The sequence below is a fragment of the Gilvimarinus gilvus genome, from assembly GCF_030518155.1.
Taxonomy (GTDB): domain Bacteria; phylum Pseudomonadota; class Gammaproteobacteria; order Pseudomonadales; family Cellvibrionaceae; genus Gilvimarinus; species Gilvimarinus gilvus.
This window is the reverse complement of sequence record NZ_JAULRU010000548.1, coordinates 1-111,104: the sequence shown is the minus strand read 5'-3', so window position 1 is coordinate 111,104 and position 111,104 is coordinate 1. Positions and strand designations below refer to the sequence as shown.

Here is a 111,104-nt window from a genome sequence, read left to right as displayed (position 1 = left end):
CCCTTACGTACTCAGACTCTCAGGCTGGTTCGTAATCTAGACGCCACTTTGACGGTGTGTGCCCACCCATCGAAAAGTGGCAACGACGAGTACGGGCCAGCCTGGAAGTCCCGCAGGGCGAGGCCTGAAGCGCACATCTGCCGCACCTTGCTTCTAGGAAAGGGAACCACCCTGTCCGTCGAGACAAAGCACGACATCTGCACGCTTCGGACCTCGCTGAGCATGCAAGGGGTTTTTCAACAGCCTGCTAGATACATTTCGGCATTGATTGTGCTATTGCTGTCTTGTGTGACGCATGCGGATTGTGATTTTAGTGATTTCCCTACCATGGTAGAGATGAAAGTCAGTACGCTGATGGGCAATGCAACCTACAACAGCCGGCCTATGGATGTTCGCTCTTTTAGTGCATCGGCTTCAGAGGATCAGTTGGTTCGGTTTTACCAGAACCGTTGGCGCGATGAGTTTGCCGAAAGTAAATTTGAGGCGTGGAAGCAAATAGCGCACCTGGAAGACGATTGCTTGTATACGGTGCAATATGGCTCTGTGGGCGACAATAATACCTTTGGTCGTTTGTTGATGAGTGAGGCTCCCACTGGCGACGATATGAATGTGGCGCTTGGCGAGGGTGTGGTTAAGCCGGGTGATGCGATGGTCGTATCGGATTTGCTCACCAATGATAAACCCAAAAAAGGCCGGGTTACTGTTATTACCAGTGAGCAATCGGTAGCCGAGCTGGCCAGTTTTTATCAAACGGAAATGCGCGGCGACAACTGGTCTCTTGAGCATTCTTTTAGCCGCGATGGCGGAACCGTATTGGTGTTTCGCAAAGGCTTAAGTGAGAACAACGTTATTATTATGCCCGCCGGTGATGCAACTCAAATCCTCGTGAATGAGGTCAAGGTGAACTAATGCGTGTGAAAGCTTCCCGTAAGTTTTGGTCGCAGCTGGGTCAGTCTATGGCCGAATACACTGTGGTTATGGCAGCACTGGTAGGTGGTTTACTCGTCGCCAACCGCGGTGCCTGTCCGGATGAGTACGAAGATTGCATCGAGTACCTGCTGACGGTGATGCACGACAATTACGATGGCTATTCTGCGTCGCTATCGGCGGTGCAGGAATACGCCACCGACTACGAAGTAAGCGAAAGCTCGGGCGGCTGGGACGATAGCGGTGGTGACGACGATGACGATGATGATGACGGTAGCTCCGGTGGCGGTGATGTTGAGGTGCCTACGGTGGCGGTGGGTTTTGGCACGGCAGTGGGTGATGGCACTAGTGTTTACGGTAGTGTAAACGCCGATGGCGAAGTCATAAATGACGGTGAAGTTGTGGGCACCTATGACAGCAGTACCGGTGAGTTTACGGCGACTGATGGCACAACCGAGTCGGTGGTTACCTCGGATGTGATTGTCGACGAAGATGGCAATATTCTTGAGCGTGAAGCGGTAACCGATTGTGATACGGGAGAAGTGTACGCCTTTGGTTATCGCAGCGAAGCGGATGGTGAATTTTACGATTCCCTGCAATACAACGAAATGGATGTATCGGGTTATTGCACGGTGGCCACTTATAAGGCTGAAGACGCGGATGGTAACGAAGACGGCGGTGGCCGAATTGTCGATGGCTTTTATTACGCCGTAACAACCACCTATCAGGTGGCCGCCGACCCTATGGCGCCAGAGGGGGAGGTGGTCTACTTTGAAGACCCTGACCAAAACCCTGCCACAGATGACGGTGTGTGCGTAGTTTTAGCCGCGGGTTGGGATTCGGGGTTAGACCCTGACGACGACAATTATTATGAAGATCAGCTCGAATTGCTGAACAATCCTCCCGATGGGGAAAGTTTAGTGATTGGGTATTTAGACGCTGATTATTACACCGAGCAAGTTATGGGAAATGGTGAGCCTACGTCACCCAATGACTGTGTATCAAACCGAGAAATTACGGAGCCGTAAGGCGGGTCTGGAATTAATGTGTTGCTCTAAATAAAAAATGGGCGCCGCAAACCATTGTTTGCGGCAAGGGAAAACTTGGGGAAAACAATGAAACAAATGTCTGGCTCGCGCCTATTTATGATAGCGGTGGTTTGCGGTGTAGTGGCTGCCTTTCTGATCGTCTATTACCTAAAATCGGTAGAAGAAAGATACCGAAGAGCTAACCAACCAGAGCGTATTGAAAAAATCTCGGTCGTGGTTCCCAAAAGAGACCTAAATAAAGGCGACACGATTACCATCGATGCAATCGGTAAACTTACGGTGCCAAAAAAGTTTCTTCCGACCAATTATGTTCCCGCATCTGACTATAAAAAAGTTCTTAATCGAACGATTGCTTCGCCAATGCGAGCAGGTCGTGTGATGACCGTTGAGGCTATTACCGGTACGAAGGCGGAAACCTTTTCAGAAACGCTGGATCTTGGTAAGCGAGCCTACAGCATCAAGGTAAATAAGGTGGATTCTTTCGACGGATTGCTGCGTCCCGGTGACACCATTGATTTAATGGGGGAGTTCGATCTTGAAGACCTGGGTATTGAAGGCGGTAGTGATCAGGATGTTAGCGAAGTTGTGATGCCCGTATTAGAAAAAGTGGTGGTGTTGTCAGCGGGCCGGGAAGACCACACAGGGCGACGCTACGAGCGCTCACGCCAGGGCAACTCGGCCGACGGGTTCAATATGGAATTTACCATTGTCACCTTGAGCCTAAGCCCTCGCCAAGTGGCGCGTGTACAGCTAGCCGAACAGGCCGGCGAAATGTTCGCGGTTTTGCGTCATCCGAAAGATACCAGCATGGCTGAATTCGACTATATTCGGGCCGATGTTCTGCTTGAGCCAGAACCTGCACCCACGGTTGATGTTGTACTCGATGAAAATGGTAACCCTATAGGTCGTATTGTCGGCGATAATGTGGTTGATGCTAACGGCAACATTATTGGCAAGGTGGTTGACGGCAAAGCGGTAGGGTTTGATGGTAAGCCGCTGGGAACAATTGTCGAAAACGTGAGTGAAGACGACCCCATGCTGCGGGTTCGCGAACGTGCTGATGTGGTTCGTGACGCAAACGGCAATGTTATCGGTAAAGTAGTCGATGGTCAGATAATTGACCGCAACGGTAACGTTATTGGTCGTGTAGATGAAAATGGCCAGGCTGTGGGCCTCAATGGTGAAGTGATTGGTACTGTGCAGAAGAATGTTGCTTTGGATGCTCAGGGTAATGTTGTTGATCTGCGTGATTCGGCCGTTCCACAAGGGCGTTCGGAGGTTGCACAAATAGTGCGTGATAAAGATGGCAACGTTATTGGTCGTGTTGTCGACGGAAAAATTGTGGATAAAAACGGCAAGGTTATCGGGCGCGTCGACGAGTCGGGCAATGCCGTGGGCTTGAGCGGTGAATCCCTAGGGACAGTCGAAGAAGCGGTTGTTGATCGCGATGGTAACGTAGTCGGTCAAGTGAAAGAGGTTGTGCGAGATTCCAGTGGTCGTGTTGTTGGCGAGGTGCAGGAAGTTGTTCGCGATGCTGACGGTAATGTTATTGGTCGGGTAGTCAATGGGCAGGTTGTTGATGAGAACGGCAATGTCGTTGGAGCCGTCAATGCCGATGGCACAGTGACAGGCCTTGATGGTAAGAAGCTCGGTACTGTGGAAAAGGTTGTCGTAGACAAAGACGGTAACGTTATTGGCACAGTCGATAAAAATGGGCGAGCTATTGGTGCCAATGGCGAGGTGCTTGGCAGCGCTGAAAAAGTAATGGTCGACGAAAACGGCGAGGTCATGGGCAGTGTTGAAGATGTTGTGCGTGATTCCAGCGGTAATATCGTAGGTAAAGTGGAGGAGGTTGTCAGGGATAAAGACGGCAACATTATTGGCCGGGTAGTGAATGGGCAGGTTGTTGATGAAGATGGCAACGTCATTGGCACTGTCAACGATGATGGTTCTGTGACCGGGCTTGATGGTGAAACACTTGGCACTGTCGATAAAGTTGTTGTCGACGATCAAGGTAATATTGTTGGTCGCGTTCGCGAGGACGGTACCGCTGTCGGAGCTGACGGCCGTGTTCTTGGTCAGGTTGAGCAGGCGATTCTAGGGCCAGATGGGCAAGAGCTGGATGAGCAAACGCAAGTCGTGCGCGATAAAGACGGGAACGTCATCGGGCGGATAGTTGACGGTCAGGTTGTGGACAATAAAGGCAATGTCGTCGGTCGGGTTGTCAATGGCCAAGTGGTTGATGCGAATGGCAATGTCATTGCGGATGGCGTCACGGTTACAACAGAAAGTCGACGTCAAGTAGCTGCCGAGATGCGTGCGGATAATGCTGCAAAAATCACTCGGGAAGTGGATTACATTGAGTTCATTTCTGGCGGCAGCGACGAAGAAGGGATTATTCCTGTTCGCCGCGTCCGTTTGCAGTAGTGCGGAGAATCAAACAATGAAGACAATGGATTTTATAACTATGAATATTCGAGTTTGGTTGGGGGGCGTGTTGGCGCTGCTTATGACCGTTCAGGTCGGTGCGCGTATTTTGCCTGAGTCGTTAACGCTTTACGCGGGGGAGTCTCGGGTTATCGAGGCGCCCGAGGCCGTGCGTATCTCCGTGGGTATGGCGGATATGGTCAGTTCTACGCTGCTGAAAAACGGTGAAATCGTTCTTACCGCCAATACGGTAGGTGAAACCAACATGCAAATTTGGTTTGCCGACGGCTCCCGGGAAACGCTGTCGCTTTCGGTTGTAGAAGCATACAGCAGTGGCCGTGAAGTACAGGAAATTCGCCAATTGTTGGGTAGTATTCCCGGCATTGAAATAAAAACGACTGGGCGGCATACCGTAGTTGATGGCATTCTCGAAGCTCGTGACATGGAAAAAGTCGAAATTGTTGAGCAGATGTATGAGGATTTGGTGGTTCTTGCCCGTGTGACGGATGAATTTGAACAGAAGATGATTTTCTTCGATGTGCAAATTTCTGAATTTGATCGCAGCAAAACAGAGGAGCTGGGTATCAATTGGCAAAAGAGTTTTGCCGGCCCGAGCCTCAATTATGCCAAAAACTGGGGGACGTCAGGTGCTCTAGCAGCAGGGATGGAGAGCCCGTTTGGCTATGAAACGGGTGCGCGGGGAATTTTGTTTGGCGTCGCATCTGAGATCACCTCTATTATCGACTTACTCGAGCAGACCGGTTCGGCCATCGTACTTTCGTCCCCGCGCTTGAGCGCTCGCAGCGGTGGTACTGCAGGGCTAACGGTGGGTGGCGAAGTGCCGGTTATTACCAGCTCTATCAGCGGTTCCAGTGTTGAGTACAAAGATTATGGGGTAATTCTGGATATCGCACCCAAACTTGATTTGTACGGAAATATTTCGGCGCGGGTTGAGGTGTCGATCAGTCAGCTGGATCTGGCTCAGGCCGTCGATGGTCAGCCGGCGTTTAAAAAGCGCGCGACATCGAACGATGTCAAACTGAAGCCCGGCGATACTTTGGTTCTGTCGGGCTTGATCACTCGCGAAGAGCAGGCAACGGTTAATAAGGTTAAATGGTTGGCAGATATCCCCATTCTGGGTGAATTGTTCAAATCAAAGAGTTTTAGCGGTGGCGAAACCGAGATGGTTATTTTTATCACTCCACATATTCTTGGCGATTTAAAAAGTGGACCGAATCAGCGAGTGCTGAATCGTGTCGATGAGTATATGGAAGAACATGAAAATTATATGCGAACAGGTTTAATAGACTAAGGTGCCCTTGAGTGTTTGAAATAAAAGTCAGCAGCAAAGATGGTAAGTGGGAAGAGTCCGTTCGTTGTGGGGCGGATAGCTGCGAAATAGGGCGCTCCCGAGATGTGATTTTGCGTGTGCGCGGCTGGAAAGTCGCGCCTAAACATCTGCGTTTTGAGAAAGAGCTCGCCGGTGTGTTTGTGGTTGATATTAGCCGTGGCGCAGGTGCCACCGTTAATGGTGAAACGATTGAGCGCTATGGCCCAATTGCCAGCACGGATACGATTGAATTTGGTGGCTTTACCGCAACGGTTCAGGACCACAGCCCTGATCAAGAAGCCGAAGGAAAAGTCGCAGAGTTGAGCCTGGGGGATTCTGTCGAGTCAGCCGGAGGTCTAAGCGCTGCTGATTCAGAATCCGAACGCACACAGTTGCGTGATGATTACATGACGTGGGCAAAATACGTTCATAAAGAGCTCGTTCGTCAGATGGATTTAAAGCGTATGCAGACCGATACGCTTGATCACGAGCAAATGCGTTCGGAGCTGGGCGATTTGATCAATACAGTTCTTCAGACTATTGGTCACAAGCTTCCACCGGGCGTTGATCGCGAGCGTTTAAAGAAAATTGTACTCGATGAAACCGTTGGTTTAGGGGCGCTGGAGCAGTTGCTCGATGATCCGGAAACCACTGAAGTGATGGTTAACGCTTTTAATGATATCTATATCGAGCGCGCAGGTCGACTGATTAAGTCAGACGTTTCGTTTACCAGTGATGAAGCGGTAATGGCCACGATTGAGCGTATTGTCTCGCCGCTTGGCCGTCGTATTGATGAAAGCTCGCCTATGGTAGATGCGCGTTTGCGGGATGGTTCTCGGGTAAACGCTATTATTCCGCCACTGGCTTTGCGTGGCCCCTGTATTACCATTCGAAAATTTTCGGATAAAAAACTCACTGACCGCGATTTGATTCGCTTCGGCTCCACCAACGAAGCGATGGTCACCTTTATGAAAACCTGTGTTGAGCAGCGCTGTAACGCCGTGGTATCAGGCGGTACCGGCTCGGGTAAAACAACACTGCTGAATATTCTCTCTAACTTTATTCCTATGGAAGAGCGTGTAGTAACAGTGGAGGATGCCGCCGAGCTGCGTCTGGTGCAGCCACATGTAGTGTCGCTGGAAGCGCGCCCGGCGAATATGGAAGGTAAGGGCCAGGTTACCATTCGCGACTTGGTTAAAAACTGCCTGCGTATGCGACCCGATCGAATCGTTGTGGGTGAGTGCCGTGGCGGAGAGGCACTCGATATGTTGCAGGCGATGAATACCGGTCACGATGGTTCATTGACGACCGCGCACGCCAATTCGCCGCGGGATATGCTGCGGCGCCTGGAAGTCATGGTGCTTATGGCGGGCATGGATTTGCCGGTTACGGCTATTCGTGAGCAGGTGGCCTCAGCCGTGGATATTGTTATTCAGCAAACGCGTTTTGGTGATGGTTCAAGGCGGGTCAGTTGTATTTCTGAGATTACCGGCATTGAAAGCAATACTATTCAATTGACCGACATATTCCGCTATCAGCAAACCGGTTTTGATGAGAACGGCAAGGTGCTAGGTAAGTTTATGGCGACCGGAATCGTACCTTCATTTTATGAAGAGCTACGCAGTAGAGGCGTAGACGTTGACATGAGTATCTTTAAAACATGATTGGAAGTCTAACGGATATAGGTACTTTGGCCGCAGTGGTGGCGCTTGTTTTTTTGGCAGGCATGTGTCTGGCTATGGCTGTGGGGCGTGAAGCTGGCGACTTTATGGGTTTTTATCGCCGAAAATTTACGTCTAATGCCAATCAGGAACTGGCCGAAATGTTCATTTTTATGGATGCTTCGCAGTTGTTCATGATCAATATTGCGGCACTCGTACTGATTCCTATCGGTGTTCATGCACTTTTTCAATTGTGGGTAATAACCGCGGGTGTTTTTGTGGTTTTGCTTATTGTTCCCGGTGCCATTTGGGCGCGAATGCGCAAGAAGCGCTTGAACAAGTTTGAAGAGCAGCTGCCCGATGTCTTTATGATGCTCACCAGCAGTCTACAGGCCGGGGCCAGTATGAATATGGCGTTGGCCGATGTGGTTAAGCAAACCCCCGCGCCTGCTAGTCAAGAGTTGGGCTTGTTGGTTAAGCGTATGCAGTTGGGCGTCACATTGGAAGACAGCTTGATTGAACTTGAACGTCGTATACCACTGCAGAGTTTCGTTATGGCAAGTTCCGCCATCCGTATTAGCCGCGAGGTGGGGGGTAACCTGGTAGAGACGATCCAAAGTATGGCCGAGACACTACGCCGTAAAAAAACCATGGAAGGTAAGATCGACTCGCTCACCGCGCAGGGGCGTGCCCAGGGAACGTTTATGGCGATGCTGCCAATCGCGTTGGCAGTGTTGTTGAGTTTTCTCGAGCCAGAGGCCATGCGTAAACTCTACACAACCCGTGAAGGCTTGATGGTTTTGGCCGTAATGGTTTTTATGCAAATTATGGGTTTTACCTTTATTAGAAAAATTACCAGTATCGATAGCTGAGGCCATGATATGCACAATCTAATTGCTCTAGCCGCTGGATTCAGTGTCGCCATGTGCGTGATTGCCGCAATTTATATGATTGCGTCGCTGAGTTATATGCTTGTCGATGAAGAGCGCTCCTATATGGATGAGCCTCCGGCATTTATGCGGCCTATTTGGCCATTAATTAAACTGGTGACCTATGTTATCGGGAGTAACCTCCCCAGCTCTTATTTGACAAAAGTTGACGATCAGCTGCAAAAAAATGGTGTCAGCTTTATGGTAACAGCGGAAGAGTATATTTCGGCCAGAATCATATTGGCCCTGCTGTTACCCGCTCTAGGATTTATGGCACTGGCCAGCTCTGGTAGTGTTGATCCTTTACTTCTCATTTTGTTGGCGGCGGGGGGATTTTACGTTCCAATAGCTTGGGTAAAAGACACTCGTCGCAAACGCGATGCCGAGTTAATTCGATCACTGCCGGTTTATCTTGAATACCTAACCATGTGTGTGGACGCAGGCTTGAACTTCGCTGGCGCCCTAAAGCAGGCTGTGGAAAAAGGGCCGCGCGGTGCCATGCGCAATGAATTTCGAATTGTTCTGCGTGATATTAGCTCGGGGCAAACTCGTGGTGATGCTCTCAATCGTTTGGCTGAGAGGGTCGACCTAAAGGATATTTCGGTCTTTGTTAGAGCCGTTGTGCAGGCAGAAAAAATGGGGTCCAGCATGAAAAACACTCTGTTAATTCAAGCGAAAACCAGGCTCAATGAACGCTTTCAGCGTGCAGAAAAAATGGCCATGGAGGCCCCGGTTAAACTGGTAATCCCACTGGTAATTTTTATCTTTCCGCTGACGTTTATTATTTTGTTGTTCCCGATTGTGGTGAAGTACATTGAGCAGGGTACCTTTTGATTGAGCAGAAGGTGCTTTGGCAACGGGATGGCAGTGTGGTCAAGAGTGGAAGTTTGCACTGTGCATCGACTTACTGGCAAAGGGCTAGAGGGCTTTTGGGGCGACCCAGTCCCGCCTCCGGTATTGGTCTTAAGATAAGCCCGTGCTCGTCAGTACACACTTTTTTCATGGGGTACGCCATCGACCTTGTCTATCTGAGCCGGGAAAATATTGTGTTAAAAGTGGTGACAGACTTAAAGCCTTGGCGAGTAAGCGCGACTCGCGGTGCTCATAGCGTGGTCGAGTACGCTGCTGGGGAAGTCGATGTGCTGGGTATTCAGGTTGGAGATGTATGCGTTTATTGCTAGGTATATTTATGGTGGCTTGCCTGACCGCATGTGCGGGGGTTGCGCCCGACAAAGCCAAACAAGTTTTCGATACTCAGGCCAGAGCGGAAGCCTGGTATCAGCAGGGGCAATACAGTAAGGCGCTGCCGGAGTATCAGTCTTTGGTGGCGGACTTGCCGGAAAGTAAGCATAGTTGGCTGCGCCTGGGTAACTGCTATGCACAGCTGGGAGATTACAATCTAGCGGTTGGCGCGTATCAAATGGCTATCAGTCTGGACCCTGAGTTTGCCAGTGCCTGGATAAACATGAGTTATGTTCAGTCGCAAATTTTGACTCAGACGGTGGCGGACATGTATGCGAATGTTCCTAAGAATGATCCTCAGATTGTTCGTGTTCAGCGTCTTGTCGACGCGGTGTTGGAACCTTTTAACACGTTAGACGCTGGTGAGCAGACTGTACCAGAAAGTCAGGAATCGGCTGGTTCAGTAGAGGTGGGTGAGTTGCGTGAACAGTAAGCGGCGTTTAACAAAAGGCCAGGCAATGATTGAGTTTGTCATCATCATTCCAGTTTTGTTGCTGCTTATTTTTGGTGCCATTCAGATAGCGTTTATTTATTCTGCCAAAACCACCTTAAATTACGCGACGTTTCAGGCCGCCAGAGTGGGGGCTACAAATCACGCCACCTATAGTGCTCTGCGACGAGGGTTAATTCGCGGTCTGGCCCCTCTGTTTACCAATTCGGGCACGCTAGGCGACCAGAGGGATGATATAGCCGCTGGTATTGATAGTGGCGGTACCAGACGGGATGCTGTTTTTGAGGTAGATAATTACACTCGGATTATTCGTGTTAATCCCACCTCTGCGATGTTGGATGTCGGCGGGTTTGGGGAGGTTGTTGATGGCAATATCGCGATACCTAACGACAACTTGATGTATCGGCCAACCTGGGAGGTTGATGGCGCAAGTATTCAGGACGCTAATCTGCTAAAAATCCGGGTGCAGTACTGTTATTTATTAATGGTCCCACTGGTGAATAAAATTATAGGCTCTCTAAGCGAGCTTAATAATCGCCGGGATGCGGCTTCTTATCGCGAACACCACACCATCAACGACCCGCGTTTTGCAGATGCGAACCGCGGAGAGGTGAATGCCGCAGCGGATGTGACGGCTACCTACGAGGAGCTCTGCCAGGATCGGGCGAATAATCAAGAGGGGTTTGTACTTTTCTCGGAAGCTATTGTTCGCATGCAGTCCGAGGCATACTTCGAAGATACCGACGATACCTTTGAGTCTTTTATGTGCGACGGCACCAAGATGGCCTGCCCTTAACCCTCCCCCAGCTTTTTTCTATTAGTAAATATTGGTCAGGCAGGTATTGCCAAAAACGCTCCTTTGGGGGTTGCTCTGCCTGACCTAATGTGCAATTATTACCATGATTGGTCAGATAGGTTGCCTCTGAGGTTCATTAAAAGTGCTTTTACAGCAGTTTTTGGATCAAAAGAGCTTGGCTATCGGTCATGCCAATCAAAGTGTGGCTCTCCTTGGGTTGTTAGAACCCAGCGCGGGTTATGGTTGAGAAGGCAATTTGTTATAGTTGCGCGACCTCTATGGTCAAAGTGACAATAAGTTTGTACTTCCCATAGCCCGCACTTTTTTTACTCGGTATGATGACGTCGAGCCCGATAACAATAAACCAATGAGATGTAGTATGGGTAAGCCGACTCTAAAATTTCTGACGTTGGTGGCTATATGTGTCTTAGCCGCTGCGTGTGGTAAAGACGCTGACGTGCGCACATTGAAAATGGCGCACAGCTTGGATAATAACCACCCCGTTCATCAAGCTATTGTCTTTATGTCTGACCGGTTGCATGACATATCCGGCGGCAAGATGAAAATTGATATCTACCCCGGTGGACAGCTTGGTAGTGAGCGCGAGCTCATGGAGCTGTTGCAAATTGGCTCTCTGGCAATGACCAAGGTGTCTTCTAGTCCAATGGAAGGCTTTGTGCCTGCCATGAAAGTTTTCAATATTCCCTACGTATTTCGCGACAATGAGCATTTCTGGCGTGTACTTAACAGTAGACAGGGCCAGGACTTATTGTTGGCAGGGGATTCGGTTAATTTAAGAGGGCTGGGTTATTTTGATGCGGGTAGTCGCAGTTTTTATAACGTAAACACCCCTGTTAATAAGCCAGAAGATTTAGCCGGGCAAAAAATACGTGTGCAGCAGAGCCAAACCGCTTTGAAGATGGTGCAGGCGTTGGGCGGATCGCCTACCCCTATTTCGTGGGGCGAGCTCTATACCGCCCTGTCTCAGGGGGTAGTCGATGGTGCGGAGAATAACCCGCCGAGCTTCTACACCTCGAAACACTATGAAGTGTGCAAATATTACACCCTCAATGAGCACACCTCTGTGCCAGACATTGTACTGATCAGCAGCTATATCTGGAGCACGCTCGATGCTCATCAGCAACAGTGGCTGCAGCAGGCGATGGATGAGGCTGTAGTGTATCAGCGTAAACTGTGGGCTGAGAAAACCGAAGAGGCACTGGAAGCGGTAGAGGCGGCCGGTGTGACCATTATTCGTCCCGACAAGGCCCCGTTTATGGCTAAGGTTGAAGCCATGCACGAATCGTACAAGGGCACGGAGCTCTACGATTTGATTCAAACTTTTAAAGCGATGTAGGCGAAATCATGAAGAGTTTAATGAACATCGTAGAGAAATTTTTAGGCGCTTTTGTCGGTTTGCTTATGGCGGCGATGGTGGTCGATGTGACTTGGCAAGTGGTTACCCGCTTTTTGTTGCAGGAGCCTAGCTCCTACACCGAAGAGCTGGCACGGTTCCTACTGGTCTGGATAGGCTTGCTTGGGGCCGCCTATGCCTATCGTAGAAAAGCGCACTTGGGGCTCGATATTCTTTCGCAAAAGCTCGAGGGTTTAGCCAAACGCAAGTTGGATATTTTCATTTCCATTGTCTGTGCGATTTTTGCCAGTGTGATCATGATCTACGGTGGCAGCAAGCTGGTGTTGCTGACCTTAGAGCTCGATCAGATGTCCGCCGCACTGCAAGTAAAGGTAGGCTACCTCTACTGCGTTATTCCCTTGAGTGGATTTTTAATCGTTATGTTTTCTATTGACCGTATTGTCAATGGTGACCCAGAGCCTGAACATCTGGAATTTTACGAATAATACGCGGTCAAGCCGCAACAATAATGAATTGAGGTAATCAGATGGATTGGTCCGTCGTCGTTCTTTTGGTGACGTTTGTTCTGCTGCTGGCGCTCAACGTTCCCATCTCTATTGGCATTGGTGTTGCGACCTTTGCCGCCATGCTATTTACCATCGACTTTGGTCCTGCCGCCGTAACGGTAGCGCAACGGATGGCCAGTGGTATTAACAGTTTCGCATTGCTCGCTATCCCATTTTTTGTACTCTCTGGGTTGCTGATGGGGCGGGGTGGCATAGCGCACCGGTTGATCGAGTTCGCCAAGGTGTTAATTGGTATGTTGCCTGGCGGCCTGGCCTTTGTGAATATTATTAGTTGTACTTTGTTTGGTGCCATATCGGGCTCTGCGGTGGCGGCTACCTCTGCCATTGGTGGCTTTATGGTGCCCGCCATGGAAAAGGAAGGTTACGACAGAAACTTCAATGCGGCCGTAACGGTTGCTTCCTCAACCACTGGTCTGTTGATTCCACCGAGTAATATTTTAATTGTCTACTCTCTGGCCAGCGGTGGTGTTTCCATTGCGGCACTGTTTATCGCCGGGTACTTGCCAGGTATTTTAGTGGCGCTTAGCTTAATGGCCGTCTGTGCGGTCTATGCCAAGGTGCACGGTTATCCTGTTGGCGTGATGCCAACGTTTAAGGATGTAGTGAAAAAGACCTTGGACGCTATTCCGAGTCTGTTTCTGATTGTCTTAGTGATAGGCGGTATTGTCGGCGGCTTTTTCACCGCGACTGAGGCCAGTGTTATTGCGGTGCTGTATTCGCTGATCCTGTCGGTTTTTGTGTATCGCGAAGTTAAAATTCCTGAGCTCCCTGAAATTTTTATTAAATCAGTAGAAACCACCGCTATTGTTATGTTGCTGATCGCCACTTCTACGGCAATGAGTTGGATGCTGAGCTACGAAAATATACCGCAAAATATTAGCAGTGCCTTGATGGGCTTGAGTGATAATCCGTTTGTAATCCTACTGACGATTAACCTAATTTTATTGTTGGTGGGCATCTTTATGGATATGACGCCCGCAGTGCTGATCTTCACACCTATTTTCTTGCCTGTTGCCATGGAACTGGGAATGTCCCCGCTGCATTTCGGCATAATGATGGTGCTGAACCTGTGTATCGGTTTGTGTACTCCGCCTGTGGGAGCTGTGCTATTTGTGGGCTGTGGTATTGCCAAAACTTCGATCGCGAAACTGATTAAGCCATTGATGCCCATGTATGCGGCGATGGTGGTCGTGCTGATGTTGGTGACATACGTGCCAGCAGTTAGTGAGTTTTTACCCACTTTCTTTGGTTTGTACGAAAAATAGATACGAGGTTTTCGAATGCGAATTGAGCACTTTGCCTTTAATGTCGAGGATCCAATCGCAATTGCCGAATGGTATTGTGAGCATTTGGGTTTTACGGTAAAGCACAAGTTTGACAAGGCTCCCCACACTCACTTTCTGGCGGACGTGACCGGCAAAGTGATGATAGAAATTTATAACAACCCGCCGGATGACGTGCCGGACTACCCGTCAATGAATCCACTCACTTTGCACCTGGCCTTTGTCAGCGATGACCCAGACCAAGATGCCAAACGCTTGTGTGGCGAAGGTTGTAAGATTGTCGATGATGTTCGTCTGCAAGATGGGTCGGTATTGCTGATGTTGAAAGACCCTTGGGGGTTTTCGATTCAGCTGTGCAAGCGCGGCAACCCTATGGTGTAGTTCTCCCCTTCTATAGTTTCTGTTACTCCAGGTCCCCGGAGGTTTTATGAGAATATTTACAATCAGTGGCAAAGTGTCAAACGCACTTGCCACGGTTTTCGCCTGCCTGCTAATGTCGTTAGCAAACGCTCAGGACCTCAGCAACGTAACGGGCTTTGGTATGGATACCCCCGCAGGTGAAGGTGGCCAGGTATTGAAAGTCACAAGCCTTGCCTCAGAAGGTGAGGGAACCTTGCGTTGGGCTCTGGAGCAAAAGGGGCCGCGTATTGTGGTGTTTGAGGTTGGCGGCGTGATAGACCTGGCTGGTAAAGGGGTTCGAATTACGGAGCCCTATGTCACGGTAGCGGGGCAGACCGCGCCCAGCCCAGGTATTACATTAATTCGAGGTGGTATTGGCATTGCCACGCACGATGTACGATTGCAGCACTTGCGCGTTCGCCCGGGAGCTAATGGCGGCGCTGCGCGTTCCGGTTGGGAGCCAGACGGTATAGGTATCTCCCGCAAGCATGCACGCAACATTCATATTGATCACTGCTCAACCAGTTGGGCTGTGGACGAGAATATGTCGGCATCAGGCGAGCGCACAGAGGGGCCAATGGCGACCTCCGGTAAGATAACGTTCAGTCGCTCGATCATTGCCGAGGCCCTAGACTATGCCACACATAAGAAAGGCAAGCACTCCAAAGGCATTTTGATTCACGACTATGTCCAAGATATTGCCGTAGTCGGTAACCTGTTCGCCCACAATGATCGCCGCAATCCCTATTTTAAGGCGCATGCCACCGGTGTTGTCGTTAACAATTATCTCTATAACATAGGTAATGCTGCGGTGCAGTTAGGCTACATCGAGGACGAGTGGATAGGTAAAGAACGCAAGCCCGCCAACCCCAGAGTCGCGGTCGTCGGCAATGAGCTACAGTACGGGCGTGACACCTATTCAGATTTAGCGTTGGTTGCACATCAAGGTGATGTTTACCTGAAAGATAATCGGGTGCTGAATTTAGATGGTGGCGATATGGCGCAAGTGCAGGGCGATATTAAACTGCTAGACAAGCCGCCGGTTTGGCCTAAAGGGCTTGAAGCGTTGCCTGTCGCAGAGGTTCGCGAAGCTGTGCTTGCCAATGCGGGGGCTCGCCCATGGGATCGGGATGCGGTAGACCTGCGTATTGTTGCCAGTGCGCGGCAAGGTAGGGGAAGGATCATTGACTCTGAGCAGGACGTAGGTGGGTACCCGAAAGTAACGCCAACCCACCGCGCACTGCAGGTGCCAACTAAGGCCCGCGATGTGCCGGCCTGGCTGGCGAGTTTTATTCCAGCAGGCTATCGCTGAGCGACTTCATCGAGGAACACAGACTTATCGATAACGCCGCCACGGTGGCGAATGATGACGCCGGCGCAGCGGTTGGCTTGTTGCGCGCATTCCTCCGGTCCTTTGCCTGCGAGATGAGCGGCAAGGTAGCCGGCGTTGAAAGTGTCACCGGCTGCGGTAGTGTCGACAATGTCGGTAACCTTCGGTACCGGGATTTCACTGCGTTGATCTCCTCTTAGTACCACAACATTGTCGCTGCCACGTTTCAACACGATTTCATCAATGGCAAAATCTTTATAACGCGCGAGTAGCTCACCAATGGCATCCCCGTCGGTTCCCCACAGTAACTCCTCGTCATCCAGTGTGAGTAGGGCGAGATCGGTCAAGCTTAAAATTTCGCGATTGGCCTGCTGCGCTTGCTCTGGCGATTGCCATAAGCGCGGACGGTAGTTGCTGTCAAAGGCAACTTTGCCCCCTTTCGCTTTGTAGCGGCGTAAAAAAGCGGCCAGGTTGTTACGGCCTGAGTCGCCAATAATAGCCAGAGTGATGCCCGACAGGTAGATCATATCGGTATCGGCGAGCTTTACCTCAAGGGCGGCGATTTCTTCTTCGTGCAGAAAAAGCTCACGAGCCGGCGCTCGGTCGCGCCAATAAAAAAACTCGCGCTCGCCATCGGAGGAGTTGTGAATCATGTACAGGCCAGGCACTTTACCTTTGTCGCGGACAATTGCACTGCTGGCAATTTGTTCCGCCTCCAGCCGGGCGATGACTGCGTCGCTGTAGTGGTCATCCCCCAGGCGGGTGACGTAAGTCGTTTCTGCGCCGAGTCGGGCGAGGGTGACGACGGTGTTGTAAGTGTCGCCGGCGTATGACAGCGCCTTGAGTTCGGTGCCTTGGGGGGCCGGCGGGGCCACTGCAAGCTCAATCATTACTTCACCGATACAGGCAATTTTCGTCATGGTGTTCTACCCTTGCTGGTTCATGCATTTGTGAGTGGGGGATTGTACAATTGGTCAAGCCGATTGTACATGTTGGCGCATCGCATTTGGGTTTTATGTTATAGTCATAATAACCATATAGTCGTGACGTTACGATCTATCAAGTGGCGTAAATCCCCCGCCAAGAGGCGGGAGGTAAGCGCTTTAAAGTCCGGCATGGTGTCGGGGATATTGACAGCAGAGCCGGTGTTTGACACTATAAATTGGTCATACCTAAGGGTTGGCCGATTGCCTCTCTGGTCAGACTGGTCAGACTGGTCAGCCTAACTACTACAACCAAGGTACAAGATTACAATGAGTGCACTCTACTTACACCCGGATCGCCTGTTCCCGACGGACGAGGCTACACGAGCGATTGCCCGTCGCCTGTATCAAGAAGTTAAAGACTTACCCATAGTCAGTCCGCACGGTCACACCGACCCGTCTTGGTTTGCGGACAACGAGCTGTTCCCCAATCCGGCAGAGCTGCTGATCAAACCCGACCACTATGTCTTCCGCATGCTCTATAGTCTGGGCGTGTCTATGGCTGACTTGGGCGTGCCGAGTAAGGCCGGTCTGCCGGTAGAGCAGGACCCGCGTAAAATATGGCGCTTGTTTGCCTCTCACTATCATGTCTTTCGTGGTACACCGTCCAGAATGTGGTTGGACTATGTATTCAGCGAAGTATTTAAGCTGGATCAGCTGCTCAACTCAGATACCGCAGACACTTACTACGATCGTATCGACGAGTATTTGCAAACCGAGGCGTTCCGCCCTCGTGCACTCATGGAAAGTTTTAACATTGAGTGGCTGGCAACCACCGAATCTCCGTTGGATGATTTGCGCCACCATCGTAAAATTCGAGAAAGCGGTTGGAAAGGTGGAGTGATTACCGCTTACCGTCCCGACCCGGTGGTTGACCCAGACTTTGAAGGTTTCGCCAACAACGTGGCCAAGCTCGGTGAAATTACAGGTGAAGATACCGGTAACTGGGCGGGTTATTTGGCGGCGCTGCAAAATCGTCGCGAGTACTTTAAATCGTTTGGCGCTACCTCCACAGATCACGGTCACCCTACAGCGCAGACCTCCGATTTGTCGGTGGCCGAATGCGAAGCTCTGTTTGCCAAAGCGCTAGCAGGTAACTGTTCCCCTGTAGAGGCCGAAGTATTCCGTGGGCAAATGCTGACAGAAATGGCGGGGATGAGCATCGAGGATGGATTGGTAATGCAAATTCACCCCGGCTCCTTCCGCAATCACAACCCGCAAGTGTTCAGCGGTTTTGGTCGCGACAAAGGCGCCGATATTCCATCGCAAACTGAATACGTAAATGCGCTTAAGCCCTTACTTGATAAATACGGCAACGACACTCGTCTGTCTATTATTCTGTTTACCCTGGATGAGACCGTATATTCACGCGAACTTGCCCCATTGGCAGGGCACTATCCGGTATTGAAGCTGGGACCTTCGTGGTGGTTCCATGACAGTCCTGAGGGTATGCGTCGTTTCCGCGAGCAAGTCACCGAAACGGCGGGTTTTTACAACACAGTTGGCTTTAACGATGATACGCGTGCCTTCTTGTCGATACCTGCCCGTCACGATGTGGCGCGTCGTATGGATTGCAATTTCCTGGCGCGTTTTGTGGCCGAGCATCGTTTGCCCGAAGATGAGGCTCGCGATGTTGCCATCGACCTGACCTACAACCTGGTGAAACAGGCCTACAAACTCGATTAAGTCAAAGTAGTGGAAGAATTCATGCAGCGTTTGAATAACGAAACCTTAGGGCAGCTTGCGACAACCGCAAGTTTGCCTACCTATGACCGCGATGCGCAAAGCGCCGGAATTGTCCACCTGGGTATCGGTGCTTTTCACCGGGCCCACCAGGCTTGGTATACCGAGGCGCTGCTGAACAGTGGTGCCAGTAACTGGCAAATTATCGGCGCCAGCCTGCGTTCGCCTACGGTGAAAAATCAGCTCGCAGAGCAAGACGGTCTTTACACCATTGTCGAGCGTGGGCCACAAGGTGAGCGCTTTCAGGTCGTGGGTGCCGTAAAAGACGTTTTAGTGGGGCCGGAGTCGCCAGAAGCCTTACTGGCGGTCATGTCCGATGCGACGACTAAGATCGTGTCTTTGACGGTCACCGAAAAAGGTTACTGCCATGATCCTGCGACCGGCAATCTCAATGTCGAGCACCCCGACATCGTACATGATCTGGCGAACCCTAACGCTCCTAAATCGGCCATTGGTTATATTGTTTCTGCGCTTAATGCCAGACGCTTGGCGGGCACCCCAACCTTTACCGTATTAAGTTGTGACAACCTGCCCAACAATGGCGAAGTACTTGAGAGGGTTGTGCTGCAGTACGCTGAAAAGTATGACGCGGAATTGGCCGCGTGGATTCGCACTAACACTACGTTTCCTTGCACGATGATTGATCGCATTGTACCTGCCACCACGGACGCTGACCGCAAAGAGCTAGAAGCTAAGTTGGGTTTGCGTGACGAGGGTATGGTGTTGGCGGAGCCGTTCAGTCAATGGGTTATCGAAGATAAGTTTTGCTCTGAGCGCCCGGCCTGGGAAGACGCCGGGGCACTGCTGGTAAGCGATGTGCACGCGTTTGAGATTATGAAATTGCGTCTGCTCAATGGCAGTCACAGTTTGTTGGCATATACGGGTTACTTGGCGGGATTTGATTATGTCAGCGAAGTGATGAACGAGCCGCTGCTGGCAAAGCTATGCCAGATTTTTATGGATCGTGAAGTCGGACAAACGGTTCAGGTCCCCGTCGGTTTCGATATGGAGGAGTACAAAGTACAGCTTCGCGAGCGTTTTTCGAATCCGGGTTTGAAGCACCGCACCTGGCAAATCGCGATGGATGGTTCACAAAAAATACCTCAGCGCTGGCTGCAAACATTACAGGCTCAGCTCGACGGTAATGGCGATATTGAATTGTTGTGTTTGGCGCTCGCGGCCTGGATTCAGTATGTGAGCGGCACAGATGAAAAAGGTGAAGCCATTGATGTGCAAGATCCTTTAGCGCAAACGTTAAAAGAGACATGCGATGCCAATGCGGACAACCTGGATGCAACCGTTGCCGCTGTACTGGGTGTCAAGGCAGTATTTCCAGAAGCTATTGCACAATCTGCTGCGGTACAAGGCCGAGTCGCCTATTGGTTGACAGAGATTAAGCAAGGTGGCGTGCTCGCGGCTATTGCTAAGGCAGTTTAACAATGACTCGTAGCGCGAGCCTGATGGCGCGGCTTTGTCAGGCCTTGTTGTTGGTCGCTTTAGTGTTGTTTGTGTTCAGTGAGGCGCAAGCCGAACAGAGCTTCGATGCACTGGTCAGCAAAGCCGAACGGCCGCGCCCGCAGGGTACCGATGCATTACCTCGTTTTGCGACGGTGAACGGTGCGCTGAATGCAGGCTATTCATCGATTGCGATTGCCTCGGGTGAGTATTATGAAAAAGTCACTGTTAATCGCGACCACGTTGCATTGATTGGCGTTGGCGAGCAAAAGCCTCGAATTTATTTCGATGCTTACGCGGGAGAGTCGGGTGCTTATCATCGCGATGAGTGGGGAACACCCGGCTCGGCAACAATGACGATCAATGCCGTTGGTGTGCGTCTCCACAACATTCGCGTCGATAATAGTTTTGATTTTCTGGCAAATGATGCGCTTGCCAAAGATCATCCGCAAAAGCGGCGTCACTCGCAGGCGGTGGCCTTGTTGTTGGATGTGGACAGCGATCTCACGCATATCAGTGCAAGTGAATTCCACGGTTTTCAGGATACCGTGTTTGCAGATGGCGGACGCACACTGTTTGAGCATTCACTGATAACGGGTAATGTCGATTATATTTTTGGCGATGGGCTGGCGGTTTTCGCTGATTGTGAAATTCGTACGATGCCTCGCGGCCGCGAATACCGCGAGGGAGAATTACAGGGGTATATTACGGCGCCTTCTACCAATATCGACCAACCTTATGGTCTGGTGTTTATTAATGCTCGGCTAACCCGCGATGAGCAGGTGCACGACGGCAGCATCTCGCTAGGGCGCCCTTGGCACCCGACTACGACCTTTGCCGATGGCCGTTATGCCGACCCAGATGCAATCGGTTCGGCCTTGTTTGTCGACTCTGAACTGGGCGCTCATATTTTGGCTGAAGGCTGGTCAAGTATGCGGGGTACCGCTCGCGATGGCACCAAGTCCAGAGTATTTACCCCTGCTGAGTCGCGCTTTTTTGAATCTCAAAATCGGGGCCCAGGCGCGCAAAAGCACGCAGAACGTAAACAGCTATCAGAGTCACAGCGTGTCGCGCTAAAGAAGTTTGTCGCTGAGCTTAAGGCGCACATTTTAGCGGTAGGTCGTTAATTCGACCGCTGCCACTCCCCCCCCCCTCAGCCTTTATTACCTCAAATTCCCTGTCACTTCTTAAAAAACAACGAAAAGTCGCGTATTTCAACGAACTCAGTGTTTGCTAACTCGCGTTAGCATTATTTGTACTATATATTCGCCTGAAAGTGGTATTACCAATAAAAGTAAATGGTAAGCCCAGCCCTAGAGTGAATGCCCAAATAACAATAATGGGAAGGAGGGGAGTATATGCCGCAATCCGTTGATGATATTGCCCAAAGCCTGGACTTATCAGTAACCACTATTCGTTTGGTTTTGTTGGGAAAGGCGCGCAAGTATCGTATCAGCCGAGCGACAGAGGCGCGCGTTCGCACCTATATTGATGAGCATGGTTACCAAATCAACCACGCCGCGCGAAGCTTGCGCTTAAAGCGCTCTGACACCTTAGCGCTTATCGTCCCAAGGTTGTCTAATCACTATTTTGCCTACCTTGCTGAGCTTATGGAAAGTCGTTGTCAGCAGGCGGGCTTACAGCTGATGGTGTCTTGTTGCTATGACAACGAAGAGAATCAGTTGAAACTCATCGATAACTTTCAGCAGCGCAATGTCGATGGCCTTTTTCTGGTGCCGTCAAATGCCAAATTGGCGACTACCGCTGCCAAGCTTTTTAACGATCGGCTGGTGCTCCTCGATCGTGACTTTAGTCTTCCCAATTTTTCTGTGGTTATTTCTGATAACGAATCGGCGGGCGAGCAAATGACACGCTATTGCCTGGATTTCTGTAAACGCAACGGTCGTGAGCAAAGTGTATTGTTTATTGCCGGCAATCCATTCATGCCGTCTATTGACGCGCGCTTGCAGGGAGTGAAGCGGGCGGCTAAAGAGGCGGGGTTGAATCGCAAGCAGTTCGTAGTTCGCACTGCTCCTCGCAATGGCTTTGGGGAGGGGGTGGATGCAATAAATGCGTATCTACAAGATCATAATTCCTTGCCTTCAGTGTTAATGACCTCGTCAATTCCTGTATTTGAGGGCGCTTTGAGTGCGCTGCGCGAGTCGCCCTTAGGTTATTCGTCAAGCCAGGTGTTGGCGACTTTCGATGACAACACCATGCTGGATTTTTTGCCCAATCCGGTCGTCTCTTTGCGCCAGGATTACGACAGCATGATTGACCATGCTTTCGCGGAGATGCAGTTTTTGTTACGGGGGCAGACCAAGCCTTTGCGACACGTATCACCTCTCACTCTTATTGCCAGAAATATGGCGAACTAAATTCTAGGATTCAATCGGGTTTGTTATGAAGTGCATAAACGTATTGCTAACAATGTTGGCCACCAGTGCTTTCTTGGTTGCTTGTCAATCTCATGACAGAGATGGGTCAACAGCTGATCAAGAGTGTCATGAGTATTTGGGGAATGCCTTTATTCCCAACTGCCAGACGTGGAATAGCACGTATGAAGGCCAGCGCCAGGCCGGTCTCGGAGATGGCACCTACCTTAATCCCATCATGGCGGGTGATCACCCCGACCCAAGTATTCTGAAAGATGGCGACGACTATTACATGGTCTTTTCCACCTTTGAGTCTTACCCAGCCCTTACCATTTGGCGCTCTACCGATATGGTGAATTGGCAGCCAGTTGGCCCCGCTCTGGAAAAGTATATTGGCAGCATTTGGGCGCCGGAGCTAACCAAGCACGGCGATCGATACTACGTATATATTCCCGCTAAGTACCCGGGTCACAATTCCAACTATGTTGTTTGGGCCGATAATATTGCGGGTCCCTGGTCGGACCCGATTGATCTGGACCCCAACGCTGAATATCCCGATCGTATTGACCCTGGCCATATTGTCGGTGAAGACGGAAAGCGCTACTTGTTTTTTTCCCATGGCGATTACGTGCAGTTGTCCGATGACGGCCTGAGTTACGTGGGGGAGATGAAGCACACCTATGATGGATGGCAGTATCCGGAACAATGGGATGTCGAAAGTTACGCGCAAGAAGGCCCAAAAATGATGAAGCGTGGTGACTATTTTTATATGACAACGGCCGTCGGTGGAACTGCAGGGCCCCCTACGGGCCACATGGTGATTGCGGCACGTTCAAAAAGCATTCATGGACCATGGGAAAACTCCCCTTACAACCCAATTGTGCGTACCGAGTCCGCTTCGGAAAAGTGGTGGTCACGTGGTCATGCCACCGTGGTTGAGGGGCCCACCGAAGGCGATTGGTACATGATGTACCACGGTTATGAAAATGGTTTCCATACTCTGGGGCGTCAGGCGCTGCTGGAACCAATTGAGTGGCTGGATGATGGTTGGTACGTGTCTTCCGGGTTTGATGTGGGTGAACCAATCCCCAAGCCTAAGGGGGCCAAGTCGTCAAATGTTCGGCACGGTATGCCGCTGTCTGATGACTTTAGTCGTAATAAGTTTGGTGTGCAATGGAGCTTTTTCCGTGGGGATATCTCCGAGCGTGAGCGGCTTCACTACGGCACAGATGAAAAAGGACCGTTCTTGCGCTTAGATCCAAAAGGTGACTCGCCCAGTAACTCGTCGCCAATGACGTTTGTGGCGGGGGATCAGGCGTATCAGTTTGAGGTGGACATTGAGTTGTCTGACGGCGCGCTTGGCGGCGCTCTGCTGTTTTACAACGATAAGCTGTATGCGGGCGTGGGGGCGTTGCAGGATAAGTTCTTGCTGCACCGGTATGGAATGGATCAGCGCTATGCGTTTAAGCCCGAGGGTAATGAGATACGCCTGCGGGTTACCAACGATCGCCATATTCTCACGATTCACTACAGCGCTGATCAGGGAGAAACATGGCACAAATACCCTACGCAAATGGAGGTGTCGGGCTATCACCATAACGTCGCTTACGGGTTTATGAGTTTGCGCCCTGCGTTATATGCCGCTGGAGACGGAGCTGTCATTTTTCGCAATTTTAAGTACCGGGCGCTGCCGTAATTAACGCTGAGCATGCATGGGGTTTTTCATTAGCCTGCTAGGCTGAGCCTTGTGCTGTGAACGATTGGGTGATCAGGATCGATTGCCCTTAGCGGCCTATTGCCTGAGATATTGGACAGGCCAATATATTTTTTTGTCTTTACTTTTATCTTTTAAAATAACCAAAAAGTGCTTGCTTAAGCGTTATGTAGGGAGTTTAATTGGTTTGGCCAATAATCAGTTGGTTCAGAGAGTGTTGCTATTATAACTATTAATTGGTCTGTCCTATTTTGCTCCGCTTGAAGTGTATGCATGGCAGGCTGGTTTCGAGAGTTGCCAAACTCAACCACATAAAAAAACGAAACTATGGAGTTGCTTATGATTACTCGCACAAATCACAAAGGTGCAACCATTGCTACCAGTTGCTCGGCGCTGGCCTTAGCGCTGTCGCTGTCCGCACCGGGCTACGCGCAGGAAGGCGCCGAAGATATGGGTTTGCTGGAAGAGGTTGTAGTAACCGGCTTCCGTCAAAGCTTGAGTCAGGCGTTGGATGTTAAGCGTGAGGCCGTAGGTACGGTCGACGCTATTCTTGCTGAAGATATCGCGGACTTCCCGGATCAAAACCTGGCTGAGTCGCTGCAGCGTATTCCCGGTGTCACCATTACCCGTGACTCAGGTGAAGGTCGTGCCATCTCGGTGCGCGGTTTATCGGGTGAGTTCACCCGTATTCGCATTAACGGTATGGAAGCTATCGCCACAACCGGTGGTGAAGGTGGTCCAAATCGTGGACGTGGTTTCGACTTTAACGTGTTTGCCTCCGAACTGTTTAACTCTATTGTGGTGCGCAAGACGGCCTCCGCCAATGTCGATGAGGGTTCTCTTGGTGCTGTGGTTGATCTCAATACCGGCCGCCCCTTTAACTATAAGGAGGGTGTTACGTTTGCGGCTAACGTTGAAGGCCAGTATAACGACCTAACGGAAGATACCGGGCCTCGTGTGTCGGGCTTGTTTGCCTACAACGACCCTGAAGGCGTGTGGGGGGCTTCTGTATCAGCGGCTTATTCCGACACCACCACCGAAGAGCTAGGGCAAAATACCGTGCGCTGGGCGCAGGCAGGATTCGCCACCGTTAAAGGCGTCGATTGTGCGGCCAACCCGGGTGATTCCGGTTGCGCTGAAGTAAGTAACGCGTTTCACCCGCGTATTCCTCGCTACGGACAAATTGAAGTTAAGCGTGAGCGTTTGGGGTTAACCGCCGGATTGCAGTTCCGTCCATCGGATGCCACCACCGTAAGTATTGATGCTCTTTACTCTGAGTTGGATGCGTCACGTGGTGAGAAGTGGGGCGAAGTTTTGCTGCGCGGTAACGAAAGCGGTATGGATGTACTCGATTACACCTACGACCCGGCGACCAACAATCTCACCATGATGGAAATGGATAACGCGTGGGTTCGCAACGAAAACTTTGAAAAAGCCTGGACCACCGAGTTTTCCCAGATCGGTTTAGACATCGAGCATGAGTTCAGTGATAACTTTAGCGGCCACCTGTTGGTGGGGCAGTCAGAGTCGACCCTGAACTTTTCTCATGAAATTACCTTTATGTACGATGACCGTGATTATGAAGGTTATCTCTACGATTACAGCGATGACGAAACGCCGATATTGGCCTTTAATGGTCCGGATGTTACCGACCCTACCAATTTCCAGATGTCGGAATTCCGCGATCGTCCCACCAATACCGTACACGGTTTCGATAACCTCGCGGTAGATTTTACCTGGCAAATGTCAGATGCCTTTAGTGTGGACTTTGGTGCCAGTTACAAGAAGTTCACTTTCGAGACTGAAGGCTTCCGTCGCGATTCCACTGTGTGTGGTAACGAAAACATCGACTTCAACTGCGACCCCAATGGCGACGGCACTAACGAGCTCTATGGTATTTGGGGCACGCCAGAGCTGAGTGAAGTCTACAACTTTGGTGACAGCGTGGCGGCCGGTTCAACCTCAAGTTGGGTCATACCTAGCTTAGATGGTTGGATCAATGAAATTGATCTGTTTAATCAGCCTTTGCGTGAAGACCAGGGCAATATTCGCGAAGTTGAAGAAGAAGACACGGCTCTGTTTGTGCAGTTGAACGGTGATCTGGATTTCGGCGGTATGGACTTCCGCTTTGATGTGGGTGTTCGCTATGCGGAAACCAATCAAACATCGAGTGGTTACAATTCCGGGACTTATGTAACCGTTGACCGCGATGCGTATGATGATATTTTGCCATCGTTCAACACGGCCTTGTGGCTTACCGAGGACTTGGTGTGGCGCGTAGCAGGCTCACAGGTAATGACTCGCCCTGGATTGGGTAACTTGTCACCGGGTGGTAGTGTTGACCCGTTCAACTACCGGGTGTCCTATAAAAATCCTTATCTCGACCCAACACGTGCCGACTCTTTAGATACGTCTATTGAATGGTACTTTGCGGATGAGGCTGCGCTGTCGTTTGCGGTGTTCTACAAAGATATTGAGTCGCGTCCAATCGGTACAGAATCTGAGGGCACCTATGCGTCTACTGGTCTGCCATTGTCTCTGTTGAACCCGACTTCTCCAGCCGGTCAGAATCCAGAAGGTCAGCCTTGGACTATTTCGTCTTTGGGTGATGGCCCTGGTGGTGCAGTGGAAGGCTTCGAGTTGGCCTACCAATCGCCGCTTTCTGTGTTTGGCGGTAAAGACAGCATTCTGGATAATTTCGGTGTGATTGCGAACTACACATACGTAGACTCTGAAGTTGATTACACCTTTGGTGATGAGATTATTACAGAGCGTCTGTTTGGCCTTTCAAACTACTCGTACAACGCGACTCTTTATTATGAAGATGACAAGTTCAATGCGCGTATTTCTGCGGCCTACCGGGATGATTATTTAACCGGCACCAGCGGTAATAACAATCGCTTTGAAGGCTACGGCGGCACCATGAACGTCGACGTATCAGCGGGCTATGCGCTTACCGAAAACTTAGACCTTAAGTTTGAAGCCATAAACCTGACTGACGATTACCAGGATCGTTTTACCGATCTCGAAAACAAGCGTCGCTATGAGTGGGATCATACCGGCCGAGTATTTACCGTTGGCGTTAAATACACTATGTAAGCCAACTGGTATACCAGCCCCCAGGACGATGGTTTAGTTAAAAAAGTCCTGTTTTGCAGCCGAACCGGCTTTGCTGTGTTCGGCTGCTTTTTATCTGAAATTCGTAAGTGCGGCCCGTGTGTAAGCCAGGGCTCTAGAGTAAAGAAGCTGTCGCAGTACGGCTCGTTAAGTGGCGCATCCAAAAATTAATTTTCCGCATACTAGCAAAACCCTTCAGTTTGTTTTTCTATTTTAGTCGCACAATGGCTGAATCTGTTTATACAAAAAGGGCTCCCGGTAAGCGTTGTAATTGGGCTTTAAGTGAAAAATTAGATAAAGGTTCCCACGCTGATACCAGCGATGTTGGTGTCAGTGAAATTGGCAGGCAGGAAGATTAAATATGACAAAATCTGTAAATTATTCGCGCCGTAGGCTATTAAAAAATACCGCCGTAGCGTCAGCGCTGGTGGCAGGCTCATCAAGCGTCTTGGGTGAGACCAATCCGCAATTACAAACGCGCAGTGGTGGAGTAAGCGGCACCCGTCGCAACGGGCTCAATATCTTTAAAGGCATACCATACGCAGCCAGCACCCAAGGCCGACGCTTTCTGCCCCCGCTAAAAGAGGAGGCTTGGCATGGATTACGCGATGCTGCCGAGTATGCGAAGTCCGCGCCGCAGCGCAGTGACGAATCCTACAGTGAAGATTGCCTTTATTTAAATTGTTGGACTCCTGGCTTGAGTGATGGCGGTAAGCGCCCCATTTTGTTTTACATACACGGTGGTGGTTACGCCACCGGCTCGGGCAGCGATCCTTTGTACGATGGCTCCAGCCTGTGTCATCAGGGGGATGTTGTCGTAGTGACGGTGAACCATCGCCTCAATGCCTTTGGTTATTTGTATCTGGCTGATTTAGCGGGGGATGAATACGCTCACTCCGGTAATGTGGGGCAGCTTGATTTAATCGCCGCCCTGCGCTGGGTGCAGGAGCATGCCGAAGCGCTGGGTGGTGATCGCCATAACGTAACGGTATTCGGCCAGTCGGGTGGCGGTGCGAAAATAGCGACGCTGATGGCAATGCCTATGGCAAAGGAATTGTTTCATCGAGCCTGGACCATGAGCGGACAACAAGTAACCGCGGCCGGACCGCGCTCAGCGACCCAGCGAGCGCAACGCTTTTTAGACGCGTTAAAGCCCAATGGTAGCTTGGCCCAGCAACTTGAGGCTGTGGCTTCGGCACCTGTCGAGCAGTTGCTGGAGGCGACCAAGGTCGAAGATTTTTCCCGGGTGGAAGACAAATCCCTGCATTTTTGCCCGGTCATGGATTCCGGTGTTTTACCTCGTCATCCTTTTTGGCCGGACGCCCCCGTGCAGTCCGCGCATATTCCTATGGTGATTGGTAACACCAAGGACGAAACCCGCGCCTTTCTAGGCAAACCAGAAAATTTCGCCCTGACCTGGGCGGATTTGCCGGCCAAAATACGCAAGCAGCAGTTTGTCGACATATCGCCTGAACGGGTAGTGGAACACTACCGCAAGCTATACCCAAACTATTCGCCTAGCGATATATTTTTTGCGAGTACCACTGCGGGGCGTTCCTGGCGTGGTGCGGTAGAGGAGCTGCAAGTGCGGGCAGAGCAGGGAAGCAATACCTGGGCTTATCAATTGGACTGGGGGTCTCCTCTTGATGGTGGAAAGTACGGCGCTTTTCACACTCTGGATATTCCATTGGTGTTCAATAATATTCACCAGCCGGGTTCGCGCACCGGAGGTGGCGAGCAGGCATTGCAGGTGGCGGATACCATGAGTCGGACGCTCCTGGCCTTTGCCCATAGCGGGTCACCAAATGCAGAGAATCTGCCCAAGTGGGAGCCATATACGTTAGCTGAACGCAAAACCATGGTGTTTGATGTGCCTTCGCAGCAACACAAGGATCCGCGAGGTGCAGAGAGAAAATTTTACGCTAAGGTCCCTTTTATGCAGCGTGGCACTTACTAGGAGCGGCGGAAATTTTTATTGCGCGTAAGGCTCCTCTAATACTGGTGCCGAAGTCATTCAACCTTAGGCGTCGAGATATGGAAGCGCCAGTACGCAGTATGTCAGCGTTGTTTGACCAACTCGGGCTGCCCAGCAATGAGCCCGACATTGATGCCTATATTCAAAAACACCGACCGTTAAGCGCCTCTACCCCTTTGGCCCAGTGCGCCCTGTGGAATGAAGGGCAGCGTCACTTTCTGGAAGAAGCTTTGCAGAATGACGCCGACAGGACTGAGTTTGTGGATGAGTTGGATACACGTTTGCGCGCGTAACCTGCATTAAGTGTTCAGTCTAGCCGGCAGATTTCTCTAATCTGCTCAATATGCGCGGCCACGCTCTCACTCATTGCGTTGGCAATACACCGTCGGCTTAGGAATTAGTCGTCGCTCGCGAGGTGATTGGTATGCGCTAGCGAGTAACACAATCGTGTTTTCAGTTAAATTTTTCATAGACTAACTGCTTGCGAAGTTCCAGTCGATTTTAAGACGTATTATCTAATAAAATCTTCTCAGTTATTCAATTAAACTCTTGGCAACTTAATTCGTGCCCTCCTATGGTTACAGCAAGGGTGATCGTCGTCACCTTTTCCTACAGATGTTGCAGAGGGTAGCAATATGAGTACAGCGCAATTGAACGTCGCTCGTTTTACGGCCGTGCCGCTGGGGTTAATGGCCACGTTAGCACTTTTGTTTATGATGGCCAGCTTGATTAAAACCGACTTTACCTTGGAGGCTCCGCCCCCTGCCGTGCCAATCGGGAAGGTGGTTATGCCCGTAGAGAAAAAAATTGTTGTTGAGTATGAAAAGCCTGCACGCCCTGAAGATCCACCGCAAACGCCGGTGACCCCCTTTGATCAGCCTGCCGTTAGCGTTGAAGTAACGTTTAACCCTCACGCTGTTACGCCTCCTGCAGTGGCAAAGGGTGGCCCGGTAATCTTTGATGGCACTGGCGGTGACTTGCTGCCTATTTTAAAAGTGGCCCCCATGTACCCAACGCGAGCCTCGACACGAGGTATTGAAGGGGAGGTTATTGTTGCGTTTACCGTAACCCGTACTGGCGCCACCCGCGATATACAGGTGGTCAGCGGATACCGCACAAATGGCGAGCCTACCTCTATATTTGACTCGGCCGCTATTGCCGCGGCTGAAAAGTTTAAGTACAAGCCACGGGTTATCGACGGCGAACCTGTTGAGGTTCATAACGTCCAGAATAAGTTTGTATTTGAAATGCAGGCTGAATAACAGTGACACATGATCGTGCCAAGCCCGGCCGCTGCCGGCTGGGCTTGGCAGTTACCGTTGCTTAGTGTTTTTTGTTAGGTCAATGTCAATGCGAATTGGTTTGTAACAAGGATAGGTCTACCGTATCTTTCAGCAACTGGTCAAACTCTTTAAGCGGCACGGGCCTGCCAAATAGATAGCCCTGCCCCTGTTCACAACCCATTTCTCTTAGCTGTGCGTACTGTTCTTCGAGTTCGATACCTTCAGCACACAAATCGATATTGAGTGAGCGGCCAAGCTGTATGACAGCTTTTACAATGTCACAGTCATTTTTATCTGTGGTCATGTCCCGAACAAAGGACTGATCGATTTTAAGTGTATCCACCCGAAATTTCTTTAGGTAAGACAGGCTCGAATATCCAGTGCCGAAATCGTCTATGGCAATTTTTATCCCCAGGTCATGGCACGCTGAAAAGGTATTCTGCACCAGATCAATGTCCTCCATTAACATACTCTCGGTGACCTCAATTTCGAGGTTGCCAGTTGGGAAGCCAATGGATCTTAGAATATCGGACAGTTCTTGCGCGAAAAGGCGTGAGCGCAGCTGCGCCGCCGAGACGTTGACCGAAATAGTAAAATTACTATTAGTGTTTAGCCATTTTTTGGCCGCTTTACACGCTTTTACCAAAACTTGTCTGCCGAGCTCGGGAGCAAGGCCTACCTCCTCTGCGAGGCCAATAAATTTGTCTGGTGAAATAATTGCGCCGTTGGGGTCTTTTAGCCTCACCAATGCCTCGGCGCCGTATATTTGGCCATTGTTCAAATGAATCTTTGGTTGGTAATAGACCTCGAGCTGATCCTTGCGAATGGCATGGCGCAGCCATTGTTCTATTTCCTGGCGAGCCATCAACGACTCTTCCAGCGCCTGAGAGAAAAAGCAGTGACGTTTTCTACCCTCGTGCTTTGCCCGATACATGGCGACATCGGCGTGGCGCATAATATTGTCCATGGAGTCGGAATCATCGGGAAAAATACTGACGCCAATACTGCAGGAAAGACTGTACTCGGTACTCTCAATTCGAACGGGGTCTTCCAGGCACTCAATTAACCGTTCAGCGAGAAAATTGATTTCAGGGGGGTCACCCGGGCAAGGGTAAACCACCATAAACTCGTCGCCGCCTATGCGTGCCAGCGTACAGTTTGCTAACAATGGGCCCGACAGACGCTTGGCCACCATTTTGATAATAATATCGCCGGTATCGTGGCCCAGCGAATCGTTTAAATATTTAAAGTGATCAATATCGATTAAGTATACGGCCACTTTAGAGTGTTGAGCTTGAGCTTCGCGGAATGCCTGCTCGAGTCGATCTTGCAGTAAAATTCGATTGGGGAGGTTAGTCAGTTGGTCGTAGTTGGCCAAATGGCTCATTTTAACCGCCATGGCAATGGCCTCACTGACATCGTGAAAAACGATTACGGCGCCGGTTAATTCATCGTGTTCATTAAAAATCGGCGCTGCCGAGTCTTCAATGCGATAGACCTCTCCGGATCGGGATTGTAATTGACAGTTTAGTGCCATGCCGACGGTGCGCTTTTCCTTTAAAGCTTGAATGGCGGGGTTGATGGCGCGCTCTTTACTGATCGCATCACGCAAATCCATAACCGACTCGATCGAGCGGTTAAGAGCCTGCAGCTCGCTAAAGCCGGTCATGCGCTCGGCGATTGGGTTTATAAAGGTAACCTTGCCGTCCGCATTTGTCGCGATTACTGCATCGCCGATAGAGTTGAGGGTAATCCGCATACGCTCTTTTTCAGCGGCTAAGGCATGTTCGACACGCTTTAGGCTGGAAATATCGTATAGAGTAACGAGATACCCTTCGTTGCGATCTTTGTAGTGACGTTTGCGCACGGTTAATTTTACATGGCGCAGTGTTAGATCGGTGCGGCACTCGAGGCTAGACTCATAAACCTCATCGGAGTTGGCCGCCATAAGGCGTATTGGGCCCACCAGATTTTCCGGATAGTACTCATCAATGGCGAGAGATTTGGCTGCAAGCGCATTGATACCAAACCAGCTGCCAGTATCGTCGTTATTGTAAAGATTCTTCCAATTTGATGACCATAAGCTGACATGTACGGGAAGGTGGCGCAACAGGGCGTTGGTGTCGTCATGGGCGAGTTTGAGAGCCTTATTCTTTTGCTGGATATCCAGATGGTTGCGCACACGTAAAATACAGGCGCCAAAATCAATCGGCTTGCGAATTAAATCAATACCTCCGGCGGCCAGTGACATTACCTCAAGATCCTGATCTTCACTGGCTGTAACAAATAAAATGGGTATGTCAGCTAATTTGGGGTCGGTTTTCAGTGTTTGGCACACATCAATGCCGCTGATGCCCGGCATATAAACATCAAGAATAATAACGTCGGGAATTGTGTTTCTGGCTATGAGTATAGCCTCAGCACCATCACAGGCGGTGAGTACTTCCCCCAAGTCTTTGAGGCCTTCGGCCAACAAAAAGCGCGTGGCTTCGTCGTCGTCAACGACCAAAATATTGGGTTGCACTATAGTTTGAATCGAAGGCTCCATGTAACTCCCGAAATCGTCGTGTCCGTTACTTACTGTGAATACTATAGTTTGAATATGGCACTCAATGTGGTGCCGGAATGTAAAGTTGACTATATTTATCAAGTATTACTGTTATTACATCTCTAAGTGCTCTAATGACTGGAGTTACTTATTGCAAAAAGGTCTAGCGTGTCGTCATGGATAAAGAGTGGTTGGGGAAAGTGGCCGGGGCGAGAGTTCTTGTGGTCGACGATGAACCGATCAATGTCGAAGTGGTTAAGAGCATATTGCACGACCAATTTACGATCGAATCTGCGAGCTCGGGTCGCGAAGCCCTTAAACAGGCGGTGACGTTTTTGCCTGACGCTATTTTGTTAGACGTCGTGCTGGGGGGAATGACGGGTATCGAAGTCTGCAGGCAACTCAAAAGCAATCCCGACACCAGTGATATTCCCGTGTTATTTTTAACCAGTCTAGAGAGCAGGGCGAACGAGCAAATGTGTTGGGACGCGGGCGGCGTCGATTTTATCTTAAAACCGGTCAATCCGGATACTTTGCTGAATCGACTCAGGGTTCACTTAACCTTAAAGCTTCAGTCCGAATACCTGAAAAGTTTAGCGTTTCTTGACGGCTTAACCGGCCTTTACAATCGTCGCTATTTTGATGAACAAATGCGGCGCTTTTGGGCACAATTGCAGCGTAATAAGCGCCCGCTCAGCGTCCTGCTTATGGATGTCGACTACTTCAAACGCTATAACGATAGCCTTGGCCATCTGGCAGGCGACGATTGTCTTAAACAGGTGGCGTCGCTCCTGTCGATGTTCGCGCAGCGGCCGCTGGATATGGCGTGCCGCTACGGCGGTGAGGAATTTGCCATAATTTTGCCTGGCTCCGATATTGACGGCGCCATAGTGGTTGCCCAAAAGGTTCAGGACGGTTTGAGCCGGTTGGCAATAGCCCACACCGAGTCGCCCTTTAAGCGTGTGACCTTGAGTATTGGTGTGGCTTGCTGTGTGTATCAGGGCCTACACAGTAGCAATAATTTACTGCAAATGGCCGATGAGCGCCTTTATTACGCAAAAACACACGGACGCAATTGTATTGCTAGCTGTATACCTAAAGAAAAGGATCAAGCGTCGCTAAGCAGCGAACGGTAGGGAAATTAATTGGGAAATGACTATGACACTAAAGTCCAATAATAGAACTTTTGTTTACAGCCTATTGGGCGTGGTAGCGCTTTATACGATCGTTGCGATTTTCCTATATCAGTTTTCTTATCAAAGTACAGTGAATCAGTATTTGGCTGATGGGCAGGTCGATATTGAAGAGAAAGTAGCCGTAATTGAGGGGGAGCTCGAAGAGGCGCGCGCAGCCGTTGATTTTATTTCACAGCTACCTCCGATTCAGGGGATGGTTCGAGCGAGCCGTGCCGGTGGGGTCGACCCTTACGATGGTACTGAGTATCGTCAATGGGTGCTGAGGTTACAAACTATTTTTGATGCCTATATACGAGCGAACCCTGATGTTCTGCAAGTTCGGTACATCGGGTTCGCTAATAATGGCAGGGAGCTTGTTCGTGCAGAGCGTCGTCAAGGTGGCGTCACGCTCGTACCTGAATCGCTGTTGCAGGAAAAAGGGAATCGCATGTATATGCAAGCGGTCATGGACCTTCCGCGCGGGTTTATTCAACTTACACCCATCGAGTTGAATCGGGAGTTTGGTGTTTTGCAATACCCGGAAACCCCCGTTTATCGTGCTATGAAAGCGGTTTTTGACGAGAGTGGCGAGCACTATGGCGCCATCGTCATAAATTTTAGTGCTAAACATATATTTGATTTAATTGATTCGGTTTCGGACTCTGAGGGAAGCTACTTGCTCAATAATGAGGGGGATTACATCGTACATAAAAATCCCGCAAAAGCGTTCGCTTTTGAGCGAGATTCGCAAGCGAGCTGGGCTTTAGATTATAGCAGTGATTTACCTTCGCAGACTTGGAGGGAGTTTGCTCAAGCGCGTGATCTTCAAGACGAAAAAGTCTGGTATTTGGCAAGAAAAATTGTACTCAATCATGTGGATGGAGGTAACTACCTGTATCAGGTTTATCCCATTAAGGATGCCGACTTAGTCCATCGTACTCTCATGAAATTTTTAGGTTTGGTAGGCGTGTCTAGTGTGCTAATCATTATTGGTATAGCTACTGCGTTCTATTACCATCGCTCACTTACCAGTCAGAGACGTATTGGCAGTATTCAATCGCGTTATCAGGAGGTTGTTGACAGCACGCTCGATGCCATAATTTTAGTGGATGACAAGGTTAACATTCGAGAAACCAACGAGGCCGCGAGTCGTTTGTTTATGTGGGATAAACGTTCTGTAGTGGGGAAAAGTTTTCAGGACGGGTTTATCAGTAAAGATGAGCAGGATGTCTTTCGGCGGGCTTTTACTAAGGCGGTGATTGGTCACTCGGAGGTGATCGAAGAAATTGAATGTAAAAAATACTCCGAGGGCTGGTTTCATGGTTCTATATCAATTGCGCCGGTGCGAGGTGCACAGGAGCGAGTGGAAAGTATTGCGTTGGTTGTTCGTGATGTGACAGAGCAGCTTGGTGCGCGTCGATTATTACAGCAAAGCAATGAGGTGCTTGAGAAAAAAGTAGTGGAACGTACGCTTCAGCTAGAAGCCGCCGTTGAAGATGCCAAAAGTTCAAACGAATCTAAGGGTATATTTTTGGCCAATATGAGCCATGAGATTCGAACCCCAATCAATGGCGTGTACGGTATGCTGAATTTAATGCGCAAAGACCCTTTAACTGATGCCCAAAGCAGATATCTGGCTATGGCCGAAGAAAGCGTAAAATCGCTTTCGGCTATTATTAACGACATTCTCGATTTTTCCAAAATAGAAGCCAACAAGCTCGAGCTGGAAGAAATTGAGTTTGACTTGGCTAGTATGTTTCACTCGTGCTTGACTACATTTACTGTGTCCTGCGATAACAAAAAAATCGTATTGATTGGCGATACCTCTGAAATGCAAGAGCGTGCAGTAGTTTCGGACCCCAATCGGTTGCGGCAAATATTGAATAACCTCATCAGTAACGCGGTAAAGTATACGCAGGCGGGTTATGTCTTGGTGAAAATATCCAGCGAACGTGTTGGGGTGAATGTAAGAGTGCGCTGCAGTGTAAAAGATACCGGCGTAGGAATCCCCAAGGATATACAGAAAAGATTATTCACGCCTTTTGAGCAAGGAAAAAGCTCGACCGCGCGCAACTACGGCGGTACGGGATTGGGGTTGTCTATTTGTCGCCGTTTATGCGATATGCTCAGTGGTGAAATAACGCTTAGTAGCACGCCCAACAAAGGCAGTGAGTTTGTGTTCAGTGTCGAGCTAGGTGTGTGCGAGCGAGAGGCTCCGGCGCTATTGGAATTGTCGGGGCTCAATGTGTTGATAAGTCTTACCTGTGCGGCAGAAAGTGAAGTGGTCTATCGCATGCTTAGTGTAAATCAGGCAGAAGCTCGTATCGTCTCATCGCCGTTATCGACACTGCGCGAAATGACGGAGCCTAGCTGGAGAGCAACGGTGGTGATTTTAGACCTGGCGTCGTTTAGTGCTATACGCGAAGGCCTGGAGCGGTTGCTGGTCAATACCGAACCTGCCCATACTCCTTTAATACTGTTGTGCGGCAATGAAATTGAGCCGAAAAAGTCCGGACGGCTGCACTCGAAGGTTATTTGGAATTAATCGGGCGGCCCATATTTGATGAGTTATTGTGCTCGGCGCTACAACACTGGCGCAATCACCACAATTTGTTTTCAAAAGCGGGCAAGTTATTGCCCTCGAAGGAGGTTGTAAGTGCGTCCTATAGATCGGCAACGGTGTTAGTAGTCGACGACCACTTTATTAATCAAGAGGTTATTCGAGGCATGCTTGAAAGCATGGGGCTATTAGTCGCTGTGGCAAGAGATGGCCAGGAAGCCATTGATATTTTGCAAAAAAGTGGGTCAGATTTAGCCATTGCCGTCGTGTTTATGGACTGCCAAATGCCGGTCATGAACGGCTATGAAGCTACCGAGGCAATACGACGCGGTGATGCCGGAAGCGCCGCTGAGTCTATCCCTATTGTGGCATTGACCGCAGGAGCGATGGAGGGAGAGCGCCAGCGCTGTCTGGACGTGGGTATGACAGATTATTTAAGTAAGCCGATAGATGTACAGGCACTGGTGCATGTGTTGGATCGTTACCTTGAGCGGGCTGACACTGCTCAACCCCCAGATAGCAAAACCCCAACTGATACAAGCGATGATTCGGCAGGAGATAGCGCGGCGGCCAATGCGCTTTCGGCAAACGCCGCCCAAGCAAGTACGGCTACGCCAGTACACTGGGACCGCTCGGCGGCGCTGGCGCGCCTGGCAAATAATGAAACGATTTTGAATAAAATAGTGACTATGTACATCGAGTCGTCGCAGGAGAATGTGCAAAAGCTTGAGGCGGGTGCAGCGACTTCTGACCGGGAGGCTGTAAAGCATGAGGCCCACACACTAAAAGGTATATCGTCTAACGTTGGCGCTGTTTTTTTGGTTGCTTTGGCGCGAGAATTAGAGCAGGGAGCGCATGAGCTCGATACAAAAGACATTGAACGTCTGGTTCAGCAGGTAAAAAGCGCCCACCGCGAGCTATTGGTTATGTTGCAAGAGTACCTTGACCAGGCGGCTTGATTTTGGCCGCCGTAGTATTGGCGGAAATGTGGAGATTGTTCGTCCTATGTCCAGTTGTCGGGCTCTCGCCCGGTGAACCCATAATGAATAAATAGGTCGCTGGCTTTTGTGCCTCGCTGTGCGACTCACTGGACCGGAGAACACCATGTCTTATCCTGCATCCATTCTTGGCGGTTTGTGGTCGCCACGGGTACGCCGAATGCTGGCTTTACTCGTGATGGCTTTTGCCTCGCTCCATGCCGCGCCCTCAGCGGCACAAAGTGCCCCAGCTGAGGCAGATTTTCAGCGCGAAGTCGTTGCCGAAGGCCTCGATCTACCGATGGAATTTGAAATTTCCGAAGATGGCCGCGTATTTATCGCCAGTAAGTGTGGAGCGCTGTATGCCTGGAATATTGATAATGGGACGCCACAGCAAACCGCTACCGTACCCAATGTACGCTGTGTGTTTGAAGATGGGTTGCTGAGTGTTGCTCTCGACCCAAATTTTACCCAAAACAACTATATTTACTTTCAATACACATCGCCCGGTAGTATTACTCGGGTGTCACGTTTTGTCGTTACTCCTGACAACTCGTTGGATGAAAGTTCGGAATCCATCGTGCTGGAGTGGGTGACGGGTGACGAAGCGCATGGTCATATGGGGGGCTCGCTGCAGTTTGATACCGACGGCAACTTGATTATCACCACAGGTGATAACAAAGCCGCAGGCGGCTATCACCAGCCTTCGGCAGAGGGGACCTCGGGCAACACGAATGATCTGCGCGGTAAGGTGTTGCGCATTACTTCCACCGCGAATGGCAGCTATACGATTCCTGCCGGTAATTTATTCGCCGGCGATGCGCTGCATCGGCCAGAGATTTATGGCATGGGTTTTCGCAACCCGTTCCGTTTGAATGTTGACCCGGCAACGGGCTGCCTATATGTCGGGGATATTGGCCCTGACGCGTCGGCAGACAGTGCAGAAGGCCCGGGCGGGCTCGATGAAATCAATGAAATTTGCAGCGCCGGTAATTACGGCTGGCCATATATTATTGGTTACAATCAGCCTTACGCAGGGTTTGATCCGAATAACCTAGTCAACGATGCATTCGATAATACAGGCGCTACTAATCTGCCCAATGCCGTTGGAGCGATTTGGACTATTCGCCATCAAGCGACTATGGCCGGGCCGGTGTATCGTTACGATGAGTCTATTGAAAATGCATTTAAGTTACCCGAGTACTACGATGGGCGGCTTATTTTTTGGGACTTTAATAGCAGTCGTTTTTCCACGATTGATCTCGACTCTCCATCAACGCCAAAAACTTCAGAAGAATTTCCGCTCAACACTCAGGGATTTCAGGGCGCTATTGATGTAGAACTCGACCCGCGTACACATCAGTTGTACGTATTGCAGTGGGGCAGTGGCTGTTGCGACAAAGAACCCTACGGTGGTGGTGCGCTGTACCGTTTCGATTTCGTAGGCGGGCACAGTCAGGGTAACAATGTCGCGTTGGGCGGCTTGGCCAGTGCAAGCACAGAGGCCGGTGGCAATCTCGCCGCATACGCAATTGATGGTGATCCTCTTACGCGATGGGAAAGTGAAGCGTCCGATCCGCAAAGTCTGACCGTCGATTTGCAACAAGAAGTTCCCATCGGCTCTATCTCAATTTTGTGGGAAGGTGCCTACAGTTCGCGTTATGCCATTGAAGCTTCAGCCGACGGCGTAATCTGGATACCGTTAGCTGAAGAGTTAGCCGGCAGTGGCGGGACCCGACTGCATATTATCGACTCGGCCGATAGCTATCGCTACGTGCGCCTAACGGGCACGGAGCGCGGCACCGGTTATGGCCATTCAATATTTGAGTTTGAGGTTTACGCCAATGAAGTCGATGAGCCGGAAGAGCTCACCGAGTACGCCTATTTAAATATGCCGCGTAGCTTAGATGCCAACTTTACCGGAGTGCCTTTGCTGCTGTCTGAAACGGGTGCCTTTAGCGATACGGCGAATCTGGTGCCGAGTGAAAACTTGATTCCTTTTAAACCCAATACCAAATTGTGGTCTGACCGCGCGCTTAAGGAACGCTGGATTTCAATTCCTGCAGAGCGTCAGATAGATTGGCACGAAACTGAAAACTGGAGCTATCCGCAAGGCACTGTCGCGGTAAAACATTTTGAGTTGCCGCTGCTGGGCGACGGGCCGGGCGTGACCAAACGTTTAGAAACACGGCTAATTGTGATGCAGGCAAATGGTCGGGTATATGGTTTGACGTACAAGTGGCGCGACGATAATTCCGACGCGGATTTGCTGACCACGAGTGTACTGGAAGACATTGTCATTACCGATGACGACGGCTCAACTTGGACACAGACCTGGGCGTACCCGAGCCCCACGGAGTGCATCGATTGCCACAACGCCAGTTCCGCGCAGATTTTAGGGTTATCAACCCGCCAGTTAAACGGTGAATTCACCTACCCTGATGGCAGTACGCAAAATCAATTGATTCACCTAAACAATTTGAGTTTGTTTAACCCAGGTTTTAGCAACGCCAATGTTGGCAGCTTTGACAAAATGGTTGCCATTACGGATACCACGGCCACTCTGGAAACGCGCATTAAGTCCTACCTGGACACCAACTGTGCACATTGCCACGGTACCGGCAACGGTGGTTCGCAGTGGGATGCGCGCTATAACACGCCTTTGGCTGAAATGCGGGTCGTTGGCGAGGGCACTACGGGTATTCGCAATTACTTAAACTATTACGGCATTGAAAACGCCGAAGTGGTGACCCCGGGCGCACCACACGAGTCCATCTTGTATATCCGTGACAAAAGTGAAGACCCGGATGATCGTATGCCGCCTATCGGTCGGGCGTTAGAGCATACTGACTACATCAATGTTTTGGAACAATGGATTGACTCACTGGACGGTTTACAGCCCGAACCTGTGCTGATCAGTGCTAACGCGACTGCCACGGCCTCAAGTGCTGAAGGTGAATATGTCGCTGACTTTGCGACCGATGGCGATGTCAATACGCGCTGGTCTAGTGAGTTTGACGACCTACAAACACTGACGGTTGATTTACAAGATGTCTACCGCGTTGACGGTATTGTACTGAACTGGGAAGCCGCTTACGGCAGTGCCTATGTTATTGAAGGCTCGGTCGATGGAATCACCTGGCAAACCTTGTATACCCAAACGGTCGGTAGCGGCGGCGTGGAAACCTTGTCTAATCTGTCGGGCAACTATCGCTATGTGCGTTTGAGCGGTACCGAGCGTGGCACGGAATGGGGCTACTCGCTGTGGGAGCTGGAAGTATACGGCGGTGAGCCAGGCCCGGTGGCAAGTCTGGGCATTGTGGCACCGAATGACGGTGCGACCTACGCCGAGGGCAGTCATGTGTCGCTGAACGTCGACATCTCCGATGCCAGTTGGTTTGCCGGTGGTGGCAGCTACCAATATCAAATCAATGATGGATCGTTGGTTAATGTATCAAGTGCTACGGCTGTTAATCTTGGTGTGTTGCCTGTAGGTGCTTATCAGCTAGCCGTGCAGTTACGCGACAGCGCAGGCAATGCGGTAGGTGAGGCCGAATCTCTTAACTTCTCTGTTGTTCCGACGGTAGAGGCTGAATTGGTATCGCGGGGCAAGTCCGTCACTGTCTCCAGTGTAGAGGGGGACTACGTTGGCAATTTTGCTGTAGATGGCGATACAACTACACGTTGGAGCAGTGATTTCGAAGACCCGCAGTGGATTGAAATAGACCTCGGTGAAAGTTTCAACCTCGATCGCGTAGAGCTGCTTTGGGAGGCTGCTTATGCCAGTGCTTATCTCATAGAGGGTTCGGTTGACGGTGTTAGTTGGCAAACTCTGGTCACAGAAACTGCCAGTGACGGTGGTGCCGATAGCCACACCGATCTTGCCGGCAACTACCGCTTTATCCGTTTAACCGGAACCGCTCGTGCCACAGCCTGGGGCTATTCATTGTTTGAGTTCGAAGTGTGGGCCAGCGATCAAGTTAGCATTCCCGGCTTTAGTATTGATGCACCGCTCGCCGGTCAGCAGTATACCGAGGGCGATACGGTAGAACTCAGCGTACAGGTCGCCGATGCCGAGTGGTTCGCCAGCGGCAATGGCTTTATTTACTCTGTCGATGGCGGCACTCAACAAAGCAGCGGTCAGGCGAGCGTAAGCCTGGGTATGCCGGCGTTGGGCAACCACAGTGTGGAGGTCCAGTTGACAGCTAACGGTTCAGCCGTAGGGGAAGTTCAAACTCTGGTGTTTAGCATTATTGAACGTACCACCAATGGGGGTGAATTATTGTCCCTAAATAAACCGGTGATCACCTCCGAGGTAGAAGGCGATTTCCTTGGCGCTATGGCGGTCGACGGTGATATGGGCACGCGCTGGAGTAGTGCGGCGACCGATGATGAGTTTATTCAGGTGGATCTGGGGGCGAGTTACGCTATCGGGCGCGTCGAACTGGAGTGGGAGGCCGCTTACGGCACAGGCTACTTTATGGAGGCGTCTGACGACGGTGTTAGTTGGAGTGAAATTTACCGCACCACCAATGGCGATGGCGGCCTGGATACCCTTGAGGTCATGGGCCAGGGCCGCTATGTGCGCTTAACCGGCACCCAGCGTGCTACGCCTTATGGTTACTCGCTGTGGGAAATGCGCATCTACAGTGCCGGTGATGTGCAACCTATTGCCGATGTTGAATTTACGAGTCCAGCCAATGGCTCCGTATTTTCGGCCACAGAGACTGTAAGCTTCGCGGTGAGTATTGATGATGCGAGCTGGTTCAGTAGCGGCGGTAGTTATCAGTATCGGCTCAATGGCGCTGCACCGGTAAATCGCACGGATAGTGCAGCGGTCAATTTAGGCGTGTTGAGTGTTGGCGCACATACATTGGAGGTCGCTTTGCTTGATGCCAATGGTGTTGTTCTCAATAGCACCGATTCACTGAGCTTTAGTGTGATAGGGGATGGCGAAACGCCGGACACCCCGGCGCCGTCGAAGCTGTCCCCGGTACTTGCCTACGCAACCAGTGAGCAGGGTGGCAACCTGGCTAGCTTCGCCATTGACGGCGCGGGCGCTTTTCGCTGGGAAAGTGAGTCCGCCGACGCTCAGGCGTTGACTATCGACATGGGGGACAGTACCTACTTCACTCGTATCCGATTGGATTGGGAGGCCGCTTATGGACGTGCCTATCAGATTGATGTGTCTGACGATGGGGCGGTGTGGGACACCGTGTATGAGACTCAAAACAGCGATGGCGGCATCGATGACATTGCGCTCAACGGTGAGCAGGGGCGTTACATTCGTATGTTTGGACTCGAGCGTGCGACGGGTTATGGCTACTCCCTGTTTGAGGTCGATGTGTATGGTTTGTACGCCGAGCCCGGCATTGCCTTGATTGACGTATTGAGCCCGGCTAACGGTGCCAGCTTAAGTAAGGGCGACTCCGTCACCCTGCAAGTGTCGCTGACTGACAGTGACTGGTTTGCCAATGGTGGCGGTTATCGCTACACATTGGATGGCGCAGCCGCGGTAACTATCAGCAGCGATGCCCCCATTAGCTTGGGTAACTTTGCTACCGGGCGTCACAGCCTGAGTGTGACTTTGGTCGATAACAATGGCGCTGCCGTCAGCATACCGCGTAACCACACTTTTACCGTGAGCTGCGGTAACGATTGCCCCAATGTGCTGGTGTTTTCCAAGACATCCGGCTTCCGTCACGGCTCGATTCCTGCGGGCATTGCTATGGTGCAAAGCATCGCCGACGATTACGGTTATGGCATCACCGCTTCGGAAGATGCGTCTTTGTTTACCGATGCTACCTTGGCAAGCTTTGACACCGTTGTGTTTATGAATACTACCGGAGATATCTTTACGGATGATCAAAAGGCTGCGTTCCGCCGCTACATTGAAAGCGGTGGTGGTTATGTGGGTACGCACTCAGCGGCCGATACCGAGCACAGTTGGGATTGGTATACGGATACGTTAATGGGGGGCGCCGAGTTTATTCATCACGGTGATGGCATACCCAGGGCGCGTGTGGCGGTTGAGCAAACGACGGACCCGTTGGTAAGCCATATTGGCAGTGAATGGTATCTTGCCGACGAGTGGTATTTCTGGGAATCCAGCCCTCGCGGCGTTGGCAATATTGAAATTCTGGCCAATTTAGATCGCAGTAGCTACCCTTCCAACTACCCGGTAGAAGATCACCCCGTGATCTTTAAAAACACCGTTGGGGCGGGGCGGGCTTTCTATACCGCAGTGGGGCATGTCGACGCCAATTTTGCCGACCCCAATATGGTGGAAAGCATCCGCAAAGCTATCGAATGGACGTCACAATAGCCTGAGTTACTACCGCCCTGCGGGACGGTTATTGCTCTATGGCGCTCAATGCCAGCTTTTCAATCTCGCTAAAATAGTCAGCAAGGAGCGCTGACCCTGCCGCAGTGGCGATTACCCAATAATCGCCACTGCTTTTTTGCAACAAAAAGTAGCTTACCGGCTCTGCGTCATAGCCTTTAACAAACTCCAACGATCTACCCTCCAGAGATCCCAGAGGTGTCGTCAAAACCCTTCCGCTGTGCACTTGACGAACGCTGTCGAGTCGGCGTGAGCGCTTTAGGGTTTGCAATAAATCAAACCAAAGCACCTGATTGGTGACCTTGTGCATGGATATAGTCTGCGCGGTTACGACGTAGACGGGTTCGTCGTTAATTGTGCGTACTAGAACTTTGGGCCCACCTTTGTTCTCAGCAAGCCAGGACAAGGTGAGACTTTTATCAGGTAAAAAACACAAGTCTTCGTAAAAACAACGACTTGGCTCCAGTGGACCACTTTGCGAATTTGCCAAAGGTGGAAAACCTAACACCCCAAAACTTGTTATACCAACAATCAACCAAGCGCGAAAGCGCTGACGGAGATGTTGCGTAAGTTTGCTATGGCGCTGTTGCATTATTTTTATCGTGCCCCGCATGGAGGAAATAGTGGTCTGGGTCGTCGATTATTGTATGACCAGATAATGCCACGTCTCCGGTATAAAGAAAATGCTCCGGGTCTGTATCTCGGGGTGACAATAATAATGAGTAATGCCAGGTGACTACATGCGCTATGCCAGAGGTATTGAACAGGTCTATTTTAAGGCATTAGGCCTTATTACACGCACAGTCGGCAGGGTAGTGCCCCCAGATGATGTAGAAGACATTGTGCAGGAAACCTACGTCAAGGCTTGCCAGGTGAAAAACGAAAGCGATATTCGCAACCCTCAAGCATTTTTGCTAAAGATGGCGCGAAACCTAGCGCTGGACCACATTAAACGGGCAGAATTTCGCCTGGCCTCTAGTATGAGTGGTGCTGCAGGCGAGACGGATTATGAACCGCGTTCTAGTGGCGATTTAACCCACGACACAGCCGCCGGTGATCAGGAGTTTGCACTTTTTTGTGAATCCATTCGACAGTTGCCGCAACAAAGTCGGCGGGCTTTTGTGCTGAAAAAGGTCTATGGCTATAGTCAAAAAGAGATTGCCATTCAGTTGGGGGTCAGTGAAAGCACAGTGGAAAAACACATTGCCAGTGGGTTATTGAAATCTCGCCAGTTTATGATGAAGCATGCATCGGTAGCGGAATTTGCCAAACCCTCAGTGAGAGAATGACATGACGAACGTTTACCAGCTGCCACGCAAGGACGATGTGCAGGCTGCCGCCGCTACATGGGTTGCAGCGATCGATCGCGGCTTAACCGTAAGTGAAGAGCGGCAATTGCAATGCTGGCTGGCAGCAAGCAGTGCTCACAGCGTGGCGATGCAGGAAATGACCGAGCACTGGGAGGGGCTCGATGTGCTGGAGCGCCTTGCGAAATTGTTTCCAGAGGCATCAAACTCATCTGCCGCTGCATCGAATCCTTTTTCGGACTGGCTTACAGCCGGGTTGTCGGTAGCAGCGATCGCTCTATTTATGGTGGTTACTGTAGCTTTCTGGCAGACCAGTTTGGTGCCGGTCTATTCAGGTAATATTGAAAAAATGGCTACGGGAGTAGGGCAGAGAACAACGTACCGCTTAAGTGATGGTAGCCAACTCACGCTGAATACCGATACAAATATAGAGATTAATTTTACCAAATACTATCGCGATATATATTTGGATAAAGGTGAGCTTCATATTCAGGTTGCCAAAGATCGGGAGCGGCCACTTCGTGTTTTTTCCAATGACAAACTGGTGCAGGCCGTAGGCACCGCTTTTAATGTCGAGCTTCTTCGTAGTGGAGATGTCGAGTTGGTGGTAACCGAGGGCATTGTCAATACCTCGCGCATTGAAAAGAAGGCGGGCCGTGTTATGTCGGCCGCCAGCAAAGTCATTGAGTCTCCGATTCTATCTCAGGTGAAGCCAGGTAAGCGCGTGGTGTTGAGCAATGATGAACCCGAAGTTCATGCCCTTGATGCTCGGGATGTACAATCAGTGCTTAGCTGGCAGCGTGGTGAACTTGTGTTTCGGGGCGAGCGACTTGACGATGCGCTGCGTGAGGTTGAACGCTATACCAACCAAGAACTGATTCTTAAAGATCAGTCCTTGGCGGAGGTTAAGATAGCGGGACTGTTTAGGACCGGAGATGTGAAAGGGTTGCTGGCGAGCCTGGAGAAAAATTTCAGTATTAAATCTCGGTTGATCGATTCAAATAAGTTCGAACTGTATAAAAATAATTAATCAGTTGTATTAAACTCAATTAATGAATGAAGCTACTTGGCGGAAATTTGTCAACGTTTCGTCTTCGTGTGTAGTGAATGCACAGTTCACTATCGAGGTATCAAACATTAAATCTCTAATGTGGCTATTTGTTGTGTTGTTGCTAGCGTCCAAGAGCGTCAATGCAAGTGAAGAGTTTTATAGTTTCGATATTCCTCGGCAAAGTGCTGACCTGTCGCTGACAGAGTTTGCCTCGCAGGCGAAGATGACCTTGATCTTTCCTTACGATTTGGTAAAGAAAGAAACCGCGAATGCGCTAAAGGGACGTTATGTCATTGCTCAGGCAATGGATATTTTGCTCGAGGGAACATCACTCCACTACTCGGTCAGTGATGATGGTCAGCTGAATATATATTCGGACCATTTAACGAGTGAGAGCAATAATATGAAAAAGAAACACATGGCGTTAGCGGTCGCTGGCGCACTGAGTACACTTACCACCGCAGCAACTCTTGCCCAAGAGGCTTCGCAAGTGTCTGCTCGAGGGCTGGAGGAGGTGACGGTCACGGCCCGGCGCAAAGAAGAGAATCTACAACAAGTGCCCGATACCGTCGTTGCCCTGTCTACGGAGACGATTGAACGTGGCAATATTGAAGCCGCGCGTGATATTACGGTGCGTATTCCCAATGTTGCGATCACGGAGTCTTTAAGCCCTACCTCGACATTTCTTATTGTTCGCGGCATATCGTCGGTACGAAATTCGGAGCCAGCGGTTGCTGTGGTGGTTGATGGGGTGCAAGTCGGCAGTGCCTCAGAGGTATCGCAGTCGTTCTACGACGTTGAACAAATTGAACTGCTAAAAGGGCCTCAGGGTGCTCTTTATGGCCGTAACGCGTTAGGCGGTGCATTAATTATTACCTCAAAAAAGCCTAGCACCGACTTTGAGGGAAAATTTAATATTGGAGTGGGCAGTGGGGATCTGTATGAGGCGACAGGCTCATTATCTGGCGGCTTAACCGATGAGTTGATGTTCCGTGTGTCTGGTAATTTGCGATCTTTTGGCGGCACCATTGAAAATGAATACCTAAACCGGGTTTACGAACGCAATGGCCGCGGGGTGACGGGCTCCGCTCCTGATAACAGCTATATGGATTTTGAGGAGGATCGCGATTTTCGCGCACAACTACTGTGGGAGCCAACCGATCAAACGAGCTTCGACTTGCGCTATGCCCACAATGGCCTTGAAGCTGGCGCAATGTGGTATCGCAACTTGTATCGCCTTGAGACTGACCCTAACGAAGTATACGAGTTCCCCATCAACTCCAACGGTAATCCTACTGCTGTCCGAACTATTGACACCCTAACGTTGAAGGCTGAGCATGATTTCGACTTCGCCACGTTTACATCCATCACTAACGCTACGGACACCAATGAGCGTTATGGGGTGGCTGGAGAAACCCGCGGCAATGATCGAACCGGAAATGTGTTGTTCTTTACCGAGCCTTTTGTTAACGAATTTATAGACGGACTTAGTTCTGACACTGATCGGGATTTTTTTAGTGCACAGCTTGGCGATTGGGCGGCGGGAAACTTCGTCGGTTCCGATCAGTACTACGATGTGCAAACCGTATCGCAAGAATTTCGGTTAACCGGTAGCAGTGACAAACTGGACTACGTCTTAGGCGCTTATGCACTTCTGACTGACCGCTCTGACACCTTGCGCTCGACGTGGGAAACGCCAAATGGCCAACCATTTGATTGCGAACCCGCCTATCCGGGTGGCCCGGTAGTGACTAATTTCGCGTGCAATGGCTTGATTGATGCTACGCAGAACGAGCAAGATAATCAGGCTTGGGCAGTGTTCTTTAGCACCGATTATGATCTATCCGAGAATCTGACTTTGACGGTTGCGGGTCGCTACGATGAAGACCAGCGTGAAGTGACACGCATCGATGGCCCTACCGTAGATACCAATGGTGTTGGTGTGGGTAACAAGTGCGATGCCGAGCTAAACCCCGAAAGTTGTGCCGCGGCGGGCTCCAAAATCAGCGAAACCTTTAGCGCCTTTCAGCCTAAGGTATCGCTAGCGTATACGCCCACTGATGCTTTGACTTTATATGGTACCGCAGCGCGTGGCTTCCGTAGCGGCGGTTTTAATGCGTCAGGCGCACTGTTGGCTGACAGCTACGATCAGGAAACTCTCGACAGTTTTGAAATAGGGTTCAAGTCGACGCTTTTGGGCAATCAATTGCGCATCAATGGCTCGGCCTTTCACCAACGCTATGAAAACGCTCAACAGTTTGAATTCGATGGCAACATTTTTGTTCAGAGTCTTTACAATATTCCCGAAAGTGAGATCAATGGGGTGGAGTTTAGCCTGGACTATGCCATCAGTGATTCATTGTTGTTGAGTGCAGGTGTGGGTTTGATGGAGTCTGAAATCGTTGAATTCGATACTGAAATTCGCGACCGTATGCGCTCGGAACTACTGGCGCGTACCGCCAACAGTGTTAAATTACCGGATGGTACCGCCCAGGCATTTGACAAAAACTTCCAGGGAGAGAAGATGCCAAACTTCCCGCATCAGTCGGCCAATATCTCCCTGCGGCATGACTTGCCTCTCGGTGCGAATGCGCTGATTACACAGGTTGACTACAGTTATACCGCCGACCGCTACTGGTGGATTGACGGTCAGGATGTACAGGATGATGTGGGGCTGTTAAGTGGCAGCATTGCTTATGTTCTTCGCGAAGATCTCGAGGTTCAACTGTGGTGTAAAAACTGCCTGGACGAGGAGTACGACTCTGAGTATGCGCCAACGGAGAAGGAACTTTTTGGCGGGGCTGCAAAGGATGTCGCCTACCGGGCCCGTGGCATAACTTTTGGTGTTCAGCTCAAATATGATTTCTAGGTAGGTTCTCAAACGACTTCTTAAATTAATAGCATCTCCCTCTTGTGGCGGGCTTGTCCCGCCTTTTTTGCAAGCAAATCTCACCGCTGTTCGCCTAATTCTGTGCTATGTTGTAATTTATGCCACCGGTTTTAGTGGCGACTAAAGTGTTGTACTTAAACACTTAACAATAGCCGAGGGTGGCGGTTTGCATACGAATATACAAGGTGAGTTCGACCGGTCATTGCTGCACGCTATTCAAGAGGCTTCACCCGATGGAATCCTGGTGGTAGATTCCGAAGGTGGGATGGTTTCTTATAACCTGCGCTTTGTCGAATTGTGGCAACTGGAGGATGTGCTGGCCTCGCACTCTAAGGGGCTCAAGGGAGCGGTTGCAGAGCCACCACTGTTGGCCTATGCGTTGGAGAAGCTAAAGCACCCGGATGAATTTCTCCAGCGCGTTACCCATCTCTATGCTAACCCGCGGGAGGAAGACTACACGGAAATTGAGTTGCGTGATGGTAGGGTTCTGGAAAGGCACTCAAAAGGGTTGTTTGCAAAAGACGACACCTACTTAGGTCGAGTGTGGTTCTTTCGCGATATAACCTCTCGTAAACAAGTGGAAGAGGCTCTGCGCGAGAGTGCAAGCTTCGACATGCTGACTGGCCAAATGAACCGAAGGTACTTTTTAGAGTCGGCTGCTGCAGAGTTTGAGCGAGCGCGGCGGTTTGGGCAGACATTGGCAGTGGGGATGATAGATCTCGATTTTTTTAAGGTGATTAACGATAAATTTGGTCATGCAGCAGGGGATTACGTCCTACAAACTGTGTGCAAACGCTGGAGTGACACTCTGCGCAGCGTCGATTTACTGGGGCGTATTGGGGGGGAAGAGTTTGCCATTATACTTCCGCAAATTGATGCTGAAGGCGTGCAGAGCGTGGCTACCCGACTGACGCAAGTTATTAGCCGGCACCCGTTTACTTTTGAGAATGCTGCTCTGTCTGTGTCGATCAGTGGTGGCGTGGTGTGGTTGAACCAACAAGATCAAAATATTGAGGAAACACTGCGCCGTGCAGATAGGCTGCTTTATCAGGCTAAAGAGCAAGGCAGGAACCGGATACTGGTAGAAGAACACCCGCCTATCTAACTAACGGAGCCCGCATCGCTGCGGGCCCGTTCCACTTAGCGTTTATTGATATACGCGTACATAGTCGATGTACATGCGCTGGGTAGAAAAGCTGGCATGGTTAGGGTCACCCGGCCAGTTACCGCCAACGGCTACGTTGAGCAGGAACCAGAAAGGTTGATCGTAAACCCATTGTCCGTACTGCTCGACCTGGTTGCGACTGACGCTGTAAAAGTTAATGTCGTTGACGTACCAGCGAATACCGTTGGCATCCCACTCTACGGCGTATACGTTGTAATTTTGCTCGATGGGCGCTGCGTGGTCCAAGTGACCGGTAATCGGTGTGTTACCCGAGTAGCCAGGGCCATGAAGGGCGCCGGAGGTAATGTTGTTAGTCCCGACGTGCTCCATAATGTCTAATTCGCCACCTTGGGGCCAGCCCTGAGTATTGAAGTTATCACCTAACATCCAGAACGCGGGCCAAATACCTTGTGCCTTGGGTAGCTTTATACGCGCTTCCATGCGGCCATATTTAAAGGAGTGCTTGTTGCGAGTATTCATTCGGGTAGAAGTGTATCCGCAATTACCGCCCCACCAACATTGACCGCCTTGCTCCTGGCGAGCCTCAATCACTAACACGTTACTGCCTGCCTGCGCGTCGTACTGAATAGAAGCGTTGTTACCCGCAGTGTAGTATTGCAGCTCATTGTTACCCCAACCGCCGCCACCGGTTTCGAAGTTCCATACATTGGTATCAATGGTGTCAAACTCGTCGCTCCAGGTAACCGTTGGATTTGGATTTGGATTTGGGGTGCTACCGGCAGGGGTGAGTTTAATCCAGTTCAGGTTCCAGCCTCCTGTGCTGGCGTAAACGCCCAAATTGTGAGTGCCGGCCGGCAAGAAGGCGTTAGTGGTTACTGTTTGCCAGTTCTGCCAGCCGCCCGTATTGGGAATATTGATTTCGCCCAGCGTTACCGTGCCGCCGTTTAAATCGAGAGAGAGGGTACCGCCTGAGCCGCTGGCGACTCTGACTTCAATATCGTAGTCAGCGCCATTGGTGACGTCAAAGCTCGGGTAGCTTAGCCATTCGCCGGCATCGACCCAGCCAATGTTGTAGCCGCCACCAGTGTCAGTGGTAGCTTCAATGTCCACATCGTCCGAGCGGTACGCGCCTCCAGTATTACCTGCGGTGGTATCACTGGCACTGGTGTAATCTTCAGCCTCGAAAGTGGTGCTGGAGGCGGGAGGATTGACTCCGGTCGGCGTCACTTCAATCCAGTTGAAGTTCCAGCCGCCGCTCGCTGCGTAAACGCCCAGAGTGTAGTTGCCAGCCTCCAAAGAGACCTCCGTCTCTACGGTTTGCCAGCTTTGCCAGCCGCCGGTGTTCGGGACTGCAAGCTCACCCAGTATGACCGAGCCGCCGTTCAGGTCGAGTGATAGGGAGCCGCCTGTGGTACTGGCGACCCGCGCTCGAATATTGTAAGTGCCCGCGTTGGAAATAGTCAGGTTTGGGTAGGTGAGCCACTCGCCCGTGTCTACCCAGCCGACGTTGTAGCCGCCACCGGCATCACTCGTGGCCTCTATATCGACGTCTTGTTGTCGGTAAGCGCCGCCGGTATTGCCGGGGGTTGTATCCGAGAATGCATTGTAATCTTCGGCCTCAAATCGCTGCGCATTGACGTGCGTTGCTGCGCTAAGGGCGGCAGCCAGAACGGCGACACGCTTAATTGTGCATAAAGCTCTCATTGTGGACTCCTTATTATGATTATCCGAGCAGAAGACTAGATAACAGCGCTAAGCAGGTCTTCCCACTTTCGGCTCGCCGCTTGAGGTGGGCGTTGCATCTTTAGTAAGACTTTACGCGACGCCAGAGCACACGTGGCCTGCGGCATATATATTGGTGGTTTCTATACAGGCATGTTTTTTATTCCCAAAGAGATCATTTGTCTGTGCATGTGCCTGGAATGCAATTAGCGGGCGGGCTTCGAATCCTGTGCTATGATTGGCGCCACCTTCAGTTGGGCGCCTTGGACGGTCGATGATGATAGTGAGAGTATTAGTTGCACTGTGTGCGAGCGCGCTGAGCCTAGCTGCGCTGACAGCAATGGGTTCTGAGCCTGGCCATTCTGTGCCTGAGGCGACGCAGGAGTCTGTCGCCTATGTCCTATGGGTGGGGGCTAATGCGCCAGGGCGTGCCGATCACGAGGAAGATGTTATTCGTCGAGCCCTCGAACGTACGGTGGGTACGCACGGCCCATTTGAGCTTCAAGTATCGAGTGATTCTTCCCTTTCTGGCCGCTGGCGCCAAGTGTTGGCTGAGGGTGATCGAATACACGTGGTTCCCACCTCGCTTATGGACTTTCCTCCCGCCGAACTTACCCTAATACCTGTGCCCATTGCGGGTGGTAAGCTTGGCTATCGAAATCTCATTGTTCAAAAAGATCGGCTGGGGGAATTTACCGGTGTGAAAGGTGTTGAGAGCCTTTCCCAATTTACTGCAGCGCAAGGTCGCGGCTGGCCCGATATGTGGGTTTACGAGGCGAATGACTTGCCGATTGTGGGTGGCTACAACATGGAGCATATATTCCAATTGTTGGCCGAAGGCGCCGTCGACTATTTGCCCCTTGGCATTGAAGAGACTCCGGCGATACTCGAAAAATACAGTGAGCTGAGTAAAGATTTCGCGATAGTGCCTGAGCTTTTGGTGTATTACCCCTTATCCAGTTTTCCTGTGGTTTCCAATAAACGCCCCGAGCTTATAGAGCGCCTTCGCATTGGGCTTGAAGCCATGCACGCCGATGGGACTTTAGGCGATACCGGCCGCTCAGCGTTTAAGTTTGAAAAGCCGGAAAAGTGTCGAGTTATTACCTTAGAAAATCCTAGTCGATTATTTCCAATGCTGAAGTAATCAGTGTTTGTGGCGTTCCCTATCGGAGGGGTTATCGATTTTTATCTAAATAATTTGCCACTTCCTGCAACCCTGGCAAACTGTCGAGAAAGACTTTTTCACCCAGTGCTTGAAAAATATCATTAAACACCGGCGCAATCGCCTCGCGGGCTTTGTGAAAGGCCTTTTCTCCTTTGCTTGTTAAATAGACGCGTTTGGCGCGACCATCTTCGGGGTTTGCTGCAATGCGAATATAGTCACGAGCCTCAAGTCGCTGGAGCGTATTCGTCATGCTTGGGCGGGTAACCTGAAAAATTTCTGCAATCGACGCAGGGCTGGCGCCATCGCCTTGATGCACTAAGTAACTGAGCACACCAAAGTGCGCCATTTTCATCTCATCGGGCAGAGCGCTCTCGGCGCGGGTGCGCGAGAGCTGCTCTATGATATGAACAGTGCGAAAAAACTCAAATACGGGGTCTTGTTGTGGTGCTTGCCCTGAGTTTTGCTGCGAAGGCTTTTTGGCGATGTAATTACCCTCATACTTGGCTGAGTATTGTCTCCACTGGCCAGCGTGGTGTTTCGGCGACTTTAGGGCCATAGCCGATGCGTGCCAGCATTTGCAGCCGTGCGGGCTGGCTTACTCCCACAGCATCATGCATTTGGGCGTATAGTGTATCCATTTCTGGATATTCCTGCAGTATTTGGCTGACCGGATGCATGCTAAGCCCCATTTGCGTGGCCTTAAGATTTAAACGCACATATTCACGACCTACTTGGAATTGTTCCGCACGTGTATTGCCGGGTGTTGTTTGCCAAAGGTAGCCAACCGTGCTCGTATAGCGCGGTTCCAAGCTAGCCAAATAATCTTTGACCATAGCGCCCTCGGCATCTGAGAAATTGTCTCGTGTCAGCAAACCTACCTTGTGCAGTAATTCCATACCGGCGCCACCAATGTCGATACCGTCGGGCTGTGCCTCAATCTGAGCCTTTCCGAAGCGCATTAGGTCGGTGCTTTCCCGCAAAGTTCTTGGTGTTAAAAACTCAATCTTCATGGCGTCGTAAGCCATTTGATTAATTCGGCCTGTCTGGGAAGGATTCACTGTTCCTGCTGCGCTTGGCTCTGAGCTTACCAGTTCGTCGAGTTGTGCTTGGCTCACTTTTTTCGTGGCGTCAAAAGTCTCTTTAATGGAGCGCCGCTCAAACACATGATTAAACAAGGGGTCGGTTTTGGGGGTGCCTTTACGTAAGGTAAAACGCGCGACACAGCGCCCATCCAACCGAGGGTGGGGCTCGCCGTCAGGGAAGGGGGTGACATTGCACTGGTAACCCTTAGACGCGGCAGCCACTACCAGCAGCTCGGTAAAACATCCTAAGCCAATCAAAATCTGGCGATCATACGGATCGGTGTAGGGCAATCGGCGATCGAGGCGGCAATGCAAGTCGATGGTGTCATCGCCCACCAGCTTTACCTCCCAGGGCTGGCGATTGTGGGGGTTAGGCGCTAGCAGGGCATAGGCTAAGGCGTCAATACGCGCATCGCCAAATCCGATGGCGGCCTGTTTCCATGGCTCCAGTGCTTTATGCGGGGTGCGAGTGTTCATCCATACCGCGGTGGGAATACCGGAAATCACAATGGCGGCACCAGCGCCTTTTAAAAATGCTCTTCTGTTCATGGCTGCTCCTGAATAATTAGTTAGCCGTTTAATCAATTATAGTTAGTCGGCTAACTATGTGCAAGTGTGTCCCGCTGGCCATCATGTGAGCGGTGTGTTATTGATAACTGGGAATAGAAAAAGTGTTTTTGAGTGTCCAAAACTTAAAAGGTGATACGTCTTACCTTTGAGTGAGGCAAAAAGGCACCGTGCAATGGCCTAGTGCATCGCTCATTTACTCAATAAAAGGAGAATGAAAGGTATGAGTCAGAAAAAATATATGTGTGTATTGCGTAGTGACAGTGGCGGTTGTGAGAAGTCGGAGGAACAACCGTCGGTGACCGATATGGAGGCTATGTACGCCAAGTACCAGGCTTGGCAGCAAAAGTTTGCTGACCGCATTGTGGATATGGGCAGCGGCCTTGCCAGTGGCGGAAGCGTGGTCAGCAAGGCGGGTGTTAAAGATGGCCCCTTTGTCGAGATCAAGGAGATTATCGGGGGCTATATGATTGTGGCCGGTGATTCCATCGAGCAAGCCGTCGAGGTTATTCAAGCCGGCCCTATGATTGATAACCTAGGTGTCAGTATCGAGATACGGGAAATCACGCAAGTTTGAGTACCGAGTCTACGGTAGAGCATGTGTTCCGCCACGAGTATGGAAAACTGGTGGCGGCGCTGTGCGGTCGGTTTGGTTTGGCGCAATTGGGAATGATTGAAGATGCGGTGCAGTTTGCCATGCTGCAAGCGGTGGAGTATTGGAACAAACCCAAGGTGCCAGACAACGCAGCCGCTTGGCTATATAAGGTTGCCTATCGCTTTGCGTTGTCGCAACTCGCCAAACAGCAACGCAGAAAGCAAATCACAGAACAGTTCGATGCGCTAGAAACCGCAACCGAATCTGCAACCAATGTTGAATCTCCTCTGTCAGGGGAACTCGACGATGATCTGTTGAAAATGTTGTTTGTCGCCTGCGGCGAGTCGATACCTTTAGAGTCACGCTTGGTGTTTACCCTTAAAACCTTATGCGGCTTTAGTATCAATGAGGTGGCTTCGCGACTCTTTATAACCTCGGGGAATGCCTATAAACGATTCACTCGGGCCAAAGTCGGATTGCGCGATCAGGCACTCACTATTGACGATTTAACTGAGCAAGAACTTACGCAGCGATTAGAGTCTGTGCAGTACGTGCTCTACCTCATTTTTACCGAAGGGAGTTTATCGTCGAGCGAAAATGACGCTATACGGGTAGACTTCTGTGAAGAAGCGATTCGCCTTACCAATATTCTAGCGAATAGCCGTGTCGGCAAAGCGCCAAGCACAACTGCATTGCTGGCACTAATGAGCTTACACTTCGCGCGCCTAGCGTCGCGTACAAAAGGTAACGGAGAGTTACAGTTGCTCAGTCAGCAAAATCGAAACACATGGAACACGCAATGGATTGAGCGAGGCTTATTGTTGCTGAGCCAGGCTAGCGTCGGCGATACAATATCCCGGTATCATGTTGAAGCAGGTGTTGCGGCGGAGCATTGTTTAGCAAAGTCTTTTGCCGAAACCCGTTGGGATCGTATTGTTGATGCCTACAGGTTACTGGAATCAATCGATTCATCACCCATGCACCGGCTCAATCATGCGATTGCATTGGCCGAATGGAAAGGCGCGGAACACGGGCTAGCGCTTATTGAGCAACACGACTTTCCCGATTGGTTGCAGCGTTCCTATCACTGGCATGCCGTGCTGGCCGATCTTTATTATCGTTGTAGTCAACGAGGGGTGGCACAGCAGCATTATTCCAAGGCGTTGCAGTTGGCGCCGTCTTCTCATATCGAGAAGTTACTTGGTGAACGATTTGGTGGTTACTGAGGGCTATTAGGCTGAAGGTTTAGGAATTAAGACTATTTATTAATGGCTTAATAAACGACTTGTGAATTTCACAGCTGTGTAAGTGCTTCAGAAAGAAAACCGCCAACTGGCGGTTTTTTATTTTGTTGCGGAAAACAAAATTTTCACGCTTCGTTTGAAGGCCTGCCGATGGTTGCTAGTATGCCGCCGTCTACATAGACGATCTGCCCGGTAACAAAATCCGATGCTTTAGAGGATAAAAACACCGTGGCGCCTTGCAAGTCATCCGGGTCTCCCCAGCGGCCCGCGGGCGTTCGGCTAATAATAAATTCGTTCATCGGGTTACCATCCACACGAATCGGTGCCGTTTGGCTGGTAGCAAAGTAACCAGGGCCGATACCGTTGACTTGAACGTTGTGTTTGGCCCATTCGGTGGCCATATTGCGGGTTAACATCTTCAGGCCGCCCTTGGCCGCGGCGTAGGCGCCTACTGAATTACGACCAAGCTCGCTCATCATGGAGCAGATGTTAATCACCTTACCACCGCCGCGCCTCACCATACTGGCGACAACGGGTTTGGTCATAACGAATACACCGGTAAGGTCCGTTTTAATCACGTTTTCCCATTCGCCCAACTCCATTTCCAGCAGTGGGGTGCGACGAATAATGCCGGCGTTATTGACCAGAATGTCAATTGGCCCAACGTCGCTTTCAATTTTAGCGACAGCATCGTTAACCTGCACTTCGTCTGTTACGTTAAACAGATAACCGTGCGCTGTGATGCCCGCATCACGGTACTCTTTAAGCGCCGCATCGACTTTTTCTTGCGATGAATGGCCATTAATGACCAGTGTGGCGCCGGCTTTGCCCAGGCCCATGGCCATGGCCATCCCCAGCCCGTGAGTGGCGCCAGTGACAAGCGCCACCTTGCCTTCAAGAGAGAATAATTCGGTAGACATAATCAATCCTACGGTTAGTGATTATTTCAATGTGTGCGGTTTGTGAAAGTCCATGTCGGTGTAGTCGAGATTCTCACCCGCCATGCCCCAAATAAAGGTGTAGTTGGCGGTGCCAACCCCAGAGTGCATAGACCAGGGTGGCGATACGATCGCCTGCTCGTTACCTACCCAAATATGACGGGTTTCATCTGCGGGCCCCATAAAGTGACAAACGGCTTGCTCTTCAGGAATATTAAAGTAAAAGTAAGCTTCCATGCGGCGGCTATGGGTGTGTACTGGCATGGTGTTCCAGATGCTACCTGGTTGCAGTTCGGTCATTCCCATTTGCAGTTGGCAGGTTTCCACCACACCGCTGATTAACAGTTGGTTGATTTTCCGTTCGTTACAAGTATCAGAGGAGCCCATCTCCAACACTTTTGCGTCGGACATACCCACTTTTTTGATAGGACACGTGCGGTGCGCCGGAGCTGAGTTCATGTAGAACTTGGCAGGGTTGCCAGCATCGTTACTTTCGAAGACGACTTCTTTGGCGCCGCGGCCAATATAGAGAGCCTCTTTGCTGGCGATTTCGTAGCGTTCGCCGTCGACGGTAATGGCGCCTGCACCACCAACATTGATCGCACCCAGTTCACGGCGCTCCAGAAAGAAGTCGGCTTTTTGCTGATATACCGGCTCCAGCGGGACTTTTTTATCGACGGGCATGGCGCCGCCAACCATAATGCGCTCGTAGTGCGTGTAGGTAAACAGCACTTCATTCGCCGCAAAAATTTTTTCGATCAAAAAATGCTTGCGGAGTTTGTCGGTGTCGTAGTGCTTGTAGTCGTCTACGTGAACGGCAAAGCGTTCCTCAATAATATTCATGATTTATCTCGGCTGTTTAGTATTTGCGTCAAATTCTGCATGCTATTTCAGTAGCTTATAGGTTTCAATGCCGGCCAAAATAAAAGGACCGGTACCTTTCGGATCGTTTTTGAAAACCGGTTCACTCATATAGTATTCGTAGCTGCCATCGCGACCAAAACCAAGACCCGCCACGTAACACTGGTTGGTCATGCTGATACTGCCATCTGCGTTTACGGTCACAAATTCGCGAATCAGGCCATCGTAAGCTTGCTGTGCTGTACCAGTATAATCGGCGCTGAGGTATCCGTTGTTAATCGCTTTGGCGTAGAAATAGCTAAACATTGCGCTGGCGCTGGACTCGCGATAATTGCCTGCCGCTTCGGGCATATTCATGATTTGCCACCATACACCGGTTTGAGGGTCTTGGTAGCGCTTCAAGTCGGCCGCCATTTCTTCCACCATGGCTAACAGCGGGGCGCGTTGCTCGGTGTTTTCTTGTGGAATAATCTCCAGCACATCAACGACGGCCATTGCCAGCCAGCCCATACCGCGGGCCCAGAAGTGTGGAGAAAGTCCGGTTTGTGCGTCGGCCCAGTCTTGCTGCTTTTTCTCATCCCAGGCGTGATAGTACAGGCCGGTATCAGCGTCGCGCAGGTATTTGCGAGTGAGTTCAAATTCCTTGACCACTTCATCCAGGCTGGCGCCATCTTCGAACATAACGGAATAGCCCGCAAGGAAGGGCATGCCCATATAAACGCCGTCCAACCACAGCTGGCTGTCGTACTTTTTCTTATGCCAGAAAGCGCCTTCGCTGGTTTTCGGATGGTGTTCTAGTTGCTCACGCAAAGTGGCGGCAGCAATTTTGTATTTCTCTTTGCCGGTACGCTCAAACAAGGTGAGTAAGTTGCGGCCAGGCTTAATACTGTCGATGTTGTAGTTGCTGATTTTGTAACGGGCAATGTCGCCTTTGTCGTTAACAAAGCTCCCGGTCACTTGCGGGATAACCTGCGCATAGCGCTCATCGGGGGCTACTTTATTGAGTTCATCATAAGCTAATGGCAACAAACCAATAATGTCGTACTCAAATTTAGGGTCGCGCTCGCGATTTACGTCCCAACCGTCAACATGGTAGCCCAGTGCCTTGCGCTCAAGCTCATCATCGGCCAGGCGTTTACTCCAGTTAAGCGCTTGTTCTGCGGTTACCGGGAAGGTTTTCTCCGATTCGCTGAGTTTCGTCTTTAGCTGTTCGCGCGGTGGTAAAGTAAGTTTATCTACCTCACCTTTAAGGTATTCAACAAAGGCTTCTTTTGAGGTGATGCCGTTGGCCTCGGCTTCCCAGGCGGCAAGAAAGTAATAATCCAAATCTTCGCCAGCGGCTTTCATTACCGAAACATAGTTGTGATCATCGCTAGTCTGCTCAATGCGATCCGACTTTCTGAACAGCAGTGCCATGCCTAAGTGATCGTCGTTCAGAGTTTGTTTGCCCCAACTGGCCACATACGTGTATGCCTTACCGGTTATGTCGACGTCACCTTGAATAAATTCGGTGCCCTCATGTTTCACCAGGCCAATCGCGAAATTATCGAGAGAATTGTCCAGCGTTAGGCGGGTATGCACCATACGACTGCCGCCGTGCATGGACAAAACTGCGTTGAGGTTGACGTTTTTATCGGCCACCTTCCAGTTTTTGTAGTCAATGCTGAACGCGGAGTACAGATTGCCGTTGTCCAGAATTCTCGCATCCCAACCTTCGACGTCTTGTACGCGAACGACCTTTTCACCATCCCAGTAGCCATAACCACCCGCACCCAGCGAGCTACCGACTTTCAGGATGTCCATACCCCAATCGGCCATGTGATGATAGGATTCAAAACCGTCCTGACCTACGTTTTGTAGAGCCATTGCCGGTTTGGTTTTACCGAATATGTCAAAGCCATTGCGACGGTCTAGATAAATGCGATAGCCGACTTTGTCCGACTCGATACCTGGCCCTTCGTAGCGAATGTAGTATGAGTGGTCGTCGTGTTGCGCCGGCGGTGTTAGTGAGTCGACATTTTCAAACGTGCCGCCCACATAGATTTGCTTGCCCGGCTTCTTCGGGTCCTCTTGCCAGCTGCCACCCATTTTATGGGAAATTTCAGCCTGAGTGCGCTTAGTCGCTTCTGTCGATTCAATACCAGTTTTGACGTGCAGGGTCAGCGTTTCGGCCGCATCGAAATCTAATAGCGTGAATAACCCGTCATCGTCACCATCACCATCGCGATCAATCATTTGGCTGGCAATTGGTGATCCAGCAACGGTGATTCCCAGGTTGTCAGGGCTGGTAACGCCGAGCTCGTTGAAGCTGACATAGTAGGGCGTGTCTGAGCGCACCGACTCAAGTGGGTTGCTTAGCGTGATCTCGGCCACCGGCGACTGGCTGGCGGCGCTCACGGTTGTCTCGTTTGCCGAGCTTGCTGGCTGCGGTGTACTGGACTCTTTGCAGCCGACAACTGCAAATGTACTGATGGCTAGGCCAATGACGAGAGCGTTCTTTCTATGCATAGCGTTTACCTGAGTCGTTGTTGGTTGTAATGCTAGCTTATAGTGCTAATTGACTGTAGCACTATACGTAAAGGTAAAAAACTTTGGGTAAAAGCCTTAAGCCTCTAGCCAAAGTTTTCTGGTGTGCCAGAAAGCAAGGGCTCTCAGTGAGAGCCCTGCCATTGTAAAGCAAACTTAGAACTTGTACTGAGCGCCCAAATAGTACTGAGTGCCAGTGTGGTGGTACACGCTTACGCGAGCAGAACTATCGACTACCTGATGGTTAAACTCGTCGGTCAGGTTAATTCCTTCGAGAGTAAATTTCAGGTGTTCGTTCATGGTGTAGCTCAGCGACATATCGACGTTGGCAGTACTTGCAGTGTACTCCAGGTCATTGCCGTTGCGGCCTGGGTAACGGGTCAGGTAGTCGTCACGGAATGCATAAGAAATACGAGCGCCAAAGGTTTCGTTTTCAAAATACAAAGTGGCGTTATACGACTTAGGCGACATACCCGTTAGCTGATTGTAGTCGGGCTCTTCACCGTCCGGTGCGTAATTAACTTCCGAGTCTACCTTGGTGTAGTTGAGGATCACACCAAAGTTATCCGTGATGGGTTGTTGATACTGAATTTCGAAACCGTTCAGATCACCACCACCGCCATTTACTGCGCGGGTAACATCAAAGTTCTCACTCGGCTCAGCAGGAGTGCCGGTCAACAGACTGTCAGGCAAGCCAATCTCTGACCAGGGCACGCCTTCATCGGTACGGCGAGTAATGAATGACTCAATATCTTTCTGGAAGTATGCGATAGACAGCAGCGCATCATCCATAAAATACCATTCCCAAGACAAATCTATAGAGTCAGCACGGAAGGGGTCAAGATAAGGGTTTTGGTAGCTAACGGTGTTGTTGAAGCCATCAACACTACCACCGGGTGTCAAATTGCCCAGTGATGGACGAGTCATAACCTTAGACCATGACGCGCGAACTAGCATGTCTTCTGTAACAGATAAGACCGTGTTGATCGCAGGCAAGGTGTCGTCATAAGTGCGATCTACGGTGATTAACTCAGGGTCTTCGCCAGGCTGAGAAATAAAGCCGCTGGAGGTTTGGTCGGTTTCCACATAGCGCACGCCGGCGTTACCGCGAAAGCCCATGCCTGCGATTTCTGTGTCCCAGTTGACTTGCACAAACATGGCGGTGTCGTCTTCACCCACGCTGCGGTTGTCCTGCAAGCGAGGGTTGGTAACTTCAAGACTGTCTAGGCCAACGCGATCAGACGCTGCGCTAACATCTGGGCTGACCCAGCTCAGGGTTGTACCAGAGGGAGCTCCCAAGCCGCTACCCATAGTGGTGATGTTATACAGACCGTCAATTCCTATCGGGCCACCAATGCCGTCGATGTTGCTCAGGCTGGTGTCGTAACGCTCAGCACCAGTTTCAAACTCGTAGCTTTTGTAACTTACACCCGCGGCCAAAGACAGGGCATCGTTGAAGTCGAATTCGGCATCAAACGAGAAGTTGTCGAAGGTATTGTTGGTAAAGTTCGGGCGCTGACGAATATTGGTGTAAAGGAAGTTGTCAGGGTTGGACACATCGAAGTTGCCAAAGGATACTTGTGGCAGTTCAGAGTTACTACTGAAATCCCATGCGTAACCGGCCGTCACAGCGTTATCGAAAATAACAGTGGTCTGAACTGGGTTGCTGAAATCAGACTCAGATGTACCCACTAAGGCATGAATTCTGAAACTGTCAGAAAATTCGTGCGTGGCGTCGACAGTCAACTGCGAAAAGTCAGTCTCCAAATCATCGTGACGGTTTTCAATACGAATATTAGCGTCGTTTAGCACCCCAGTTACCATAGTGCCGTTGCCGTCTGCGGTATAGCTAAGCAGGTCAGTGGTATCTGCTTCAGAGCGAATCAACGCCTCCAGGAACTCTTCATCGCGGCCGGCTTCGAAGGTCGACGATAAGTAATCTACGACTATTTCAGTAGAGTCTGTGGGGCGGAACTGCAAAGTACCGGTGAAGCCCAAGCGCTCCTGTTCGTGGGTTAACTTGCCGTAACGCGGAATACGTGGGTGAAAGATGTCGTTAGCATCACCTGCATTGCCGGGCTCGGAACGCCAATCACTGGATGTCTGCCAGCGCACGGTACTGAAGCCTTCTTCTAGTGCATTGCGCTTGGTATACGATACGGACGCAAGCCAGCCAAAGGTTTCAGAATCGTTCATGCCGCTAACAACCGCAGATACACGAGGGTCTGACTCTTCGGATAGGTCGTTATAGCCGAGTTGACCATTAACGGTCAGGTTAAAATTGTCGTTGGCATCCAATGGGCGAGCGGTTTTCAGCTGAATGGTGGCACCCAGCGAACCTTCGTCCAGACTTGCCGATGACGTTTTAACGACGGCCAGCTCAGTAAAGAGCTCTGACGCAAACGTATTAAAGTCAAAAGAACGTGAACGGTTGGAGCCACCTGATGAGTCAGTGGCGCCGGTAGAAGACATGGCCTCCATTCCGTTAATTTGAACGCGGGTGAACTGTGGGCCTAAACCCCGAACGCTAACTTGACGCCCTTCACCCGCATCACGGGTAATGGCTACACCAGGAATACGCTGCAGAGATTCGGCCAGGTTTTGATCCGGAAAGTCCGCGATGTCTTCGGCGTAGATGGCATCAACCGCACCAGCGGCTTCACGTTTGGTGTTCAGCGAGGTTGCAAGGCTTTGACGAAAGCCTGTTACTACAACTTCTTCGAGCATTTCCATGCCTTCACCGTCTTCCTGGGCATAGGAAGTGGTGGCAGCCGTCGATAGAGCTATTGCCGCAACGAGCGGTTTTACTTTTAACATTTTCATTATTATTTCCCCGTTTCCGATGGTTTTGTAGAAATTGGGCCTTTGAGTATTAGACCAATTGTCCCAAAGGGTAGGGGGATAATCGCACAAATTGGTAAACCATACAACTTTTCCTGCATTACCAATTGCGTGGCGCATATATCGCCTTATTGGTTCAGTTGGTTATACCTTGAGCACCCGCCTTGCAGTATTTACCTATAAAACGTTCGGCTTGGGGGCGCATAGCGGGCGAGTATTCGCTCATTCGCAGGAGGAGGGGGGTGCGGTCCGAATTGGTCGGACCGCATTTGGTCGGTTCGACTATTAGCCTATAAATGGCTTACCGTTTATCTCGACTTGATGAATGACCAGGTTGTCAACGTTTTCAATTACGCCGGGGTCGTCCGCGTGCTTAAACTCGCAGTTTATAAAGCGCAGGTCCTGGATGGGGGCGCGGTCAAAGCCTCGCACCTGAAATACGCGCCCTGCCTGCTCACAGGTAAGATTGCGCACCTCTACGTGACGTACGGTTGGGTCAAATTTTCCGGCATCACCTTCTTCGTAGTGAAAATTGATAACAATGGCATTTTTAACCGTACCCATGGTGCAGTTGCGCATGTAGAGGTGTTCCAGTAGTCCGCCGCGAACGGAGTTGGTTTTAATGCGAAAACCGCGCTCAAGGTCCGGGCTGCTCATGGTGTTATTTTCGGCAAATACGTAGCGCACGCCGCCGGAAATTTCGCTGCCTATCACCACGCCGCCGTGGCCCGCGCGCATCTGGCAGTTGCGAATTACCACATTTTCGGTGGGGGTGTTGACTCGCCGCCCATCGTTGTTGCGGCCTGATTTGATGGCAATGCAGTCGTCACCGGTATCGAAGTAGCAATTCTCGATCACTACGTTTTTGCAGCTTTCCGGATCGCAGCCATCCGAATTGGGCCCCAAGCTCTCAAGGATGACGCTCTGTACTGTCACGTTTTCGCACAATACCGGGTTGAGCAGCCAGAATGGGGCGTTAACGATTTTAACCCCCTCGATCAATACGTTCTTGCACTTATAGGGTTGAACGAACGGTGGGCGAAAGTAGTAGCCCTCACTATAGTGTCTATCCTCGGGCGGTACGCCGGCTTCGGCTTCGGCAAACAGTTTATCGCGGCCCTCTTTTTGGCTGGGGTAGCCCTCTACTCCCCACTCCTTGTTGCCTTTCCAGGGCCACCAAGTGGTGGGATTGGCGCGGCCATCTAGCACGCCTTTACCGGTTATGGCGATATTTTCTTCGCCGTATGCGTATATGAGGGGTGAATAGCCCATAAACTCAACACCTTCCCAGCGGGTAAAGACGGCCGGCAAAAACCGCTCGGGGGCCGTATAGAACGCCACTGTCGCCTCTTTGTTGAGGTGCAGGTTGACATTGGATTTTAGGTGAATGGGGCCCGTGAGGTAGGTTCCTGCGGGGACAATAACACGCCCTCCGCCCATTTTGTGGCAGGCGTCGATAGCGTCGCGAAATGCGTCGGAACAGTCGGTTTTGTCATCACCTTTGGCGCCAAAATCTTGCACATTGAAGGCCCGATCGGCAAAGCTTGGTATGGAGGTGTTGGCGACAATTTCATCTGCCAGGTGCCAGGGGGCTATCCCTTTGGGTTGTGCACTTGGATCGTTGACAGTGCTGGCGCACCCGGCACCGGCCAATGGTAATGCGGCAAGCCCTTTAAGGGTGTTGCGACGACTAATTTTGGACATTTTTGCCTCTCTTAAACACTATTGTTATTGCAAATAAGCGTTAGAGTAACGCAAAAAGCCGCTATTGGTAATACCAATAGCGGCTTTTTGTAAGGCAAGGGCCTGTATTTAGTCGATGAGGTTGAAGCGCTCGCGATTGTGCATGACGGCGCGGCGCGCCTCTTCTACCGCTTCGGCCTCGGTGGCGTCGAGTAGTTGCTGAATAACGCGGGTTAAATGTTCGCGCATGGCGGCGCGGGCACCTTCCGGGTCGCGTTGCTCCAGAGCTTCAAGAATTGCCTTGTGCTCTTCAATTCTGGGCTTGGAGCCGGCCTGGCGAACTTTTTCCAAAATGCGCGCGGATACGGGTGAGCTATTGCGCAGCGCCCACAAGTGGTTGCATACCGAGACAATGGCGTCGTTCTTGGTGGCGCGGGCAATCAGCATATGAAAGTTTTCATCGGCCTGTTCGCAGATGGGTTCACCTTCATTTTCGGTGACCATGTCGTTCAGTGCCTGGCGTACCTCGGCAAGCTCATCGGCTGTGATGTTCTTGGCGGCCAGCTCCGCGGCCTCTCCTTCGAACAAAATTCGCGCCTCAAGAATGTCGAACGGGCCGACATCGAGATTGGTGCTGGCAAGTTTATCGCTTTCGCCATCGCAAATATAGACACCCGAACCGCCGCGCACTTCTACGCAGCCGGCAAGCTCTAGTGCGATAATAGCTTCGCGAATGGTCGGTCGGCTTACCTCAAAGCGCTCGGCTAGCTTGCGCTCGGCAGGCAGGCGGGAGCCAGGGGGGTATTCCCCTTGCGATATGACGACGGCTAGCTGCTCTGCTACTCGCTGGTAGAGGCGGCCACCGGAAAGTTTTCCGGTATCCAAAGATACGTTCATTGCTTCAATGACCATTGACAGGTTTACGACCGACTGATTCTAACAATAGTGTCTATTTTGCTCAAGCCAATACTCGGGTTTTTTAGTCATACCAAAAGTTTATTGCGGTCTGACCAATTTGGTGCTAGATTGTCAGCATTGGTGAAAAGTGGCGTTTTAGCCGCTTGTGTGAGATTTGGAAATGTCGAGGTGGTCGTGAGTAAACTGATTCACTTACATCAGCAGGATAATGTTGCAATTGCTGTTGAGGATGTTGCGGCCGGAGAGGAGCTCTGTGTCGAAGGCGCCCGTTTTGTGGCGACTGAAGATATAGGCGAAATGCATAAAATTGCGGTTGAGCCTATTAAGCAGGGTGATGCAATTATTAAGTATGGCCAGTTTATTGGTTATGCCGCGGCTGACATTGCTGCAGGGCAGCATGTGCATACGCACAACTGTATCGTTGGGGATTTTGCTAAAGATTATGGTTTTTGCCGTCACGCGGTGGAGACCGACTTCGTTGCCGATGCGCAGCGCGCCACCTTTATGGGTTTTAAGCGTGATAGTGGCAAGGTTGGCACTCGCAACTATATAGGTATTCTGACGACAGTGAACTGTTCGGCGACGGTGGCCCGACAGATTGCCACCATGTTCAGTTACCCAGGGGCTCTGGATGATTTTCCAAATGTCGATGGCGTGGTCGCGCTCACCCATGAATCGGGCTGTGGTATGCGGGCCGAAGGCGAGGGCTACGAGATATTGCAGCGAACCTTTGAAGGTTATGCCGCTCACCCTAATTTTGGTGCGGTGCTGCTGATTGGTCTCGGTTGCGAAACCATGCAGGTTGACGGCGTGTTGGCGCAGGCCGGTCTCGAAGAGAGCGACTGTTTTAAGGCGTATAACATTCAGACGGTCGGAGGCACTCGCCAAGCTGTGGAGCAGGGGGCTGACTACGTGCGCAAAATGCTGCCGCTGGTTAACAGTGCTAAGCGTGAGTCGTGCCCGGCATCTGAGCTTACGTTGGCTGTGCAGTGCGGTGGCTCCGATGCGTTTTCTGGCATTACCGCCAATCCCGCGCTTGGTGTGGCTGGCGATATTTTGGTGCGCCATGGCGGCACGGTTATTTACTCCGAAACACCAGAGATATATGGCGCTGAGCACTTGTTGACTCAGCGTTCAGCAACCCCCGATGTTGCCGAGCAGTTGCTGGAGCGGATTCGCTGGTGGGAGGGGTACACCAGTACTCACGGCTTTGAGTTGAATAACAATCCATCGCCAGGCAATAAGGCCGGTGGTCTTACCACTATTTTGGAAAAGTCTCTGGGGGCTCAGGCCAAAAGTGGCTCCACTACTATGACGGCGGTATATCAGTACGCTCAGCCTGTTACCGAAAAAGGCCTGGTGTTTATGGATAGTCCCGGCTTTGATCCGGTGTCGGTAACCGGGCAGGTTGCCTCTGGTGCTAATGTGGTGGCATTCACAACGGGGCGCGGCTCGGCTTTTGGTTACAAGCCAGTGCCCAGTGTAAAGCTGTCGAGTAACACGGCAATCTATAAGCACATGAGCGAAGATATCGATATCAACTGCGGCGCGGTACTCGACGGAGAGGAGACGTTGGAAACTCTGGGAGAGAAAATCTTCCTGCAGGTTTTGGCCATTGCGTCGGGCGAGCTCACCAAGAGCGAAGAGCTTGGCTATGGTGATGCTGAGTTTAATCCATGGAAGATCGGCGCCGTGGTCTAGCGGTTCCTCAAATTGTCAGGCGCTTGCTAAATAGCTGGCGGGTGCCTACAGTCAAAAAGACTCAACCAACGATAACAATAGAGGGTAAGACTATGAAAATAGCCGTGCCAAGGGAGCGTCGTGCCCACGAAAGGCGGGTGGCAGCTACTCCTGAGACTGTCAAAAAGTTTGTGGCTATGGGGTTTTCGGTCACAATTGAAGCGGGAGCTGGGTTGCAAAGCCGTATTCCCGACGCTTTATATAAAGAAGCGGGAGCGACTATTGAGCCCGATGTGGCCTCTGTCTATAAAGACGCCGCCCTTGTCCTTAAGGTTCAGCGTCCAATGCAGGCCGTTGAGGGCGATTTGGATGAGTTGGCGTTAATACCGAAGTCGGCTTTGTTGCTCGGAATTCTCTCTCCTTTCAATGCGCCGGAATCAGTGGCGGCATATGCCGGCGCTGGTATTACCGCTATGGCGCTTGAATTCGTCCCCCGCATCACCCGGGCGCAAAGCATGGATGTGCTCAGCTCCCAGAGTAACTTGGCAGGCTATAAGGCAGTGCTTGATGCGGCCGTTGAGTACGATCGCGCCATGCCCATGATGATGACGGCCGCTGGCACCGTAGCGCCGGCTAAAGTTATGGTGCTGGGTGCGGGAGTTGCGGGCCTGCAGGCCATTGCGACGGCGAAACGCTTGGGAGCGGTCGTGTCGGCTACCGATGTTCGTCCTGTGGCCAAAGAGCAGGTTGAAAGCCTGGGCGGGCGATTTGTGATGGTTGAGTCTGACGAGCTAAAAGAGGCGGAAACCGCAGGCGGTTATGCCAAGGAAATGAGCGAAGACTTTAAACGTCGTCAGGCTGAGTTGGTAGCGCAGACCATCAAAACACAAGACATCGTCATTTGTACGGCATTAATACCCGGGCGCAAGGCCCCGGTATTGGTTAATGATGAAATGGTCGCCAGTATGCGTCCGGGCTCGATAATCGTAGATTTGGCCGTTGAGCAAGGCGGTAACTGCACGGCCTCGCGGCCGGGTGAAGTGGTTGATGTAAATGGTGTGAAGGTGGTCGGGCATTTTAATGTGCCCAGTCGAATCGCCGCGGATGCCAGTGCGCTGTATGCGAAAAACTTGCTCAACTTTGTGTCGCCTCTGGTGTGTGCAGACGGTGATGGTGCGACTGCGGAGCTGGCGCTCGATTTCGAAGATGAGATTTTGGCCGCTGCCACGCTCGCTCATGGCGGCTCGGTGGTTCACTCTGCTTTCACTGATAATAATTAGGAGGCTGCTATGCACGGCGATTTTATATCCCAGTTGTCCATTTTTGTTCTTGCGGTGTTTGTCGGCTATTACGTGGTGTGGAGTGTTACGCCGGCATTGCACACGCCCTTGATGGCAGTAACCAATGCTATTTCCAGTGTAATTGTGGTGGGGGCTTTGATTGCGGCCGGCCCCGCCGATATGAGTCAGGCGAAGATTTTAGGGGCGGTTGCGGTCGCGTTGGCGTCTGTGAATATCTTTGGTGGCTTTGCCGTAACCCAGCGCATGCTGGCCATGTATAAAAAGAAGAAGTAATAGGGGGCATTTATGGAACTGCAAGCCAATATAACCTCGCTCGCCTATTTGGTGGCGGCGGTACTTTTTATTCTCGCGTTGCGCGGGTTGTCTTCACCGGAAACCTCCAGAACCGGCAATTTCATGGGTATGCTGGGGATGGCGATTGCCGTTGGTACCACCATTCTCAGTCCGGAAATTACCTCCTACGGCTGGATTTTGGGCGCTGTATTTGTCGGCGGTGCGGCGGGGCTGATCATTGCCTCCCGAATAGCGATGACGGCGATGCCGCAGTTGGTTGCCGCTTTTCACTCCTTGGTGGGCTTGGCTGCAGTGCTGGTCGCTGGCGCTGCTTATCTCAACCCTGGTTCGTTTGGTTTGGCTGATGCGGCTGGTCAGATTTATATTGCGAGTCGGGTGGAGATGGCTCTGGGTGCCATGATTGGTGCTATTACCTTCTCTGGGTCGGTGATCGCCTTTGCCAAATTGCAGGGGCTGGTCTCCGGTAAGCCGGTAACCTTTGCCGGGCAGCATATGCTTAACGCCCTGCTGGGGTTGGGCGCCGTTGCGCTGGTGGTGTACTTCTGCCTGGATCAGTCCCCAGAGGTTTTCTGGGGGCTGGTGGCGCTGGCCTTTGTGTTGGGCTTTTTGATCATCATACCGATTGGTGGCGCCGATATGCCGGTAGTGGTTAGTATGCTGAATTCATACTCCGGTTGGGCTGCGGCGGGTATCGGGTTTACCCTGCACAACAATGCCTTGATTGTTACCGGTGCTCTGGTGGGGTCATCGGGTGCCATTCTTTCTTACATTATGTGTAAGGGCATGAATCGCTCCTTTTTTAATGTCATTCTGGGCGGTTTTGGTGGGGATTCGACTGCCGCGTCAGCCTCGGGTGGCGAGGATGACAGGCCGGTTAAGCAGGGTAGTGCCGAAGATGCTGCCTTTATAATGAAAAATGCCGGCTCGGTGATCATTGTTCCGGGCTATGGTATGGCGGTGGCCCAGGCGCAGCATGCCTTGCGTGAAATGTGTGACGAGCTGAAAAAGGCCGGCGTTAAGGTTAGCTATGCCATTCACCCGGTGGCTGGGCGTATGCCTGGGCATATGAATGTGCTGCTGGCGGAGGCCAATGTCCCCTACGATGAGGTGTTTGAGCTCGAAGATATTAATAGCGAGTTTCAGCAGGCCGATGTTGCGTTTGTCATTGGGGCCAACGATGTCACCAACCCCGCGGCCAAGACCGACCCTACCAGCCCTATATTTGGGATGCCGATTCTGGATGTTGAAAAGGCGAAGACGGTGCTCTTTGTAAAGCGGGGCATGGCGGCTGGCTACGCCGGCGTTCAGAACGAGCTGTTTTTTAAAGACAATACCATGATGTTATTTGGCGATGCCAAGAAGATGGTTGAGACAGTAACGCGTTCTTTCTAGTGCTGTTGCGCAAGCCTCCCGGGTAGAGGTGGGGTTGCGTCGAGGGGTGCTGTGGCGTCGCTACAGTGCCCCTTTTTAATTGTGGCGGCGGCCGCTGCTCGCCAAGTCTTGCTTCTTTATATATAGCTGGCGTCTGGTGGTAATTATTTTCGCGAGGCGAGCTGAAAGCGCTTGATTTTGAGGTGCTTGACTGTAGAATGGCCGGCCCTGCGAGGGGTGGCGGAGTTCGCGTTTAGGTTCGCTCTGCTACTGGTTAAAAAATTATCAATTTTTTCCAGAAATTGGTTGACACTTAGTCAGCTGATCATTAATATTGCGCCTCCATTTTGCACGGGCCCCGGTGGTCTTGCCGAGATGGATTGTTCTTTAAAGTAATTATTGGAGTTTGGTTCACATGCAGAATCAACGCATTCGGATTCGCCTGAAGGCTTTTGATCACAAGCTTATCGATTCTTCTACCCAGGAGATCGTTGAGACCGCTAAACGCACAGGCGCCCAAGTGCGCGGCCCTATTCCGTTGCCGACCCGTAAGGAGCGCTTCACTGTATTGATCTCTCCGCACGTCAATAAAGACGCGCGTGATCAGTACGAGATTCGTACACACAAGCGTTTGCTCGATATTGTTGAGCCTACTGAAAAAACTGTAGATGCCCTGATGAAGCTAGATTTGGCTGCAGGCGTTGAGGTTCAGATTAGTCTCGGCTAAAAACTTGTAAATGTTGGCTGAATAAAACAATTTATTCAGCCTTGTGTAACGCTCTGAAATGGGCGGCCATAGCGGGTAAGAGCCCCGTACACTAAGAGGTTAGTAAAATGACGATTGGTATTGTCGGCCGCAAAAGCGGTATGACTCGTATATTTACCGATGATGGTGTTTCCATTCCCGTGTCTGTGATTGAGGTTTCCCCCAATCGCGTCACTCAGGTTAAGAATGTAGAAACCGACGGTTACGATGCTGTGCAAGTTACCGTAGGGTCTCGTCGTGCCTCCCGTGTTACCAAATCTGCTGCAGGTCACTTCGCCAAGTCTAACAACGAGGCTGGTCGTGGTTTGTGGGAGTTACGTAACGACTCTCAAGAAAGTTTCGAAGCTGGTAGTGAGCTGACTGTGGCTGCGTTTGAAGCAGGCCAGATAGTTGACGTTACCGGTCAATCCAAGGGTAAAGGTTTTCAGGGCGGTGTTAAGCGCTGGAACTTTAGCATGCAAGATGCTACCCATGGTAACTCGCTATCTCACCGTGCCCCTGGTTCTATCGGACAATGTCAGACCCCAGGTCGCGTCTTCAAAGGCAAAAAAATGGCTGGCCACATGGGTGCTGAACGCGTAACTGTTCAGAATCTTGAAGTGGTTCGTGTTGATGCCGAACGTAATCTGCTGTTGGTCAAAGGTGCCATTCCGGGTGCTCCCGGAGGTGACGTGATCGTGCGTCCAGCGGTTAAAGCGCGCAGCAACGCCTAATTGTCCGAGGGGAATCGACCATGGAATTAAATATTGTTACTCCCGGCGGCTCCAACGGTACCTTGAAAGTATCCGAGGTAGCTTTCGGTAAAGAGTTTAATCAAGACCTTGTTCACCAAGCGGTTGTCGCCTATATGGCTGGCGCTCGTCAGGGTACCAAGGCGCAAAAGACTCGTTCAGAGGTTGCTGGTGGCGGTAAGAAGCCTTGGCGCCAAAAAGGTACAGGGCGCGCTCGTGCCGGTACCATTCGTAGCCCAATTTGGCGCAGCGGTGGTGTTACTTTTGCTGCTAAGCCACGCAACTACGAGCAAAAGCTGAACAAGAAAATGTACCGCGCTGCACTGCGCTGCATTTTGTCCGAGCTGTACCGCCAGGAACGCCTGGTTGTGGTTGAAGAGTTTGATATTGAAGCTCCTAAAACTAAAGCTCTGGTACAAAAGTTAGGTCAGTACGGCTTGTCTGAAGCCTTGGTAGTTACCGAGGAAGTAAGCGAAGCTCTGTATCTGTCTTCACGCAACCTGCATAAGGTTGATGTACGTGACGTTGCGGGTATCGATCCAGTAAGCCTGATTCGCTTTGACAAAGTTGTAGTGACTGTGTCTGCGATGAAGAAGTTCGAGGAGATCCTGGGATGAACCAAGAGCGCATTTATAAAGTCTTGTTAGGCCCAGTGGTTTCTGAGAAGGCCGCAATTGTGGGTGAAATGGGTAATCAGGTGGTATTTAAAGTTGCCGCCGATGCCACCAAGCTGGAAGTGAAAACTGCTGTTCAGGCATTGTTTGATGCCAAAGTTGAGCAGGTTCGCATCCTCAATGTTAAAGGCAAAACTAAGCGTACACGCTACGGTCTCGGCAAGCGCAGTGACTGGAAAAAAGCTTACGTGCGCCTTGAGCAAGGTCAAGACATCGACTTTGCGGTAGCTGAGTAAGGGGATTGTTGCAATGGCTATTGTAAAACGTAAACCAACCTCGCCCGGTCGCCGCTTTGTAGTAAGCGTCGTTAATCCGGATCTGCACAAAGGCGCGCCATACGCACCTTTGCTGGAGAAGCAATCTCGCAACGGTGGTCGTAATAACGCTGGTCGTATTACTACTCGTCACGTTGGTGGTGGTCACAAGCAGCACTATCGTCTGATCGACTTTCGTCGTAACAAAGACGGTATTCCGGCGACTGTTGAGCGTATTGAGTACGATCCAAACCGCACTGCGTATATTGCGTTGGTTTGTTATGCCGACGGTGAGCGTCGTTACATCATCGCTCCTAAAGGCCTGAAAGCTGGCGATAAAATTGAATCTGGTGATGCTGCTTCTATTAAAGCGGGCAACACCTTGCCACTGCGCAACCTGCCTTTGGGTAGTGTTGTTCACTGTGTAGAGCTCAAGCCTGGTAAAGGTGCTCAGCTGGCTCGTTCAGCGGGAACTTCTGCTAACTTGGTTGCTCGTGACGGTGCATACGCAACTTTGCGTCTGCGCAGCGGTGAAACCCGTCGCGTACTGTCTGAATGTCGCGCCACTTTGGGTGAAGTATCCAATAGTGAGCACAGCTTGCGCTCTCTGGGTAAAGCTGGTGCAACGCGCTGGCGTGGTGTACGCCCGACTGTTCGCGGTGTTGCCATGAACCCGGTTGATCACCCACATGGTGGTGGTGAAGGTCGTACTTCTGGTGGCCGTCACCCAATTTCACCCTGGGGTACTCCAACCAAGGGTTATAAGACACGCAAGAACAAGCGTACCGATAAGATGATTGTTCGTCGTCGCGACAAGCGCTAATTGACGACCTAACAACCAAAAGAGGAAGCAACAGTGCCACGTTCACTGAAGAAAGGTCCTTTTATCGATCTTCACCTGATTAAGAAGGTCGAAGCAGCGATCGAAGCAAACGATCGTCGCCCGATCAAAACCTGGTCTCGCCGCTCCATGATTCTTCCGGAGATGGTTGGCTTGACTCTGGCGGTACATAACGGGCGTCAACATGTGCCAGTCCTGATCAACGAAGAGATGGTTGGGCACAAACTGGGCGAGTTTGCAGCTACCCGCACGTATCGCGGTCACGTTGCAGACAAGAAAGCTAAAAAGCGCTAAGCGCTGTGCCTAACGAGGTTAAACGATGGAAGTAGCAGCAAAATTAAGCGGTGCTCGTCTGTCGGCGCAAAAAGCGCGTTTGGTTGTAAATCAAATTCGCGGAAAAAGCGTTGAAGATGCTCTTGATATTCTGGCTTTTAGCCCGAAGAAGGGCGCTGCGATAGTGAAGAAGGTGCTCGAGTCTGCGATTGCAAACGCAGAGCACAATGAAGGTGCTGATATTGACGAGTTGAAAGTATCCACTGTTTTCGTGGATGAAGGCATGACAATGAAACGTATCATGCCTCGCGCCAAGGGTCGTGCTGACCGCATTCTGAAGCGCACTTGTCATATCACCGTAAAAGTAGCCGATCAGTAAGAGAGTAGGCGTTATGGGTCAGAAAGTACATCCGACAGGTATTCGTCTGGGTATTGTCAAAAGCCATACCTCTACTTGGTATGCTGGCAGCGACGAGTACGCAGACAAGCTGAACAATGACCTGGAAGTACGAGCGTACATTCAGGACAAACTGGCTAATGCATCCGTTAGTCGTGTTGATATCGAGCGTCCGGCTAACACCGCGCGCATCACCATTCACACTGCCCGTCCAGGTATTGTGATCGGTAAGAAAGGTGAAGATGTCGACCGTCTGCGTGCTGAAATCAGCCAGAAAATGGGCGTGCCTGTTCACATTAATATTGAAGAGATTCGCAAGCCTGATCTGGATGCGGCTCTGGTAGCCCAGGGTGTTGCCCAGCAGCTCGAGCGTCGTGTGATGTTCCGTCGTGCTATGAAGCGCGCGGTACAAAACGCAATGCGTCAAGGTGCTGAAGGTATCAAGATTCAGGTGGGTGGTCGTCTTGGTGGTGCCGAGATTGCCCGTACCGAATGGTATCGAGAAGGTCGCGTGCCTTTGCACACATTGCGTGCAGACATCGACTACAACACCGCAGAGGCGTCAACTACCTACGGGATTATTGGCGTTAAAGTTTGGATTTTCAAGGGCGAAATCATTGGCGACGTTGAAGCCACTGAAACTGCGCCTAAGAAAAAAGGCTCAAAGTCTAAGTAAGGGGTACGCAAGATGCTGCAACCGAAGCGTACGAAGTTTCGCAAGCAACAGAAAGGCCGCAACCGCGGTTTGGCCCATCGCGGCTCCAAAGTTAGCTTTGGCGACTTTGGATTAAAAGCGACCGGTCGCGGTCGTATTACAGCACGTCAGATCGAAGCGGCCCGTCGTGCTATGACTCGTCACATTAAACGTGGCGGTAAAATTTGGATCCGAGTATTCCCGGACAAGCCAATTACCGAAAAGCCCTTGGAAGTTCGTCAAGGTAAAGGTAAGGGTAATGTCGAATACTGGGTGGCACAAATTTGCCCTGGCAAAGTCCTGTACGAGATGGACGGCGTTAGCGAAGAGCTGGCTCGTGAAGCCTTCGCGCTGGCTGCGGCAAAGTTGCCAATTTCAACAACATTCGTTAAACGTTCGGTGATGTGATGAAAGCTTCAGAACTCCGGGAAAAGTCCGTTGAAGAGCTGAACAACGAGTTGCTTGACCAGCTTAAAGAACAGTTTAAGCTGCGCATGCAAGCGTCGACTGGCCAGCTGAGTCAAACTCACTTGTTGTCGCAAACTCGTAAAGATATTGCTCGCATCAAAACGGCGCTTAGACAAAAGGCAGGTAATTAACGATGGCTCAGACAGAACAACTGGCTCGTACACTGACTGGTAAAGTTGTCAGCGACAAGATGGATAAAACCATCACAGTATTGATCGAGCGTCGTGTTAAGCACCCGATTTATGGCAAGTACGTGAGTAAGTCTTCAAAGCTGAAAGCGCACGATGAAAACAACGAGTCCAAGACGGGCGATACCGTGACGATTGCTGAGTCACGTCCACTGTCCAAAAGTAAATCTTGGGCTTTAGTGAAAATTGAAGAGCGCGCAACTGAAATCTAACGATTTCGTGCGACATTGATTAGTTTCGGAGACGGACGATGATTCAAACAGAATCCTACTTAGATGTTGCTGACAACAGCGGTGCACGCCGCGTTCAGTGCATCAAGGTGCTTGGCGGCTCCCACCGTCGTTACGCAGCCGTGGGTGACATCATCAAAGTTACCGTAAAGGAAGCAATTCCACGCGGTAAGGTGAAGAAAGGCCAGGTAATGAATGCGGTTGTTGTGCGCACCAGAAAAGGTGTGCGTCGTCAGGACGGTTCATTGATCAAGTTCGACGATAACGCTGCGGTGCTGCTGAACAACCAGGATGCTCCGGTTGGTACGCGTATTTTCGGACCCGTAACTCGTGAGTTGCGTGGCGAGAAATTTATGAAAATCATTTCTCTGGCACCTGAAGTGCTTTAAGCACTTGGCGGAGACTCGAGGGCAGACAAATGCGTAAGATTAAACGTGATGACGAAGTGATTGTTATCGCCGGTCGCGACAAAGGCAAACGTGGCAAGGTTGTTCGCGTATTGTCAGAAGATAAGCTGATCGTAGGCGGTATTAATCTTGTCAAAAAACACCAGAAGCCTAACCCTCAGTTGGGTGTAGCTGGTGGTATTGTTGAGAAAGAAGCCGCTATTAATGTTTCCAACGTAGCAATTTATAACGCCGCTACAGGAAAAGCTGATCGTGTGGGCTTCAAACTTGAAGGCGATAAGAAAGTTCGCGTCTTCAAATCCACTGGCGAAGCCGTAGGGGCGTAAGTGACATGGCTAGGCTGAAAAAAGTATATAGCAAAGAAATCGCTCCCAAGTTGAAAGAAGATTTGGGTTTGGCGAATGTAATGGAAGTTCCTCGCATCACCAAGATCACCATTAACATGGGTGTTGGTGAAGCTACGGGCGACAAGAAAGTGCTTGAGCACGCTGTTGCTGACCTGGAAAAAATTGCCGGTCAGAAGGTTGTTGTAACCAAAGCGCGTAAGTCTATCGCAGGTTTTAAAATCCGTGATGGCTGGCCGATTGGTTGTAAAGTAACCCTGCGTCAAGATCGCATGTACGAGTTCCTGGATCGCTTAATTTCGATCTCGATTCCTCGTATTCGTGATTTCCGTGGTGTTAGCCCTAAGCAGTTTGACGGTCGCGGTAACTTCTCGATGGGTGTGACTGAGCAAATTATCTTCCCGGAAATTGACTACGATAAAGTCGATAAAATCCGCGGTTTGGATATTTGTATCACCACAAGTGCACGCAACGACGATGAAGGTCGCGCTTTGTTGAAAGCGTTCAACTTCCCGTTCAAAGGCTAAGGGTAGAGACATGGCTAAAAAATCTATGATCGCACGCGAAGCAAAACGAGCTAAGGCTGCTGTTAAGTTTGCTGCTAAGCGCGCTGAACTGAAGGCGATTATTTCCAGCCCGGCTTCATCTGAAGAGCAAGTATGGGAAGCGCAAACCAAACTGCAAACACTGCCTCGTGATGCTAGTCCATCTCGTGGTCGTAACCGCTGTCGCGTGACTGGTCGTCCGCACGGTGTATATCGTAAGTTTGGTCTTTGCCGTCACAAGCTGCGTGAAGCAGCAATGCGCGGCGATGTGCCGGGCCTGGTCAAGGCGAGCTGGTAAGCTCTGGCCCATAATTAGGAGCAGATTCAGATGAGTATGCAAGATCCGTTAGCAGATATGCTGACCCGCATTCGTAATGCGCTGCAAGTTGGTAAGACTAACGTAGCTATTCCATCTTCTAAATTGAAGATCAACGTGGCCAAAGTGCTGCAGGAAGAGGGTTACGTTAAAGGTTATTCGGTTAGTGAAGGCGCTAAGCCAGAGTTGATCGTTGAGCTGAAATATTTTGAAGGCAAGCCGGTAATCGCGGAACTCGACCGCGTTAGTCGTCCAGGTTTGCGCAATTACGCTGGTAAAACCGAGTTGCCGAGTGTTCGCAACGGTCTTGGTGTAGCCATCGTTTCGACTAGTAAAGGTGTTATGACTGATCGTGCTGCCCGCGCCGCTGGCGTTGGTGGCGAAGTCCTCTGCACAGTATTCTAACGGGAAGAATCATGTCACGAGTTGCAAACAGTCCGGTTGAAGTACCAGCTGCAGTTAAGGTCTCCCTTGAAGGGCAAGAACTTAGCTTAAAAGGCGGCAATGGTACGTTGGCCCTGACCGTTCACGAAGCAGTAGAAATCAAGCAGGAAGAAAACTCCCTGCAATTCGCTGCTCGCGACGGTGGAGCCAAGCAGGAATCGATCGCTTTAGCAGGCACCATGCGTGCTCTGGTAAACAACATGGTTAAAGGCGTTTCTGAAGGTTTTGAAAAGAAACTTCAGTTGGTCGGTGTTGGTTACCGTGCGAAAGCATCGGGCAAAACTGTAAACCTGTCTTTGGGTTTCTCTAACCCTGTTGACTATACCCTCCCTGAGGGCGTAACAGCGGAAACTCCAAGCCAGACCGATATCGTACTTAAGAGCGCTGATAAGCAGTTGCTCGGTCAAGTAGCCGCGGAAATCCGCGCGCTGCGTCCACCAGAGCCTTATAAAGGTAAAGGTGTGCGCTTTGCTGACGAACAAGTACGTCGTAAAGAAGCTAAGAAGAAGTAGGGGCTAGGTTATGAGCGATAAGAAGCAATCTCGTCTTCGCCGTGCACGCCGTGCCCGTGCCAAGATCCGTCAGTTGGGTGTTAGTCGCCTGGCTGTTCACCGCACGCCACGCCACATTTATGCACAAATCATTGCACAGGATGGAGCGAGCGTTTTGGCGAGCGCCTCAACACTGGACAAATCACTGCGCAGTGGCGCAACTGGTAACGCCGACGCCGCTAAGGCTGTGGGTGAGCTGATCGCTGAGCGTGCTAAAGCCGCCGGCATCACCAGTGTTGCCTTTGACCGCAGCGGTTTCAAATACCACGGTCGCGTAAAGGCATTAGCTGATGCCGCGCGTGAAGCTGGACTGGAATTCTAAGGGTAAAGACATGGCTTTTACTAAAAAAGATGACGGTAACAACGAAGGCTTCCAGGAAAAACTGGTTCAAGTCAATCGTGTTGCCAAAACAGTTAAAGGTGGTCGTATCTTTGCCTTCACCGCTCTGACCGTTGTTGGTGACGGAAATGGCAAAATAGGTTTCGGCCGCGGCAAGGCGCGTGAAGTGCCAGTTGCGATTCAAAAAGCAATGGAAGCCGCTCGTCGTAACATGATCAACGTTGATCTGAACGGCGATACACTGCAGTATGCCACCAAGGGTCGTCACGGCGCCTCTAAAGTGTACATGCAGCCCGCGTCTCCAGGTACCGGTGTAATTGCCGGTGGTGCGATGCGTGCCGTACTGGAAATTGCCGGCGTACAGAACGTATTGGCCAAGTGCTATGGTTCTACCAACCCGGTAAACGTGGTTCGCGCGACTTACAACGCGCTGAAAGATATGGCTTCTCCAGAGTCTGTTGCTGCCAAGCGCGGTAAGAGCGTAGAAGATATTCTGAATTAATCGGCCCCGGCCGATTCTTAGGAAAGCGGTATACGAGCATGGCTAAGAAAATGATTAAAGTGACTCAACTCAAGAGTACCGCAGGCCGTCTGAAGAACCATCAGGCTTGCGTTACAGGTTTGGGACTGCGTCGCATCGGTCACACCGTAGAAGTGGAGGATACTCCTTCTACCCGTGGCATGATTAACACAGTTAACTATCTGATTAAGGTAGAGGGAGAGTAACATGCGTCTTAATACGCTGAGTCCCGCTCCCGGCAGCACACATAGCAAGAAGCGTGTTGGCCGTGGTATTGGTAGTGGTTTGGGTAAAACCGCTGGTCGTGGTCACAAGGGTTTGAAATCTCGCTCTGGTGGTTCGGTTAAGCCGGGCTTCGAGGGTGGTCAAATGCCTTTGCAGAAGCGCTTGCCGAAGTTTGGCTTTAGCTCTCGCATAGGCCGTGTGACTGCAGAGGTTCGTTTGAACGAACTGAACAAAGTCGAAGGCGAAATTATTGATCTGGAAACCTTGAAGCAGGCCGATATTATCGGTGCCAACATCAAGCGTGCCAAGATCTTTGCCTCTGGCGAAGTGACCAAAGCCGTTACAGTTAAAGGTTTGGCTGTGACTAAAGGCGCCAAAGCTGCGATTGAAGCAGCGGGCGGTAAAGTCGAAGAGTAAGAGGTGCCAATGGCAACTCCCGGTAATCTGCCGTTAGGGAATCAAAAAGGACTGGGCGAGCTTTGGGCTCGCCTTCGTTTTCTGTTTTTGGCGATCGTGGTTTACCGGATCGGTACCCACATTCCGGTACCGGGCCTAGACCCCGAGCGAATCGCCGATCTGTTTAATCAGAATCAGGGAACTGTCCTCGGACTGTTTAATATGTTCTCGGGTGGTGCACTAGAGCGGATGAGTATTCTGGCTCTGGGTATCTTCCCTTACATTTCAGCCTCGATCATCATGCAATTGATGAGCGCAGTCACTCCTTCACTGGAGCAGCTGAAAAAGGAAGGGGATGCTGGTCGTCGCAAGATTAACCAGTACACTCGTTACGGTACCGTCGTACTGGCAACCGTGCAGGCAATGGCCATGGCCGTTAGCTTTTCTGGATTTGCCTACGGTGGCGAGCCCACAATCGCGTTTTACTTTATCGCGGTTGTATCGCTGGTCACAGGTGCAGTGTTTATGATGTGGCTGGGTGAGCAAGTCACCGAGCGTGGTATTGGTAATGGTATTTCCATGCTGATCTTCGCTGGTATCGTGGCTGGGTTCCCAACTGCAATTGGTTCGGCCTTTGAAAGTGCCCGCCAAGGTGATTTGCACATACTTATGTTGCTTATTATCGCGGTGGTAGCAATGGCTGTAATCTGGGCAATCGTGCGTATTGAGCGCGGTCAGCGTCGGATTACAGTGAATTACGCAAAACGCCAGCAGGGACCTCAGGCCTATCAGGCTCAGACCAGTCACCTGCCGTTGAAAATCAACATGGCGGGTGTGATTCCGGCAATTTTTGCCAGCTCAATTTTGCTGTTCCCTGCCTCTATTGCGCAGTGGTTTGGCGAGGGCGGTGAAGGTCCGGTTGCGAGCTTTTTGCAAGACTTTGCTCTGGCCATTGGCCCAGGTCAGCCGCTGAACATTATTTTGTTTACCGGTTTGATTGCTTTCTTCTGCTTCTTCTATACGGCGTTGATGTTTAACCCTAAAGAAGTGGCGGATAACCTGAAGAAATCAGGTGCTTATATTCCGGGGATTCGTCCCGGTGAGCAATCAGCCAAGTATATTGATAACGTTTTGACCCGTTTGACGGTAATTGGCGCTATCTATATGTCGGTAGTTTGTCTGATGCCGCAGTTCCTGGTGGTGGCCTTTAATGTGCCATTTTACCTGGGCGGTACCTCGCTGCTCATCGTAGTGGTGGTGGTAATGGACTTTATGTCTCAGGTACAGGCTCACTTGATGTCGAATCAGTATGAATCACTGATGAAGAAGTCAAATTTAAAGGGGCAAAGCGGCCGCAACGCTCGCTAACCTCTGTTTAAAGGGTAGGATCATGAAAGTTCGTGCTTCTGTTAAAAAGATTTGCCGCAACTGCAAAATGGTACGTCGCAACGGTGTTCTGCGAGTAATCTGCAACACCGAGCCACGCCACAAGCAGCGTCAAGGCTAAGCAAGACGGTAGGCGATCTCCGCCTGTCGGCCAGAAAAAGGTGGCATTTTATGCCACCTTTTTCTGCCAGCTGAATACTGAAATACGCCTTATTAGCTGGCTTGCACACTGGGGGCGTTGACTGTCGTCTGATGAGAAATCGTCAGGCTATTGCTTTTTTGTGTTTTTATCGCTATCCTTGCGCGCCTTTTTACCATGTGCGTCACGGGGTGGGGTAAATCCACGTCAACGCTGCAACTTTAAAGTTACTGGAGTAATTTGAATGGCCCGTATTGCTGGTGTCAACATACCAGATCACAAACACGCGGTTATATCCCTGACTTATATTTATGGGGTAGGCCGTACTATCGCCAAGCAGATTTGCGCTGCGACTGGCGTTGCGGAAGATGCGAAAATCGGTTCTTTGTCTGAAGAGCAGGTTGACCAGATTCGTAACGAAGTAGGCAAGTTCACCGTAGAGGGTGACCTGCGTCGTGTTGTGTCTATGAACATTAAACGCCTGATGGATTTGGGATGCTACCGTGGCTTGCGTCACCGTCGTAGTCTGCCGCTCCGTGGTCAGCGTACTAAGACTAACGCTCGTACCCGCAAAGGTCCGCGTAAGCCAATTAAACGTTAATTGACTTCACGCTTACATTCAAAAGTACGGTAACAACAGTTAGGAAGAGATTGCTATGGCCAAGCCAGGTAATAAGTCTACAAAGAAAAAAGTTAAAAAGCAGGTTGCTGATGGCGTTGCACACGTCCACGCCTCTTTTAACAATACGATCGTAACGATCACTGACCGCCAGGGTAATACCCTGAGCTGGGCGACCGCTGGTGGCTCTGGTTTCCGCGGTTCGCGCAAAAGCACCCCGTTCGCAGCCCAGGTTGCTGCAGAGCGTGCCGGTGAAGCCGCTAAAGAATACGGCTTAAAAAACCTCGACGTTGAGGTTAAAGGTCCAGGGCCAGGCCGTGAGTCTGCAGTTCGCGCCCTGAACAACGTTGGTTATAAAATTACCAACATCACAGACGTGACGCCTATCCCGCACAATGGATGTCGTCCGCCGAAGAAACGTCGAGTGTAAGGGGGCAAACTAATGGCACGTTATATTGGACCAACATGTAAGCTGTCCCGTCGCGAAGGTACCGACCTTTTCCTGAAAAGTGGTGCGCGCGCGCTGGACTCAAAATGTAAGCTGGAAACCGCTCCAGGTATGCACGGCCAACGTCGTGGTCGCCTGTCTGATTACGGTGTTCAGCTTCGCGAGAAGCAAAAAGTACGTCGCACTTACGGTGTGCTTGAGAAGCAATTCCGCGCTTACTACAAAGAAGCCGCACGTCGTAAAGGCGCTACCGGTGAGAACTTGTTGAAGTTGCTGGAAAGTCGTCTTGATAATGTGGTTTACCGCATGGGTTTTGGCTCTACACGCGCCGAATCTCGTCAGTTGGTATCTCACAAAGCGATTGTTGTTAATGGCCAGACCGTTAACATTGCTTCATACCAAGTAGCAGAAGGTGATGTTGTAAGCATTCGCGACAAGGCTAAAAACCAGCTTCGCATTCAGAACGCTCTGACTCTGTCAGGTCAGCGTGCGGATGTAGAGTGGGTTGAAGTCAACGCTGACAAAAAGGAAGGCACTTTCAAGCGTGTTCCTGAGCGCAGCGACTTGCCGGCTGAAATCAACGAAAACCTTATCGTAGAGCTTTACTCCAAGTAAGGGATTAACCGTTAACAGGTGTGGCTATGCAGACTGCAGTAAACGAATTTTTGACTCCGCGTCATATCGACGTAACCGAAAACAGCCCGACCCACGCCAAGGTCGTGCTGGAGCCGCTGGAGCGCGGTTTCGGACACACTCTGGGCAATGCGCTGCGTCGCATTCTGCTCTCGTCTATGGCCGGTTGCGCCATTACGGAAGTGGAAATCGACGGTGTGCTGCATGAGTACAGCGATATTGAAGGTGTGCGTGAGGATGTTATTGAAATCCTCCTCAACCTGAAAGGCGTCGCCGTAATTATGCACGGCAAGGATCAGGCAGTTTTGACCCTGACCAAAAAAGGTCCGGGTGTGGTTACTGCCGGTGACATTCAGGTAGATCACGAAATCGAGGTGAAAAACCCCGAGCACGTAATCTGCAACATCACTGGCGATACCACCGTTAGCATGCGGCTTACCGTTGCTCGCGGTCGTGGTTATCAGCCTGCTGACGCTCGCCGTCAGGAGGAAGATGAGAATCGCGCAATTGGTCGTTTGCAGCTGGACGCTTCTTACAGTCCAGTGCGTCGCGTTGCCTACAGTGTCGAAAGCGCACGTGTTGAGCAGCGTACCGACCTCGATAAGCTGATTCTGGATCTGGAGACCAATGGTACTCTTGACCCTGAAGAAGCCATCCGTCGCGCGGCCACCATTCTCCAGCAACAGCTGGCGGTGTTTGTTGACCTCGAAGGCGAAAGCCAGTCACAACCGGAAGAAAAAGAAGAGGCGATTGATCCTGTTCTGTTGCGTCCGGTAGATGATTTGGAGCTGACCGTTCGTTCGGCCAACTGCCTGAAAGCGGAAAACATCTACTACATCGGCGATCTGATTCAGCGTACAGAAGTTGAGCTGTTGAAGACTCCGAACTTGGGTAAAAAGTCTCTTACCGAGATTAAAGACGTACTTGCTTCGCGCGGTTTGTCTCTCGGTATGCGTTTGGAAAACTGGCCACCCGCCAGCCTGCGCAACGAAGACTGATTAATTAGTCCCGCGTTTAGCGCGGGTTAACGCGATTGCTGTGAAGCAATCATAAGTGAAGGATTTAGCGTCATGCGTCATCGTCATAGTGGCCGTCAACTGAATCGTAACAGTTCACATCGCAAAGCCATGTTTCGCAATATGACCGCGTCACTGGTTGAGCACGAACTGATTAAAACTACTCTGCCTAAGGCAAAAGAGCTGCGTCGTTTCGCTGAGCCTCTGATTACCTTGGCAAAGAGCGACAGCGTTGCAAACCGCCGTTTGGCTTTTGCTCGTCTGGGCAGCCAGAAAGCGGTAGGTAAATTGTTTGCCGAGCTGGGCCCACGCTACGAGTCACGCCCAGGTGGTTACCTGCGTATACTCAAGTGCGGTCTGCGTACCGGCGACAAAGCTACCATGGCTTACGTCGAGCTGGTTGATCGTCCTGCAGCAGTTGAAGAAGCAGTAGAAGCCGAATAAATCCGGTTTTTATTGTCTTACGCAAAAAGCCGGCTTGCCGGCTTTTTGCGTATATGCCATCTGCTAAAACTCAGTTGGTTGGGGGTCACTGTTAGCTGCGGCCGTGAGGAGCGTTAAAATCCAGTAGCGGGCCTTCGGGCACAATGCCGGTTGGATTAATGGTTTTATGGCTGCGGTAGTAGTGCGACTTGATATGATCAAAATGCACGGTGTCCGCTACCCCTGGCCACTGGTACAGTTCGCGTACGTACGCGGACAGGTTGGGGTAATCTTTCAGCTGCTGCAGGTTGCATTTGAAGTGACCGTGGTAGACAGCATCGAACCGTATCAGTGTGGTGAATAGTCGCCAGTCTGCCTCTGTGATCTTATCGCCGGCCAGATAGCGCTGCCGCGATAGTATCCCCTCTAGCCAATCTAAGCTGTCAAACAGCTCGTTAACCGCCTCTGCGTAGGCTTGTTGAGTAGTGGCGAACCCGCAGCGATACACCCCGTTATTGACCGTGTTATACACACGCTCATTGATCTCATCGATAATCTGCTTGTGTTCAGTCGGGTAATAGTCGCCGGCTGCTGCTCCCTGCGTGTCGAAGGCAGAGTTGAACATGCGAATGATATCGGCAGACTCATTGCTCACAATTCGGCCGGATTGCTTATCCCACAATAACGGCACCGTAACGCGGCCGGTAAAATCGGCTGTATCGGCCGTATAAACCTGGTGCAGGAAATCGGCGTGATGAATCGGGTCCGGGATTACCTTGTCGCCCGGCTCAAAGGTCCAGCCGTTTTCCAGCATAATGGGATTAACTACCGACACATCAATCCAGTCGATTAAACCCTTGAGGGCGCGGAAGATCAAGGTTCTGTGTGCCCAAGGGCAGGCATAAGACACATACAGGTGGTAGCGCCCTTTTTCTGCCTTAAAGCCGCCTTCGCCCGAGGGGCCTGCGCTGCCATCGGCCGTTATCCAGTGGCGAAATGTAGCTTCCTGGCGCACAAATTTGCCGCCGGTTTTTTGTGTGTCGTACCAGCGGTCTTGCCACTGCCCATCTACAAGTAAACCCATGGAATCTCCTCGCGTTAAATATTCATCAAGCTTACCGAATTGGTTGTGGCTAACCCACCGTATAAGTTGCGCGCTATTAATCAATATTTTCGATGTATTTAGGGTCGCCAACAATCGGCCACAAAAAAGCCGGGGGCGTGCCCCGGCTTTTTCAAAACAGCAATGGGTAGAACCTCTAGATAGCTTCTACAATCGCGTTCAGCGTACTGCTGGCGCGCATAGCCGCTGCGGTTTTGCTGTCGTCGGTCTTGTAGTAACCGCCGATGTCTACCGGGCTGCCCTGAGCGTTGCTGAGCTCTTCGATAATTTTCGCTTCGCTGGCCGCCATATCGGCAGCAACCTTGGTAAAGGTTTGCTTCAGCTCGGCGTCATCACTTTGGTTTGCCAGAGCTTCTGCCCAGTACAGAGCGAGGTAGAAGTGGCTGCCACGGTTGTCGATTTCACCTACTTTGCGACTGGGCGACTTGTTCTCGTCCAGGAACTTACCGGTTGCGGTGTCCAGAGCGGCTCCCAGAACACTGGCTTTCGGATTGCTGTTTACCTGGCTGAAGTGCTCAAGTGACGCTGCCAGTGCCAGGAATTCACCCAGTGAGTCCCAGCGCAGGTGACCTTCATCGGTGAACTGATCAACGTGCTTCGGCGCTGAACCACCGGCACCGGTTTCAAACAAGCCACCGCCGTTCATCAAGGGAACAATTGATAGCATCTTGGCGCTGGTGCCTAGTTCCAAAATTGGGAACAAGTCGGTCAGGTAATCACGCAATACGTTACCGGTGACCGAAATGGTGTCTTCGCCATCTTTGGTACGCTGCAGGGTTACACGAGTAGCCTCAACCGGCGCGAGAATACGAATGTCCAAACCGTCAGTGTCGTGTTCAGGCAGGTAGGCCTCTACTTTCTTGATCAGCTCGGCATCGTGGGCGCGCTCGCTGTCCAGCCAGAAGATAGCTGGGCTACCCGTGGCGCGGGCGCGGTTAACGGCCAGCTTAACCCAGTCCTTGACCGGTGCATCTTTTACCTGACAGGCGCGGAAGATATCGCCCGGCTCTACCGACTGCTCCAGCAGGGTGTTGCCATCGGCGTCAATCACGCGCACGGTGCCGCTGTCGGTCATTTCAAAGGTCTTGTCGTGCGAGCCGTACTCTTCGGCTTTCTGAGCCATCAGGCCAACGTTAGGCACGCTGCCCATGGTGGTTGGGTCGAAGGCGCCATGTTCTTTGCAGAAGTTGATGGTCTCGGCGTACACACCGGCGTAACAGCGATCAGGAATGGTGAACTTAGTGTCTTGCAGGTTGCCTTGTGGGCCCCACATTTTACCGGAGGAGCGAATAGCGGCCGGCATAGACGCATCAATAATCACATCGTTGGGTACGTGCAAATTGGTGATGCCCTTGTCGGAGTTCACCATAGCCATTTCCGGGCCTGCAGCCAAAATAGCCTTAATGTCGGCTTCGATGGCGCTGCGCTTATCCGCAGGTAGTTTTTCGATGCTGGCAATTACGTCGCCAAAACCGTAAGTCGGGTCGACACCCAGCTCTTCAAATTCACTGGCGTATTTATCGAACAGGTCTTTAAAGAACACGCTAACCGCATGACCGAAGATTATAGGGTCGGACACTTTCATCATGGTCGCTTTCATGTGCAGAGAGAACAAAACGCCTTGTTCTTTTGCATCGCTGATGGCTTCGGCCAAAAACGCGCGCAGCGCCTTGGCGCTCATGACGGCGGAGTCGACAATCTCACCCGCTTGCAAAGCCAAACTGTCTTTTAAAACCACTTTGCTGCCGTCGGCTTTTTCAAATTCAATTTTAGCGCTGGTGGCAGCGGTTAAGGTCACGGATTTCTCGCTACCGAAAAAGTCGCCTTCGCTCATGTGCGAAACGTGAGACTTGGAGTCTTTATCCCAGGCGCCCATTGAGTGCGGGTTTTTGCGGGCGTAGGCTTTTACCGATGGTGGCGCACGGCGGTCAGAGTTACCTTCACGCAATACGGGGTTTACCGCCGAGCCCTTTACTTTGTCGTAGCGCGCAGCCACGGATTTTTCTTCGTCGGTTTTTGGCTCGGTGGGGTAGTCAGGGAGTTTATAACCCTGGCTTTGCAGCTCAACAATGGCTTCTTTCAGCTGCGGAATGGACGCGCTGATATTAGGCAGTTTAACGATATTGGCTTCTGGCTGCTTGGCCAGCTCGCCCAATTCGGCCAGCGCGTCGCTCTGGCGCTGCTCTTCGGTCAAGTACTCAGGGAATTGAGAAATAATACGGCCAGCCAATGAGATGTCTTTCAGCTCAATGCCAACACCAGAAACCTTGGTGAATGCTTCAATAATGGGCAGCAACGACTGAGTGGCCAGCGCTGGAGCTTCGTCAGTTTTGGTGTAGATAATTTTGGAATCTGATGTAGCCATTCTTTTACCTGTATTTAAAGAGGGTATCTTCAGAGGCCGGATCAGCGTGGGTACGGGTCGAAATCGGTCGATTTCGGGCGGAAATACGCGCTTTCCCGCGCCCGAGTGCTCATCCTGAATTGGCCACTTGTGATGGCCAACCAATACGACACAAGCCTCTGTATTGGAGGAGCGCGAATTATAGCAGGGCCAGCGTCATATCGCACATACACAGGCTTGAAAGGGATAACACGCGCGAATTGCCGTAGCGAGATGGGATGACGGCTAGCGATATCCGCGGGACGATTGTTCAGTTAAGAGAAAAATCGCTACTATGGCGTACTAAAGTCGATTTTGTTTGTGAAGGTGGAACATTGGTACGCGATATCAGTAAAAAAAAGAAAATGTCGGACATTGCTCGCTTAGCAGGTGTCTCTGAATCTACAGTTTCTCGTGCACTGGCGGATAGCCCGCTGATTAACGCCAAAACCAAGGCTCGAATTAGGGCCATAGCTGCTGAACAGCACTATGCAATCAACCGGCAGGCGCAAAACCTGCGATTGCAATCTTCCCGTACAATCTCTGTGGTTATTCCAGTCGATCATGAGCCTAGGCAGCATGTCTCAGACCCATTTTTTCTGGAGTTAATCGGTGCAATAGCAGATGCATTGACGGAGGCTGAGTATGATGTGCTGCTATCAAGGGTTCATCGGGAAAGCTGGCGAGCCAAGGTTATGAGCCAGAACTATGTTGATGGTGTTGTCATTATTGGTCAGAGTGATTTACATCAGGATATAGATGAATTTTCGCGTCAAACGGATATCCCTATGGTGGTTTGGGGGGCGAAATTAGCCGGACAGAATTACGTCTCTGTGGGCACTGATAATCGTAAGGGGGGGAGCCTTGCTTCCGAATACCTGCTGGAACGAGGTCACAAGAGAATTCTATTTCTGGGAGATTGTCAGCTGCCAGAGGTGGGACTTCGTTATCAGGGGTATTGTGATGCGCACGAGGCGACAGGTGTCGCCGTGTCGGCAGACCTTTGTATTCCGTGCAGTTTTGTTAGGGAAAGTGCTGAACAGGCCATGCATAAGGTGTTGGATACGAAGCTAGACTTTGATGCAATCTTCGCGGCTAGTGATATTTTGGCTTCGGAGGTTATTAAACAGTTGTGGGCGACTAATAGCCGGACAATGCGATCCATACCGGTCGTTGGGTTCGACGATATAAGTATGGCCTCTCATATGGCGCCCGCACTTACCACTGTCAGTCAGAACATCTATGTTGCGGGTGCGAGTTTAGTGGACAATTTGCTTCGCCAGATTAAGGGAGAGCCAGTTGTTAGCGAGGTTATCCAGCCCAAGCTCAAAATTCGATCATCTGCATAAAATCAAACTTCGGTTATAAAATCCATAAATCTTATTCCTATTAAGTTTAAATGCCTTCGCAATTTTAATTGCAATCGATTGCAGTCGCGCATATTATTAATGCAAACGATTGCAGTGATTTTTTTGAGTGATGCAATCGATTGCAGTCTGACGTAGATAATGAACACATAAATATAAAGGTCCATGCTATGAAACATAAAATGACTCGCAACGCTTTAGCTCTAGCCGTTACCTCGGCTCTTTGTTCGGGCGCCGGTGCCCAGCAAGCCGTTGAAGAGGTGGTCGTAACCGCTCAGCTTATTGCCAGAGATAATCTCGAAACAAGCGCAACTGTATCTACCCTGTCACCGGAAGAGGTCAATATGGCCGCACCGCGCAATGTGGGACAAATTTTCCAAACCATCCCAGGCATTCGCGCTGAAGCATCCTCTGGCGAGGGCAACCTAAACCTATCGATTCGCGGGGTGCCTGTTGCTTCAGGTGGCTCTAAGTATGTCCAACTGCTTGAAGACGGACTTCCGGTATTGCAGTTTGGTGACATTATTGTGGGTAACGCTGATATTTTCTTGAAAGCGGATTCTACCTTAGCACGAGTAGAAGCGGTTAAAGGTGGTTCCGCCGCTGCACTGGCCAGTAACTCTCCGGCGGGGGTAATAAACTTTATCAGTAAAACCGGCGAGGAAGAGGGGGGGAGTATTGCCCAAACTATCGGCCTTGATTACGATTTAAGTCGCACAGAATTCGAATACGGTGGCCCATTAAGCGACACTGTGCGATTTCATATTGGTGGCTTTTATCGTTCAGGAAAAGGTGAGCGGGAGACGCAATTCACATCAGCCGATGGCGGACAGCTTAAGTTCAACTTAACCAAAGAATTCGATAACGGTTACGCGCGGGTTTACTACAAATACTTGAACGACCGTACACCTGCCTACTTACCCATGCCTGTCGCTGTTTCTGGCAGTAACGCGAATGCCTCGATTGGCAATATTCCAGGCTTCGATATCACCGAGGCCTCTAATATATCCAACGATCTTTTGAATATTTACTCCGTGGGTGGACGCCAATCGTCCATTGGGGATGGGTACCACGCTAAATCCCAATCATTTGGCGTCGACATGAATTTCGACCTCACTGACAACTTGGTATTTCGGTTAAAGGCACGCGACGCGAACAACAGCGGTTCGTTTACTGGTGCGTTCTCGGCCGGCATTTATGATGCATCTAGCCCAGACTTTAATGTCGCCAATATTTCCTCCGGTGTTGCCCTGGACGGAGCAACACAATTAGGTGCACTTAATGGCGATCTCTACAGCGCACAAGAGTTAGCAAACCTCAATGGGAACGGGCTCGTGCAGAATATACGCACGTTCGACAATGATTTGTCTGACCTGAGTAATACAACCATTGATATGAACTTAAGTCAGTCGTTTGATAGTTTTACTCTGACCGGCGGTTATTACCGGGCGACACAGAAGATTGACGTTGAGTGGTATTGGCAAACGTATATTCAGGATGTGGCCAACGAGGCCAGTTTACTTGATGCTTACGACGCAAGTGGCAATAAACTAACCGAAAATGGAATGGTGTCCCACGGTGCCCCAGATTGGGGTTACTGTTGTACGCGCGATACTGATTTGACCTATAACTTAGATGCATTTTACATCGCAGGTGATTGGGATATTACCGACCGACTGCGTCTCGATGGCGTGGTTCGCTATGACTCAGGTGAAGCCTATGGCCACTATGTGTTTGGCGCGAGCACTTTGGCAACCGGAGGTGTAGATGTTGACGGTGACGGGGTGATAGAAAATGTAGAGCAGGATGCGACGGTAGTCGACGAGCGCAACAAGCCTACCGTCGCCTATGACTGGAGCTATGCATCATTCTCTGTTGGTGCTAACTATACCTTAAATGATGAACTCTCACTTTACTCACGTATCAGTAAGGGGGGGCGTGCCAACGCGGATCGTTTGGGCGACGGTGGATTTTTCTCTAATGGCGGTGCGGTTGAAGGTTCAGTGGAGAACGAGATTCGCTCTTTCGAGGTAGGTACTAAGCTGGAGGGGGATACGTTCGGCGGTACTGTGGCGCTTTTCTATGTAGAAACTGATGATGTGAATTCAGAAGGTACCAATGGCGCGGGCAATGCCGCTGTTGTGCGCGATTATGAATCCACTGGTATTGAGCTCGACGGTTATTATCAGTACGGCATACTGGACGTGCGAGGCAGCCTTACCTGGACAGATGCGGAAATTGTTGGCTCCAATAATACCCAGTTAATAGGCAATACGCCGCGCCGCCAGGCCGACTTCACCTACTCATTAATGCCTAGTGTCACATGGGAAGACTATACCTTGGGTGTTACCGTAATCGGGACGACCGAGGCACCTGCCCAGGACGACAATCAGTTCATGATGCCTGGATACACTTACGTTAATTTGTTCGGTAGCTATTACATTACCGATGATTTGAGTATAGAGCTGTCCGTGAATAACCTGTTCGATGAAGCTGGTATTACTGAGTCTGAAGAGGGCAATATTGACGGGCTGAACTATATTCGGGCGCGCTCTATTAGTGGTACTTCAACGGCTGCAACTCTTCGCCTACGCTTCTAACCTGTGTTGGCCGCACTCAATTTGGGTGCGGCAACTATTTAATTCATGTGAGTGTGACTATGTCATCTACATACACCGCTGGTATTGAGTTTGGCGGAACCAAGGTGGTTCTTCTTATTCTCAATGAAAAGCAAAAAATTGTTCACCAGTCACGTATTGCCACAACCACGCCGAAACAAACTTTGGCTGCAATATCCGCTGAGTTAGATAGATTTAGGCCTCTCGTGGCTGTGGGTGTTGGTGCGTTTGGTCCGATTGATGTCAATCCTGTATCGGCGTCTTATGGCACGATCTTGAGTACACCTAAACCAGGATGGGAGGGAACCAATTTATACGAGTTTTTCGCTAGTAGGTACGATTGCTCAGTGACCATCGATACGGATGTGAATGCCGCAGGCTTGGCCGAATACACAATGGGAATTGCGCGCGGCGTATCAAACTTTTGCTACGTCACGATCGGCACAGGTATTGGTGGCGGCCAGCTCATTCATGGTCGGCCCATTAAAGGGTTGTTTCATGCAGAAATGGGACATATGCAACTAGCGCGCGCTAAAGGGGATGAGGGCTTTAGCGTCGCTTGTCCCTATCATGACCACTGCGCCGAAGGTCTCGCCAGTGGTTCGGCTTTATCCCATCGCTGGGGAAAGCCGATGTGCGATTTTTCGTATGGGCATGATGCCTGGAATTTTGAGGTCGAGTATCTTGCGCAGTTTTTTCACAATTTGATAATGACGAACGCGCCTGAGTGTATTGTCGTCGGCGGCGGCGTGATGAGTGAAGTACTGTTGAGTAAAGTGCGCACGGAGTTAGGCGCGAAACTTAACGGCTATATCGATCAGTTTAATTCCTCCAAGTTACTGGATGATTATTTGCGGTTGCCGGGGCTTGGGGATCGTGCAGGCTCGCTGGGCTCCTTATTGCTAGTACGTAACGAAGACAATAGAGGTGTCGGGTTAGATCAGCTCACTTTACCCAATGCCATATAAATCTAGGTAGATTCGATTATGAAAAATAAAATTCAATTATGTACCTATGCCGACAGGTTTGGCGGTAAAGGAATCTCTATCGTCAATGAGCTAGTAAAAAACTCAGTTTCGGGTGCGTTTGGAGGGGTTCACTTACTGCCTTTCTACTATCCCATTGATGGCGCGGATGCAGGGTTTGATCCAGTTGATCATACGCAAGTCGATGAGAAGGTGGGAGATTGGAGTGATGTTACTCGTTTATCTTCCACACATGACATTATGGCTGATGTGATTGTGAACCATATGTCTGCTCAGTCAAAAGAATTTGCTGATTTCCTTGCGAATGGCGATGCTTCTCAGTACTCCGACCTGTTCTTAACCTTTGAGTCTGTCTTTCCCGATGGCGCAACAGAGCAGCAGCTTGTGGACTTGTACCGCCCGCGCCCAGGGCTGCCCTTTACAAAAGTAAAGTTTGCCGATGGAAAGGAACGCATGCTTTGGACCACATTTACGGCAGATCAAGTCGATATCGATGTGAATAGTGAATCGGGCGCGCGTTACCTGACCAATATACTGGATCGTCTTCAGTCTTCCAATGTCGGTATGATAAGACTCGACGCCGCTGGGTATGCCATTAAAAAGGCTGGAACCCGCTGCTTTATGACCGACGAAACTTTTGCTTTTATCGATGAGTTTACTGGTCAGGCACATGCGCGCAATATGGAGGTTTTGGTTGAAATACATGCTCATTATCTGACTCAGGTCGCCATCGCGAAAAAGTCGGACTGGGTGTATGATTTTGCTCTGCCGCCGCTAGTGCTGCACACGCTGATTTTTGGCGATAGTGCGCCGCTGCAAAATTGGTTTAAGGTATCTCCACGCAATGCTGTGACAGTGCTCGATACCCATGACGGTATCGGTATTATCGATGTCGCGGCGGAAAAAAATGTCGGGCCCGGATTGCTCTCTGATTCTCAAGTGGATAGCCTGGTTGAGGCCATTCATGAAAACAGTAATGGCAACAGCCGTAAGGCGACTGGGGCGGCGGCTTCAAATGTTGACTTGTATCAGGTGAATTGCACTTACTATGATGCATTGGGAGCTGATGATCAAAAGTACTTAATGGCTCGACTTATTCAGTTTTTCGCTCCTGGCATTCCTCAAGTTTACTATGTGGGGCTATTGGCGGGAGAAAATGATATGGAGCTTCTTTCAGCAACGGGTGTGGGGCGCGATATCAATAGGCGCTACTATTCGGTTGAGGATGTACAGCAGCAGTTACAGCGTCCGGTTGTGAGGAACCTTTTGGGTTTGATGCGTTTTCGAAATGAGCACCCGGCCTTTGCTGGCGAGTTTAGCTGTGAGTCTACTGAGCCGAATCGACTAAAAATTCACTGGAATCAATCCGAAGCCAGTCTGGCTCTTACCGTTGATTTGGCGAAGATGACATTTGAAGTCGTATCCTTGCGAGACGAACAAGAAACAGTAATCTGTGATTGGCACAGCTTTTCTGATTAGCATCAATCCGGCGGTAAAAATATGAATAATAATGTGAATAACGCACAAAAAATTCGTTGGCTTACGTACCTGATGTTCCTGATGTTCGCTATGACAACGGACGCGGTGGGCGTCATCATTCCCGAGCTAATGGAAGATTTCTCGCTCAGTATGACGCAAGCAGGCTTGGTCCATTATGCTCCTATGGTTGCCATCGCAGTGGCAGGGCTTGGCTTTGGATTTCTGGCCGATAGAATTGGACGAAAGCTGACGATCATCTTGGGTTTGGCGGTTTTCTCCGTCGTATCTTTTTTATTTTTGGTGGGTGATCAGTTTGGTTACTTTTTGATTTTGATGGTTGCCTCCGGTATCGCGATTGGCGTATTTAAAACAGCCGCTCTGGCGTTAATAGGCGATATATCTTTATCAAATCGAGAGCATACCCGAACGGTTAACGGAGTTGAGGCGTTTTTTGCCGTAGGTGCCATTTTGGGGCCCTTGCTTGTTACCTATTTATTATCGCGTGGTGTCGAATGGAAATGGCTTTATGTTATTGCGGGCTGTCTCTGCTTACTGCTGATTGTTCTTTCTTTAATGACCAAATACCCACCACAAAAACAATCAAACGCTGAGCCTGTTAGCTTTACCAGTACACTCGCTATGTTGAAAGATCCTTATGCACTTGGCTTTTCTGTTGGTGCATTTTTGTATGTCGCTACCGAAAGCGCCATATACGTTTGGATGCCCACTTATATTAAGGGGTATGACGGGCCTTTTATGCTGCTTGCGGTTTACGCCTTAACGGTATTTTTTGTGCTGCGTGCGATAGGTCGCTTTCTGGGGATGTGGTTGTTGGGGCGGCTAAATTGGTCATTTGTTTTGGTGTTGTGCAGTGGTGCTATCGCAGTGTGCTTTTCCGTATCAGTTTTATACGGAAAGGCCGCTGCGATTTTTTTACTGCCATTGAGCGGTCTATTTATGTCGGTTATCTATCCTACGCTCAACTCAAAAGGCATTAGTTGCTTCGAGCCTAATAAGCATGGTACCGCAGCAGGCGTTATTTTGTTTTTTACTGCGGCAGGTGCGGCTGCGGGGCCGTTGATAATGGGGGTGGTGAGCGATGTTTTTGGTGGTGACGCCAAATACGGTTTTGTTGTCGCGACTGTGTTTGCGCTCGTGTTGTTCGCGGGGCTTGTATATAACTGGATTAAGCAGCCAGTTGCACACCGCTTGTCCAGCGTGCAGTGGCAACAAACCGAGTCCATTGAGTAATGTCATTGTTGATCGAGTTTTGAAAAGACTAGTTTGCCTCTTCTTAGGGCCTGTCAACACGTAATTTGAATACGTCTGCTGGAAGCAAAACTGGCTCCAGCCCTTTGGGTTGTACCTAAAAATCCGCACACTCTGTGTTACTCGTCACTTATTTCGACTGACCACACTTCTCTCCTTGCGCCTTGACTGGAGAATTTTTAGGTACAACAGGCTGTATTCAATTAGTGTTAACAGATGCCCTAGGTGTTTGCTTGAGTTTTCAATAAGAGGCCACAGAGTACGCGCGTATGACTTTGTGCCCATGTGCATGTAAGGCAGCAAGGGCTACTGCCCGATGGTCTGAAACGCCTGGCGGATAAGCCCTTCGTAATGTTCGGTTTGCGGGGTGTCGATGCGGGTAATATCAAACTGTACGGTCAGGGCCTGGCACTGCTTGGGGAGCAGCTTGATAAGTTCACCGCGTTGAATTTCTCGGCGCGCGACAAACTCGGGTAGCAGCGCAATACCCAGCCCCGCCAAGGCCGCCTCGCGCATGCCCAGTACATCCCCAAAGGTGAGCCTGTGGGCAAATTCGGGGGGCGCTCCCAGTAGTTGTTGCCAGCTACGCAACGCAGAGCCCTGGCGCAACAAAATGGTGTGCCGGTGCAACTGAGACAGCCCGGCCGGTGCACCTTGTTGTTTTATGTATTCGAGGCTCGCGAGTAAACACATGGGCGAGGCAAATAGGCCGGAGGGGGCCGTGCCAATACGCGAGCGAATCGCAATGTCCCAGTGGTCATGCATTAGGTCGACATTGCTGTCGCTGCTGTGCAACTCGACTTTTAGCTCAGGCGCCAGCTTGCGCAGGCTTTTTACCAGGTTGGGCGCGATGAGGCTGCCAAAGTCGACGGGCGTGCTCAAGCGGAGTGTGCCACGGTTCTTGCCATGCGACAGCCCTTCTATGGCCAGATTAAGCCTCTTTTCACAGTCCAGGTACTGTCGAACCAGACTCTCCCCGTCGGCAGTAAAGCGCAGTTGGCTGCCCGATTGGCGCAGTACCAGTGTACTTCCCAGTTTTGTCTCAAGCTGTTTGATTTGGTAGGTCACCGCCGTTTGCGACACGTGCAGGCTCTGCGCCGCCTTGGTGAAGCTGTGGTGGCGGTAAAGAGCAGCCAAAAAAGGCAGGTGGGTAAACAGGTGGTGATTCATACAGATAAGTATATTTAATATATTTTAGTAAATAAATTCATTTTACATATTTATGGTTTAAGCACAGAGTAATGGCGACTTCAACATCAGCACTAATACCAACGAGTACAGGAATTACCAATGAAAATTGACCATGTCGCCATTTACACCGCCAACTTCGAGCGGGCTCGCCATTTCTACTGTGACCACTTTGGCTTTCGTGCAGGGGAGCGCTACCAAAGTGCGAGTAAACCGTTTGAATCATACTTTTTAGAAGCCGAGAGCGGAGCCCGTCTGGAGTTAATGTGGCGCGAGGGGCTTGAGCCGCGCGCGACTAACAACGGTGAGCTCACCGGTATCTCGCACATTGCCTTAAACCTAGGCTCACAGCAGGCGGTTGTTGCCATGTTTGAGCGCCTGCAGGGCGCCGGTTGCCGGGTCGTTTCCGGCCCCCGCCAAACCGGGGATGGTTATTTCGAAGCCTGTGTTTACGATTTGGATGGCAACCGAATTGAGGTTACCGCATGAACACGCAGGCGCAGGTGCCGGTTTTGTCTGCCGCGGATCTGGTCGCGCTTATCAATCGGTATCGGGCGATTATTTTCGATATGGACGGCACCTTAGTAGACAGTGGTCAGTTGCACGAAGAAGCCTGGATCAATACGCTTGCTCGATTCAGTATCCCGCTGGATCGAGCGCAAATGCGGGCCTGGTCGGGAATCTCAACCGGGCAAACCGTGACTATGTTGCTCGAACAACACCAAATGTTAGGGCGGTTTAGCGTTGCAGAGATTTCAGCGTTTAAAGAGGCATGGGTGAAAGCCAATATTCACGGCTATGTGCAACCGACAAGTTTGGCACAGGTGGCGAGGCAGTACTCGGGGCTGATGCCCATGAGTGTCGGCACCGGTTCAAGCGAGGCGGAGGCGGTACCCATACTGCAGCATTGTGGGTTGTATGGTTGCGTCGATTTTGTGGTGGGGGCGGACCGGGTCAGTGCGCCCAAACCCGACCCTGAAACCTTTTTGCTGTGCGCGTCAGGCATGCAGGTTGCGCCGCAGCACTGCTTAGTTTTCGAAGATTCACCCATGGGCATAGCGGCCGCACAGACCGCCGGCATGGGTGTTGTTGATGTCACGGCTCAGCTACTTATCGAAAACGACTACTTTCGCTAAGTGCGTTTAACGTGCTGCGCAAACTAAGCCGGCTGACAAGGCGCCTCTTATGACGCCTTTTTATGACGCAACTTGGCGGCTTTGAGCATGGGGCCCAAAAAGTGCCCGGTATGTGATTTTTTATTCTTGGCCACTTCCTCGGGCGTGCCAGTGGCGATAATCTGGCCGCCGCCGCTGCCGCCCTCGGGGCCGAGATCGACAATGTAGTCCGCCGTTTTAATCACATCCAGGTTGTGCTCAATCACCACAATGGTATTGCCGTGGTCGCGCAGTCGGTGCAGTACATCCAACAGTAATTGAATGTCGGCAAAGTGCAGGCCGGTGGTGGGTTCATCCAAAATGTACAGGGTTTGGCCGGTGTCGCGCTTGGACAACTCTTTGGCCAGCTTGACGCGCTGCGCCTCACCGCCCGAGAGCGTGGTCGCCGCCTGCCCCAGGCGAATGTAGCTCAGCCCTACATCCATCAGGGTTTGCAGCTTTTTGGCAATGGCCGGTATCGCATCAAAAAACTCACGGCCTTCCTCGATGGTAAGATCTAACACCTCGTGAATGTTTTTGCCTTTGTACTTAATCTCCAGCGTTTCGCGGTTGTAGCGCTTGCCCTTACACACATCGCAGGGCACATACACGTCGGGTAAAAAGTGCATTTCTACTTTGGTGACGCCGTCGCCCTGGCAGGCCTCACAGCGTCCGCCTTTCACATTAAAGCTGAAACGGCCCGGCTTGTAGCCGCGCGAGCGCGCCTCTTGGGTGCCCGCAAACAGCTCGCGTACCGGCGTGAAAATGCCGGTATAGGTGGCGGGGTTGGAGCGCGGTGTGCGGCCGATGGGGCTCTGGTCGATATCCACGCACTTGTCGAGTTGGTCCATACCTTCAATTTCATCAAAGGCGGCGGGCTTTAGCGTGGTGGCGCCATTGAGTTCGGTGGCGGCAACAGGGTAGAGGGTGGCGTTAATCAAGGTGGACTTGCCCGAGCCGGATACCCCGGTAACGCAGGTCATCAGCCCCAGCGGGATGGTGAGGTCAACGTTTTGCAGATTGTTACCGCGGGCGCCTTTAAGCGAGAGCGTGCGAGCCGGGTCGGCCGCTATACGTTTGGCCGGAATGGCAATCTCTTTGCCGCCCGACAAATACTGCCCGGTAAGTGATTGCTCACATTCCATAATGTCATCGACGGTGCCTTCGGCGATGACTTCACCGCCGTGCACACCCGCGCCGGGGCCAATATCAATCACGTGGTCGGCCAGGCGAATGGCGTCTTCATCGTGCTCTACCACAATCACCGTGTTGCCCAAATCGCGCAGGTGGGTCAGGGTATTGAGCAGGCGCTCGTTGTCGCGCTGGTGCAAACCGATGGAGGGTTCATCGAGAATGTACATAACTCCCACCAGACCGGCGCCGATTTGGCTGGCCAAGCGAATACGCTGGGCTTCGCCGCCCGAGAGGGTGTCAGCACTGCGGCTCAGGCTTAAATAATTCAGGCCCACATCCACCAAAAAGCGAAAGCGGTCGCGCAGCTCTTTCAGTATTTTGTCGGCAATGCCCGCCTTGGCACCGCTAAAGGCGAGTTCAGTAAAGTAGGTTTGCGCCTCGCCAACCGGCATATTCGCCACTTCGGGCAGGGTTTTCTCATCCACAAACACGTTGCGCGCCGACTCGCGCAAACGGGTGCCGTCGCAGCCGGGGCAGTGCTGGGTGGATAAATATTTGGTGAGTTCTTCGCGCACACTGGCCGACTCGGTATCCCGGTAGCGGCGCTCCAGGTTGGGTATGACGCCCTCGAAGGTGTGGTTGCGCTTAATCACATCGCCGCGTTCGTTAACGTAATTAAACGCCAAAGATTCGCCGTTCGACCCCTGCAAAATAATGTTGCGGTGCTCGGGTTTGAGTTCGTTCCAGGGGGTGTCGACGTCAAAGCCGTAGTGTTCGGCCAAGGCTGTCAGCATATGGAAGTAGTAAATGTTGCGTTTGTCCCAGCCGCGAATCGCGCCCTGCGACAAGGGTGCCTCGGGGTAGAGCACGACTTTGCTTTGGTCAAAAAACTGTTTTACGCCTAAACCGTCACAGGTGGGGCAGGCGCCGGCGGGGTTATTAAAAGAAAACAGGCGCGGCTCTAACTCACTCAAGCTGTAATCACAGACCGGGCAGGCGTGCTTGGCGCTGAACAACTGGTCGGGTTGGTCGCCATCCATATAGCTGATGCTGACCAAGCCTTCCGACAGGTTAAGGGCGGTTTCGAACGATTCCGCCAGCCGTATTTGCAAGTCGTCCCGCACCTTAAAGCGATCCACCACCACGTCAATGCTGTGCTTCTTCTTTTTATCGAGCTCGGGCGCATCGTCCAGATCAACCAGCAGGCCGTCGATGCGGGCGCGAATAAACCCGTCACGCTGTAAGCTTTCCAGGGTGTGTAAGTGCTCACCTTTGCGGTCGCGCACCACCGGCGCCATCAGCATAAGCTTGGTGCCTTCGGGCAGGGCCAGCACGGTGTCGACCATTTCGCTGATGGTTTGCGCCGCCAGCGGCTGCTTGTGGGTGGGGCAGCGCGGCTCGCCCACGCGGGCGAACAGTAGCCGCAGGTAGTCGTATATTTCGGTAATCGTGCCCACGGTGGAGCGCGGGTTGTGCGAGGTGGACTTCTGCTCGATGGATATGGCCGGGCTTAAGCCTTCCACGTGATCGACATCGGGTTTTTCCATCATCGACAAGAACTGGCGAGCGTAGGTCGATAGTGACTCCACGTAGCGGCGCTGGCCCTCGGCGTAGAGGGTGTCAAAGGCCAGTGACGATTTACCCGAGCCGGATAGGCCGGTAATAACCACCAGCTTGTCTCGCGGAATATCAAGATCGATATTCTTCAAATTGTGGGTGCGGGCGCCGCGTACAAAAATCGTATCCAAAAGCTCACCTGTGTGGATGCTGAAAAACCGATCATTATACGGTAAGCGAGAGGTGCTTGTGGTAATCGTTTGCAATGATTGGTTGGTCGCGGCTGTGGTGGTAGAATTCCGCACCTTGCTAACGCCATGACAACAATAGGTTTGCTTTGAGCCCCAGCCCCTCTTCATTCGAACGCCGCACCGTATCGGCGCTAGCCTCTTTGTATGCGTTCCGCATGCTGGGGTTGTTTATGGTGCTGCCCGTGCTCAGCCTTTACGGCGAGAGCTACACCGGCGCCAGTGCTGCTTTATTGGGTTTGGCGCTGGGGGCATATGGCGCATCCCAGGCACTGCTGCAAATACCCTTTGGCGTACTTTCAGACAAAATTGGCCGCAAGCCGGTTATTGTCGGCGGGTTGCTGATTTTTATTGCCGGCTCCGTGATTGCAGCGCTGGCCGATTCGGTGTGGGGTTTAATCATTGGTCGCCTGCTGCAAGGCTGCGGCGCTATAGCCAGTGCGGTAATGGCACTGGTGACTGACCTTACCGCCGATGAAAACCGCACCAAAGCCATGGCCAGCATTGGCGCCAGCATCGGCGTGTCTTTCGCGCTGGCTTTGGTGTTGGGCCCGGCGCTGGCCGGTGTGGGCGGTTTAAGCCTTATATTTTGGGTGACGGCGGCGCTCGGCTTAGTGGGCATTTACGTTATTTTGTTTCTGGTGCCCTCGGTGGCGCCCAGTGTGAAGCGCCGGCGTGAATCCGGTGCCGTGCCGCAGTTGCTGTTGCAAACCCTGCGCAATAAAGAACTGCTGCGTTTGGACTTGGGCATCTTTGCTCTGCATTTTGTGCTGATGGCGAGCTTTGTGGTGGTGCCGGTGGTATTGAGCGGCCCACTCGGGCTGGCCCGCGCCGACCACTGGCTGGTGTACTTGCCGCTGCTGGGCTTTTCATTTATCGCCATGTTGCCTTTTATTATCATTGCCGAAAAACGCCGCCAAATGAAGCCGGTGTTTTTGCTGGCGATCAGCCTTATCGGCGTATCACTGGCCTGGCTGATGCTGGTACCTAAGGGCATGCTGTGGTGGATTATCGGCTTGTTTGGCTTTTTTATGGCCTTTAACCTGCTGGAGGCAACGCTGCCGTCACTGGTAAGCAAAATGGCCCCGGCCGGCTCCAAGGGCACGGCGACAGGTATCTATTCAACCGCCCAGTTTGCCGGCGCCTTTTGTGGTGGTGCGCTGGGCGGTTTGGTGTTGCAGCTGGCCGGCGTGTTTTGGGTGCTGGCCCTGTGTGTGCTGGTTATAGCGCTATGGTGGTTGGCGGCAAGGCCTATGGCGCCGCCCAAGTACCTGGCCAGCATGTTGTTCCCGCTGGCCGGGCGCAGCGCCGAAGACATAGAGGCTAAGCTTGCCGGGGTGGAGGCGGTGGCAGAGGTGCTGGTGGTGCCCAGTGAGGACATGGTGTACCTCAAAGTAGACTCGGCCGGGGTCAATCGCGCTGAAATCAATCAGCTGCTAGGGCAGTAACGTCGCCGGATCATTATAGTGATCACCAGTGCAATAGTGTAAGCTCAACACCCAAGACATTTGACGAAATAATTTGCTAAAGCAACGAAGACTTCAGGAGACAAATATGGCATCGCGCGGCATTAATAAGGTGATTTTGGTCGGTAATCTGGGGCAAGACCCGGAAACGAAGTTTATGCCCTCAGGTGGCGCCGTAACCAACATCAGCGTGGCCACGTCCGAAACCTGGAAAGACAAAAACACCGGCCAGCCGCAAGAGCGCACCGAGTGGCACCGTGTGGTGTTCTTTAACCGCCTGGCGGAAATTGCCGGTGAGTACCTGCGCAAGGGCTCCAAAGTGTACATTGAAGGTTCACTGCGTACCCGCAAGTGGCAGGGGCAGGACGGTCAGGATCGCTACACCACCGAAATCGTTGCCGGTGAAATGCAAATGCTGGATTCGCGCGGCGGCGACAATTCCGGCTACGGCCAGGACAACTACAACCAAGGCCAAGGCTATGGCGGCGGACAGAACTTCGGCGGCCAAAACCAAGCGCCTCAGCAGGCTCCACAAAATCAAGCACCGCAAAACCAAGGTGGCTTTAACCAGGGCGGACAGCCTGCGCAGCAACCACCACAACAAGCGCCCCAACCGCAGCAGCCAGCCAGTGGCGGGTTTGATACGTTTGATGATGATATTCCGTTTTGACTTTCACTTAAGGCGTGCTTTTGTAAAGTATCGCTCTGTAGCCCTTTAGTGGCGAGGCCTTGAAAAGAAAGTTTACATTAAAGTTGTATTTTTTTGTAAACTTTTTTATGCTTCACTCTAAAGGTTTACGCTTACTTAGTATTTTGTAAGGTATGGAGCGTTATGAAAACAAAATTATTTATTGGTAAGACAGGTGAAAGATATTCAATCCTGTTAAATGATAAGGGGATGCCACTTGACTATCCCAACCTATTCGTCACCACGATGTATAGGAACGATGGACAAGCATCTTCTTCCTGTCAAAAAGCTTTAGAGCATGTTTCTTTTCTTTTAGAGGTGTGCAACGGTTTAGAAATTTACGTTGAGGAAAGAACTGCTAGAGGTGAGTTTCTTACTCATGAAGAAATACAGAGGATTGTTTATTTTGCAGGGATCACGCGAGAAGCAACGAAAGCAAAGCTCAAAGCAACAAGCAGCAATGTTACAAAGCTAAAAGTAGCTAAGCCAAGGATGCTAGAAACAGCTAGGTATTCAATCGTTGCAGAGAAAAAAGAAGACAAGGTTTACTGGCAAACTAAGTACAACCGAGTCAGTGTTTTTTCGCGCTACGTCAGTTGGCTTGAAAAGTATCATCATCCCTATGCAGAGACGAGGACTGAATTTTACTTCACTGAACTGCGACCTCAAAAAAATGAGGGGCCAACCTATGGAGAGATGCTCGAAGTCGCTACCTACAAGTCGTTAACCTCAGAAGAATGCGCAATTTTCCTTGATCGTATCCGCCCTGATTACTCTGACAATCCATGGAATGACGAAAGCATCAAAGTACGCAACTATGCAATGTTCATGTTCATGTGGGCACTGGGTGTGAGGCTTGGTGAATGTCTCAACGTGAAGCTTCAAGATCTGGTTGTGAAAAAAGGAAAACGCTATGTTGTGATCAGGCGAAATGCTGATGACATCAATGACTCGCGTGTCAACCAACCAAAGGTTAAAACCAATGGTAGAAGCTTGGCATTGTCACCAAAGCTACAAAAGATCCTTGATGATTACATCTACGAACATAGGGCAAACTTACAGAACGTTGCCACCAATGAATTTTTGTTTGTTTCTCATCGCGTTAGGAAAGGAAAACTGAACCCCTTGTCGATAAGTGCAGTCGAAAAAATATTCGCACAACTAAGCGAGACAATGGGCTTTCATGTGCATCCACACCGACTCCGCCATACTTGGAATGACCGTTTCAGTGAAGCAATGGATAAAGCAATTGCTGCCGGAAAAACAAACGAAGAAAAATCAGAAGCTGACCGATGCCAACTCATGGGCTGGAGACAAGGCTCGTCAATGTCGCTGGTGTACGCATCTCGACATAACTCAAGGCGTGCTATGACACTTTCGCTCAATATGCAAGATGCTGACTTCGCCATGAAGGAAAGTATTGAGTATGACGATGACTTACCCTTCTGAATTGGATGAGAGAGTGTGTGTAAAGCTGTTTTAGTGTAAAGCTCTCTATATATACTTGTTCAGTAATAATCCTTTAAGAAGTAAGCCATTTTGACGTGTAAAGTTTAAAGTGGCTCATGAAGGCTCCTGAAAAGTGTAAACTTGTCATGGCAACGTAAAAGTGTTTTTGCGGTGAATAACCTGTATACAGCCACCTAACATTTATTTTTCCGGAAGCGGCCGATTAAGCTGATCTTGCTTCATCCCATGTATATGCGCGTTGTACTGCCAGACGAGAAACTGTTCCAGCAAGTTTTTGTTTTCTCGTTCTAATCGAGCATTCTTTCGATTTAGTGTCTCAATCTCTTTGGCTGCGGCGGCTAAGGAACTGGGTAGCACTTTGCCTCCTTGTTTCTTTTTGCCTCTGAGGTGGAGTTTTAAATCATCAAATGCTCCTTTTATACGGTCATGACTTTGCAGTGTTTGTCGCGTGTGGCTAATGCCCAGATCGTCATCCAGAGAAAGGCAAAGCTTTTCCCAAGTAACTTTCTTGCTGAGATCCCATTCGTCAAGGTATTCAACAATTGCCTCTATGTCTTTGTCAGTTAAATGCTTTGCCATAATTAAAAATCCTCCAAGACAAAGTCGTTATAGTCAAAGTCATCATCGTCGTTTGGCACCACGATGCCAGTTGGTGCTAGCAGCTGATTTACAGAAACAAATTCAACTGGGGTAGCATCATTAACAGTAGCTTTTTCACGGAAATGATTCTCAATTTTAGGTAGCCTTTTGCGGCCGTTAACCTCTAGCGCTCTGTCTAAATGTGTCACGCTCTCTGCGTCAGCTAGCTTAATCATGTCGCCATCTTTGACATCATCGCTTGTTAGCCATGCTATGAGGCTCTCACAGCGCTTGATAGTAGTTAACCTACGCTGATACCACTGCTGTGCACCGCTCACTCCATCATTGACTGCTTTTTCTTCACCCTGGAGTAATAACTTTTCCTTTTTTAGCTGCTCTTGCAGTCGTTTAAGTCTATCATCATTGCCTTTGGTACAGACAAGCTCATTACAATTTAAGCAATCTCGATGTTTCATGCAGGGTTCGTCAATATATGAATGTTTGCACTCACCGTACTCAGTAATGTGAACTGCAAGACTTGTTCGGGTATTATGCTCTTGCAGGGAACGAAGATCGCCTTTCGCAATTTGGACTTTAAACAGACTCCTAGCGCCATCGTTCACCAACAGCTCGCCTTTAGACTCATGCTCTAACCAATCATGATTGTACTCTTGTTCATCCGTATGGTCGTAATACCGATTATGTTTTGGGTCAGCTCTACCCGCCCACTTAGACCTTAAGGTATCGCTCATACCATTAACAGATGCCATGGTATCAAGTAAATGACGAGGTTGATGACTTCTTAACTCCAGCCCCCTGTATCCATGGCGAGCGAATATTGAAAGGTTGCCAGTAGAAATTTCACCCGTTGTCCGATTTCTCTTTGTGGTTGGTTTTAGATCCTCATTCAAGGTCGTAATGTTAGGGATCCAAAGCTCTGTGTATATAGTGCCTTTGGCTGCACTGAACTGGTTAGCAAAACAAGAGTAAAGTGCTTCTGACCACTTAAGTCTCACCTTTCCTTTCTTAAACGGTATATAAGGCCATGCCTCTGGTAGTCTTCCCCTTACAATAGTATTTAAGTCTCTTAACGTGACTGCGTAGTCAGTTATTGCTATGCCATTTTTTCGGAGGAGTTGATTGCCAGATATTACAGCCTGTTCATTAGTCAGTTGAGATGTATCCAAACCCAGGGCGGCGACTGCTTGTGCTTTTGTAAGCAACTTGTCTTCATTAACTGTCGGACAAAGAGAGTGACGAGGAAAGTCCTCAGATTCCTCAAGCATTCTTGCAAACTTTCTGGCTTTTTCAGATTGATTCTGCAATCTTTCAATCGCAGCTTTAACAATAGGATTCATGACATCTGGAACCCATTTGTTTTCGTAGCCGTAGCCTTTTCCCGAAAACCATTTTATACCTATTTGTTCTTGAGCAGGTTGTTCGTCGTCATCCTCGGAAAACAAAATCTCTGAGCCATCACTTTGCTTTAATGCGCTGCCAGAAACGCTCTCAGTGCTACTCTGAGGCTTTTTAAAAACATGAATATCGAGACAGTCAGCTCTAAGATAAAGAGGCTCTGAGCCTCGCTCTGGAGCGCTCATCATCAAACTAAATGTAGATGTTGTGAATATATCTCTAGGGGTAAGATCTGTATCTTCTTTTGCAAATATTTCTGCCATCGCCATTATCGATTTCTCGTTGGGCATCTTGCTCTCTCGATACTCTTGACCAACGTCGCCGGTAAGCTCTTTTTTGTCTTTCGGCTTAGGAAAAGGATTTTTCCACTCAAAAGGTTTTATCATTTTGTGATCAATTAAGAACTTGCGCATGAAATTTAGCTTCATTCCGGCTTGATATGCTGCGCCCTCAGCCATACCTGCTTTCGCTTCTTGTGCTGCTTGATCGAAATCTCGCGGGAGTAATTTGGCAATTTCGACTTTTTCACCACGGTTAGTGACTGCTGCTTCTAATGCTCTGACTGCATAGAAATGCGCATATATGGACGATCCGCTCCTTATTGCGTGGTACTTTATGTAAGCCTTTGCAAACCTTATGATTGAGTCATCGAGCCAAGTGGATTTATCTTTTTTTCGGCTATTGACGCCTATCTTAGTGAAGTTGCCGAGGCCACACCAATAGTGGGAGCAGTAATCCATCTTAGTGTTTGGATTTGAAACGGCTTCAACCTCACTGATGAAGTCTTCAATATTATTCTCAAATTCAACCTCATGTTTAGGAGTAAATAGTAATATGTTAGCATCAGACACCTTTCTTTCTCTCCTCTTCACAAGCTTTCATTACTTGAGCGACGGCTAGGATTGCGCTGTCGTTAATCTGCACTACTTTCGCGTCATTAAGTGTTTCGGATAATCTCTTTCGCTCTTCAAGCAACCATTGAAGAACTTCATGATGAGGTGCGCCTTTCCAAGGCAGAAATTTAGGGCATAAATAACAAGCTATAGGGGCATAATCAGTACAAAAACTTCTTGAGCCACAACTTCCCACATCACATCCTTTATCGGCACAAGGGATACGAGTGGCATCAGGGTTAACCTTAAAGGCATCTTCCTCATCCTCAACAATCTCGCCCTTGAATGCACTTGCATAACGAGCCAATGGATTGTTCATAATGCTTGATATTTGTTGGCCCAACTCAGGTGAATTAGCAACGTACACTTTAACATGCTCGGTACCATCGTGATCTAGTAGCTTTCCGATAGTTATTGCACCCGCTTTGGCTTGCGCTGCTCGCGTACCACCAGTGTATCGGAAGCGATATGCGGTGGTTGTTAAAAGCGCTCCAGTACGCTCAGATATAATCTCAAGCTTATCAACAATTCTCTGCAATTCCTTCGTCAACTCATCGGTATTTAAGTGCGGAATTTCACTTTTTAGATAGTCAATAACGTTATTATTATCCTGTTCGCAAAGCTCATCTATCAACCTTTGGTTAAAAAACATCGGCAACTCTTTTGCTTCTTCCTTGCTGAATTTCCGACCTATCTTGGATTCTGCCTCTTGAATCGAACTTTGGATATGTTTCGTTAGTACTAATCCTATACTTTCGACTAACGCAAATGCTGTCGACTGCGAGCGAAATTTTCTACCCTTACTCTTTGATCGAGGAATGTTAATTTTAAAAATCATCTGCCTTGTAGCCAATATGTTTGAATTTGCTATAAGATCCTGAATCTTGAGCTGCTTTAAATTTGCTGGCCGTCTAAATGTCGCCATGAATAACTTTACGAGCGAATACTCTCTGTCCGAAAGTGTGCCATCAGCATATTTATAGTCCAAGGCCGATTGAATAGCTCTAAACTCTAAATCACTATAAGGTCCCTCTTCTGGATCTTGACTTGATACTGGAACCCCTCTTTCGCCACCTCCAATTACCCAATCATTGAACTCTCTCATAAATTCATCAGGCACGTGAAAACCCATTTGAACCATTCTTCGCATAAAGGTGCGGAAAGTAGAAACAGCTTGGTTTCCACTCCGTTCAGGAAATGACTTCTTGTAGGCCATGAGACCAGTCAATGTAAAGCCCTTACCATGTTTTAAAAAACGCCTTAATTGGACAGTGTGCGAAACAACATATTTTGCCGAAGTAGTGATTGCGAAGTGTTCTAGCGTAGCGAGGATGTTTTCTTGATATTCATTAGGGTATGACCATACAACGTCGACATGCACAGTTGTCTCTGAATCCAACACCCACCTGTGATGACTAGTATTAAACTCGAAACCTGCAGACGAAATTTGAATTCCATTGTCAGAATCACTCTTGAAATACTGGCTCGCGTCAGCGCCTACATATTCTTCATTTTGTTTATTCATAATGTTCCGTGTTTTGCTATAAATATATGAAGTTAAATTAAGCCATAAAAGCCTTCACATTCTGTATTGTAAGTTAAGTGCGTTCATTTATAAGTTACGTGCATTAATCCTGATCTATTTTAACAAAATAGAACAATATGCGCTCATATTGTTGAAATTATATCCGTTCCACTCCATTTTTTACCTCCACAAACCTTTAAAAGACTCAATTCCAACGATTTTCACTGTTTTTATATATGAGTCAGGAAGTACGTGATACTTATAGCAGACGTTTTTCAATTTTCACGTCCCATTTATTAGATCAAGACAAAAAATGTGGTATTTAATAAATGGCGCCCTTTTTCTAATATTTTTATTCAATGCAGTATCTGAAGGCGAGGTTATTACGCCCGCAGCAATATGTCTGGAGTCCATTCGCTATAAAAGGCTTTATATACTGGCTTTACATAAGAGCTTGCTCGATGATGAGCCCGGGCTGTTCGATTGATGGAAACGCTCTTGGATTAAGTCTAGACAGGGGGCTCTGCATCGATGCTAAGCTATGAGACTCAAAGCTTGTTGAAACGGAAGCACAAAGGGTACTGGTGGAATGGGTGAGTTGGGAAGTAAAGACAGGAGGCGTTCAAGGCTACTGGTGCTTGATGTGGACCATACCCTGCTTTATGCACCCACCTACGATCCATTGTTAGAAGTTGTTAGCGGGGCAAGCATGACTCGCAAAGCCTTCTTCGACGCACTGCCAACCGGGGGCGTGACGATTCAGGTGGGGCGCCCAGAATTGGTCTATCCCAGGCCGCATCTAGCCACTTTTATTCAAGAGGCTAAGGCCATGGGCTATGATCTAGGCATATGCACCACGGCGACCTTAGATTATATTGAGTTGCTGTTGCCCCGGTGTGGCGTAGAGCTGAGCCTATTTTCAGTGGTTGTAACCAGAGAAGACTTATCGCGAAGCGGGGGTAAATTAGTCAAAAACTTACACCGCTTTTCTGAATTTGGTTATAGCTTGGATGATGTGGTTGCCATTGATGACCGAGAGGATATACACCAACACACGGAGAACCTCTTAACGATAAAGCCCTTTAATATCAGCCGTGATGATTTCAGGGAAGACAAAG

General features: G+C 50.6%; 98 protein-coding genes. 79 read left to right on the top strand and 19 right to left on the bottom strand.

What is annotated here, in order from left to right; genetic code table 11:
• From QWI17_RS10520 to QWI17_RS10450, 15 genes are all read left to right on the top strand, one after another.
• Positions 1–909 (top strand): hypothetical protein (locus tag QWI17_RS10520; RefSeq protein ID WP_302722463.1); only part of this gene is annotated, 909 nt, incomplete at its 5' end.
• Positions 909–1,955: a hypothetical protein gene (locus QWI17_RS10515; protein WP_302722462.1), complete on the top strand. Its 1,047-nt coding sequence runs from the start codon at positions 909–911 to the stop codon at positions 1,953–1,955. The genes QWI17_RS10520 and QWI17_RS10515, both read left to right, overlap by 1 nt.
• A gap of 87 nt (positions 1,956–2,042) precedes the next feature.
• Positions 2,043–4,403, top strand: a complete 2,361-nt coding sequence (cpaB, locus tag QWI17_RS10510) for a Flp pilus assembly protein CpaB (RefSeq protein WP_302722461.1) — start codon at positions 2,043–2,045, stop codon at positions 4,401–4,403.
• A gap of 40 nt (positions 4,404–4,443) precedes the next feature.
• Entirely contained in the window at positions 4,444–5,715 is a 1,272-nt protein-coding gene (locus tag QWI17_RS10505; protein WP_302722460.1) for a type II and III secretion system protein family protein, read from the top strand.
• 11 nt (positions 5,716–5,726) lie between these two features.
• Complete coding sequence (locus tag QWI17_RS10500) at positions 5,727–7,397, top strand: TadA family conjugal transfer-associated ATPase (protein ID WP_302722459.1); 1,671 nt, start codon at positions 5,727–5,729, stop codon at positions 7,395–7,397.
• The gene (locus QWI17_RS10495) at positions 7,394–8,266 is read left to right on the top strand and encodes a type II secretion system F family protein (protein ID WP_302722458.1); all 873 of its coding nucleotides are present in this window, start codon (positions 7,394–7,396) and stop codon (positions 8,264–8,266) included. Before QWI17_RS10500 ends, QWI17_RS10495 begins: the two co-directional genes overlap by 4 nt.
• 9 nt (positions 8,267–8,275) lie before the next feature.
• Entirely contained in the window at positions 8,276–9,157 is an 882-nt protein-coding gene (locus QWI17_RS10490; protein WP_302722457.1) for a type II secretion system F family protein, read from the top strand.
• A complete protein-coding gene (locus QWI17_RS10485) occupies positions 9,154–9,504 on the top strand; it encodes a DUF192 domain-containing protein (RefSeq protein ID WP_302722456.1) in 351 nt (116 codons plus the stop codon). The genes QWI17_RS10490 and QWI17_RS10485 overlap by 4 nt, the downstream gene beginning before the upstream one ends.
• Positions 9,489–9,998 (top strand): tetratricopeptide repeat protein, encoded by a 510-nt coding sequence (locus QWI17_RS10480; RefSeq protein ID WP_302722455.1) that lies wholly within the window; start codon positions 9,489–9,491, stop codon positions 9,996–9,998. Before QWI17_RS10485 ends, QWI17_RS10480 begins: the two co-directional genes overlap by 16 nt.
• Positions 9,988–10,812: a TadE/TadG family type IV pilus assembly protein gene (locus QWI17_RS10475; protein WP_302722454.1), complete on the top strand. Its 825-nt coding sequence runs from the start codon at positions 9,988–9,990 to the stop codon at positions 10,810–10,812. Before QWI17_RS10480 ends, QWI17_RS10475 begins: the two co-directional genes overlap by 11 nt.
• A 379-nt stretch (positions 10,813–11,191) precedes the next feature.
• A complete protein-coding gene (locus QWI17_RS10470; RefSeq protein ID WP_302722453.1) occupies positions 11,192–12,169 on the top strand; it encodes a TRAP transporter substrate-binding protein in 978 nt (325 codons plus the stop codon).
• A gap of 8 nt (positions 12,170–12,177) precedes the next feature.
• A complete protein-coding gene (locus QWI17_RS10465; protein ID WP_302722452.1) occupies positions 12,178–12,672 on the top strand; it encodes a TRAP transporter small permease in 495 nt (164 codons plus the stop codon).
• 41 nt (positions 12,673–12,713) lie between these two features.
• On the top strand, positions 12,714–14,018 hold the full coding sequence (locus tag QWI17_RS10460) for a TRAP transporter large permease (RefSeq protein WP_302722451.1): 1,305 nt from the start codon (positions 12,714–12,716) through the stop codon (positions 14,016–14,018).
• A gap of 15 nt (positions 14,019–14,033) precedes the next feature.
• On the top strand, positions 14,034–14,417 hold the full coding sequence (locus tag QWI17_RS10455; RefSeq protein WP_302722450.1) for a VOC family protein: 384 nt from the start codon (positions 14,034–14,036) through the stop codon (positions 14,415–14,417).
• 46 nt (positions 14,418–14,463) lie between these two features.
• Positions 14,464–15,747: a pectate lyase family protein gene (locus QWI17_RS10450; protein ID WP_302722449.1), complete on the top strand. Its 1,284-nt coding sequence runs from the start codon at positions 14,464–14,466 to the stop codon at positions 15,745–15,747.
• On the opposite strand, the gene QWI17_RS10445 is transcribed toward QWI17_RS10450, so the two are convergent.
• A complete protein-coding gene (locus QWI17_RS10445) occupies positions 15,738–16,685 on the bottom strand; it encodes a sugar kinase (protein WP_302722448.1) in 948 nt (315 codons plus the stop codon). The genes QWI17_RS10450 and QWI17_RS10445 overlap by 10 nt on opposite strands.
• Positions 16,686–17,018: 333 nt before the next feature.
• Between QWI17_RS10445 and uxaC the strand changes: the two genes are divergently transcribed.
• From uxaC to QWI17_RS10400, 9 genes are all read left to right on the top strand, one after another.
• On the top strand, positions 17,019–18,434 hold the full coding sequence (uxaC, locus tag QWI17_RS10440; protein WP_302722447.1) for a glucuronate isomerase: 1,416 nt from the start codon (positions 17,019–17,021) through the stop codon (positions 18,432–18,434).
• A gap of 21 nt (positions 18,435–18,455) precedes the next feature.
• Positions 18,456–19,928 carry a mannitol dehydrogenase family protein gene (locus tag QWI17_RS10435; protein ID WP_302722446.1) on the top strand — a complete coding sequence of 491 codons (1,473 nt, stop codon included), beginning with the start codon at positions 18,456–18,458 and terminating at the stop codon, positions 19,926–19,928.
• A gap of 2 nt (positions 19,929–19,930) precedes the next feature.
• A complete protein-coding gene (locus QWI17_RS10430; RefSeq protein ID WP_302722445.1) occupies positions 19,931–21,073 on the top strand; it encodes a pectinesterase family protein in 1,143 nt (380 codons plus the stop codon).
• A 231-nt stretch (positions 21,074–21,304) separates the two neighbouring features.
• Entirely contained in the window at positions 21,305–22,324 is a 1,020-nt protein-coding gene (locus tag QWI17_RS10425; RefSeq protein WP_302722444.1) for a substrate-binding domain-containing protein, read from the top strand.
• Positions 22,325–22,349: 25 nt separating this feature from the next.
• The gene (locus QWI17_RS10420; protein ID WP_302722443.1) at positions 22,350–24,017 is read left to right on the top strand and encodes a family 43 glycosylhydrolase; all 1,668 of its coding nucleotides are present in this window, start codon (positions 22,350–22,352) and stop codon (positions 24,015–24,017) included.
• A 357-nt stretch (positions 24,018–24,374) separates the two neighbouring features.
• Positions 24,375–27,134 carry a TonB-dependent receptor gene (locus tag QWI17_RS10415; RefSeq protein ID WP_302722442.1) on the top strand — a complete coding sequence of 920 codons (2,760 nt, stop codon included), beginning with the start codon at positions 24,375–24,377 and terminating at the stop codon, positions 27,132–27,134.
• A 379-nt stretch (positions 27,135–27,513) separates the two neighbouring features.
• Positions 27,514–29,109 carry a carboxylesterase/lipase family protein gene (locus QWI17_RS10410; RefSeq protein ID WP_302722441.1) on the top strand — a complete coding sequence of 532 codons (1,596 nt, stop codon included), beginning with the start codon at positions 27,514–27,516 and terminating at the stop codon, positions 29,107–29,109.
• A 77-nt stretch (positions 29,110–29,186) separates the two neighbouring features.
• Positions 29,187–29,420 carry a DUF2789 family protein gene (locus QWI17_RS10405; RefSeq protein ID WP_302722440.1) on the top strand — a complete coding sequence of 78 codons (234 nt, stop codon included), beginning with the start codon at positions 29,187–29,189 and terminating at the stop codon, positions 29,418–29,420.
• A 342-nt stretch (positions 29,421–29,762) separates the two neighbouring features.
• Positions 29,763–30,389 carry an energy transducer TonB gene (locus QWI17_RS10400; RefSeq protein WP_302722439.1) on the top strand — a complete coding sequence of 209 codons (627 nt, stop codon included), beginning with the start codon at positions 29,763–29,765 and terminating at the stop codon, positions 30,387–30,389.
• Between the two features lie 85 nt (positions 30,390–30,474).
• On the opposite strand, the gene QWI17_RS10395 is transcribed toward QWI17_RS10400, so the two are convergent.
• Entirely contained in the window at positions 30,475–32,958 is a 2,484-nt protein-coding gene (locus tag QWI17_RS10395) for a two-component system response regulator (protein ID WP_302722438.1), read from the bottom strand.
• A gap of 176 nt (positions 32,959–33,134) precedes the next feature.
• On the opposite strand from QWI17_RS10395, the gene QWI17_RS10390 reads away from it, so the two are divergent.
• From QWI17_RS10390 to QWI17_RS10375, 4 genes are all read left to right on the top strand, one after another.
• Positions 33,135–34,094: a GGDEF domain-containing response regulator gene (locus QWI17_RS10390; RefSeq protein ID WP_302722437.1), complete on the top strand. Its 960-nt coding sequence runs from the start codon at positions 33,135–33,137 to the stop codon at positions 34,092–34,094.
• A 22-nt stretch (positions 34,095–34,116) separates the two neighbouring features.
• Positions 34,117–36,678, top strand: coding sequence for an ATP-binding protein (locus QWI17_RS10385; RefSeq protein WP_302722436.1), 2,562 nt, complete (start codon positions 34,117–34,119; stop codon positions 36,676–36,678).
• Positions 36,669–37,652: a response regulator gene (locus QWI17_RS10380; RefSeq protein WP_302722435.1), complete on the top strand. Its 984-nt coding sequence runs from the start codon at positions 36,669–36,671 to the stop codon at positions 37,650–37,652. Before QWI17_RS10385 ends, QWI17_RS10380 begins: the two co-directional genes overlap by 10 nt.
• A 145-nt stretch (positions 37,653–37,797) precedes the next feature.
• Complete coding sequence (locus QWI17_RS10375; RefSeq protein WP_302722434.1) at positions 37,798–43,995, top strand: discoidin domain-containing protein; 6,198 nt, start codon at positions 37,798–37,800, stop codon at positions 43,993–43,995.
• A gap of 28 nt (positions 43,996–44,023) precedes the next feature.
• Here QWI17_RS10375 and QWI17_RS10370 read toward each other — a convergent pair whose 3' ends face one another.
• Entirely contained in the window at positions 44,024–44,605 is a 582-nt protein-coding gene (locus QWI17_RS10370; protein ID WP_302722433.1) for a hypothetical protein, read from the bottom strand.
• Positions 44,606–44,753: 148 nt separating this feature from the next.
• On the opposite strand from QWI17_RS10370, the gene QWI17_RS10365 reads away from it, so the two are divergent.
• The 4 genes from QWI17_RS10365 to QWI17_RS10350 all read left to right on the top strand — a co-directional run bounded on the left by QWI17_RS10365 (position 44,754) and on the right by QWI17_RS10350 (position 50,366).
• Positions 44,754–45,302, top strand: coding sequence for an RNA polymerase sigma factor (locus QWI17_RS10365; RefSeq protein WP_302722432.1), 549 nt, complete (start codon positions 44,754–44,756; stop codon positions 45,300–45,302).
• A gap of 1 nt (position 45,303) precedes the next feature.
• A complete protein-coding gene (locus QWI17_RS10360; protein ID WP_302722431.1) occupies positions 45,304–46,350 on the top strand; it encodes a FecR family protein in 1,047 nt (348 codons plus the stop codon).
• 133 nt (positions 46,351–46,483) lie between these two features.
• Complete coding sequence (locus tag QWI17_RS10355) at positions 46,484–49,240, top strand: TonB-dependent receptor (RefSeq protein WP_302722430.1); 2,757 nt, start codon at positions 46,484–46,486, stop codon at positions 49,238–49,240.
• A 187-nt stretch (positions 49,241–49,427) separates the two neighbouring features.
• Complete coding sequence (locus QWI17_RS10350) at positions 49,428–50,366, top strand: GGDEF domain-containing protein (protein WP_302722429.1); 939 nt, start codon at positions 49,428–49,430, stop codon at positions 50,364–50,366.
• Between the two features lie 42 nt (positions 50,367–50,408).
• On the opposite strand, the gene QWI17_RS10345 is transcribed toward QWI17_RS10350, so the two are convergent.
• Positions 50,409–52,091: a carbohydrate-binding protein gene (locus tag QWI17_RS10345; protein WP_302722428.1), complete on the bottom strand. Its 1,683-nt coding sequence runs from the start codon at positions 52,089–52,091 to the stop codon at positions 50,409–50,411.
• 292 nt (positions 52,092–52,383) lie between these two features.
• Between QWI17_RS10345 and QWI17_RS10340 the strand changes: the two genes are divergently transcribed.
• The gene (locus QWI17_RS10340; RefSeq protein ID WP_302722427.1) at positions 52,384–53,253 is read left to right on the top strand and encodes a transporter substrate-binding domain-containing protein; all 870 of its coding nucleotides are present in this window, start codon (positions 52,384–52,386) and stop codon (positions 53,251–53,253) included.
• Between the two features lie 31 nt (positions 53,254–53,284).
• On the opposite strand, the gene QWI17_RS10335 is transcribed toward QWI17_RS10340, so the two are convergent.
• Together QWI17_RS10335 and QWI17_RS10330 are read right to left on the bottom strand one after the other, a co-directional pair.
• Complete coding sequence (locus tag QWI17_RS10335) at positions 53,285–53,830, bottom strand: MarR family winged helix-turn-helix transcriptional regulator (RefSeq protein WP_302722426.1); 546 nt, start codon at positions 53,828–53,830, stop codon at positions 53,285–53,287.
• Positions 53,769–54,905 (bottom strand): Acg family FMN-binding oxidoreductase, encoded by a 1,137-nt coding sequence (locus QWI17_RS10330; protein WP_302722425.1) that lies wholly within the window; start codon positions 54,903–54,905, stop codon positions 53,769–53,771. The genes QWI17_RS10335 and QWI17_RS10330 overlap by 62 nt, the downstream gene beginning before the upstream one ends.
• Positions 54,906–55,146: 241 nt before the next feature.
• Here QWI17_RS10330 and QWI17_RS10325 point away from each other — a divergent pair, with 241 nt between their 5' ends.
• Both QWI17_RS10325 and QWI17_RS10320 read left to right on the top strand, forming a co-directional pair.
• The gene (locus QWI17_RS10325; protein ID WP_302722424.1) at positions 55,147–55,500 is read left to right on the top strand and encodes a YciI family protein; all 354 of its coding nucleotides are present in this window, start codon (positions 55,147–55,149) and stop codon (positions 55,498–55,500) included.
• Complete coding sequence (locus QWI17_RS10320) at positions 55,497–56,744, top strand: RNA polymerase sigma factor (protein ID WP_302722423.1); 1,248 nt, start codon at positions 55,497–55,499, stop codon at positions 56,742–56,744. The genes QWI17_RS10325 and QWI17_RS10320 overlap by 4 nt, the downstream gene beginning before the upstream one ends.
• Positions 56,745–56,887: 143 nt before the next feature.
• Here the strand turns inward: QWI17_RS10320 and QWI17_RS10315 are convergent, their stop codons facing one another.
• The 6 genes from QWI17_RS10315 to QWI17_RS10290 form a co-directional block, all read right to left on the bottom strand.
• Positions 56,888–57,682 carry a gluconate 5-dehydrogenase gene (locus QWI17_RS10315; RefSeq protein WP_302722422.1) on the bottom strand — a complete coding sequence of 265 codons (795 nt, stop codon included), beginning with the start codon at positions 57,680–57,682 and terminating at the stop codon, positions 56,888–56,890.
• 21 nt (positions 57,683–57,703) lie between these two features.
• On the bottom strand, positions 57,704–58,543 hold the full coding sequence (gene kduI / locus QWI17_RS10310) for a 5-dehydro-4-deoxy-D-glucuronate isomerase (protein ID WP_302722421.1): 840 nt from the start codon (positions 58,541–58,543) through the stop codon (positions 57,704–57,706).
• Between the two features lie 42 nt (positions 58,544–58,585).
• Positions 58,586–61,069, bottom strand: coding sequence for a glycoside hydrolase family 88 protein (locus QWI17_RS10305; protein WP_302722420.1), 2,484 nt, complete (start codon positions 61,067–61,069; stop codon positions 58,586–58,588).
• A 174-nt stretch (positions 61,070–61,243) separates the two neighbouring features.
• A complete protein-coding gene (locus QWI17_RS10300; protein WP_302722419.1) occupies positions 61,244–63,910 on the bottom strand; it encodes a TonB-dependent receptor in 2,667 nt (888 codons plus the stop codon).
• Positions 63,911–64,213: 303 nt separating this feature from the next.
• The gene (locus tag QWI17_RS10295; RefSeq protein WP_302722418.1) at positions 64,214–65,632 is read right to left on the bottom strand and encodes a glycoside hydrolase family 28 protein; all 1,419 of its coding nucleotides are present in this window, start codon (positions 65,630–65,632) and stop codon (positions 64,214–64,216) included.
• 108 nt (positions 65,633–65,740) lie between these two features.
• Complete coding sequence (locus QWI17_RS10290; protein ID WP_302722417.1) at positions 65,741–66,508, bottom strand: FadR/GntR family transcriptional regulator; 768 nt, start codon at positions 66,506–66,508, stop codon at positions 65,741–65,743.
• Between the two features lie 195 nt (positions 66,509–66,703).
• Here QWI17_RS10290 and QWI17_RS10285 point away from each other — a divergent pair, with 195 nt between their 5' ends.
• The 32 genes from QWI17_RS10285 (at position 66,704) to rplQ (ending at position 85,464) form a co-directional block, all read left to right on the top strand.
• On the top strand, positions 66,704–68,230 hold the full coding sequence (locus QWI17_RS10285) for a UxaA family hydrolase (RefSeq protein ID WP_302722416.1): 1,527 nt from the start codon (positions 66,704–66,706) through the stop codon (positions 68,228–68,230).
• 92 nt (positions 68,231–68,322) lie between these two features.
• Positions 68,323–69,489 carry a Re/Si-specific NAD(P)(+) transhydrogenase subunit alpha gene (locus tag QWI17_RS10280; RefSeq protein WP_302722415.1) on the top strand — a complete coding sequence of 389 codons (1,167 nt, stop codon included), beginning with the start codon at positions 68,323–68,325 and terminating at the stop codon, positions 69,487–69,489.
• Positions 69,490–69,498: 9 nt separating this feature from the next.
• Positions 69,499–69,783: an NAD(P) transhydrogenase subunit alpha part 2 gene (locus tag QWI17_RS10275; RefSeq protein ID WP_302722414.1), complete on the top strand. Its 285-nt coding sequence runs from the start codon at positions 69,499–69,501 to the stop codon at positions 69,781–69,783.
• A 12-nt stretch (positions 69,784–69,795) separates the two neighbouring features.
• Entirely contained in the window at positions 69,796–71,196 is a 1,401-nt protein-coding gene (locus QWI17_RS10270; RefSeq protein ID WP_368045340.1) for an NAD(P)(+) transhydrogenase (Re/Si-specific) subunit beta, read from the top strand.
• A gap of 394 nt (positions 71,197–71,590) precedes the next feature.
• A complete protein-coding gene (gene rpsJ / locus QWI17_RS10265) occupies positions 71,591–71,902 on the top strand; it encodes a 30S ribosomal protein S10 (RefSeq protein ID WP_020210111.1) in 312 nt (103 codons plus the stop codon).
• 107 nt (positions 71,903–72,009) lie between these two features.
• Positions 72,010–72,654 (top strand): 50S ribosomal protein L3, encoded by a 645-nt coding sequence (gene rplC, locus QWI17_RS10260; protein WP_302722413.1) that lies wholly within the window; start codon positions 72,010–72,012, stop codon positions 72,652–72,654.
• A gap of 20 nt (positions 72,655–72,674) precedes the next feature.
• Positions 72,675–73,289, top strand: a complete 615-nt coding sequence (gene rplD, locus QWI17_RS10255) for a 50S ribosomal protein L4 (protein ID WP_302722412.1) — start codon at positions 72,675–72,677, stop codon at positions 73,287–73,289.
• Entirely contained in the window at positions 73,286–73,582 is a 297-nt protein-coding gene (rplW, locus tag QWI17_RS10250) for a 50S ribosomal protein L23 (protein ID WP_302722411.1), read from the top strand. The genes rplD and rplW overlap by 4 nt, the downstream gene beginning before the upstream one ends.
• Before the next feature lie 13 nt (positions 73,583–73,595).
• A complete protein-coding gene (gene rplB / locus QWI17_RS10245; RefSeq protein ID WP_302722410.1) occupies positions 73,596–74,423 on the top strand; it encodes a 50S ribosomal protein L2 in 828 nt (275 codons plus the stop codon).
• A gap of 33 nt (positions 74,424–74,456) precedes the next feature.
• Complete coding sequence (gene rpsS, locus QWI17_RS10240; protein ID WP_302722409.1) at positions 74,457–74,735, top strand: 30S ribosomal protein S19; 279 nt, start codon at positions 74,457–74,459, stop codon at positions 74,733–74,735.
• Between the two features lie 25 nt (positions 74,736–74,760).
• Positions 74,761–75,093: a 50S ribosomal protein L22 gene (gene rplV / locus QWI17_RS10235; RefSeq protein WP_302722408.1), complete on the top strand. Its 333-nt coding sequence runs from the start codon at positions 74,761–74,763 to the stop codon at positions 75,091–75,093.
• 13 nt (positions 75,094–75,106) lie between these two features.
• A complete protein-coding gene (gene rpsC, locus QWI17_RS10230; RefSeq protein WP_302722407.1) occupies positions 75,107–75,787 on the top strand; it encodes a 30S ribosomal protein S3 in 681 nt (226 codons plus the stop codon).
• Between the two features lie 12 nt (positions 75,788–75,799).
• On the top strand, positions 75,800–76,213 hold the full coding sequence (rplP, locus tag QWI17_RS10225) for a 50S ribosomal protein L16 (protein ID WP_215975673.1): 414 nt from the start codon (positions 75,800–75,802) through the stop codon (positions 76,211–76,213).
• Positions 76,213–76,404: a 50S ribosomal protein L29 gene (rpmC, locus tag QWI17_RS10220; RefSeq protein WP_302722406.1), complete on the top strand. Its 192-nt coding sequence runs from the start codon at positions 76,213–76,215 to the stop codon at positions 76,402–76,404. Before rplP ends, rpmC begins: the two co-directional genes overlap by 1 nt.
• A 2-nt stretch (positions 76,405–76,406) precedes the next feature.
• Positions 76,407–76,673 (top strand): 30S ribosomal protein S17, encoded by a 267-nt coding sequence (rpsQ, locus tag QWI17_RS10215; RefSeq protein WP_302722405.1) that lies wholly within the window; start codon positions 76,407–76,409, stop codon positions 76,671–76,673.
• Between the two features lie 38 nt (positions 76,674–76,711).
• A complete protein-coding gene (rplN, locus tag QWI17_RS10210; RefSeq protein ID WP_302722404.1) occupies positions 76,712–77,080 on the top strand; it encodes a 50S ribosomal protein L14 in 369 nt (122 codons plus the stop codon).
• 29 nt (positions 77,081–77,109) lie between these two features.
• A complete protein-coding gene (gene rplX / locus QWI17_RS10205; protein ID WP_302722403.1) occupies positions 77,110–77,424 on the top strand; it encodes a 50S ribosomal protein L24 in 315 nt (104 codons plus the stop codon).
• A gap of 5 nt (positions 77,425–77,429) precedes the next feature.
• Positions 77,430–77,969: a 50S ribosomal protein L5 gene (rplE, locus tag QWI17_RS10200; protein WP_302722402.1), complete on the top strand. Its 540-nt coding sequence runs from the start codon at positions 77,430–77,432 to the stop codon at positions 77,967–77,969.
• A gap of 10 nt (positions 77,970–77,979) precedes the next feature.
• Positions 77,980–78,285, top strand: coding sequence for a 30S ribosomal protein S14 (gene rpsN / locus QWI17_RS10195; protein ID WP_302722401.1), 306 nt, complete (start codon positions 77,980–77,982; stop codon positions 78,283–78,285).
• A 30-nt stretch (positions 78,286–78,315) separates the two neighbouring features.
• Complete coding sequence (rpsH, locus tag QWI17_RS10190; protein ID WP_302722400.1) at positions 78,316–78,708, top strand: 30S ribosomal protein S8; 393 nt, start codon at positions 78,316–78,318, stop codon at positions 78,706–78,708.
• An 11-nt stretch (positions 78,709–78,719) separates the two neighbouring features.
• Positions 78,720–79,259, top strand: coding sequence for a 50S ribosomal protein L6 (gene rplF, locus QWI17_RS10185; RefSeq protein ID WP_302722399.1), 540 nt, complete (start codon positions 78,720–78,722; stop codon positions 79,257–79,259).
• Positions 79,260–79,269: 10 nt separating this feature from the next.
• Positions 79,270–79,620: a 50S ribosomal protein L18 gene (rplR, locus tag QWI17_RS10180; RefSeq protein WP_302722398.1), complete on the top strand. Its 351-nt coding sequence runs from the start codon at positions 79,270–79,272 to the stop codon at positions 79,618–79,620.
• A 10-nt stretch (positions 79,621–79,630) separates the two neighbouring features.
• Positions 79,631–80,140, top strand: a complete 510-nt coding sequence (gene rpsE, locus QWI17_RS10175) for a 30S ribosomal protein S5 (RefSeq protein ID WP_302722397.1) — start codon at positions 79,631–79,633, stop codon at positions 80,138–80,140.
• 38 nt (positions 80,141–80,178) lie between these two features.
• Positions 80,179–80,364, top strand: a complete 186-nt coding sequence (rpmD, locus tag QWI17_RS10170) for a 50S ribosomal protein L30 (protein ID WP_302722396.1) — start codon at positions 80,179–80,181, stop codon at positions 80,362–80,364.
• A gap of 1 nt (position 80,365) precedes the next feature.
• Positions 80,366–80,800, top strand: a complete 435-nt coding sequence (rplO, locus tag QWI17_RS10165; protein WP_302722395.1) for a 50S ribosomal protein L15 — start codon at positions 80,366–80,368, stop codon at positions 80,798–80,800.
• 9 nt (positions 80,801–80,809) lie between these two features.
• Positions 80,810–82,147, top strand: a complete 1,338-nt coding sequence (gene secY, locus QWI17_RS10160; RefSeq protein WP_302722394.1) for a preprotein translocase subunit SecY — start codon at positions 80,810–80,812, stop codon at positions 82,145–82,147.
• A 22-nt stretch (positions 82,148–82,169) separates the two neighbouring features.
• Complete coding sequence (gene rpmJ, locus QWI17_RS10155) at positions 82,170–82,286, top strand: 50S ribosomal protein L36 (protein WP_215975659.1); 117 nt, start codon at positions 82,170–82,172, stop codon at positions 82,284–82,286.
• Positions 82,287–82,548: 262 nt separating this feature from the next.
• On the top strand, positions 82,549–82,905 hold the full coding sequence (rpsM, locus tag QWI17_RS10150; protein ID WP_302722393.1) for a 30S ribosomal protein S13: 357 nt from the start codon (positions 82,549–82,551) through the stop codon (positions 82,903–82,905).
• Positions 82,906–82,960: 55 nt separating this feature from the next.
• The gene (rpsK, locus tag QWI17_RS10145; protein WP_302722392.1) at positions 82,961–83,353 is read left to right on the top strand and encodes a 30S ribosomal protein S11; all 393 of its coding nucleotides are present in this window, start codon (positions 82,961–82,963) and stop codon (positions 83,351–83,353) included.
• Between the two features lie 12 nt (positions 83,354–83,365).
• Positions 83,366–83,986, top strand: a complete 621-nt coding sequence (rpsD, locus tag QWI17_RS10140) for a 30S ribosomal protein S4 (RefSeq protein WP_302722391.1) — start codon at positions 83,366–83,368, stop codon at positions 83,984–83,986.
• Between the two features lie 26 nt (positions 83,987–84,012).
• A complete protein-coding gene (locus tag QWI17_RS10135; protein ID WP_302722390.1) occupies positions 84,013–85,002 on the top strand; it encodes a DNA-directed RNA polymerase subunit alpha in 990 nt (329 codons plus the stop codon).
• Positions 85,003–85,074: 72 nt separating this feature from the next.
• Positions 85,075–85,464, top strand: a complete 390-nt coding sequence (gene rplQ / locus QWI17_RS10130) for a 50S ribosomal protein L17 (RefSeq protein ID WP_302722389.1) — start codon at positions 85,075–85,077, stop codon at positions 85,462–85,464.
• Between the two features lie 91 nt (positions 85,465–85,555).
• On the opposite strand, the gene QWI17_RS10125 is transcribed toward rplQ, so the two are convergent.
• Positions 85,556–86,527: a glutathione S-transferase family protein gene (locus tag QWI17_RS10125; protein WP_302722388.1), complete on the bottom strand. Its 972-nt coding sequence runs from the start codon at positions 86,525–86,527 to the stop codon at positions 85,556–85,558.
• A gap of 175 nt (positions 86,528–86,702) precedes the next feature.
• Complete coding sequence (locus QWI17_RS10120) at positions 86,703–88,931, bottom strand: NADP-dependent isocitrate dehydrogenase (RefSeq protein ID WP_302722387.1); 2,229 nt, start codon at positions 88,929–88,931, stop codon at positions 86,703–86,705.
• A gap of 257 nt (positions 88,932–89,188) precedes the next feature.
• Here QWI17_RS10120 and QWI17_RS10115 point away from each other — a divergent pair, with 257 nt between their 5' ends.
• The 5 genes from QWI17_RS10115 to QWI17_RS10095 all read left to right on the top strand — a co-directional run bounded on the left by QWI17_RS10115 (position 89,189) and on the right by QWI17_RS10095 (position 96,650).
• Positions 89,189–90,298, top strand: coding sequence for a LacI family DNA-binding transcriptional regulator (locus QWI17_RS10115; protein ID WP_302722386.1), 1,110 nt, complete (start codon positions 89,189–89,191; stop codon positions 90,296–90,298).
• 188 nt (positions 90,299–90,486) lie between these two features.
• Entirely contained in the window at positions 90,487–92,916 is a 2,430-nt protein-coding gene (locus QWI17_RS10110; protein WP_302722385.1) for a TonB-dependent siderophore receptor, read from the top strand.
• A gap of 59 nt (positions 92,917–92,975) precedes the next feature.
• The gene (locus QWI17_RS10105) at positions 92,976–93,902 is read left to right on the top strand and encodes an ROK family protein (RefSeq protein WP_302722384.1); all 927 of its coding nucleotides are present in this window, start codon (positions 92,976–92,978) and stop codon (positions 93,900–93,902) included.
• An 18-nt stretch (positions 93,903–93,920) separates the two neighbouring features.
• Complete coding sequence (gene gtfA / locus QWI17_RS10100) at positions 93,921–95,399, top strand: sucrose phosphorylase (protein WP_302722383.1); 1,479 nt, start codon at positions 93,921–93,923, stop codon at positions 95,397–95,399.
• 21 nt (positions 95,400–95,420) lie between these two features.
• Complete coding sequence (locus QWI17_RS10095; protein WP_302722382.1) at positions 95,421–96,650, top strand: MFS transporter; 1,230 nt, start codon at positions 95,421–95,423, stop codon at positions 96,648–96,650.
• Positions 96,651–96,974: 324 nt separating this feature from the next.
• Here QWI17_RS10095 and QWI17_RS10090 read toward each other — a convergent pair whose 3' ends face one another.
• On the bottom strand, positions 96,975–97,838 hold the full coding sequence (locus tag QWI17_RS10090) for a LysR family transcriptional regulator (RefSeq protein WP_302722381.1): 864 nt from the start codon (positions 97,836–97,838) through the stop codon (positions 96,975–96,977).
• A 120-nt stretch (positions 97,839–97,958) separates the two neighbouring features.
• Here QWI17_RS10090 and QWI17_RS10085 point away from each other — a divergent pair, with 120 nt between their 5' ends.
• Both QWI17_RS10085 and QWI17_RS10080 read left to right on the top strand, forming a co-directional pair.
• On the top strand, positions 97,959–98,345 hold the full coding sequence (locus tag QWI17_RS10085; RefSeq protein WP_302722380.1) for a VOC family protein: 387 nt from the start codon (positions 97,959–97,961) through the stop codon (positions 98,343–98,345).
• On the top strand, positions 98,342–98,992 hold the full coding sequence (locus tag QWI17_RS10080) for an HAD family hydrolase (RefSeq protein WP_302722379.1): 651 nt from the start codon (positions 98,342–98,344) through the stop codon (positions 98,990–98,992). The genes QWI17_RS10085 and QWI17_RS10080 overlap by 4 nt, the downstream gene beginning before the upstream one ends.
• A 47-nt stretch (positions 98,993–99,039) precedes the next feature.
• On the opposite strand, the gene uvrA is transcribed toward QWI17_RS10080, so the two are convergent.
• Positions 99,040–101,892, bottom strand: a complete 2,853-nt coding sequence (gene uvrA / locus QWI17_RS10075) for an excinuclease ABC subunit UvrA (RefSeq protein WP_302722378.1) — start codon at positions 101,890–101,892, stop codon at positions 99,040–99,042.
• A 146-nt stretch (positions 101,893–102,038) separates the two neighbouring features.
• Here uvrA and QWI17_RS10070 point away from each other — a divergent pair, with 146 nt between their 5' ends.
• The 3 genes from QWI17_RS10070 to QWI17_RS10060 all read left to right on the top strand — a co-directional run bounded on the left by QWI17_RS10070 (position 102,039) and on the right by QWI17_RS10060 (position 105,552).
• On the top strand, positions 102,039–103,397 hold the full coding sequence (locus tag QWI17_RS10070; protein WP_302722377.1) for an MFS transporter: 1,359 nt from the start codon (positions 102,039–102,041) through the stop codon (positions 103,395–103,397).
• A gap of 106 nt (positions 103,398–103,503) precedes the next feature.
• A complete protein-coding gene (gene ssb / locus QWI17_RS10065; protein WP_302722376.1) occupies positions 103,504–104,085 on the top strand; it encodes a single-stranded DNA-binding protein in 582 nt (193 codons plus the stop codon).
• A 162-nt stretch (positions 104,086–104,247) separates the two neighbouring features.
• A complete protein-coding gene (locus QWI17_RS10060) occupies positions 104,248–105,552 on the top strand; it encodes a site-specific integrase (RefSeq protein WP_302722375.1) in 1,305 nt (434 codons plus the stop codon).
• A 201-nt stretch (positions 105,553–105,753) separates the two neighbouring features.
• Here the strand turns inward: QWI17_RS10060 and QWI17_RS10055 are convergent, their stop codons facing one another.
• The 3 genes from QWI17_RS10055 to QWI17_RS10045 are packed head-to-tail and all read right to left on the bottom strand — an operon-like array spanning position 105,754 to position 109,986.
• Entirely contained in the window at positions 105,754–106,152 is a 399-nt protein-coding gene (locus QWI17_RS10055) for a hypothetical protein (protein ID WP_302722374.1), read from the bottom strand.
• A gap of 2 nt (positions 106,153–106,154) precedes the next feature.
• Positions 106,155–108,419 carry a hypothetical protein gene (locus tag QWI17_RS10050; protein ID WP_302722373.1) on the bottom strand — a complete coding sequence of 755 codons (2,265 nt, stop codon included), beginning with the start codon at positions 108,417–108,419 and terminating at the stop codon, positions 106,155–106,157.
• Positions 108,412–109,986, bottom strand: a complete 1,575-nt coding sequence (locus QWI17_RS10045; protein ID WP_302722372.1) for a site-specific integrase — start codon at positions 109,984–109,986, stop codon at positions 108,412–108,414. The genes QWI17_RS10050 and QWI17_RS10045 overlap by 8 nt, the downstream gene beginning before the upstream one ends.
• 313 nt (positions 109,987–110,299) lie before the next feature.
• On the opposite strand from QWI17_RS10045, the gene QWI17_RS10040 reads away from it, so the two are divergent.
• Together QWI17_RS10040 and QWI17_RS10035 are read left to right on the top strand one after the other, a co-directional pair.
• Positions 110,300–110,473 (top strand): hypothetical protein, encoded by a 174-nt coding sequence (locus tag QWI17_RS10040; RefSeq protein ID WP_302722371.1) that lies wholly within the window; start codon positions 110,300–110,302, stop codon positions 110,471–110,473.
• A gap of 102 nt (positions 110,474–110,575) precedes the next feature.
• Positions 110,576–111,104: HAD family hydrolase (locus QWI17_RS10035; RefSeq protein WP_302722370.1), on the top strand; the 529-nt coding region annotated here is incomplete at its 3' end.

Bases quoted from the DNA above. Each gene is read 5' to 3' on its own strand.
- rplV (WP_302722408.1), top strand. From the start codon at position 74,761: ATGGAAGTAGCAGCAAAATTAAGCGGTGCTCGTCTGTCGGCGCAAAAA.
- QWI17_RS10430 (WP_302722445.1), top strand. From the start codon at position 19,931: ATGACTCGTAGCGCGAGCCTGATGGCGCGGCTTTGTCAGGCCTTGTTG.
- rplB (WP_302722410.1), top strand. From the start codon at position 73,596: ATGGCTATTGTAAAACGTAAACCAACCTCGCCCGGTCGCCGCTTTGTA.
- QWI17_RS10515 (WP_302722462.1), top strand. From the start codon at position 909: ATGCGTGTGAAAGCTTCCCGTAAGTTTTGGTCGCAGCTGGGTCAGTCT.
- QWI17_RS10325 (WP_302722424.1), top strand. From the start codon at position 55,147: ATGAGTCAGAAAAAATATATGTGTGTATTGCGTAGTGACAGTGGCGGT.
- QWI17_RS10045 (WP_302722372.1), bottom strand. From the start codon at position 109,986: ATGAATAAACAAAATGAAGAATATGTAGGCGCTGACGCGAGCCAGTAT.
- rplE (WP_302722402.1), top strand. From the start codon at position 77,430: ATGGCTAGGCTGAAAAAAGTATATAGCAAAGAAATCGCTCCCAAGTTG.
- QWI17_RS10420 (WP_302722443.1), top strand. From the start codon at position 22,350: ATGAAGTGCATAAACGTATTGCTAACAATGTTGGCCACCAGTGCTTTC.
- QWI17_RS10290 (WP_302722417.1), bottom strand. From the start codon at position 66,508: ATGAACGTATCTTTGGATACCGGAAAACTTTCCGGTGGCCGCCTCTAC.
- rplC (WP_302722413.1), top strand. From the start codon at position 72,010: ATGACGATTGGTATTGTCGGCCGCAAAAGCGGTATGACTCGTATATTT.
- QWI17_RS10275 (WP_302722414.1), top strand. From the start codon at position 69,499: ATGCACGGCGATTTTATATCCCAGTTGTCCATTTTTGTTCTTGCGGTG.
- rpsQ (WP_302722405.1), top strand. From the start codon at position 76,407: ATGGCTCAGACAGAACAACTGGCTCGTACACTGACTGGTAAAGTTGTC.
- QWI17_RS10505 (WP_302722460.1), top strand. From the start codon at position 4,444: ATGAATATTCGAGTTTGGTTGGGGGGCGTGTTGGCGCTGCTTATGACC.
- QWI17_RS10340 (WP_302722427.1), top strand. From the start codon at position 52,384: ATGATGATAGTGAGAGTATTAGTTGCACTGTGTGCGAGCGCGCTGAGC.
- QWI17_RS10375 (WP_302722434.1), top strand. From the start codon at position 37,798: ATGTCTTATCCTGCATCCATTCTTGGCGGTTTGTGGTCGCCACGGGTA.
- gtfA (WP_302722383.1), top strand. From the start codon at position 93,921: ATGAAAAATAAAATTCAATTATGTACCTATGCCGACAGGTTTGGCGGT.
- QWI17_RS10305 (WP_302722420.1), bottom strand. From the start codon at position 61,069: ATGCATAGAAAGAACGCTCTCGTCATTGGCCTAGCCATCAGTACATTT.
- QWI17_RS10445 (WP_302722448.1), bottom strand. From the start codon at position 16,685: ATGACGAAAATTGCCTGTATCGGTGAAGTAATGATTGAGCTTGCAGTG.
- QWI17_RS10115 (WP_302722386.1), top strand. From the start codon at position 89,189: ATGACGGCTAGCGATATCCGCGGGACGATTGTTCAGTTAAGAGAAAAA.
- rpsJ (WP_020210111.1), top strand. From the start codon at position 71,591: ATGCAGAATCAACGCATTCGGATTCGCCTGAAGGCTTTTGATCACAAG.
- rplN (WP_302722404.1), top strand. From the start codon at position 76,712: ATGATTCAAACAGAATCCTACTTAGATGTTGCTGACAACAGCGGTGCA.
- rpsC (WP_302722407.1), top strand. From the start codon at position 75,107: ATGGGTCAGAAAGTACATCCGACAGGTATTCGTCTGGGTATTGTCAAA.
- QWI17_RS10335 (WP_302722426.1), bottom strand. From the start codon at position 53,830: ATGGCCCTAAAGTCGCCGAAACACCACGCTGGCCAGTGGAGACAATAC.
- rpsD (WP_302722391.1), top strand. From the start codon at position 83,366: ATGGCACGTTATATTGGACCAACATGTAAGCTGTCCCGTCGCGAAGGT.
- QWI17_RS10295 (WP_302722418.1), bottom strand. From the start codon at position 65,632: ATGTCCAAAATTAGTCGTCGCAACACCCTTAAAGGGCTTGCCGCATTA.
- QWI17_RS10315 (WP_302722422.1), bottom strand. From the start codon at position 57,682: ATGTCTACCGAATTATTCTCTCTTGAAGGCAAGGTGGCGCTTGTCACT.
- QWI17_RS10120 (WP_302722387.1), bottom strand. From the start codon at position 88,931: ATGGCTACATCAGATTCCAAAATTATCTACACCAAAACTGACGAAGCT.
- secY (WP_302722394.1), top strand. From the start codon at position 80,810: ATGGCAACTCCCGGTAATCTGCCGTTAGGGAATCAAAAAGGACTGGGC.
- QWI17_RS10415 (WP_302722442.1), top strand. From the start codon at position 24,375: ATGATTACTCGCACAAATCACAAAGGTGCAACCATTGCTACCAGTTGC.
- QWI17_RS10330 (WP_302722425.1), bottom strand. From the start codon at position 54,905: ATGAACAGAAGAGCATTTTTAAAAGGCGCTGGTGCCGCCATTGTGATT.
- rpsE (WP_302722397.1), top strand. From the start codon at position 79,631: ATGGCTTTTACTAAAAAAGATGACGGTAACAACGAAGGCTTCCAGGAA.
- QWI17_RS10490 (WP_302722457.1), top strand. From the start codon at position 8,276: ATGCACAATCTAATTGCTCTAGCCGCTGGATTCAGTGTCGCCATGTGC.
- QWI17_RS10125 (WP_302722388.1), bottom strand. From the start codon at position 86,527: ATGGGTTTACTTGTAGATGGGCAGTGGCAAGACCGCTGGTACGACACA.
- rpmC (WP_302722406.1), top strand. From the start codon at position 76,213: ATGAAAGCTTCAGAACTCCGGGAAAAGTCCGTTGAAGAGCTGAACAAC.
- uxaC (WP_302722447.1), top strand. From the start codon at position 17,019: ATGAGTGCACTCTACTTACACCCGGATCGCCTGTTCCCGACGGACGAG.
- rpsH (WP_302722400.1), top strand. From the start codon at position 78,316: ATGAGTATGCAAGATCCGTTAGCAGATATGCTGACCCGCATTCGTAAT.
- QWI17_RS10095 (WP_302722382.1), top strand. From the start codon at position 95,421: ATGAATAATAATGTGAATAACGCACAAAAAATTCGTTGGCTTACGTAC.
- QWI17_RS10460 (WP_302722451.1), top strand. From the start codon at position 12,714: ATGGATTGGTCCGTCGTCGTTCTTTTGGTGACGTTTGTTCTGCTGCTG.
- rpmD (WP_302722396.1), top strand. From the start codon at position 80,179: ATGGCTAAGAAAATGATTAAAGTGACTCAACTCAAGAGTACCGCAGGC.
- QWI17_RS10435 (WP_302722446.1), top strand. From the start codon at position 18,456: ATGCAGCGTTTGAATAACGAAACCTTAGGGCAGCTTGCGACAACCGCA.
- QWI17_RS10345 (WP_302722428.1), bottom strand. From the start codon at position 52,091: ATGAGAGCTTTATGCACAATTAAGCGTGTCGCCGTTCTGGCTGCCGCC.
- QWI17_RS10055 (WP_302722374.1), bottom strand. From the start codon at position 106,152: ATGGCAAAGCATTTAACTGACAAAGACATAGAGGCAATTGTTGAATAC.
- QWI17_RS10060 (WP_302722375.1), top strand. From the start codon at position 104,248: ATGAAAACAAAATTATTTATTGGTAAGACAGGTGAAAGATATTCAATC.
- rplF (WP_302722399.1), top strand. From the start codon at position 78,720: ATGTCACGAGTTGCAAACAGTCCGGTTGAAGTACCAGCTGCAGTTAAG.
- cpaB (WP_302722461.1), top strand. From the start codon at position 2,043: ATGAAACAAATGTCTGGCTCGCGCCTATTTATGATAGCGGTGGTTTGC.
- rpsK (WP_302722392.1), top strand. From the start codon at position 82,961: ATGGCCAAGCCAGGTAATAAGTCTACAAAGAAAAAAGTTAAAAAGCAG.
- QWI17_RS10280 (WP_302722415.1), top strand. From the start codon at position 68,323: ATGAAAATAGCCGTGCCAAGGGAGCGTCGTGCCCACGAAAGGCGGGTG.
- QWI17_RS10470 (WP_302722453.1), top strand. From the start codon at position 11,192: ATGGGTAAGCCGACTCTAAAATTTCTGACGTTGGTGGCTATATGTGTC.
- rplR (WP_302722398.1), top strand. From the start codon at position 79,270: ATGAGCGATAAGAAGCAATCTCGTCTTCGCCGTGCACGCCGTGCCCGT.
- QWI17_RS10365 (WP_302722432.1), top strand. From the start codon at position 44,754: ATGCGCTATGCCAGAGGTATTGAACAGGTCTATTTTAAGGCATTAGGC.
- QWI17_RS10385 (WP_302722436.1), top strand. From the start codon at position 34,117: ATGACACTAAAGTCCAATAATAGAACTTTTGTTTACAGCCTATTGGGC.
- QWI17_RS10455 (WP_302722450.1), top strand. From the start codon at position 14,034: ATGCGAATTGAGCACTTTGCCTTTAATGTCGAGGATCCAATCGCAATT.
- QWI17_RS10400 (WP_302722439.1), top strand. From the start codon at position 29,763: ATGAGTACAGCGCAATTGAACGTCGCTCGTTTTACGGCCGTGCCGCTG.
- QWI17_RS10300 (WP_302722419.1), bottom strand. From the start codon at position 63,910: ATGAAAATGTTAAAAGTAAAACCGCTCGTTGCGGCAATAGCTCTATCG.
- QWI17_RS10085 (WP_302722380.1), top strand. From the start codon at position 97,959: ATGAAAATTGACCATGTCGCCATTTACACCGCCAACTTCGAGCGGGCT.
- rplQ (WP_302722389.1), top strand. From the start codon at position 85,075: ATGCGTCATCGTCATAGTGGCCGTCAACTGAATCGTAACAGTTCACAT.
- QWI17_RS10395 (WP_302722438.1), bottom strand. From the start codon at position 32,958: ATGGAGCCTTCGATTCAAACTATAGTGCAACCCAATATTTTGGTCGTT.
- QWI17_RS10090 (WP_302722381.1), bottom strand. From the start codon at position 97,838: ATGAATCACCACCTGTTTACCCACCTGCCTTTTTTGGCTGCTCTTTAC.
- kduI (WP_302722421.1), bottom strand. From the start codon at position 58,543: ATGAATATTATTGAGGAACGCTTTGCCGTTCACGTAGACGACTACAAG.
- QWI17_RS10480 (WP_302722455.1), top strand. From the start codon at position 9,489: ATGCGTTTATTGCTAGGTATATTTATGGTGGCTTGCCTGACCGCATGT.
- QWI17_RS10390 (WP_302722437.1), top strand. From the start codon at position 33,135: ATGGATAAAGAGTGGTTGGGGAAAGTGGCCGGGGCGAGAGTTCTTGTG.
- QWI17_RS10105 (WP_302722384.1), top strand. From the start codon at position 92,976: ATGTCATCTACATACACCGCTGGTATTGAGTTTGGCGGAACCAAGGTG.
- QWI17_RS10135 (WP_302722390.1), top strand. From the start codon at position 84,013: ATGCAGACTGCAGTAAACGAATTTTTGACTCCGCGTCATATCGACGTA.
- QWI17_RS10270 (WP_368045340.1), top strand. From the start codon at position 69,796: ATGGAACTGCAAGCCAATATAACCTCGCTCGCCTATTTGGTGGCGGCG.
- rplP (WP_215975673.1), top strand. From the start codon at position 75,800: ATGCTGCAACCGAAGCGTACGAAGTTTCGCAAGCAACAGAAAGGCCGC.
- rpmJ (WP_215975659.1), top strand. From the start codon at position 82,170: ATGAAAGTTCGTGCTTCTGTTAAAAAGATTTGCCGCAACTGCAAAATG.
- rplD (WP_302722412.1), top strand. From the start codon at position 72,675: ATGGAATTAAATATTGTTACTCCCGGCGGCTCCAACGGTACCTTGAAA.
- rplW (WP_302722411.1), top strand. From the start codon at position 73,286: ATGAACCAAGAGCGCATTTATAAAGTCTTGTTAGGCCCAGTGGTTTCT.
- QWI17_RS10405 (WP_302722440.1), top strand. From the start codon at position 29,187: ATGGAAGCGCCAGTACGCAGTATGTCAGCGTTGTTTGACCAACTCGGG.
- rplO (WP_302722395.1), top strand. From the start codon at position 80,366: ATGCGTCTTAATACGCTGAGTCCCGCTCCCGGCAGCACACATAGCAAG.
- QWI17_RS10450 (WP_302722449.1), top strand. From the start codon at position 14,464: ATGAGAATATTTACAATCAGTGGCAAAGTGTCAAACGCACTTGCCACG.
- QWI17_RS10110 (WP_302722385.1), top strand. From the start codon at position 90,487: ATGAAACATAAAATGACTCGCAACGCTTTAGCTCTAGCCGTTACCTCG.
- QWI17_RS10080 (WP_302722379.1), top strand. From the start codon at position 98,342: ATGAACACGCAGGCGCAGGTGCCGGTTTTGTCTGCCGCGGATCTGGTC.
- QWI17_RS10360 (WP_302722431.1), top strand. From the start codon at position 45,304: ATGACGAACGTTTACCAGCTGCCACGCAAGGACGATGTGCAGGCTGCC.
- ssb (WP_302722376.1), top strand. From the start codon at position 103,504: ATGGCATCGCGCGGCATTAATAAGGTGATTTTGGTCGGTAATCTGGGG.
- QWI17_RS10495 (WP_302722458.1), top strand. From the start codon at position 7,394: ATGATTGGAAGTCTAACGGATATAGGTACTTTGGCCGCAGTGGTGGCG.
- QWI17_RS10370 (WP_302722433.1), bottom strand. From the start codon at position 44,605: ATGCAACAGCGCCATAGCAAACTTACGCAACATCTCCGTCAGCGCTTT.
- QWI17_RS10410 (WP_302722441.1), top strand. From the start codon at position 27,514: ATGACAAAATCTGTAAATTATTCGCGCCGTAGGCTATTAAAAAATACC.
- QWI17_RS10040 (WP_302722371.1), top strand. From the start codon at position 110,300: ATGTGGTATTTAATAAATGGCGCCCTTTTTCTAATATTTTTATTCAAT.
- rplX (WP_302722403.1), top strand. From the start codon at position 77,110: ATGCGTAAGATTAAACGTGATGACGAAGTGATTGTTATCGCCGGTCGC.
- rpsN (WP_302722401.1), top strand. From the start codon at position 77,980: ATGGCTAAAAAATCTATGATCGCACGCGAAGCAAAACGAGCTAAGGCT.
- rpsM (WP_302722393.1), top strand. From the start codon at position 82,549: ATGGCCCGTATTGCTGGTGTCAACATACCAGATCACAAACACGCGGTT.
- QWI17_RS10425 (WP_302722444.1), top strand. From the start codon at position 21,305: ATGCCGCAATCCGTTGATGATATTGCCCAAAGCCTGGACTTATCAGTA.
- QWI17_RS10465 (WP_302722452.1), top strand. From the start codon at position 12,178: ATGAAGAGTTTAATGAACATCGTAGAGAAATTTTTAGGCGCTTTTGTC.